111 protein-coding genes, 1 pseudogene and 2 riboswitches (2 of these 114 cut by a window edge) are annotated in these 112,712 nt (G+C 63.4%); of the genes and pseudogenes, 74 read left to right on the forward strand and 38 right to left on the reverse strand.

Translation table 11 applies throughout. From position 1 onward, the window contains the following. On the forward strand, positions 1-875 hold the 3' portion of the coding sequence (locus tag DKK67_RS06320) for a LysR family transcriptional regulator (RefSeq protein WP_111495463.1). 37 nt of this gene lie to the left of the window's left edge; 875 of the gene's 912 nt are visible here — the last part of the coding sequence; the start codon falls outside the window, past its left edge; the stop codon is at positions 873-875. Here the strand turns inward: DKK67_RS06320 and DKK67_RS06325 are convergent. Continuing rightward, positions 858-1,832: a GlxA family transcriptional regulator gene (locus DKK67_RS06325; protein WP_111495465.1), complete on the reverse strand. Its 975-nt coding sequence runs from the start codon at positions 1,830-1,832 to the stop codon at positions 858-860. The genes DKK67_RS06320 and DKK67_RS06325 overlap by 18 nt on opposite strands. Before the next feature lie 153 nt (positions 1,833-1,985). Here DKK67_RS06325 and DKK67_RS06330 point away from each other — a divergent pair, with 153 nt between their 5' ends. The 5 genes from DKK67_RS06330 (at position 1,986) to DKK67_RS06350 (ending at position 7,118) form a co-directional block, all read left to right on the forward strand. After that, on the forward strand, positions 1,986-3,791 hold the full coding sequence (locus DKK67_RS06330; protein ID WP_111495467.1) for an acyl-CoA dehydrogenase: 1,806 nt from the start codon (positions 1,986-1,988) through the stop codon (positions 3,789-3,791). 187 nt (positions 3,792-3,978) lie between these two features. Then, positions 3,979-4,236, forward strand: coding sequence for a hypothetical protein (locus tag DKK67_RS06335; protein WP_111495469.1), 258 nt, complete (start codon positions 3,979-3,981; stop codon positions 4,234-4,236). 180 nt (positions 4,237-4,416) lie between these two features. Then, positions 4,417-4,734: a YtxH domain-containing protein gene (locus DKK67_RS06340; protein ID WP_111495471.1), complete on the forward strand. Its 318-nt coding sequence runs from the start codon at positions 4,417-4,419 to the stop codon at positions 4,732-4,734. A gap of 98 nt (positions 4,735-4,832) precedes the next feature. Then, entirely contained in the window at positions 4,833-5,348 is a 516-nt protein-coding gene (locus DKK67_RS06345; protein ID WP_111495474.1) for a YajG family lipoprotein, read from the forward strand. Between the two features lie 132 nt (positions 5,349-5,480). Then, positions 5,481-7,118 carry a methyl-accepting chemotaxis protein gene (locus tag DKK67_RS06350; protein WP_111495476.1) on the forward strand — a complete coding sequence of 546 codons (1,638 nt, stop codon included), beginning with the start codon at positions 5,481-5,483 and terminating at the stop codon, positions 7,116-7,118. A 5-nt stretch (positions 7,119-7,123) separates the two neighbouring features. Here the strand turns inward: DKK67_RS06350 and DKK67_RS06355 are convergent, their stop codons facing one another. Further along, positions 7,124-8,026 (reverse strand): LysR family transcriptional regulator ArgP, encoded by a 903-nt coding sequence (locus DKK67_RS06355; RefSeq protein WP_111495478.1) that lies wholly within the window; start codon positions 8,024-8,026, stop codon positions 7,124-7,126. A gap of 89 nt (positions 8,027-8,115) precedes the next feature. Between DKK67_RS06355 and DKK67_RS06360 the strand changes: the two genes are divergently transcribed. The 3 genes from DKK67_RS06360 (at position 8,116) to DKK67_RS06370 (ending at position 11,594) form a co-directional block, all read left to right on the forward strand. Then, on the forward strand, positions 8,116-8,748 hold the full coding sequence (locus DKK67_RS06360; RefSeq protein WP_111495480.1) for a LysE/ArgO family amino acid transporter: 633 nt from the start codon (positions 8,116-8,118) through the stop codon (positions 8,746-8,748). Between the two features lie 49 nt (positions 8,749-8,797). Then, a complete protein-coding gene (locus DKK67_RS06365) occupies positions 8,798-9,160 on the forward strand; it encodes a DUF4870 family protein (RefSeq protein WP_111495482.1) in 363 nt (120 codons plus the stop codon). A gap of 361 nt (positions 9,161-9,521) precedes the next feature. Beyond that, positions 9,522-11,594, forward strand: coding sequence for a phosphatase PAP2 family protein (locus DKK67_RS06370; RefSeq protein WP_111495484.1), 2,073 nt, complete (start codon positions 9,522-9,524; stop codon positions 11,592-11,594). Positions 11,595-11,702: 108 nt separating this feature from the next. Here the strand turns inward: DKK67_RS06370 and DKK67_RS06375 are convergent, their stop codons facing one another. Continuing rightward, complete coding sequence (locus DKK67_RS06375) at positions 11,703-12,005, reverse strand: DUF6316 family protein (RefSeq protein WP_111495486.1); 303 nt, start codon at positions 12,003-12,005, stop codon at positions 11,703-11,705. 716 nt (positions 12,006-12,721) lie between these two features. On the opposite strand from DKK67_RS06375, the gene DKK67_RS06380 reads away from it, so the two are divergent. The 3 genes from DKK67_RS06380 to DKK67_RS06390 all read left to right on the forward strand — a co-directional run bounded on the left by DKK67_RS06380 (position 12,722) and on the right by DKK67_RS06390 (position 16,068). After that, entirely contained in the window at positions 12,722-13,738 is a 1,017-nt protein-coding gene (locus DKK67_RS06380; RefSeq protein WP_162628766.1) for an OmpA family protein, read from the forward strand. Positions 13,739-13,798: 60 nt separating this feature from the next. Further along, the gene (locus tag DKK67_RS22015; RefSeq protein WP_204355742.1) at positions 13,799-15,280 is read left to right on the forward strand and encodes a thrombospondin type 3 repeat-containing protein; all 1,482 of its coding nucleotides are present in this window, start codon (positions 13,799-13,801) and stop codon (positions 15,278-15,280) included. Positions 15,281-15,540: 260 nt separating this feature from the next. Then, the gene (locus DKK67_RS06390; protein ID WP_111495492.1) at positions 15,541-16,068 is read left to right on the forward strand and encodes a YgjV family protein; all 528 of its coding nucleotides are present in this window, start codon (positions 15,541-15,543) and stop codon (positions 16,066-16,068) included. A 65-nt stretch (positions 16,069-16,133) separates the two neighbouring features. On the opposite strand, the gene DKK67_RS06395 is transcribed toward DKK67_RS06390, so the two are convergent. The 5 genes from DKK67_RS06395 to DKK67_RS06415 form a co-directional block, all read right to left on the reverse strand. Next, positions 16,134-17,441, reverse strand: coding sequence for an MFS transporter (locus tag DKK67_RS06395; protein WP_111495494.1), 1,308 nt, complete (start codon positions 17,439-17,441; stop codon positions 16,134-16,136). Positions 17,442-17,525: 84 nt separating this feature from the next. Next, the gene (locus DKK67_RS06400; RefSeq protein ID WP_111495496.1) at positions 17,526-18,629 is read right to left on the reverse strand and encodes a DUF1513 domain-containing protein; all 1,104 of its coding nucleotides are present in this window, start codon (positions 18,627-18,629) and stop codon (positions 17,526-17,528) included. Positions 18,630-18,632: 3 nt separating this feature from the next. Further along, on the reverse strand, positions 18,633-19,667 hold the full coding sequence (locus DKK67_RS06405) for an imelysin family protein (protein WP_111495498.1): 1,035 nt from the start codon (positions 19,665-19,667) through the stop codon (positions 18,633-18,635). A 13-nt stretch (positions 19,668-19,680) separates the two neighbouring features. After that, positions 19,681-21,081, reverse strand: coding sequence for a di-heme oxidoreductase family protein (locus DKK67_RS06410; protein ID WP_228160524.1), 1,401 nt, complete (start codon positions 21,079-21,081; stop codon positions 19,681-19,683). Positions 21,082-21,184: 103 nt separating this feature from the next. Further along, positions 21,185-22,486: an imelysin family protein gene (locus tag DKK67_RS06415; protein ID WP_111495500.1), complete on the reverse strand. Its 1,302-nt coding sequence runs from the start codon at positions 22,484-22,486 to the stop codon at positions 21,185-21,187. 168 nt (positions 22,487-22,654) lie between these two features. Here DKK67_RS06415 and DKK67_RS06420 point away from each other — a divergent pair, with 168 nt between their 5' ends. From DKK67_RS06420 to DKK67_RS06440, 5 genes are all read left to right on the forward strand, one after another. Then, a complete protein-coding gene (locus DKK67_RS06420; RefSeq protein WP_111495502.1) occupies positions 22,655-23,500 on the forward strand; it encodes a 23S rRNA (adenine(2030)-N(6))-methyltransferase RlmJ in 846 nt (281 codons plus the stop codon). A gap of 62 nt (positions 23,501-23,562) precedes the next feature. Continuing rightward, the gene (locus DKK67_RS06425; RefSeq protein WP_111495504.1) at positions 23,563-23,973 is read left to right on the forward strand and encodes a DUF1330 domain-containing protein; all 411 of its coding nucleotides are present in this window, start codon (positions 23,563-23,565) and stop codon (positions 23,971-23,973) included. A 1-nt stretch (position 23,974) separates the two neighbouring features. After that, positions 23,975-25,162, forward strand: coding sequence for a hypothetical protein (locus tag DKK67_RS06430; protein ID WP_111495506.1), 1,188 nt, complete (start codon positions 23,975-23,977; stop codon positions 25,160-25,162). Positions 25,163-25,196: 34 nt separating this feature from the next. Further along, positions 25,197-26,000 (forward strand): mechanosensitive ion channel family protein, encoded by an 804-nt coding sequence (locus tag DKK67_RS06435; protein WP_111495508.1) that lies wholly within the window; start codon positions 25,197-25,199, stop codon positions 25,998-26,000. A 32-nt stretch (positions 26,001-26,032) separates the two neighbouring features. Beyond that, positions 26,033-27,040 carry an META domain-containing protein gene (locus DKK67_RS06440; protein ID WP_111495510.1) on the forward strand — a complete coding sequence of 336 codons (1,008 nt, stop codon included), beginning with the start codon at positions 26,033-26,035 and terminating at the stop codon, positions 27,038-27,040. A gap of 71 nt (positions 27,041-27,111) precedes the next feature. Here DKK67_RS06440 and DKK67_RS06445 read toward each other — a convergent pair whose 3' ends face one another. Continuing rightward, on the reverse strand, positions 27,112-28,227 hold the full coding sequence (locus tag DKK67_RS06445; RefSeq protein WP_111495512.1) for a TRAP transporter substrate-binding protein: 1,116 nt from the start codon (positions 28,225-28,227) through the stop codon (positions 27,112-27,114). A gap of 67 nt (positions 28,228-28,294) precedes the next feature. Here DKK67_RS06445 and DKK67_RS06450 point away from each other — a divergent pair, with 67 nt between their 5' ends. Together DKK67_RS06450 and DKK67_RS06455 are read left to right on the forward strand one after the other, a co-directional pair. Next, on the forward strand, positions 28,295-29,044 hold the full coding sequence (locus DKK67_RS06450; RefSeq protein ID WP_162628767.1) for a TRAP transporter small permease: 750 nt from the start codon (positions 28,295-28,297) through the stop codon (positions 29,042-29,044). A 43-nt stretch (positions 29,045-29,087) separates the two neighbouring features. Continuing rightward, positions 29,088-30,368, forward strand: coding sequence for a TRAP transporter large permease (locus DKK67_RS06455; RefSeq protein WP_111496791.1), 1,281 nt, complete (start codon positions 29,088-29,090; stop codon positions 30,366-30,368). Between the two features lie 76 nt (positions 30,369-30,444). On the opposite strand, the gene DKK67_RS06460 is transcribed toward DKK67_RS06455, so the two are convergent. Beyond that, entirely contained in the window at positions 30,445-30,822 is a 378-nt protein-coding gene (locus DKK67_RS06460) for a DUF4168 domain-containing protein (protein WP_111495516.1), read from the reverse strand. A gap of 270 nt (positions 30,823-31,092) precedes the next feature. Here DKK67_RS06460 and DKK67_RS06465 point away from each other — a divergent pair, with 270 nt between their 5' ends. Both DKK67_RS06465 and DKK67_RS06470 read left to right on the forward strand, forming a co-directional pair. After that, on the forward strand, positions 31,093-31,995 hold the full coding sequence (locus DKK67_RS06465) for a DMT family transporter (protein WP_111495518.1): 903 nt from the start codon (positions 31,093-31,095) through the stop codon (positions 31,993-31,995). Continuing rightward, positions 31,992-32,270 (forward strand): GIY-YIG nuclease family protein, encoded by a 279-nt coding sequence (locus DKK67_RS06470; protein ID WP_111495520.1) that lies wholly within the window; start codon positions 31,992-31,994, stop codon positions 32,268-32,270. The genes DKK67_RS06465 and DKK67_RS06470 overlap by 4 nt, the downstream gene beginning before the upstream one ends. Here the strand turns inward: DKK67_RS06470 and DKK67_RS06475 are convergent, their stop codons facing one another. Next, on the reverse strand, positions 32,271-33,038 hold the full coding sequence (locus tag DKK67_RS06475; RefSeq protein WP_111495522.1) for an SDR family oxidoreductase: 768 nt from the start codon (positions 33,036-33,038) through the stop codon (positions 32,271-32,273). Positions 33,039-33,048: 10 nt separating this feature from the next. Then, positions 33,049-33,936: an alpha/beta hydrolase gene (locus DKK67_RS06480; protein ID WP_111495524.1), complete on the reverse strand. Its 888-nt coding sequence runs from the start codon at positions 33,934-33,936 to the stop codon at positions 33,049-33,051. Between the two features lie 282 nt (positions 33,937-34,218). Here DKK67_RS06480 and DKK67_RS06485 point away from each other — a divergent pair, with 282 nt between their 5' ends. After that, entirely contained in the window at positions 34,219-35,253 is a 1,035-nt protein-coding gene (locus tag DKK67_RS06485; RefSeq protein ID WP_111495526.1) for an alpha/beta hydrolase, read from the forward strand. Positions 35,254-35,342: 89 nt separating this feature from the next. Further along, positions 35,343-36,002, forward strand: coding sequence for an OmpA family protein (locus DKK67_RS06490; protein WP_111495528.1), 660 nt, complete (start codon positions 35,343-35,345; stop codon positions 36,000-36,002). Positions 36,003-36,220: 218 nt separating this feature from the next. On the opposite strand, the gene DKK67_RS06495 is transcribed toward DKK67_RS06490, so the two are convergent. Beyond that, the gene (locus DKK67_RS06495) at positions 36,221-36,505 is read right to left on the reverse strand and encodes a hypothetical protein (RefSeq protein ID WP_111495530.1); all 285 of its coding nucleotides are present in this window, start codon (positions 36,503-36,505) and stop codon (positions 36,221-36,223) included. A gap of 301 nt (positions 36,506-36,806) precedes the next feature. After that, a complete protein-coding gene (gene serA / locus DKK67_RS06500) occupies positions 36,807-38,036 on the reverse strand; it encodes a phosphoglycerate dehydrogenase (protein WP_111495532.1) in 1,230 nt (409 codons plus the stop codon). 212 nt (positions 38,037-38,248) lie between these two features. Here serA and DKK67_RS06505 point away from each other — a divergent pair, with 212 nt between their 5' ends. From DKK67_RS06505 to DKK67_RS06560, 14 genes and pseudogenes are all read left to right on the forward strand, one after another. Then, the gene (locus tag DKK67_RS06505) at positions 38,249-39,643 is read left to right on the forward strand and encodes an FAD-binding oxidoreductase (RefSeq protein ID WP_111495534.1); all 1,395 of its coding nucleotides are present in this window, start codon (positions 38,249-38,251) and stop codon (positions 39,641-39,643) included. A gap of 148 nt (positions 39,644-39,791) precedes the next feature. Next, a complete protein-coding gene (locus tag DKK67_RS06510) occupies positions 39,792-40,472 on the forward strand; it encodes an SIR2 family NAD-dependent protein deacylase (RefSeq protein WP_111495536.1) in 681 nt (226 codons plus the stop codon). A gap of 266 nt (positions 40,473-40,738) precedes the next feature. Beyond that, positions 40,739-41,968 (forward strand): SIR2 family NAD-dependent protein deacylase, encoded by a 1,230-nt coding sequence (locus tag DKK67_RS06515; RefSeq protein WP_111496792.1) that lies wholly within the window; start codon positions 40,739-40,741, stop codon positions 41,966-41,968. A 234-nt stretch (positions 41,969-42,202) separates the two neighbouring features. Continuing rightward, a complete protein-coding gene (locus DKK67_RS06520) occupies positions 42,203-42,583 on the forward strand; it encodes a hypothetical protein (protein ID WP_162628768.1) in 381 nt (126 codons plus the stop codon). Positions 42,584-42,697: 114 nt separating this feature from the next. Continuing rightward, a complete protein-coding gene (locus DKK67_RS21550; protein ID WP_162628769.1) occupies positions 42,698-43,033 on the forward strand; it encodes a hypothetical protein in 336 nt (111 codons plus the stop codon). Positions 43,034-43,118: 85 nt separating this feature from the next. Then, on the forward strand, positions 43,119-43,544 hold the full coding sequence (locus DKK67_RS21555) for a hypothetical protein (protein WP_162628770.1): 426 nt from the start codon (positions 43,119-43,121) through the stop codon (positions 43,542-43,544). A gap of 303 nt (positions 43,545-43,847) precedes the next feature. After that, positions 43,848-44,291 carry an SRPBCC domain-containing protein gene (locus tag DKK67_RS06525; RefSeq protein ID WP_111495540.1) on the forward strand — a complete coding sequence of 148 codons (444 nt, stop codon included), beginning with the start codon at positions 43,848-43,850 and terminating at the stop codon, positions 44,289-44,291. A gap of 188 nt (positions 44,292-44,479) precedes the next feature. Further along, positions 44,480-45,005 (forward strand): annotated as a pseudogene (locus DKK67_RS06530) (DinB family protein). Positions 45,006-45,177: 172 nt separating this feature from the next. Continuing rightward, positions 45,178-45,555: a nuclear transport factor 2-like protein gene (locus tag DKK67_RS06535; protein WP_111495542.1), complete on the forward strand. Its 378-nt coding sequence runs from the start codon at positions 45,178-45,180 to the stop codon at positions 45,553-45,555. A 60-nt stretch (positions 45,556-45,615) separates the two neighbouring features. Further along, a complete protein-coding gene (locus DKK67_RS06540) occupies positions 45,616-45,933 on the forward strand; it encodes a DUF3175 domain-containing protein (RefSeq protein ID WP_111495544.1) in 318 nt (105 codons plus the stop codon). A gap of 128 nt (positions 45,934-46,061) precedes the next feature. After that, the gene (locus DKK67_RS06545; protein WP_111495546.1) at positions 46,062-46,697 is read left to right on the forward strand and encodes a glutathione S-transferase family protein; all 636 of its coding nucleotides are present in this window, start codon (positions 46,062-46,064) and stop codon (positions 46,695-46,697) included. Between the two features lie 40 nt (positions 46,698-46,737). Then, positions 46,738-47,106, forward strand: a complete 369-nt coding sequence (locus DKK67_RS06550; protein WP_111495548.1) for a DUF3703 domain-containing protein — start codon at positions 46,738-46,740, stop codon at positions 47,104-47,106. Positions 47,107-47,195: 89 nt separating this feature from the next. Then, complete coding sequence (locus DKK67_RS06555) at positions 47,196-47,654, forward strand: DUF695 domain-containing protein (RefSeq protein WP_228160525.1); 459 nt, start codon at positions 47,196-47,198, stop codon at positions 47,652-47,654. A gap of 55 nt (positions 47,655-47,709) precedes the next feature. After that, entirely contained in the window at positions 47,710-48,399 is a 690-nt protein-coding gene (locus tag DKK67_RS06560) for a class I SAM-dependent methyltransferase (RefSeq protein ID WP_111495550.1), read from the forward strand. Positions 48,400-48,465: 66 nt separating this feature from the next. Here the strand turns inward: DKK67_RS06560 and atzF are convergent, their stop codons facing one another. The 4 genes from atzF to DKK67_RS06580 form a co-directional block, all read right to left on the reverse strand. After that, entirely contained in the window at positions 48,466-50,259 is a 1,794-nt protein-coding gene (gene atzF, locus DKK67_RS06565; RefSeq protein ID WP_111495552.1) for an allophanate hydrolase, read from the reverse strand. Between the two features lie 7 nt (positions 50,260-50,266). Further along, a complete protein-coding gene (locus tag DKK67_RS06570) occupies positions 50,267-51,070 on the reverse strand; it encodes an ABC transporter ATP-binding protein (protein ID WP_111495554.1) in 804 nt (267 codons plus the stop codon). Beyond that, complete coding sequence (locus tag DKK67_RS06575) at positions 51,070-51,885, reverse strand: ABC transporter permease (protein ID WP_111495556.1); 816 nt, start codon at positions 51,883-51,885, stop codon at positions 51,070-51,072. Before DKK67_RS06575 ends, DKK67_RS06570 begins: the two co-directional genes overlap by 1 nt. Before the next feature lie 49 nt (positions 51,886-51,934). After that, positions 51,935-52,038, reverse strand: a riboswitch (guanidine-I (ykkC/yxkD leader). A 238-nt stretch (positions 52,039-52,276) separates the two neighbouring features. Next, complete coding sequence (locus DKK67_RS06580) at positions 52,277-53,287, reverse strand: alpha/beta fold hydrolase (RefSeq protein ID WP_111495558.1); 1,011 nt, start codon at positions 53,285-53,287, stop codon at positions 52,277-52,279. Positions 53,288-53,437: 150 nt separating this feature from the next. Between DKK67_RS06580 and glnT the strand changes: the two genes are divergently transcribed. Continuing rightward, the gene (gene glnT / locus DKK67_RS06585) at positions 53,438-54,796 is read left to right on the forward strand and encodes a type III glutamate--ammonia ligase (RefSeq protein ID WP_111495560.1); all 1,359 of its coding nucleotides are present in this window, start codon (positions 53,438-53,440) and stop codon (positions 54,794-54,796) included. Between the two features lie 118 nt (positions 54,797-54,914). Here the strand turns inward: glnT and DKK67_RS06590 are convergent, their stop codons facing one another. The 6 genes from DKK67_RS06590 to DKK67_RS06615 all read right to left on the reverse strand — a co-directional run bounded on the left by DKK67_RS06590 (position 54,915) and on the right by DKK67_RS06615 (position 63,075). Further along, positions 54,915-55,550 carry a TetR family transcriptional regulator gene (locus DKK67_RS06590; RefSeq protein WP_111495562.1) on the reverse strand — a complete coding sequence of 212 codons (636 nt, stop codon included), beginning with the start codon at positions 55,548-55,550 and terminating at the stop codon, positions 54,915-54,917. An 80-nt stretch (positions 55,551-55,630) separates the two neighbouring features. Further along, on the reverse strand, positions 55,631-56,698 hold the full coding sequence (locus DKK67_RS06595; protein WP_111495564.1) for a putative urea ABC transporter substrate-binding protein: 1,068 nt from the start codon (positions 56,696-56,698) through the stop codon (positions 55,631-55,633). Positions 56,699-56,751: 53 nt separating this feature from the next. Further along, positions 56,752-60,378 carry an urea carboxylase gene (gene uca, locus DKK67_RS06600; protein WP_111495566.1) on the reverse strand — a complete coding sequence of 1,209 codons (3,627 nt, stop codon included), beginning with the start codon at positions 60,376-60,378 and terminating at the stop codon, positions 56,752-56,754. Then, positions 60,369-61,007, reverse strand: coding sequence for an urea amidolyase associated protein UAAP2 (locus DKK67_RS06605; protein WP_111495568.1), 639 nt, complete (start codon positions 61,005-61,007; stop codon positions 60,369-60,371). The genes uca and DKK67_RS06605 overlap by 10 nt, the downstream gene beginning before the upstream one ends. A gap of 13 nt (positions 61,008-61,020) precedes the next feature. Beyond that, positions 61,021-61,746 (reverse strand): urea amidolyase associated protein UAAP1, encoded by a 726-nt coding sequence (locus DKK67_RS06610; RefSeq protein WP_111495570.1) that lies wholly within the window; start codon positions 61,744-61,746, stop codon positions 61,021-61,023. A gap of 59 nt (positions 61,747-61,805) precedes the next feature. Then, positions 61,806-61,908, reverse strand: a riboswitch (guanidine-I (ykkC/yxkD leader). A gap of 231 nt (positions 61,909-62,139) precedes the next feature. Next, a complete protein-coding gene (locus DKK67_RS06615) occupies positions 62,140-63,075 on the reverse strand; it encodes a LysR substrate-binding domain-containing protein (RefSeq protein WP_111495572.1) in 936 nt (311 codons plus the stop codon). Between the two features lie 101 nt (positions 63,076-63,176). Here DKK67_RS06615 and DKK67_RS06620 point away from each other — a divergent pair, with 101 nt between their 5' ends. After that, a complete protein-coding gene (locus DKK67_RS06620) occupies positions 63,177-63,809 on the forward strand; it encodes a LysE family translocator (protein ID WP_111495574.1) in 633 nt (210 codons plus the stop codon). A 9-nt stretch (positions 63,810-63,818) separates the two neighbouring features. Here the strand turns inward: DKK67_RS06620 and DKK67_RS06625 are convergent, their stop codons facing one another. Beyond that, on the reverse strand, positions 63,819-64,748 hold the full coding sequence (locus DKK67_RS06625; RefSeq protein WP_111495576.1) for a LysR family transcriptional regulator: 930 nt from the start codon (positions 64,746-64,748) through the stop codon (positions 63,819-63,821). 108 nt (positions 64,749-64,856) lie between these two features. On the opposite strand from DKK67_RS06625, the gene DKK67_RS06630 reads away from it, so the two are divergent. The 17 genes from DKK67_RS06630 to DKK67_RS06710 all read left to right on the forward strand — a co-directional run bounded on the left by DKK67_RS06630 (position 64,857) and on the right by DKK67_RS06710 (position 82,974). Then, positions 64,857-65,120, forward strand: coding sequence for a hypothetical protein (locus DKK67_RS06630; protein WP_111495578.1), 264 nt, complete (start codon positions 64,857-64,859; stop codon positions 65,118-65,120). Positions 65,121-65,442: 322 nt separating this feature from the next. After that, the gene (locus tag DKK67_RS06635) at positions 65,443-66,903 is read left to right on the forward strand and encodes an efflux transporter outer membrane subunit (RefSeq protein WP_204355743.1); all 1,461 of its coding nucleotides are present in this window, start codon (positions 65,443-65,445) and stop codon (positions 66,901-66,903) included. After that, positions 66,893-69,067, forward strand: coding sequence for an FUSC family protein (locus DKK67_RS06640; RefSeq protein ID WP_111495580.1), 2,175 nt, complete (start codon positions 66,893-66,895; stop codon positions 69,065-69,067). The genes DKK67_RS06635 and DKK67_RS06640 overlap by 11 nt, the downstream gene beginning before the upstream one ends. Further along, the gene (locus DKK67_RS06645) at positions 69,054-69,266 is read left to right on the forward strand and encodes a DUF1656 domain-containing protein (RefSeq protein ID WP_228160526.1); all 213 of its coding nucleotides are present in this window, start codon (positions 69,054-69,056) and stop codon (positions 69,264-69,266) included. Before DKK67_RS06640 ends, DKK67_RS06645 begins: the two co-directional genes overlap by 14 nt. Before the next feature lie 47 nt (positions 69,267-69,313). Beyond that, positions 69,314-70,180 (forward strand): efflux RND transporter periplasmic adaptor subunit, encoded by an 867-nt coding sequence (locus DKK67_RS06650; protein WP_111495582.1) that lies wholly within the window; start codon positions 69,314-69,316, stop codon positions 70,178-70,180. Positions 70,181-70,239: 59 nt separating this feature from the next. Next, entirely contained in the window at positions 70,240-71,190 is a 951-nt protein-coding gene (locus DKK67_RS06655) for a LysR family transcriptional regulator (RefSeq protein ID WP_111495584.1), read from the forward strand. 145 nt (positions 71,191-71,335) lie between these two features. Further along, a complete protein-coding gene (locus DKK67_RS06660) occupies positions 71,336-71,668 on the forward strand; it encodes a DUF3302 domain-containing protein (protein WP_111495586.1) in 333 nt (110 codons plus the stop codon). Between the two features lie 2 nt (positions 71,669-71,670). Further along, positions 71,671-72,624 (forward strand): HlyD family secretion protein, encoded by a 954-nt coding sequence (locus DKK67_RS06665; protein ID WP_111495588.1) that lies wholly within the window; start codon positions 71,671-71,673, stop codon positions 72,622-72,624. Between the two features lie 385 nt (positions 72,625-73,009). Beyond that, positions 73,010-73,963 carry a Bug family tripartite tricarboxylate transporter substrate binding protein gene (locus DKK67_RS06670; RefSeq protein WP_162628771.1) on the forward strand — a complete coding sequence of 318 codons (954 nt, stop codon included), beginning with the start codon at positions 73,010-73,012 and terminating at the stop codon, positions 73,961-73,963. Between the two features lie 10 nt (positions 73,964-73,973). Further along, a complete protein-coding gene (locus DKK67_RS06675; protein ID WP_111495592.1) occupies positions 73,974-74,480 on the forward strand; it encodes a tripartite tricarboxylate transporter TctB family protein in 507 nt (168 codons plus the stop codon). A 2-nt stretch (positions 74,481-74,482) separates the two neighbouring features. Beyond that, entirely contained in the window at positions 74,483-75,976 is a 1,494-nt protein-coding gene (locus DKK67_RS06680; RefSeq protein ID WP_162628772.1) for a tripartite tricarboxylate transporter permease, read from the forward strand. A gap of 172 nt (positions 75,977-76,148) precedes the next feature. Continuing rightward, entirely contained in the window at positions 76,149-77,060 is a 912-nt protein-coding gene (gene kdgD / locus DKK67_RS06685) for a 5-dehydro-4-deoxyglucarate dehydratase (protein ID WP_111495596.1), read from the forward strand. 55 nt (positions 77,061-77,115) lie between these two features. Then, positions 77,116-78,441, forward strand: a complete 1,326-nt coding sequence (locus DKK67_RS06690) for an enolase C-terminal domain-like protein (protein ID WP_111495598.1) — start codon at positions 77,116-77,118, stop codon at positions 78,439-78,441. Positions 78,442-78,483: 42 nt separating this feature from the next. After that, a complete protein-coding gene (locus DKK67_RS06695) occupies positions 78,484-79,248 on the forward strand; it encodes a FadR/GntR family transcriptional regulator (protein WP_228160527.1) in 765 nt (254 codons plus the stop codon). A 98-nt stretch (positions 79,249-79,346) separates the two neighbouring features. Next, positions 79,347-80,924, forward strand: coding sequence for an aldehyde dehydrogenase (NADP(+)) (locus DKK67_RS06700; protein ID WP_111495602.1), 1,578 nt, complete (start codon positions 79,347-79,349; stop codon positions 80,922-80,924). Positions 80,925-81,079: 155 nt separating this feature from the next. Continuing rightward, complete coding sequence (locus DKK67_RS06705; protein ID WP_111495604.1) at positions 81,080-82,021, forward strand: 2-hydroxyacid dehydrogenase; 942 nt, start codon at positions 81,080-81,082, stop codon at positions 82,019-82,021. Positions 82,022-82,029: 8 nt separating this feature from the next. Further along, positions 82,030-82,974, forward strand: coding sequence for an AEC family transporter (locus DKK67_RS06710; protein WP_111495606.1), 945 nt, complete (start codon positions 82,030-82,032; stop codon positions 82,972-82,974). Between the two features lie 5 nt (positions 82,975-82,979). On the opposite strand, the gene DKK67_RS06715 is transcribed toward DKK67_RS06710, so the two are convergent. Beyond that, positions 82,980-83,582, reverse strand: coding sequence for a LysE family translocator (locus tag DKK67_RS06715; protein WP_111495608.1), 603 nt, complete (start codon positions 83,580-83,582; stop codon positions 82,980-82,982). 37 nt (positions 83,583-83,619) lie between these two features. After that, positions 83,620-84,492 (reverse strand): helix-turn-helix transcriptional regulator, encoded by an 873-nt coding sequence (locus tag DKK67_RS06720; RefSeq protein WP_207950618.1) that lies wholly within the window; start codon positions 84,490-84,492, stop codon positions 83,620-83,622. Positions 84,493-84,683: 191 nt separating this feature from the next. Between DKK67_RS06720 and DKK67_RS06725 the strand changes: the two genes are divergently transcribed. From DKK67_RS06725 to DKK67_RS06735, 3 genes are all read left to right on the forward strand, one after another. Then, entirely contained in the window at positions 84,684-85,187 is a 504-nt protein-coding gene (locus tag DKK67_RS06725; RefSeq protein ID WP_111495612.1) for a gamma-glutamylcyclotransferase family protein, read from the forward strand. A 385-nt stretch (positions 85,188-85,572) separates the two neighbouring features. Then, positions 85,573-86,703 (forward strand): fatty acid desaturase, encoded by a 1,131-nt coding sequence (locus tag DKK67_RS06730; RefSeq protein WP_111495614.1) that lies wholly within the window; start codon positions 85,573-85,575, stop codon positions 86,701-86,703. 59 nt (positions 86,704-86,762) lie between these two features. Further along, entirely contained in the window at positions 86,763-87,338 is a 576-nt protein-coding gene (locus DKK67_RS06735) for a sugar O-acetyltransferase (RefSeq protein WP_111495616.1), read from the forward strand. A 6-nt stretch (positions 87,339-87,344) separates the two neighbouring features. Here the strand turns inward: DKK67_RS06735 and DKK67_RS06740 are convergent, their stop codons facing one another. After that, the gene (locus tag DKK67_RS06740) at positions 87,345-87,905 is read right to left on the reverse strand and encodes a DUF5615 family PIN-like protein (RefSeq protein ID WP_111495618.1); all 561 of its coding nucleotides are present in this window, start codon (positions 87,903-87,905) and stop codon (positions 87,345-87,347) included. 357 nt (positions 87,906-88,262) lie between these two features. Between DKK67_RS06740 and DKK67_RS21790 the strand changes: the two genes are divergently transcribed. Then, positions 88,263-88,958, forward strand: a complete 696-nt coding sequence (locus DKK67_RS21790) for a PEP-CTERM sorting domain-containing protein (RefSeq protein ID WP_111495620.1) — start codon at positions 88,263-88,265, stop codon at positions 88,956-88,958. 79 nt (positions 88,959-89,037) lie between these two features. On the opposite strand, the gene DKK67_RS06750 is transcribed toward DKK67_RS21790, so the two are convergent. The 3 genes from DKK67_RS06750 to DKK67_RS06760 are packed head-to-tail and all read right to left on the reverse strand — an operon-like array spanning position 89,038 to position 92,211. Further along, the gene (locus DKK67_RS06750) at positions 89,038-89,844 is read right to left on the reverse strand and encodes a DUF1338 domain-containing protein (RefSeq protein WP_111495622.1); all 807 of its coding nucleotides are present in this window, start codon (positions 89,842-89,844) and stop codon (positions 89,038-89,040) included. Next, positions 89,834-90,970, reverse strand: coding sequence for an arginine N-succinyltransferase (gene astA, locus DKK67_RS06755; RefSeq protein ID WP_111495624.1), 1,137 nt, complete (start codon positions 90,968-90,970; stop codon positions 89,834-89,836). The genes DKK67_RS06750 and astA overlap by 11 nt, the downstream gene beginning before the upstream one ends. 20 nt (positions 90,971-90,990) lie before the next feature. Beyond that, the gene (locus tag DKK67_RS06760; protein ID WP_111495626.1) at positions 90,991-92,211 is read right to left on the reverse strand and encodes an aspartate aminotransferase family protein; all 1,221 of its coding nucleotides are present in this window, start codon (positions 92,209-92,211) and stop codon (positions 90,991-90,993) included. Positions 92,212-92,386: 175 nt separating this feature from the next. Here DKK67_RS06760 and DKK67_RS06765 point away from each other — a divergent pair, with 175 nt between their 5' ends. Beyond that, the gene (locus tag DKK67_RS06765; protein WP_111495627.1) at positions 92,387-92,824 is read left to right on the forward strand and encodes an Lrp/AsnC family transcriptional regulator; all 438 of its coding nucleotides are present in this window, start codon (positions 92,387-92,389) and stop codon (positions 92,822-92,824) included. Here DKK67_RS06765 and DKK67_RS06770 read toward each other — a convergent pair. Further along, positions 92,814-93,311, reverse strand: coding sequence for a MarR family winged helix-turn-helix transcriptional regulator (locus tag DKK67_RS06770; RefSeq protein ID WP_111495628.1), 498 nt, complete (start codon positions 93,309-93,311; stop codon positions 92,814-92,816). The genes DKK67_RS06765 and DKK67_RS06770 overlap by 11 nt on opposite strands. 121 nt (positions 93,312-93,432) lie before the next feature. Between DKK67_RS06770 and DKK67_RS06775 the strand changes: the two genes are divergently transcribed. Next, positions 93,433-94,419 (forward strand): DMT family transporter, encoded by a 987-nt coding sequence (locus DKK67_RS06775; protein WP_111495629.1) that lies wholly within the window; start codon positions 93,433-93,435, stop codon positions 94,417-94,419. Here DKK67_RS06775 and DKK67_RS06780 read toward each other — a convergent pair. Further along, positions 94,398-94,571, reverse strand: coding sequence for an HPP family protein (locus DKK67_RS06780; RefSeq protein ID WP_228160528.1), 174 nt, complete (start codon positions 94,569-94,571; stop codon positions 94,398-94,400). The genes DKK67_RS06775 and DKK67_RS06780 overlap by 22 nt on opposite strands. Positions 94,572-94,680: 109 nt before the next feature. Here DKK67_RS06780 and DKK67_RS06785 point away from each other — a divergent pair, with 109 nt between their 5' ends. The 6 genes from DKK67_RS06785 to DKK67_RS06810 all read left to right on the forward strand — a co-directional run bounded on the left by DKK67_RS06785 (position 94,681) and on the right by DKK67_RS06810 (position 103,422). Next, positions 94,681-95,883 (forward strand): multidrug effflux MFS transporter, encoded by a 1,203-nt coding sequence (locus DKK67_RS06785; protein ID WP_111495630.1) that lies wholly within the window; start codon positions 94,681-94,683, stop codon positions 95,881-95,883. Positions 95,884-96,026: 143 nt separating this feature from the next. Beyond that, positions 96,027-97,430 (forward strand): efflux transporter outer membrane subunit, encoded by a 1,404-nt coding sequence (locus DKK67_RS06790; RefSeq protein ID WP_111495631.1) that lies wholly within the window; start codon positions 96,027-96,029, stop codon positions 97,428-97,430. Then, positions 97,427-98,689 carry an efflux RND transporter periplasmic adaptor subunit gene (locus DKK67_RS06795; RefSeq protein ID WP_111495632.1) on the forward strand — a complete coding sequence of 421 codons (1,263 nt, stop codon included), beginning with the start codon at positions 97,427-97,429 and terminating at the stop codon, positions 98,687-98,689. The genes DKK67_RS06790 and DKK67_RS06795 overlap by 4 nt, the downstream gene beginning before the upstream one ends. Next, positions 98,682-101,831: an efflux RND transporter permease subunit gene (locus DKK67_RS06800; protein ID WP_111495633.1), complete on the forward strand. Its 3,150-nt coding sequence runs from the start codon at positions 98,682-98,684 to the stop codon at positions 101,829-101,831. The genes DKK67_RS06795 and DKK67_RS06800 overlap by 8 nt, the downstream gene beginning before the upstream one ends. Continuing rightward, a complete protein-coding gene (locus tag DKK67_RS06805; protein ID WP_111495634.1) occupies positions 101,828-102,199 on the forward strand; it encodes a cupin domain-containing protein in 372 nt (123 codons plus the stop codon). The genes DKK67_RS06800 and DKK67_RS06805 overlap by 4 nt, the downstream gene beginning before the upstream one ends. Before the next feature lie 239 nt (positions 102,200-102,438). Further along, on the forward strand, positions 102,439-103,422 hold the full coding sequence (locus DKK67_RS06810; protein WP_111495635.1) for an aldo/keto reductase: 984 nt from the start codon (positions 102,439-102,441) through the stop codon (positions 103,420-103,422). Here the strand turns inward: DKK67_RS06810 and DKK67_RS06815 are convergent. Genes DKK67_RS06815 through DKK67_RS06830 form a run of 4 tightly spaced genes read right to left on the reverse strand, consistent with a single transcriptional unit; the run spans position 103,419 to position 106,882 of the window. After that, positions 103,419-104,030, reverse strand: a complete 612-nt coding sequence (locus tag DKK67_RS06815) for a PqiC family protein (protein WP_111495636.1) — start codon at positions 104,028-104,030, stop codon at positions 103,419-103,421. The two genes, DKK67_RS06810 and DKK67_RS06815, sit on opposite strands and share 4 nt — an antisense overlap. Continuing rightward, positions 104,027-105,682: a PqiB family protein gene (locus tag DKK67_RS06820; protein WP_111495637.1), complete on the reverse strand. Its 1,656-nt coding sequence runs from the start codon at positions 105,680-105,682 to the stop codon at positions 104,027-104,029. The genes DKK67_RS06815 and DKK67_RS06820 overlap by 4 nt, the downstream gene beginning before the upstream one ends. Beyond that, positions 105,675-106,286 carry a paraquat-inducible protein A gene (locus DKK67_RS06825; protein ID WP_111495638.1) on the reverse strand — a complete coding sequence of 204 codons (612 nt, stop codon included), beginning with the start codon at positions 106,284-106,286 and terminating at the stop codon, positions 105,675-105,677. The genes DKK67_RS06820 and DKK67_RS06825 overlap by 8 nt, the downstream gene beginning before the upstream one ends. Further along, on the reverse strand, positions 106,283-106,882 hold the full coding sequence (locus tag DKK67_RS06830) for a paraquat-inducible protein A (protein ID WP_111495639.1): 600 nt from the start codon (positions 106,880-106,882) through the stop codon (positions 106,283-106,285). Before DKK67_RS06830 ends, DKK67_RS06825 begins: the two co-directional genes overlap by 4 nt. A 227-nt stretch (positions 106,883-107,109) precedes the next feature. Here DKK67_RS06830 and DKK67_RS06835 point away from each other — a divergent pair, with 227 nt between their 5' ends. From DKK67_RS06835 to DKK67_RS06855, 5 genes are all read left to right on the forward strand, one after another. Next, positions 107,110-107,490, forward strand: a complete 381-nt coding sequence (locus tag DKK67_RS06835; RefSeq protein ID WP_111495640.1) for a DUF6152 family protein — start codon at positions 107,110-107,112, stop codon at positions 107,488-107,490. Positions 107,491-107,511: 21 nt separating this feature from the next. Then, the gene (locus tag DKK67_RS06840) at positions 107,512-107,997 is read left to right on the forward strand and encodes a hypothetical protein (RefSeq protein ID WP_111495641.1); all 486 of its coding nucleotides are present in this window, start codon (positions 107,512-107,514) and stop codon (positions 107,995-107,997) included. A 174-nt stretch (positions 107,998-108,171) separates the two neighbouring features. Next, a complete protein-coding gene (locus tag DKK67_RS06845) occupies positions 108,172-108,933 on the forward strand; it encodes a 3-hydroxyacyl-CoA dehydrogenase (RefSeq protein WP_111495642.1) in 762 nt (253 codons plus the stop codon). A gap of 13 nt (positions 108,934-108,946) precedes the next feature. Next, entirely contained in the window at positions 108,947-110,098 is a 1,152-nt protein-coding gene (locus DKK67_RS06850) for an acyl-CoA dehydrogenase family protein (RefSeq protein ID WP_111495643.1), read from the forward strand. A gap of 20 nt (positions 110,099-110,118) precedes the next feature. Next, the gene (locus DKK67_RS06855; protein ID WP_111495644.1) at positions 110,119-111,300 is read left to right on the forward strand and encodes a thiolase family protein; all 1,182 of its coding nucleotides are present in this window, start codon (positions 110,119-110,121) and stop codon (positions 111,298-111,300) included. Positions 111,301-111,481: 181 nt separating this feature from the next. Here the strand turns inward: DKK67_RS06855 and DKK67_RS06860 are convergent, their stop codons facing one another. Further along, complete coding sequence (locus tag DKK67_RS06860) at positions 111,482-112,537, reverse strand: AraC family transcriptional regulator (RefSeq protein WP_228160529.1); 1,056 nt, start codon at positions 112,535-112,537, stop codon at positions 111,482-111,484. Positions 112,538-112,624: 87 nt separating this feature from the next. On the opposite strand from DKK67_RS06860, the gene DKK67_RS06865 reads away from it, so the two are divergent. Then, a protein-coding gene (locus tag DKK67_RS06865; RefSeq protein WP_111495645.1) for an AMP-binding protein crosses the window boundary here: on the forward strand, positions 112,625-112,712 show its 5' end (the start). The gene runs 1,562 nt beyond the window's last position; the window shows 88 of its 1,650 coding nt (coding positions 1-88); the start codon lies at positions 112,625-112,627; the stop codon falls past the right edge of the window.

The raw sequence follows: 112,712 nt of genomic DNA on the forward strand, positions 1-112,712 counted from the left end.
CCCGCGAAGGCAGCTTTTCGCGGGCGGCGGAGGCGCTTCATATCAGCCAACCGGCGGTTTCCAAAGGCGTCCGCGAGTTGGAGCACCAGTTGGACGTGGCGCTGATCGAACGGGCGCAGCGCCCGGGCGGACGGCGAGCGGGCGTCGCGTTGACCCAGATTGGCGAGGTGCTGTTCGAGCACGCCCGCGGCCTGTTCGCTCTTGAGAAAGCGGCCATCGACGACATCCACGCCCGTGTCGGGTTGCGTAAGGGGGCGCTGGTGGTCGGCGCCAGTACCACGATTGCCGGCTATTGGCTTGCACCCTACCTGGCGCTGTTTGCCGACGCCTGGCCGGATATCGCCATTGAGGTGCGGGCGGGTAATACGGAATTGGTGAGTCGATGGCTGGTTGACTGTGAGGTGGATGTGGCCCTGGTCGAAGGCAGTGTTGCAGACGAGCGGCTGGCGCGGGATCACTGGCAGGACGACGCCCTGGTGATCATCGGTCCGCCGGACTGGGAACAACCGTCGGCGGAAGCATCCTGGCTGGATATCCTGAACCGCGAACGCTGGGTCATGCGTGAGCCCGGTTCCGGAACGCGGGAAGCGACCCAGCGGATGATGGCAGCATTGCAGATTGCACCGGCGTCACTGATAGAGGCCGGCAGCAACGAGGCGATCGCACGCTCCGTGTCTTGTGGCGCCGGGCTGGCGATCGTGCCGCGGGTCGTCGCGGCGGACCTGATCGAGCTGGGGCGGATCACCCTGGTCGAACCGCCGGGCATCGCGCCGCTGTCACGACCTCTCTTCCGGCTCACCCACCGTGATCGCCCGCTGTCTCCCGCGGCCCGCCGTTTTGTGGCTTTTCTGGACGGCTCAGCGACCCAGTCGTGACCGGTAGGCGCCGGGCGACAGACCCGTGGCGTCGCGGAACAGGCGGGAGAATGAGCTGACGTCCTCGTAGCCCACCGCCTGCGTAATCCGGTCGACCGACTGGGCAGTGGTTTCCAGCAGGTGCCGGGCCCGTTCGATGCGCAGTTGTTGCAGGTAGCGGTGTGGTGTCTCACCCGTGGCGGCCTTGAAACGCCGCAGCAGGGAGCGTTCCCCCAGCCCCGCCTGGCGGGCCATGCCGTCGGATCCCAGCGGTTCGCTGTAGTGGGCGTCGAGCCAGTCCTGCAACGCCAGGATGACGTCGTCCTGATGGTAGCGTTTGCCCTGCAAGGGCGCATAGGGCGCCTGGCTGCGGCGACCGGCATCCACCACGAAGGCCTTGGCCAATTCCCGCGCCACGCTGGCGCCGGCGTAACGCTCGATCAGCATGATTCCCAGATCCCACCAGGCGGTGCCGCCGCCGGCGCAGGCGATGGGCCCGTCCACCGTTACCAGTTGTTCCGGCACGCAGTGGACCTGCGGGTAGCGCTGGCGGAACTGGTCGCTGAATCCCCAGTGAGTGGTCGCGCGGCGGCCATCGAGAAGACCGGCCTCGGCCAGCAGGAACGCGCCCGTGCAGTTGCTGGCAATGGTGCGGCCCTGGTCGGCCTGGGCCCGGAGCCACGCCAGTTGTGGTGCTGCCTGCGCCAGGGTCGCATCGATCGGGCCGCCGATGGTGGGCACCAAGATCAGTTCGCCGGGTTCGCTGTCCGCCAGACTGCCGTGGGCCAGCAGGCTGATGCCGTTGAGGCAGGCGCAGGGGGCGCCGTCTTCGGTGAGCAACTGGACCTCGAATCGGCGTTCCGGCCGTTCACCCTGGATGCGCGCCCAGGTCACACCGGCCAACTGGAACAGGTCGATCATGCCCGTAATGGTGCTGGCCAGGGCGCCGGGAAAACCGAGGATGGATACGCGCTGCATGATCGGGAGCCTCAGAAAAGCCTGGAGGCGGCACGTTGACGGGCGTGCCGGCGGTGTCGGATTTGGCCAGGATTGTGTCAGAAATGACGGTTTTCACCAATCCCCGGCTGTGACACCCTCTTGGCTTGTTTGAAAACGACAAGGCCAACACCGATGAGCGATACCCTGATTGACCGGCAGGACCTCGATTTCCTGCTGTACGACGTAATGGACACCGAGGCCCTGGGCGAGCGTGAGCGCTTCAGGGAGCACACCCGCGACACCTTCGACGCGGTGATCGAAACCGCCGACCGCATGGCCCGGGAGAAGTTTGCGTCCCACAACAGTCAGGCGGACAAGGAGGAGCCCCGGTTTGTCGACGGCGAGGTGGAGATGCTGCCGGAGGTCAAGGAGGCGTTCCAGGCCTACGCCGAGGCAGGCTTTATTGCCGGGCGTTACGACTACGACCTGGGCGGCATGCAGCTGCCGGAATCGGTGATGGCCGCCTGCAACGGCTTCTTTACGGCCGCCAACCCGGGCACCGCCGGCTACCCGTTCCTGACCACGGCCGCCGCCAACGTCATCCGGGTGTTCGGCTCCGAGGCGCAGAAGACCAAATACCTGCCGCCGATGCTCGACGGCCGCTATACCGGCACCATGGCCCTGACCGAGCCTCATGCCGGTTCGTCCCTGAGCGACATCCGCACCACCGCCACACCGACGGACGACGGGCATTACCTGATCAAGGGCGCCAAAATCTACATCTCCGGCGGCGAGCAGTCGCTCACCGACAACATCGTTCACCTGGTGCTGGCCAAGATCAAGGGCGCGCCGGCCGGGGTCAAGGGGATCTCCCTGTTCATCGTGCCGAAGTTCCGGACCGACGACGATGGCGCCATCACCGATCGCAACGGCGTGGCGTTGGCCGGCCTGATTCACAAGCTGGGTTACCGCGGCACCACGTCCACCGCTCTGAGTTTTGGTGACGACGCGCCCTGCCACGGCTATCTGGTGGGGGAGCCGCACCAGGGCTTGAAGTACATGTTCCAGATGATGAACGAAGCCCGCCTGGGCGTGGGTTTCGGTGCGGCGGTGATTGGGTATCGCGGCTACATGCACAGCCTGGAGTACGCCAAGGACCGCCTGCAGGGCCGCAAGCCGTCGGAGCCGGACCCCGCTCAGCCGCCGGTGCCCATCATCGAACACGCCGACGTGCGTCGCATGCTGCTGGCGCAGAAGGCCTACAGCGAAGGCGGCCTGGCGCTGTGTCTGTATGGCGCGCGTCTGGTGGATGACCAGAACACGCACCCGGACACCACGGCGCGGGAAGAAGCCGGCAAACTGCTGGACCTGCTGACGCCGATCATGAAGGCCTGGCCCTCGGAGTACGGGCCCAAGGCCAACGATCTGGCGATCCAGGTCTACGGCGGCGCTGGTTACACCCGGGAATACCCGGTGGAGCAGTGCTGGCGGGATAACCGGCTCAATCCGATCCACGAGGGCACCAACGGCATCCAGGCGCTGGATCTGCTGGGTCGCAAGGTCTGGCAGGATCGGAGCCACGGTCTGCAGTTGCTGATGCAGCGATTGCAGGTGGATCTGGAAGCCGCCACCACCCAGCGCTGCCAGCAGTGGGCGCTGTCGCTGAGCGAAACCCTGCAGCAGGCCGTCAAGGTCACCCAGACGCTGGGCGGCGCCTTGCAGAAAGAGAGTCCGGACCGGGTATTGGCGAACGCATCCTGCTACCTGCACCTGTTTGGCCACATCTGCGTGGCCTGGATGTGGCTGCGTCAGGCCAATGTGGCGGAACAACGGCTGGCTGAGGGTGGTCTGGGTGAGCAGGCGCATCACTTCCTGCAGGGTAAACTGCAGGCGGCCCAGTATTTCTTCCATTGGGAGCTGCCGACGGTCGCTCAGGATATCGTGCTGCTGAAGAACCTGGACGATACCTGCTACGAGATGAAGGCCGAGTGGTTCTGATTCCGGCAGCGGATCACGCCGGCCGGCTTCCCGGTTGGCGAAAAACGGGGTCCTGAACCAGACTGGAACATGTCCATCCGGACATGTTCCGTGTCCGGCTATACACGACCATGAGAATGTCTTAAGGCGGTGTCTCGCCGGTTCCTTAAGGGCATCGCAGTCATGGCACAACCCGACAGGATGCCCCATGACCCACGCCTATCAGCCCATCGATTGTTCCGCCCACGACATCCTGCTGGAAACCGCCACCTTTCGCCGGGTGGTGGAAATCATCTTCCGGGATGAAGCCGGTCAGATACAGACCTTTCACGACCGGATCCGTGATGTTTTCACCCGCGCCGGCGAGGAGTTCCTGCTGCTCGAACGCGGCCAGCTGATCCGGCTCGATCACCTGATCCTGGTGGATGGTAAACCGGTCACCCAGGGTGGTCAGGTGTCGGCCTGAACGGCGCGTCACCTGAGCCGGTTGCGGGTGTTCTCCACAGCGGAATAAGTTTCCTAACGTTCTGTCATAACTAAAAAAAGCGTAATTGTGCGTTTATTGTGTTTACGTGCCGCAGCCCTCTACACTGCACTCGCAGTCAAACGATCGTTTGGAATTCAAATCTTTGCTGAGGGAAAGCATATGAACAAGGTGATTGCAGGTACGTTCGCACTGGTTGTGGGTCTGACACTGGCCGGTTGCAGCGACAACGAGTCGCCTGCCGAAGAGATGCAGGAGTCAGTAGACCAGGCCGCCGAGAACACCGGTGACATGATGGAAGACGCCGGCGACAGCATGGAAGAAACCTACGAGGACGCCACCGGCCAGACCGACAGTGCCTGGGAAAACACCAAGGAAGGCGCCGAGGAAGCCGGCGAGGCGGTTGAAGACGCCGCTGAGGACACGGCTGACGCCGTCGAAGACGGTTACGACGACGCCAAGGAATCGGTGAACAACTGATCGTGAACCGCCGGTAAGTCCCGTTGGGGCACTGCCGGTTGCGGGATGGTTTCCACGATGCTCTGATGATAGCCATGTGCCGATTCAGGAGTGACATCATGGTAGCCATCCCGGCTTTTCCCTTCCCGACCAGGGCGCGCGTGCTTGCCTTTCTTGCCCTGGGTGCCGGTCTGCTGACCGGATGTTCGCTACAACCGCAACCTCCCCTGTCTCTGGACCAGGGCGCGAAGTCCGTAACGGATGCTGCCACCAGCTTCTCGACCGGTATCCGGCCCGCTCCGGGGCGCAGCCGGTTCTTGCGCCGGGTGGAGCAGGAAGTGATCCGTCAGATGCAGGCGCTGGGTTACACCGAGGCAGGTGAGTCCGCCGATCTGCGAGTCTCGGTACGCCTGGACCGGACCGACACTTTCCGCACGGATCTGATGGATACCGTGGATTCCGGTCGCCTGACCCTGGTCCTGTATCAGGACGATCGCATCCTCCGCACCGGGCGCTCGCCCATCCTCAACAGCAACGATCTCGACTTCATGCGCGACGACGAAGTGGTCGAGCGCGTCCGTCTGTTTCTCGACGGGATACAATCTGTTGCACCGCCATCTGCGAAAAGCAACTAAAGTACAGTTGGTGTCCGGCCAGCGCTGGACGACACTGGAAAAGCCCACGTAGCCTGGAAGGCTGCGACGTCAAATAACAACAATCCGGACCGCACTGGACGTGGTCTGATCGACGAACAGGTTTGAGGTTCCATGACATTGATGGGTCGTACGGCACTCCTTGCCGCGCTTGTTATCGCACTGGTCCCGGCGTTAGCCGGCTATTTTCTCGGGCTGGACATGATCGCCCTGATTACCGGCTTGATCCTGGGGCTGGCCATTGCCGCGCTGGTGCTGGTCGTGCGGGTGCTCTATCCGCTGGAGAAAGCCCTGGTCGACGCCGAAGCCGGTGGCGCGGTGCCCGAATCCAGCCCGCTGATGAAACTTTGCCCCTCGCTGGCGGCCGGTTCGCGCGCCGGCGGCGGTGTGGTCGATTCCCTGGCCGGCAGCGCCGATGCCAACGCCATCTCCGCCGCTGAAGTTTCCCACGCCGCCGATCAGCTCAAGTCGCGCCTCGATCGCCAGGTGGAGGAGACCGGGCAGATGGCGGATTACGCCGGCCAGATCACCGAAACCGTCAAGCAGTCCGCCGAGCAGGCGGGCCAGGCGGCGAGCATGGCGCGCCATGCCAGCGAGCTGAGCGTCAGCGGTCGCGATGCCCTGGCCAGCGCCATCGAGGACGTGCGACAGGTGCATCGGGAATCCGGCGAGACCCTGAGCCAGATCCGCGCGCTGAACGACAAGTCCGAGAAAATCCAGGGCGTGACCACGGTGATCCAGGGCATTGCCGAGCAGACCAACCTGCTGGCGCTCAATGCCGCCATCGAGGCGGCCCGGGCTGGTGAGCAGGGGCGGGGATTCGCGGTGGTGGCGGATGAAGTGCGACAGCTGGCGGGTCGTACCTCCCAGGCCACCGACGAGGTGGCGCAAACGCTGTCGGAGATCCGCACCGATACCGGGCGCATCGTCGAGCGCATCCAGGCTCTGGCGGACAGCATCGATACCGGTCTGGAATCCGTCGAGAACGTCGGTGAGCGGCTCAATGAGATTCGCGCCCAGGCCGATCAGGTGGAGCAGCAGGTGGCCGGCATCGCCGAGGGCGATCAGCACAACGAAGCCAGCCTGCAGCAGATGTTCCAGGCGATCGCCACCCTGCGTGACGAAATGGGTGAGAGTGACAGCAGCGTACAGGCCCTGGCCCAACAGGCCGGGACGCTGATGGAGATTGCCGAGAACGCCAATGCCGTGTTCGCCCTGAACAGCGAGGCCAGCTACCACCGCCCGTTTTACGAGCAGGCACGGCAGGGGGCGGATCGCATTGGCGAGTTGTTTGAGAAAGCCCTGAGCGACGGCTCGCTGACCGAGTCAGCCCTGTTCGACAGCCGGCGCGAGCCCATTCCCGATACCTCACCCCAGAAATTCCACAGTGGCTTTGATCGGTTCACCGACCGGCATCTGCACGCCATTCAGGAGCCGGTTAAAGACACCCATCCGGCCCTGGTGTTTGCCATCGCCACCGCGCCGGACGGCTACGTGCCCACCCACAATCGGGATTTCGCCCACGAGCCCACCGGTGATCCCAAGGTGGACCTGGTCAAGAGCCGCAGCAAACGCCTGTTCAACGACCGCACCGGCGCGCGCTGCGGCAGGCATCAGGAACAGATGCTGCTGCAGACCTATCGGCGGGACACCGGCGAGATCATGCACGACCTGTCCGTTCCCATCTACGTTAACGGCCGCCACTGGGGCGGTTTCCGGCTCGGTTACCGACCCCGGTCCGGCGACGCCTGATCGCCTCAGGCCATGGGCTGGAGCAGTTGCCGGCCAGCCCGGGCGATGGTTTCGGTCAGTCGCTCCATAAACTCCCCGCCGTGCCGCCAGTAATGCCAGTAGAGCGGTACGGTCACCGCCGTCTCCTCATCAAGGTTCACCAGGGCGCCTGCCGGCACCAGCAGCGTGGTGTCCTGGTTGGCGATCATGTTGTCGGGAATCATCCCATAGCCCATGCCCGCCATGGCCAGCCGGATGAAGCCCTCCGACGACGGGCACAAGTGGTACGGAAAGCGCCCGTGGTAGCCGCACTGCGCCAGGAACCGGTGCTGCAGCTGGTCGTGGGGGCCGAATACGATGGCCGGCGCCTCGCGGAAAGCCTCGGCGGTCAGGCCACTGCCAAAGTGCTGCTCCACGTAGTCGGCCCGGGCCCAGGCGCGGTAGGGCATCTGGCCCAGTTCGATGCAGCGGGCGCCGGCGACCGGCTGATCGCTGCTGCACAGGCAGGCCGCTACATCCCCTTCGCGCATGCGGCGCAGGCCCACGTCCTGGTCCTCCACCACCATGTCCAGCAGCAGTCCTTCCTGCTGGCAAAACGCGCCGATGGCGTCGCCCCACCAGGTGGCCAGACTGTCGGCATTGAGCGCGATGCGCAGCCGCGTTCGATCTTCCGACAGCGCGGGTATCTGCCGGCGCAGGTCACGTTCCAGCAGTTGCACCTGCTGGGCGTGGTTGAGCAGCCGGCGCCCGGCGGGCGTGGCCTGCAGGTTGGGGTGGCGGGTCAGCACCGGCTGGCCCAGGCGGGATTCCAGCAGCTTGATCCGCTGCGACACGGCGGACTGCGACAGCCCCAGCGCCAGGCCGGCCCGCTCGAAGCCGCCGGTTTCCACGACGGTGATCAGGGCTTCCAGGAGTTTGTAGTCGAGCATAAGAAAATCTAATGCAGTATTAGCAATATGATTTTTTAGTATAGCCGGATTCGATTAGCCTTGCCCTGCAACTTGAGGGAGAAGGCACCATGTTACAGAGCTACCTGACCGGTCTCGTCGTCTGCGGCGGCATCATCATCGCCATAGGCGCCCAGAACGCCTACCTGCTGGGGCAGGCCTTCCGACGCGAGCATCACTGGTGGTCGGCGGCGCTGTGCATGAGTTCGGACGTCATCCTGTTCAGTCTGGGGATGCTCGGTGTCAGCGCGGCGCTGGTCGCCATGCCTTCGGCGCTGGACGTGCTGCGCTGGGCTGGCGTGGCTTTCCTGCTGTGGCTGTCGTTTACCGCTTTCCTGCGGGCGTTGCAGGGGCGCGGCGGCCTGCAGGCCGAGGAAACCACGCGCCGCAGTCTGGGCGCGGTGTTGATGACCACCCTGGCGGTGACGCTGCTCAACCCACAGGTCTATCTGGACACTCTACTGCTGATTCCATCCATCGGTGCCCAGCAACCGGAACCGCTGGGCTTTGTGGCCGGCGCCAGCAGCGCGTCGGTCATGTGGTTCACTCTGCTGGCCTGGGGCGGTGCCGCGCTGGCGCCGGTGCTGTCACGCCCGATCGCCTGGCGCATCATCGACGGCGCCATTTCGCTGATGATGCTGGCCATCGCCGTGCACCTGATCGTTAACGGCATTCACGTACCGGAGGCGGGCGCAAGCACCTGATGGATTCCGATATACTGCGGGTATGTCCAAGCCAACTGAGGAACGCACATTGACGGATTCCGACTTTCGTCCGGCCGAAGACGACCCGCTGCTGCGCCGCAGCGATCCCGCCCGCAACCTGGCGGTGGCGGTCTACATCCTGCAGGCCCTGGCCTTCTTTCTGGGCGGCATTACCGGCCTGATCGGCGTCATCATCAATTACGTCAAGCTCGACGAAGTGACCGGCACCTGGGTCGAGCCTCACTTTCGCTGGCAGATCAAGACGTTCTGGATTGGTCTGGCGTGGACGGTCATCGGCATCATCACCGCGCCGATCCTGGTGGGGTGGTTCATCCTGCTCGGGATCACCATCTGGGTGATCTATCGCGTCGTCAAAGGGGCCCTGGCGTTGAACGATGGCAAAGGGCCTTGAACGGGCCTTAATCGAAAGCGCCCTGAATCGGCGAGTCCTCAAGACAGTCCTTCCATGATGGGGAGCCGCCGGGCTCCCCCGTATTCCCGTCACAAGCCGGATATCCATGATCGATCCGCCGAGCTGAAAAGAGCCGGTGGAAGCTTCGTTGATCCAGGTCAATTGAGATCGAGAATCGGTTTCATCTTCACAAAAGCGTCACCGTTCTATAACCAAAACTGCTTAGCGTCCTAAGTCCCCTGGGCTCTGGGTAACCCGTCGTTATCAAGAGCGGGAGCCGGAGCCTCCTTCGAGACCCATGAAAAGCGAGATGGTTATGAGTGACGCACGCACGTGGAAAAGTGCTGGCCTGCCTTTGGCTATGGCCGCCTTAACGGCCCTGGCGCTGGCCGGTTGCAACGACAGTTCGGACGACGACGGCTCGGCCGATGCCGGCAAACCCGCCAGGCCCACCGGGGTTGGCGCGGAACTGGTGGTCGAGGTGCCTGAGGTCTATTACCCGCTGCCGTCGGTGGAGTATGCCGAGAACAACGCCGATGGCACGCTGCGCTACATCATTGGCGACAATCCGGTGTCCTACCTGCTGGGCGGCATCAACGACATCTGGAAGGGCACATCGGATAGCTGGCAGTCGGGCGCCAACGGCGACGGCCCGGACAGCTACCTGAGCGACCCGATCGTGGATGCGCAAACCTGGCAGGAGAATATCCAGTACGTCATCGACGTCACCAACAACCGGACCGACGAGGAAGCCATCCTGGCGTTCCTGGACGATCGCCGCAGCAAGAATTACAGCATCATCGACGGCTACGGCCCGCTGACCGAAGCCTACGTGGCCGGCTCCGGCGCCTACACCGACATCGCCGTGCCCACCACCGCGCAGGTCCTTTCCGACGTGAATTACGCGCCGGATTCCAACGACAACATCGTGTTCGCCGGCGACACCACCGGCACCCTGGGCGAGATCGTCAGCCTGGTAGATGCCTTCCGTCAGCGTTCGCCGGCGTCCACCAGCGCCTCCAAGTATACCTTCTCCACGCCGCGCCCCTGGCGCATGGACGATGACGGTGCCATCGACTTCCTGGGAACCGACCAGAATTACAGCTGCATCGACAGTTCCGGCAGCGAGACCATCTACACCTACGACACCTACACCACCAGTGTGGCCGTCGTGCCCGGCCTGATGTGCGCACGCCGCGCCCACGACCCGGCCAAGGAGACCGACGGTCTCTATACCTCTACCACCGAGAACCGGCGCAAGGACGGCGGCTATCCCAGCGGTCACACCAATGCCGGTTACCTGGCGTCCATGGCCCTGGCCTATGCGCTGCCCCAGCGCTTCTCGGAGATGCTGACCCGCGCCTCGCAACTGGGCGAGGACCGCATCGTCGCCGGCATGCATTCGCCGGTGGACGTGATCGGCGGCCGCATCCATTCCATGATCGTGGCCAGCTACGCCCTGAACCAGGCGGATATCGCCGCCGAAGCGGACGCTGCCTACCAGCGGGCGCAGTCGTATTTCGGTGACCTGGCGGCCGCCGAGGACATGACCCTGTACGAGTATGCCCACCGTGAGGTGACCGACGAAGCCGGGCTGATCGACGGCAGTAACGTCAACATCGAGGTCTACGACAACAACCTCTACGACGACCACGAAGCCAACAAGGAAGCCTACCGCTTCCGCATGACCTACGGCATGACCCAGGACGCCAGCCTGGCCGGCCAGGCCCCCATCGTGCCGGAAGGCGCCGAGGCCCTGCTGAAATCGCGCCAGCCCTACCTGACCGACGCCCAGCGCCGCGCGGTGCTGTACACTACGTCCATCGACTCGGGCTACCCGATCCTGGACGACACCCATGGCTGGGGCCGCCTGGACCTGGTGACGGCCGCCGACGGCTACGGTGCTTTCGAGGGCGATGTGGCGGTGACCATGGATGCCAGCCTGGGCGGATTCGCGGTTCACGACTGGTGGCGCAACGACATCACCGGTGAAGGCATGCTCACCAAGGCGGGGACCGGCCAGTTGACCCTGACCGGCGACAACCGCTACAGCGGCGGCACGCTGCTGCAGGGTGGCATTCTGGAAGCGACCTCCACCTCGGCGCTCGGTGCAGGCGACCTGTATGTGGACGACGGCACCGCACGGGTGGATGCCGAAGGCGCCCTGGCCATCGATGGAAGCTTCACCATGGATGGCGGCGAGCTGGCACTGGTGATGGATGAGGACGCCAGCCAGGTGAGCGTGGCCAAACGCGTCTACATCGACGGCGGCGACCTGACGCTGGACTTCTCGGGCTACGCACCGGCCGCCGGTACGGCGCTGACGCTGGTGGAAGGGGCGTCTCTGCAAGGGACATTCGGCAGCGTGGATGCCGGCGACGTGACGGTTGAGTTGAGCTACACCGACAGCAGCGTGATCGCCACTGTCCAGTAATCCCCGACGCGCATTTTATGGCCCGTCGTGGCCCGCGATTGCCCGTGGCCGGGTGGTCGCGGGCACTCCCTCCGGAATGCTGCTATCGGTCTGAATGACACTGTCGGTTCAGTGTGCCGGTTGCCAGCGGTGTTGCGAGGCGATGTGCGCCTCCATGCAGATGGCGCAGTTGCGCTTGCGGCAGGTGTCGGGATCGTGCACTTCCATGCCGAGGCTGTGGCCGTCCTCCGCTGCAGCGCGCGGCAGATCCCGGAACTGGCTGATGTGGCGTTCCAGGGCCGATTCCGCTTCGCCAACGTTACCGAACGGGCCCAGATCCACCGCTTCCCGGGTCCTGACATACCAGCCGACCAGCGTATGGACGAAGCGCTCGCTGCGAACCGGTCGATACATCTTCTGTTGCACACTCATGCCGACGACTCCCTGATGCGCATGGCCTTTTCCATACGACTACCCATGCGAATGCCCACTCGAACACCCATTCGAACGACCGTCCAAACGCCCCGCTGACGATGACCCAACCGGAGACGGCCTGCGGTCATCCTGCTCCGCCGCCGTGGGATTTGATTTGGCCGCTGTGACATTCGTCACATTCATTCTGGCCAACCGGCGGTGGGGGAAACGCCCCCAACCACTTGCCGCGATCCTCCCCGTAAAAAAAATTCTCGAATGTTGCATCCGAATGCGCGCCTCGAACGCATTGGCTATAGCGGAGTGTTTATTTTCTGGATTGCAATAGAAAAAAGCACGGTTTTACCAGTTTTGACAATTTGGCGAGCTGGTACATCTGTTCCATCAAATTGCTGTTTTGTCTGGCAATTAGCTTTTGCAGATTGTTGGGCTGACTGAAATGTCATGTCGCCGTGTCAGAGAGGTCATGGCGACGCTGTGATGTCGATCACTATTTTCAAGAACAGGAGGCCATTTCCCGTTTGCCGAATGCCTCTTTCACAAGAAGAACGGCAAGCCGAGTCGGTAGGCGCCACAAGCGCAGCAGGAATGGACTCTGAGGAAGACCGCTCTTCAGACCGGGAAACCGGGCTGCAGTGAGAGCCAGTCAACAAAAAAGGGACAAGCCGATGAGACATCGAATCACTGAAGTTATTTGCTGTAGTGCGTTGTGTTCCATGCTTCCGGCGGGGATCGCCCTGGCCGCATCGAATCCCGATGACGGTCACCGCCAGGAGTTCTCCTTCCAGGGTGCCTATCTGATCACCGATGACGACCGTACCGACGAATACGGTTCGGGGGTGCGCGCCACCTACGGCTTCCAGTTGGACGAAAGCCTGTGGCTGGAGCCCCACCTGTTCGCCAACATCATCGAGACCGGTGACGACGCCGGGGTCGACGCCTACCAGCAGGGGCTGGGCAGCGACCTGGCCTACCGCTTCCGCACCGACAGTGACCTGCAACCGTTCGTGCTCGCCGGCCTGGGCGTTTCACGAAACGACGTGGACGGGGACGACGAGAGCGAGTTTGGCGGCTTTGCCAATGTGGGCGTGGGCCTCCTGAGCCCGGCCTTCACGGAAACCGGTCTGCGCGTTCGCGCCGATGCCCGCTACCTCTACGACACCTACGACGATGGCTACCAGGACATCCACATTGCGCTGGGGATCACCATTCCCATCGGCGCGGTGCGTGAGCGCGTGGTGGAGAAGACCGTGGTGGTCGAGAAGACCCGCGTCCAGGAGCTGGCGGATTCCGATGGTGACGGCGTCGTCGACGGCGTTGACCAGTGCCCCAACACGCTTGAGGGGCTGGATGTCGATGCCGTTGGCTGCGTCGATTCGGGCCAGGCCCAGACCGTTGTGCTGCGGGGCGTCAGCTTCGAGTTCAACTCCGCCCGCCTGACCGCCAACGCGCGCGACATCCTGCAGCGCGCCGGCGATGCCCTGCAGGGGCAGCCGGACCTGAAGGTTGAGCTGGCCGGACACACCGACAACGTCGGCGCCGCCGCCTACAACCAGCAGCTGTCCCAGGAACGGGCGGACGCCGTGCGTGACTACCTGCTGGATCAGGGCGTGCGCCCGGGGCAGGTCACCGCCACGGGCTATGGCGAGACGCAACCACTGATGTCGAACGACACCGAGCAGGGTCGCGAGAGAAACCGGCGCGTTGAATTCAACGTCCTCTCTGGCGAATAAGCAGAAAAGGGAGAAGTGATCATGTTGAACAGGAAGCTTTGGTTCGCACTCTTGGGCTTGATGACCCTTTTTGTTCTCGCTGGCTGTAATTCCGACAGCAGCGGGGATTCGGACTCGGCGGTAGCCGGTGTGGTGGAAGAGCAGAACGACGATGGCGACGGCATCGCCGAGGATGAGGACAATTGTCCCGCCATCTTCAACCCATTGCAGGAAGACGCCGACGGCGATGGCATCGGCGATGCCTGCGACACCGATTCGGACAACGACGGCCTCAGTGACGCCGCCGATAACTGCCCGCTGGTGGCCAACCCCGGCCAGGAGGACGCCGATGGCGACGGCCTGGGTGATGTCTGTGACAACAACGCCGACGGCGACATGGACGGCTTCGACGACGACGTCGACAACTGCCCGGCCGTGCCGAACCCGGGCCAGGAGAACCAGGATCGCGATTCCTTCGGCGATGCCTGCGATTCGGACCAGGACGGCGACGGCGTCGACAACGGTGCCGATAATTGCCCGGCGGTATCGAATGCCAGTCAGGCGGATCTCGATGGCGATGGACTCGGTAACGCCTGCGATGCCGATCAGGACGATGACGGTATAGACAACGATCCTGACAATTGCCCATTCTTTGACAACCCGAGCCAGGAAGATACGGACGGTGACGGTACCGGCAATGCCTGTGAGGATGCTCGAGACAGCGACGGCGACGGTTTGCCAGAAGATCCCAATGGTGATGGGGACACGTCGGATTCCGTCGACAATTGCCCGAATGTGGCCAATCCGAACCAGTCGGATCTCGATAACGACGAGGTTGGCGACGCCTGCGACGCCGACACCGACGGCGACGGCATCGAAGACGAGAACGCGCTGGGCCAGCCCAACGACAACTGCCCGCTGGTGCAGAACGCGGATCAGGCCGACACCGACGGCGATGGCCTGGGTGACGCCTGCGACCTGATCGACGATACCGAGTACGCCTGCGACATCTCCGGGGAAACGTTCTCCCCATTCCTGGCCGATAACGACGCCACGTCCACGGCAGATGATTCCGGCTGTCTGCTGGGCGGTGTCCTCGGCGGCGCGACCTGTGGCGTCAGCGGGGCGGCCAACGTGATCGACAATGATCTGGGCAACGCCGCGACCATCTACAACACCAATCTGCTGGGCCTGTCAGAGGCCATGCTGCGGGTCGCCGATACCTCCGGTTTCGTCTATCCGGGCCAAAACGTGCTGGGCGTGTCCATTGCCGAGAGCGCACAGCTCTTGCAGCTGGACCTCCTGGCCAACAACACCCTGATCGTCCGTACCCTGCTGGACGGTGAAGTACAGGAAAGCAGTGACGGAGACATCGGTGTGGATCTGGACCTGTTGGGTGTATCCGGCATGCTGGGCGGCACCGAACAGGGCTTCCTGGTGTTCCAGACCTCTCTGCCGTTCAATCAGGTGGAAATCATCAACGGCGGCTTCGGATTGTTGTCGGTGCTTGACGAGTTCAGCGTCTACAGCGTCTGCGCCAGCCGCACCGAGGTGACCCCATAATGTCCCGATAGCAAAGAACGTCTTCCTTGCGGCGTGAGGATTTGGGTCGGCATCTGCCGGCCCTTTTTTGTGGTCTTACAGTCGTCGCCGGGAGCCTTTCCCACATTGATCAGGCCCCGATGGTCGCGAGCGTCTGTTCTGGAGTGCAGCGAGGGTTGTCTGCCGGACGCAGGCCACGTAGCCTTCCGGGTGCTTGTCGATCGATCCGAGCCCATCTTTGTGCGGCATCATGCTGCCCATTCCGGAGAGTGACGTTCCCCATGCTGGAAAACCACAGCGCCCTGGCCGGACAGGTCTTCGGTCTCATCTCGCTGATCCTCTGTGCCCTGGCGTTTGCCAGCAAGCAGGATGATCGGCTGCTGAAGCTGCTGCTTGCGGCGAACGTGGCCTTCGCGCTGCAGTTTCTGTTCTTCGAAAGCTGGACGGCTGCCGCCCTGACGGTACTGGTGATCGTGCGTATCGGGCTGGCGAGGCGTTATCCGGGCAACCGGGGCGTGATGGCGCTGGTTCTGGCGGCCAGCGGCATGGCTGCGGCGCTGACCTGGCAGGGATGGGCGGATCTGCCGGCTCTCGTGGCCATGGTACTGGGAACCATGGGCATGTTCCTGTTGCGGGGCATCCCCATGCGTGTCTGCCTGGGCCTGGCCGCCGTGGCCTGGATGCTCAGCCACCTGCTGGTCGGCTCGGTTGGCGGGACACTGGCCGAAGGCCTCGTGCTCTTCACCAACGCCATTACCATTTACCGTCTGATGCGGGACCGGCGGCGTTATCCGGACGTGATTCGATAGCGTTTCGGGTTCACGTCGGGCCCGGCCCGGACCTTACCCCATCTTCCGTTTACTCCACTTTCCGGTTACTCCACCTCTTTCAGGCGCACCGCACTGACCGTCCCCGCCGCGCCCATCAGGCCCAGCAGGAGGATCACCGCCGTCGGCGAAATCAGGGAGGCCAGGGCGCTGATGCCGCCGGTGACCAGTAACAATACGCCGATCACGGTGTTGCTCACCGATGTGTAGTCGGTGCGCTTGTTGCCGCCGGCCATATCCACCAGGTAGGTCTTTCGGCCCAGGCGCACGCCGGCGTGGGCGATGCTCAGGACGAAAAAGGCGGCCGGGTAGAACCAGGGGGAGCTGGCCGATTCTCCGGTAATCAGGTTCCACACGCCGATCACCAGGCACACGCCGCTGGCAATCACGGCGCCGCGAATCATCACCTGGCGGCTGGATCGGTCCGCCATCCAGCCCCAGACGGTGGCGCTGACTGAGCTGGCAAGGCTGCTGGCGAGCAGGAAGCTGCCCAGCAACCAGCCGCTGTCGTCCTGCTGCTGCGCCAGCAGCACGAAGTAGGGGGAAGCCAGGGCGGAGCACAGCAGCAAGGCCCGGGTGATGACGAAATGGCGAAAAGGCGCGTCGTCCCGCAGCAGCGACAGGTTCCTGATGGCTTCCTGCAAGGCGTGGCCGCCACCGCTGGTCTCGCCCGGTTCTTCCTCTATTCCGGAAAACAGCACGCTGGCGATCACCCAGAGAACCGCCGCCAGACCCAGCAGAGAAACGTAGAATGGCAGTGTCGGTTCGCCTCGCTCCCAGAACAGCAGGACGGTCAGCAGCACCGTGGCCGAGCCGCCGATGGTGGTGGCCAGTCCGCCCAGTCGGCCGCGCCGGGTCTTGGGCACGCACTTGCCCTGCACGTCTTTCATCGCCACCGAGCAGAAGCCGCGGGCCAGAGAGAACAGGATCAGCGCGCCCACCACGCCGAGCCCGGCGGCGTTGCCGTCCAGAAACCAGACGCTGCCGGCCATGGCGGCGACGCTGACGGCCTGGCCCAGGCTGCCGCCTACCCAGAACCACTTGCGCACCGGGCGCTGGCGGACCCAGGCGCCGATGACCATCTGCGGAATCAGCGACCCCGACTCGCGGATGGGCACCAGCCAGGCCACCAGCGCCGGGGCGCCGACGGCCCCGAGCAACCAGGCGAGCACCGTTTTGGGACTGATCAGCAGATCGCCCAGCTTGGTCAGCACCAGGCTGCCCAGGATCAGGAAAAAGTTACGCGGGACTTCCTGGCAGGCATCGTCGGAAATGTCCGTGCAGACGCGGGCGTCCTCTTCGTTGGCGATCAGGCTGTAGAGTTTTTCGGTGGTGTCGCGCTGCGGCTCTGCCAAGGGGCCTCCGATTCCGTAAGCAAAAGAACGCCAAGGATAGCAGCGCGGTGCCCCGTCGTCAGCGCGACGGCTTAACCGGAACGTTCATCCGAAGAGCGTCAGATGGTTGTCCCAGCGGATGTCTGGATGGGACAGGGTTTCGGTGCCCGCGCTGTCCGCGTGGATTCGCTGCACCGAGCCGTTGCCGGAGGAGACCACAAACGAGTCGTCGGCCAGGGGCAGGGCGCCTGCCACGTCCGCCACATCGAGATGACGGACCAGGGCGCCGGTAGCGTGGTTGATCACCACCACCAGGCCACCGCGAGGCGCAGTGACGACGGTGTAGGGGCCGGTATGAGAGCAGGCGATGCTGGCGGTGTAGTTGCGCAGGCGCGGCTGCAGGTCGTCGGGCAGGGAGATTTCGTCGAACGTGCCACGGCGGGTGTCCAGTCGGGCGATCAGCGGCGGCGTTTCCCACTCCGGGCCCTGGTGCTGGTAGCCCGCGATTACGATACCGTCGGGGCTGACATCCAGGTGACGGCAGCTCAACTGGTGGTGGGAGGGCTCATGGCGCTCGCGGATCTTGCCGCTGTGCCGATCCATCAACAGCAACGCCGGCCGCATCGTATCCAGGTTGAGCTTGATGCGGTCGTAGTCGGGGTGGGTTTCGATCCCGCCCAGGGCCACGATCAGCGTCTCGCCGTCGGGATGCAGGCGCAGTTCGTGGGGCCCGATGCCGTCGACCGGCATATCCCGCACCGCACGGTAATTCCGGTCGGCGTCGTATACGCGCACCAGCCCTTCGCCGGTGGTGTAGTGGTTCATGGTCACGTAGAGAAAGCGACCGTCCGGGCTGAACACGCCGTGGCCGTAGAAATGGTGGTCCGTGCCGGCGGCGATGGTCGCCACCGTCTCGCCCCGTGCGGTATCGACCACGTAGAAATGCCGTCCCGGCCGGCGGGCAAACAGCAGCGCCTGGTCCGATGCCGGACGGGCGCAGCCACCGTGGCAGCGGTCCGCTACCGGCAGCCGGAAGCGCGGGCGGCCTTGCAGGTCGATGCCGGCGATGAAGTGCTTTCCTGCCGGGTCGTCCACTGCGCTGAGGATCAGCGGTTCACGGTTCAGGCCGGCGGCGAGGGTCAGGCGACCGGTGCTGGCCGCCATCAGGGCGGCGGCGGTGGCTTGCAGGAAATGTCGGCGGCTGAGCATGGATCAGTCCCCGTCGCTGGCGTTGAAACCGCGAGTCACGCCCAGAGCCGGGGCAATGCGGCCGGCCAGAACCTGCTCCAGTTGGGTCACCTCGATGTACAGCGACTGCAGTTGGGCGTAGCCCGCCTCGTCATCCAGCAGGGGGGCCATCGCCGTGGGCAGGGCCTGGAACTCGTCGAGCGTGTTCTGTAGCTGCTGATCGAGTCGCTGTGCCAGGTCGGCGTGGCCGGCGGCCGTCAGCCGCGCCTGCAGGCCGGGTTTGAAGTATCGGTCGAGGCCCTCGATGGATGCCTGGATGGCCGCCAGGGATTGGCCGCTGCGCCAGGCGTCGCCCAGGTAGGGGTTGTGTCGGGTATTACCGCGCAGCCCCATCGGATCCGCCAGGCGCCGGTCCTGCAGGATTTCCAGGCCGTTCAGGGCGGCCTCCACGGTGCGGTGTTCGTAGCGATCCTGTTGTCGGTAGAAATTGCCGAAGGCGCGCCAGTCTTCGGCCAGGGTGGCGGTGGTCAGTTCCAGGTGGCCGCCGATGGCGGTGAGCAAGAGACAGGTGTTGGCAGCGGGCAGTGCGTCGTCGCCATCCTGCATGGCCGGGTCGTAGAGCAGGTATTCGATGGCTGGGAAGCCCTGCAGGGCGACGCCCGAGTCGTCCACCAGGTCCTGCACGGCGGCGTTTTCCTGCTTGAGGGCGTAGCTGACCTTGCGCGCCACCAGGTTCTTGGCATCGGGCCAGAACTGGATCTGCCAGGCGCGACTGTCCTGCTCGATGGGGCCGAAGTCGACAAAGCGGATGGCCTGCCAGTCCAGGAACGCGGCGCGCCAGTCCGCCACCAGTCTGGCGCGGCCGGTGTCGTCGGGGGCGTCGCAATAGGCCGTGGCCGATTGTTGCAGGGTCTGGGCGGAGGCGGCCAGGGCGTCGTAGCCGGACTGGAACGCCGCGTACCAGGTGTCCCGCGGCGTGTCGGCAGCCTGGGCGGTCAGGGCGAAGGCGCCGAAGACGGCGGCCAGCAGAGGACGGCCAGGACGGGCGAATGCAGGCATGGTTGATCTCCGGTCAGAGCGAGTTCAAAAAACGGATCAGGGCGGCGCGCCCGTCGCTGTCCAGCGCGCGGTAGCCGTCGCGGGAAGCCGCGGCTTCACCGCCGTGCCAGAGCACCGCTTCCTCCAGGGTGCGGGCGCGGCCGTCGTGCAGGAAGCCGGCGCGTGGGTTGACCTGTTTGGCCAGTCCGATTCCCCACAGGGGCGAGGTGCGCCACTCGTTGCCATCGGCCAGGAACTCGCCCCGGCCATCCGCCAGGGCCGGCCCCATGTCGTGCAGGAGCAGGTCGGTATACGGCCAAATGGTCTGGTGGCTGAGGTCCGGACGGTCGGCGATGGTTCCGGTGACCTGGCGCGGCGTATGGCAGCCGGCGCAGCCGATGTCATTGAAAATTCGCGCGCCCTGGCGCACCTCGGGCTGTTCCATGTTCCGCCGTACCGGTACGGCCAGGCTGCTGGCGTAGAAGTCGATGAAGCGGGCCACCTTGTCGCTGACTTCCGGCTCGCCGCCGTGGGCAAATGACTCGCATTGCTGCTGCGGCGTGCAGTCGGTGGCCGGCACCAGGCTGGAGGTCAGGCCCATGTCGCCGGCAAAGGCGTCCATGCTTTGCTGGAACACCGACGGTGCGCCGGCTTTCCAGCCGAAACGGCCGATCACGGTATCGCCGCCGGCCTTGTCCCAGACCCGGTTGATGCGGCCCGAGATGCCATCGTGGTTCTGGTCGCCGGGGTCGGCGCTGGCTTCCAGGTCGGCCGCTGGAATGGCGGCTAGCAGGCCCATGCCGATCATCGGCGGGGCGACGCGCGGGGACGTCAGCAGATTCTCCGGCAGGGGGCCGAACTGCGGGTTCTCGATGCGGTAGACCGGCCGTTCCAGGGTGATGACGGTGCCGTCGTCGAGCGTTTGTTCCACCGGCTCCCAGCTCAGGACCAGATCCGCTTCCGGCGTCTGGCCGGTGATGGCGGCGGTCTGGAGCTGGCTGCCGTAGACCGGTGCCGGTTTGAAACCGTGCCGCTTCAGGAGCTGCGCATCGGCTTGCGGATCGGCGGGCACCGACAGGCGCAGGAACAGCGAGACCGGCGCTTCACCCGGGCCGGGTGGATGGCCCCGGCCGTCCTTGATGTGGCAGCCCTGGCAGCTGTTGGTGTTGAACAGGGGGCCCAGGCCGTCGCGGGCGTCGGTGCTGGCCGGGGCTTCCACCCAGGGATTGCGGAAGAAGCTGTTGCCTACGCTGAAATCCAGGCGCCTGGTCATGGGCAGGTTGCCCTGGGGCAGGGAAAAGGCGTTGTGGTCGAACTGCTTCACGGAGCCGTCACCACCGGTCATCGGCGTGTCCTGGATGGGCGGAGCCCCGGCGGCGGGGAAGGCGGTCAGGCCCAGAAACGCGGCCAGGAACAGGGTGTAACCTTCTCTCATCAATCTCTTTGGATCTCGTGCAAACGGCACGGGCCCGGTACTCAGTCACCGGGCCCGGAAAACCAGGGCTCTTTTTCGGGAGCCCGTATTTTTACGCCAGGGCTCAGAACGTGTGGCCGGCGTCGTCCGGCTGCAGCGACTCCACGCCCAGCAGGCGGGACGCTTCCTCGATGTCGCCGGTCTGGTTCACCAGCGCGACGATGGCGTCGTTAATGATTTTTGCGCCTTGCTCGTTGCCCGGCGCAATCATCATGTCGAAGGTCATCGCGTCGCTGTCCGCCTCGGCCGTCTGCTTCATGGTCTGCAGGGCGGCCATGGTCTGGTTGAGGTCGTCACGCAGTTGCTTGTCCAGCGCCGGATCGGATTGGGCGACCAGGTCCGACAGGGATGGGCCGCTCACGGCGGTGCCGTCCACCCGGGTGTAGCTGCCGCTGTAAATGTTGCGGATGCCGAGGGCGTTGTAATAGTGCGAGTTGTGGGTGTTGTCGCTGAAGCAGTCGTGTTCGTCCTCGAACGAGTTGGCTTCCAGTGCCACTTTCATGCGCTCGCCGGCCAGCTCGCCCAGGGACAGGGAGCCCATGCCGAACAGCATTTTCTGGATCGCCGCCTGGGGTTCCATCGCGGTCAGCTCGGCACGGTAGTTGTCGGTTGTGCCCGGTGCCCACTGCGTAACCATCCACTCAAGGTCCGAGATCAGCAGGTCTGTGGCAGCATCCAGATAGGCGGCGCGGCGGTCGCAGTGGCCGTGTGTGCAACCTTCGCCCTGGACGTAATCGCTGGCGGGACGCTCGCCATTGCCGGCCTGGAAGCCGTGGGTGTCCTGACCCCAGAGCAGGAATTCGATGGCGTGGTAGCCGGTGGCCACGTTGGCCTCGGAACCGCCGATTTCGTTCAGGTCGGCCAGCAACACCGGCGTGAGGGTGGCCACATCGATGGTTTCGCCGCCGATGTTGATGGTCTCGCTGGCGATGATGTTGACCGTGGCGCCGGCATTGCCCAGCTCGTACTGGTAATCGCTGGTCTCGACGTAATCGATCATGCCTTCGTCCAGCGGCCAGGCATTGAGCTCACCTTCCCAGTCATCCACGATGGCGTTGCCGAAGCGGAACACTTCGGACTGCTGGTAGGGCACCCGGGAAGCCAGCCAGGCCTCGCGTGCCGCCTGCAGATTGGCCTCGGTGGGATTGGCGATCAGCGTATCGGTTGCGACGTCCAGGGCCCGGGCCGTGATCAGCGCATCTTCGTAGGTCGCGTGGGCGATGTCGGCGTATTGCTCGACCACGTTGGCCGGTGTGGCGGGCTTGTCCGACTGGGCCGAGTTGCCCTGGAGGCTGCTGCATGCGGTCAGCGCTACCGGAAGGGATACGGCAAACGACAGCGCTTTCATGTTAAAACCTGACTTCATCGAGTGGTGCTCCCTGTCAACCATGCGTCGTTGAATATTATTAATGATATTAATTTGTATTTGCGATTATAGAACTAACGATCGCAATTGCAATTAGTGCGAAGAGGTATTGTTCCGCTCTGGGCCCTGGGGCCTAATAACGCTTTCACCGGATGGGCACATGCCGTCATGCTGAGTTATCTCCACGCTTTCCACGCCGGCAATTTTGCCGATGTCCACAAGCACATCGGGTTGTTCCTGGCGCTACGCCTGTTGCAGAAGAAACCGTCCGCCGTGGCCTGTTTCGATACCCACGGCGGCAGTGCCTCTTACGACCTGGAGGGAGAACGACCGCGCAAGACCGGTGAGGCCGACGAAGGCATCCGCAAACTGTGGGCGTGTCGTGACGATTTGCAGCACCCGCTCTGGAAAGAGGTCTGGCGCCTGTTGGATGGGCCGGATTCGCCGGGCGGTGAAACACTGCGGTTTTACCCGGGGTCGCCGGCCTGGTTCGAACAACTGGCGCGGGACCAGGACCGGTTCACCGTATTTGAGCTTCACTCCGGCGAGAGCCAGCGGCTGCACGACTGGGCCCGTACACGCCGGGTCGATGTGCGGGCCGAGGACGGGTTTACCGGCCTGCTCAGGGCTTTGCCGCCGAAAGAGCCGCGCCTGCTGACGCTGATCGATCCGCCGTACGAGGTGAAGGACGATTACCTGACCACCGCGGAAACGGTCATCAAGGCCTGGCAGCGCTGCCGCCATGGTGTCTATCTTGTATGGTATCCGATACTGCCGGATGCCCGGCATGAGGCCATGATCCGCCGCCTGCAGGACAGCCCCGTGCGCAAGGTGCTGCATAGCCAGTACCGCCTGGAAACACCGCCGGAGCGGGGAATGGCCGGGTCGGGGCTGTTGCTGGTGAACCCGCCCTGGGAATGGGCGGGCCTGATGGAAAGTATGCTGGAGGAGGTGCGTAGCAGCGGCGCGATCGATGCCCGGCAACGCATCGACTGGGCGGTACCCGAAGCCTGACCGGCCGCCCCGGTATCTCGCGCTCCTCCGCCACCACAGACCGAAAGACGCAAGGAGCACCTATGTCCTCGATTCATCCGTCCCGCGATCGTCTTGAATCCCTCGTGCAACGCTTCTCCCCGGAGGAACCGGTGGTGATGCTCAACCTGCTGCGCTTCCGGGAGGAGGCGAGCTATGCCGAAGAAACCGACGAGCGGCCCTGTTCCGGGCGCGAAGCCTATGCCCGCTACAGCAAGCTGGCGCTCGGCCAACTGGCCCGCGTTGGTGCCCGGCCGGAATGGATGGGGCAGGCCATGGCGCCGGTGATCGCGCCGCACGACGAGGACTGGGACGAAGTGCTGCTGGTGCGTTATCCCTCGGCCCAGGCTTTCCTTAACATGGTGGCCGCGCCGGAGTATCGGGCCATTGTGCATCACCGCACGGCGGCCCTGGCCGATTCCCGCCTGATTGCCATGCGCCCTCAGTCCTCCTGATATGGGCGTCGATTCCGATTCCGGTCACCCGCAGCTCGTGGCGCGGGATCAGTGGGCCCTGCCGACCACCTCGGTACACCGCACCCTGCGCGATGCCCTGGCGGATGTGTTCGCCCGGGTGCGGGCGCCGGACTGGCTGCAGGACGAGCGCGACGCCGACGGCGAGTCCCTGCAGCCGCTAAGCGACCAGCAACTCGCCCGTTGGGCGCCGGCTCCGGATTGGCGCCGGGGCCTGGCCGGCTTTGCCGATGGCCTGGACCAGTGGCGCAATCGCTGGCGCGACAGTCAGCCGGTGACCTTTCTGGTGGCACCGCCTTTTTCGGGTGTGACGCAAGCACTGGAGGCGTTGGCCGAAGACCGCCAGTGGCGCCTGATCCAGCCGCCGCCCGGTGGCAGCATCCACCGCGGGGAAGACCTGCAGGCCTGGTGGGCCCAGTTCGAGGGCGACGAGCCCTGGGTCTTGCCGGAACTGGGCCATTGCTGGCTGCGCACGCCCGGTGGGCTGGCACTGGTGCGCCGGCTGCTGGGCGCCGCCACCGAGGGATCGCTGGGGCCTGGAATCGTGGCCGCGTCCAGTTGGTGCTGGACGTTCTGGAACCACCTGATGCCGGAGTTGCGTGTGCCGGTGGTCACCGCCCAGGCCTTCGACAGCGAGCGTCTGGGCCAGTGGCTGACCACCCTGGAGAACGACACGCGGCCCCGTTTCCACCTGACCACCGACGACAGCCTCGTGGCGGCCCCGGACGGTGAAGGCGAATCAGGTTTCCTGCGCGATCTGGCGGCCTGGTCCCGGGGCCTGCCGGAAGTTGCCTGGGCCGTGTGGCGTCGTGCTTTGCGGGCACGTCCCGAAGACAAGGCGGAGACGGCGGATGCAAACGGGGCGACTGACAACGGCGAGCGCTGCTGGGTGGTGCCCTGGTCGCAGTTGACCCTGCCGGCGCTGCCGCCGGGCGAATCCCGCCCGCTGGCTTTCGTGCTGCACGCGTTGCTGCTGCACCAGGGGCTCGATGAAAGCACCTTGCAGCCGGTCACCGGATTGGGGGATGACGACATCCAGTTGGCGCTGCATTCCCTGCGCCGTGCGGAACTGGTGGAGCCGCACCCCCGGGGCTGGTTTGTCAGCGCCGGCGGCTATCCGGCGGTGCGGCGTTACCTGCAGAGTGAAGGGTTCGCCGTGGACGGTTTCTGAGGCGGGGCCGCACCGGTTAATAGAGGAGACAGCGATGGAAGAGCTGGGACTGGGCAAGGCGCTGGAAGCGATCACCTCCGGCGCGTTGCTGGATGCGATTCTGCTGGCGATTGGCGCCTGGGTGCTGATCGTCGCCATCCAGTTGGCGGTGCCGCGGGTGGCGTCGCGCTTCTCCGGCAAGACCCGGCTGTACATCCTGGCGGTGGCCCCGCTGCTGAGGCTGGTGATCATCGTCGGCGTGATCATTCTGGTGGTGCCGATCCTGGTGGAGCCCACGTTCGAGAACCTGATTGCCATCTTCGGGGCGCTGGCCCTCGCGTTGGGGTTCGCGTTCAAGGACTACGCCAACAGCCTGCTGGCGGGTATCGTGACCCTTTACGAGATGCCATACCGGCCCGGTGACTGGATCGAGGTGGATGGCCGCTACGGTGAAGTCCGCGCCATCGGTACCCGGGCGGCGACCATCGTCACCGCGGACGACACGGCGGTGGTGATTCCCCACAGCAAGCTCTGGGACGCGTTGATCGCCAACGCCAACAGCGGCACCAGCAACCTGATGTGCGTGGCCGAGTTCTACCTGGCACCGGAGCACGACGCCGCCGAAGTCCGTACAGCCCTGCGCGATGTCGCTTTTACCAGCCCTTGGGTGAAGACCTATCAGCCGGTTATCGTTGTGCTCAGCGAAACGCCCTGGGGCACCCGTTACCGGGTCAAGGCTTACCCGATCGATCCGCGTGACCAGTTCCAGTTCATCTCCGATCTCACCATCCGCGGCAAGGTGGCGCTTCGGCAACTCAATGCGACCCCGGTGACCGCGCCGGTGGCGGTCGGCCCGTAGTGGCCGCCGACCTGGACACAAGGACCACTGTCATGAAATACCCGATCACCCTCACTCTGCTGGCTACCGCTTCGCTGCTGGGCGGTTGCGCCAGCGGTGGTGCCGTGGATGCGCCCGACCTGATCCCGGGCGAACTGGCCGCGGGGCGTTATATGGCAGAGGACGAAAACCAGGTCTGGGTCTTCTGGCCCAACGGTGTGTTTGAACGCGCTCTGGCCCGGTCTGCCGACAAACCGCCGGTCATCGACTGGGGGCAGTGGTGGCCGGTGCCGGGCGATCAGACCCTGGTGGCGCGGGGCGATGGTGCTGCGCCGGAGATGCTGCGGATCGTGTCGGGGAAAACGCTGGCGTTGCCGGTCGCCGGGACGGCGGCGCCGGTCGAGCTGGAATGGGAAGACGCTCCGGCGCCGCTGCAACAGGACCGGTCCATGGCGCTGTGTTTCATGACGATGGCGGACGCGCCGCTGGCCTATGATCCCCGCACCATGCGTAACTGGCCGGTGGCGATGGAACAGGCCTACCCGCAACTGGAAACCATCTACGCCCAGTCGGAGCGCCAGCCGCCGCAACGGGTGGCGGTGAGCGTCGATGGCCACTGGGTTCAATGGGAAGCGCCGGACGCCGGCGGCGAACAGCTCTTCCTGAGGGTGTCGCAGGTGAACGGCGTGATGGATGCGGACTCTCTGCGCTGCCCGGCGCTGGACCTGCAGGGCCAGGACTGGGTCCTGCGACAGCTGGACCGCCAACCGGTCCAGACGGAGGGCGATCACGACCCGGTGCACATCACCTTCGGAGAGGATCGCCGTGCGCACGGACTGGCGGGATGCAATCGTTTCAGCGGTCCGTTTGAACGGCGTCGGGATGCCCTGAGCCTGGGGCCGCTGGCCACCACTCGCATGATGTGCCCGCAACGGCAGGAAACCGAACAGGCGTTCCTGGATGCGCTCGGCCGCACCGAACGCTTTGCCATTGAGGGGCGCCGTCTGTTTCTGATGTCTGGTAACGGGCAGGTACTGGCGGTGTTGCGCGCTTCAGAATGACGGGGCGCGAAGCATAAAAAAGGCGTGACCCGAGGGCCACGCCTTTTTTCAATGCGAGGAAGCGGTCTGGATCAGGAACCCTGTTCCATCTCCGCTTCTTTCTCCTTGACCATGGAGGTGATGGTGTCCAGCACCTGCTGGCCACGCTCGCCGGCGGCCTCGATGTAGGTGTCACGAACGCCCATGCTGGCTTCCCGGAAGGCCTGACGCTCTTCGTCGGTCAGCTCGATAACCTCGATGTCGCTGTTGTTCTTGATCTTCTCAAGACGCTCCTGGTTGAACTGCGACTGCTTGTCGTAGATGTAGTCGACCAGGTTGTCACGCGCGGTGTTCAGAGCGGTGCGCTGATCCTCCGGCAGCCCCTCGTACCAGTCCTTGCCAGCAATCACGGTGGCGATGAACTGGGCGTGGTGGGCCAGGGTCATGGCTTCCTGTACTTCGTAGAAGCTCATTTCCTCGATGGCGAAGATCGGGTTGACCTGACCATCGATCTGCTTCAGCTGGAGGCCACTGTAGACCTCAGAATAGGGCATCGGGGTCGGGTTGGCGCCGTAGGCCTTGTAGGATTCGGTCAGAATCGGCGAGGTCATGGTGCGCATCTTGAAGTCTTCGAAGTCGGCCGGGGTACGCAGCGGCTTGTTGCCGGTCCAGACCATCCAGCCTTCCGGCACAATGCTCAGCAGCTCCAGGCCCTGGGCGTTGTAGCGGTCAGAGAACAGGTCGTGGACCTTGTCGCTGGACAGCACGGCCTTGTTGACGTCGTTGTTGTCAGACAGCACGAAGTGCAGGGTGAAAATACCCACTTCGGGAATGACAGAGGCCAGGTGGCCCGGAGACGCAAAGGCCAGCTCGACAGCGCCCTGCTGGACCAGTTCGGTCAACTGGGAGGACGTGCCCAGGGAGCCGTAGGGGTAGATCTCTACCTTGACGCCACCGTCAGTGGCTTCCTCGATTTCTTTCTTGAATTCCTGGGCGTAGGCATCCTGCACACTGCCCTCGATTTCTTCGAGCGCGAAGCGCCAGGTCACCGGCTCACTCTTGGCCGCGGATTCGGACGATGAGCTGGAACTTTCCTGCTGGGTATTCGCATCCTGGTTGGCGCTGTCATCGCCTGATTCCGAACACCCGACAAGGGCGAATGCCATCAGAATTGTCAGGCTTCCGAGCCAGCGAATGAGTCTTCTCATGTTCTTATCTCCTTTAGAGTTCTAACCAATGTGGCCACGATAACACACTATCAAATAGACATATTTCTTGAAGTCTGCCATCTATTACAACGTATACTGTATTCACGTGAAAAGAAAATGGAGCGAGACCATGGCTGAATCCAGGGGCGCGTCCGAAGGCCCAAAACATGGAAAGGCAAAGAAAGGGCCCTTTCATTTGCTGGATACCGGACTGAATGTAATTGAACAGGGCATCCTGATCGTCGGCATACTCATCATGGCTGCGGCCAGTATCGTCGGCGTCTTTGCCAGAAATATGGGCCACAGTCTGTCGTTTGTCGACGAATTGGCCCAGATTCTTGTAGTCATCGTGACCTTCGTTGGCGTCGGCCATGGCGTTCGCAATGCCCGCCACATCCGAGTTTCCGCTGTTCATGACCTGCTGCCGCCCACAGGGCAGAAAATTCTCCTGACGATCGTCAGTTTCTTCTCCTGCGCGTTGCTGGCCCTGCTGGCGATGTATTCGATCGACTACATACAGAACCTGCGCCAGTCCGGTCGGGTGATGCCGTCGATGCAGTTCCCGCTGTGGATCCCCTACCTGATTGTCCCGATCGGCCTGATCGTCGGTTCGGCGCAGTTCTTCCTGGCTGGTGTGCGCAACCTCATCAGCAAGGGGGCCTGGCTGTCCTGGCACCACCGGGACGAATACGAAGACGAACTGGCCATCGAGGCCGGTCTGTCGGAGGAGGAGCAGGCCTACTACCAGGAACAGAACGCCTCGGCCTCCACAAGCCAGCAGGACACCCAGCAGCAGAAGGAGAAGCCCAATGGCTGATTTCATGGAGTGGCTCGGTCTGGCCGGGATGAGCATGCCGGTGATGGCCATCATTGTGGCGGTCGTCATGGTGGCGTTCCTGCTGATGGGGTTCCCGATGATGGTGCCGCTGCTGGTGGGGGCCATGGTGCTGCTGTTCTCCCAGTTCCCGTTCCTGGAAGGCTCGGTGATCATCCAGCAGATGATTGGCGGGATTTCCCAGAGCGTGCTGGTGGCGGTGCCCATGTTCATATTGGCGGCCGACATCATGATCAAGGGGCACACGGCGGACCGGCTGCTGGATCTGGTGTCCAAGTTCGTCGGCCACCTGCGTGGCGGGCTGCCGATGACCACCGCGATGTCCTGCACCCTGTTCGGTGCGGTGTCCGGTTCCACCCAGGCCACGGTTGTGGCGATGGGCCAGCCGTTGCGGCCCAAGCTGATTGAGGCGGGTTACACCGACAAGTTCGCGATGGCGCTGATCATCAATGCCAGTGACATCGCCCTGCTGATTCCGCCGTCCATCGGCATGATCATCTACGGCGTGGTCTCCGGAACCTCGGTGGGCGACCTGTTCATCGCCGGTATCGGGCCGGGACTGATGATCCTGGTGCTGTTCTCCATCTACTGCTACTTCCTCTCGGTGAAGCTGAAGATTCCCGTTCTGCCTAAGGCGAGCTGGTCCGAACGCATGACGGCCCTGAAGAAGGCGATTCTGCCCATGGGCTTCCCGGTGATCATCATCGGCGGGATCTACTCGGGCATGTTCAGCCCCACTGAAGCGGCGGCCATGTCGGTGGCCTATGCACTGGTGCTGGAGATGGTCATCTTCCGGCAGGTGCGCATGAGCGACTTGCCGGCGGTGGCGCTGTCGACCGGTCTGATCACCGCGGTGGTGTTTATCCTGGTGGCGGCCGGTACGGCCTTCTCCTGGGTGATTTCCTTCGCCAAGATTCCGGATCTGCTGCTGGGTGACGTGGTGGCCAATGCCGCGGACAGCCCGTATTTCATCCTGGCGCTGATCTCGGTGTCCTACTTCGTCGGCTGTATGTTCGTCGACCCGATCGTGGTGATCCTGGTGCTGACTCCGATTTTCGCGCCGGCCGTGGCCGCTGCGGGGATCGATCCGGTGCTGGTGGGTACCCTGGTGACGCTGCAGGCGGCGATTGGCTCCGCAACACCACCGTTCGGCTGCGACATCTTCACAGCGGTGGCGATCTTCAGGCGACCGTATCTGGAAGTGATCCGCGGCACACCGCCGTTCATCATCCTGTTGCTGCTGTCGACCGTGTTGCTGATCCTGTTCCCGCAGATCGCGCTGTTCCTGCCCGGGCTCATGCAGTAGGCGGGCGCAGCCAACCGTCAGGCACAAAAAACCCCGCTTGCGAGCGGGGTTTTTTTACGTCCGGAGAACGGACAGCTTACATCAGGGCGTCAACGCGATTGCGGACCTTTGGCTCGCTGTTGTAAGCGGTGGCGATGGCGTTGTACGTGGGGATGTCCAGACCCTTGTCCTGGATCGCGGAGACCATCTTGTCGTTGGCTTCCATCTGCAGCTTCTTGACCTTGGCCTTGTCTTCGGTTTCCTGGATCTGCGGGATGTATTCCTTGCGGATGGAGGAAATGTCCTTCTGGACCGTGACGAACTTCTTCAGCTCGGCGTCGGAGTAGTTGGTTTTCTGTGTGCCTGTCGCTGCTGGGTTCTCGTAACCCTGGTTCTGTGACGTGTTTTGTGCGAGAGCCGGTCCGGCAGCCAGCAGGGCCATGGAAACGGCAACGGAAGTCATCATGGTTTTCATCGTAATCTCCTTCGGTGGAGTGGTTTTCGCACGCTCCGGCCAGCACAGAGGGGTTATTGGCGACAGCCTGGCCGGGATGAACTGCGGTCACAGTGCCACGGCTGCGTCATGGATCAAATTAAGGATTCCACATCTTGCGGTCATAATTTGTACAGAAATCCCGCGAGGTGGCGTCGTTGGGCGGTCTTGGTTATCCTGCCACGCCCGGGACCCCGCGCCGCACCGGGCGACGTGTCGTGAACGTGTTCGAATCAGCCGAAAGGAAGCCCCATGAAGAACCAGAAGCAGGCCTTGATGTTTGGTGGTGCCACGGTACTGCTCTGGTCCACCGTGGCCACGGCTTTCAAACTGTCGCTGCGGGAAATGACGCCGTTCCAGCTGATGCTGATGGCGGGCTGCACGTCGGTCGTGGTGATTGGGGTTATCCTGGTGATTCAGGGGCGCGGTCGGGCGGTTTTTCAACTGACACCGAAACAGTACCTGAGTTCTGTTTTCTATGGGCTGATCAACCCGGGGCTGTATTACATCGTTCTGTTCGGGGCGTTCGATCGCCTGCCGGCCCAGGAAGCGCAGCCGCTCAACTACACCTGGGCCCTGACCCTGGCGTACCTGTCGGTGCCGCTGCTGGGGCAGCGTCTGAGTCGCGCGGACATCATCGCCGGCCTGATCTGCTACAGCGGCGTCGTGGTGATCGCCACCCGGGGCGACATCCTGGGGCTGCAATTCTCCGACCCCATTGGCGTCGCCCTGGCGCTGGCCAGTACGGTGATCTGGGCGTTGTACTGGATCCTCAATACCCGCGATCGCCGCGATCCGCTGGTGGGCCTGTTCCTCAATTTCCTGTTCGGGATGCCGTTTGTGGTGGCCCTGTGTCTGCTGACGGACGGTCTGCCCGACGTCTCGCCGGTGGCCCTGTCCGCCTCGATCTACGTCGGCGTGTTCGAGATGGGGATTGCCTTCGTGCTGTGGATGTTCGCCATGAAGAAGGCCGAGAACACGTCGCAGGTAAGCAACCTGATCTTCATCTCGCCGTTCCTGTCGCTGGTGTTCATCCACTTCATCCTGGGCGAGACGATTTATCATTCCACCTACGTGGGGCTGGTGCTCATCGTCGCCGGTTTGTGGTTTCAGCAGCGCGGCCGCAAACCGTCGCCGGAAGCCACCGCCGCATGACCCAGTGGAGTCTGTATCTGGTGCGCACCCGCTCAGGCGCGCTGTATACGGGAATCACCACCAACGTGGCGCGGCGCTTTGCCGAACACCAGTCGGGCGGTGTGCGAGCGGCTCGTAGTTTACGTGGCAAGGGACCGCTGACCCTGGCGTTCCAGGAAACCATCGGCAACCGTACCCGCGCCGCGCAACTGGAATACGCCCTCAAACAGTGGCCGCGACAGCGCAAGGAAGCGCTGGTGGCCGGGCGCATCCGGCTGCAGGACATCGAGACCTGATCAGCGCTTGCTGAGCAGCCCGATCAGCTGTCGGGTGAACGCGTTGGGCAGCCACTTGTTGCCGAACACCAGCGACTTGAACTGCAGACTCACCGGGTTGTGAACGTCCTTGCCGCGCGCGGCCCGCCACACCGCTTCGGCAATATCCTTCGCCTCCAGGTTTACGCCCAATCGCTCGATGATTGGCGCCTGGAACGTCTGCTCCGCCACCATCCGGGTCTTCACGAAGGGCGGCATCATATCCTGCACCACGATATCGTGACGCTCCCATTCCAGGTTCAGGGCTTCGGTCAGTCCGCGCACCGCGAACTTCGATGCGGAGTAGCTGGCGAAGTAGGGCGTGCCGTAGAGCGCGGACGCCGAACTCATGTTGATCACCCGCGCGCCGGGCGTCGCCTTGAGCAGCGGGAAAGCCTTCCGGGTCACGTCCATCAGCGCGATCACGTTGATCTCCATGATGCGGCGATGCCACTCGAAGTCGATGTCCTCGAACTCGCCGACCTTGAGGATACCCGCGCAGTTGAACAGCAGGTCCAGGCGGCCGCCGGCGTGCGTGCCGAACTCACTGAGCGCGGTCGTGACGGCGTCACCATCCGTGACGTCCAGTTGGCGGTGCCAGTGCTGTCCGCCCAGCTCTTCGTTCAGGGCCGCCACCGCCTCGCCGTCCAGGTCGACCAGCCCCAGCTGCCAGCCTTCCCGGGCGAAGCGTCGCGCCGTGGCCGCACCGATCCCGGCACCGGCGCCGGTGATGAAAAGGGTCTTTGCCATCGTGCCTTCCTCAGCGATTGGGGTGGATGAATGTCGCGATGTTGGTGATCGCCTCGTTGGCCACGGACAGGGTTCCAGCATGGATCTGGAACACGTGCCAGAGCCCATCGTAGATTTCCAGTGTCACGGATCCGCCGGCTTCCCGGGCTTTATCGGCGAGGCGCTGGGCGTCGTTGAACAGGATTTCCTGGGAGCCCACCTGGATCAGGATGGGCGGCAGGTCCGAGAGATCATCAAACAGCGGGGATATCAGCGGGTCGGCCAGTGGATGGGCGCCGCGATAAGCTTCGGCCGCAGCCTTGATCCAGCCCAATTGCAGAACCGGCTCCACGGCTGGCTCGTAGGTGTTCTTGTGGGTGAGATCCAGCCAGGGCGACAGCAGAACGAGGTGGCCCGGCAGCGGCAGGTGCTCGCGTTTGAGCCTGAGCGCCAGCGCCAGGGCCAGTCCGCCGCCGGCGGAATCCCCGGCGATGGTCAGCTTGTCCGGATGGTAGCCGCAGCTCAGCAGGTGTCGGTACACGGTGAGCGCGTCGTCGAGCGCCGCCGGATAGGGATGCTCCGGCGCCAGGCGGTAATCCGGTACGACGACTCTGGCGCCGGTGGTGGCCGCGAGGTGGCCGGTGATGCCTTTGTGGGTGTCCGGCGAACCGATCAGGAAGGCGCCGCCGTGCAGGTAGAGCAGGGCGCTTTCCGTACAGTCGACGGGCGTCACTTCCCGGTAAGGCACCTGGTCGATGACGTTGTCCGTGAACCGTATGCCGGCGGGCGGGGTGCTCAGGCGATAGGCCTGCCGGATCAGCCGGCGCTGGATGCGGACCGGCAGGGCGGGCGTCAGCAGCGGTTTGACGAAGGCCTGCATACCCAGCCGCAGGCCGCTCTGAAGGACCGTTTGCAGCATGGTGCTCTCCCGGCGGCGTTGAGGATCATGAAGATGAAGAATAGCGCTGTTGAAAACGATGTCCTACAGCCTGCCGCAAAACTCGGCCCAGGCGGATGGCCGCCGTGATCCTTCGAGTCTTCATTTCAGCCAATCGTGACGACGGGCGGTCGATGGCGGACGCTCCTGTGCTAATGTAGGCGCATCGGGACAGGCGACGAAAGATCGTCGCCGATATGACAGAGACGTAATACCGGGCCTGCAGCCCCATACGTAGAATACGCGACAAACGGCCGAACCACTGTGTATTGGAAAACCGACAACCTGGACATGCCCGACTGGGATCGGGCCAGCCTGATCAACCAGCTCCGGGCCTTTGAGGCCGACCGCGAACGGGGTCCCTTCCAGGACGGTCTGTCGCAGGAAGTGGCGGCGTACTGCCGCTTCTACGGTCTGGACCTGTGGGTGGAGCACCCCGACGTGCAGTATTCCGTCGGCAACCTGCAGGCCGGCGAGCACCGCGTCGCCATACATTGCTACCGCACCCCACGCCCCCGGGGCACGGTGTTCATCCTGCACGGCTACTTTGATCACGTCGGCCTGTACAGCCAGTTGATCGACCGCTGCCTGGGCGCCGGTTTCAATGTGTTGGCCTATGATCAGCCGGGGCACGGGCTGTCCAGCGGTACGCCGGCGGCGATTGGCAGTTTTGCTGAATACCAGCAGGTGCTGCTGGACGTCCTGGAGGCGGTTCGTGGCCGGATCGATGGGCCCTGGTTTGCAGTGGGACAGAGCACCGGAGGCGGCGTTCTGATCGACTACCTGCTGCACCGGGTGCCCCGAGGCAATGCCGAGTTCCGTCATGTGGTGCTGTTGGCGCCGCTGGTGCGTCCCAACGGCTGGATCGGCGCGAAGATGCTGCACAGTCTGGCGCGGCCGTTTATCAAACGCTGGCGGCGCATGTTCTCGGAGAACAGCGGCAACTCGCGTTTCCTGCGCTTCCTGCGTGAGCACGATCCGTTGCAGGCGCGGGCAGTGCATGTGGACTGGGTCAGCGCCCTGCGTCAGTGGGTGCCGGCCATCGAGGCTGCCAAGCCGGTGGATTACGCGGTGACCGTGATCCAGGGCGAAAAAGACATGACTGTGGACTGGCACCACAATTTGCGGATTATCCGTAACAAGTTTTCGTCGGTCGCCGAACGGCGCCTGCCCGACGGCCGACATCACCTGGTGAACGAGGCGAGCGATCTCCAGGCGACCGTGTTCAATGTGACCATCAGTGCATTCGTCGACGGATGCGAAGAACGGACCGAGGCCGCGCAGGCTGCCGGTGTATAAAGAAAGACTGGAAGGCGCCGTGACTTTTCGATGAGTCCGATAGCGTGACTTTCCAGCGATTCCATGAAGAAGTTAAGGAGTTGAGTGGGATGAAAAAAACAATCATGGCAGTGTCAGTGGCTGTCGTAACCCTGAGCGGCTGCATGACCTATGATCCGTACACGGGCGAAGAGAAAGTATCGAATGCGACCAAAGGCAGCGTGATCGGTGCCGTCACCGGCGCGGCCATCGGTGCGGCGACCTCCAGCAGCAGCGACCGCGGCAAGGGCGCCCTGATCGGCGCGGCGGCCGGTGGCGCGGCCGGTGGCGGTATCGGCTACTACATGGACCGCCAGGAAGCGGCCCTGCGCCACCAGCTGGAAGGCACCGGCGTGCGCGTCCAGCGTAACGGCAACCAGATCCAGTTGATCATGCCGGGCAACATCACCTTTGACGTGGACCAGTCCGGTATTCGCTCGTCCTTCACCAGCGTGCTGGAGTCCGTGGCGATCGTGCTGGAAGAGTACGATGAGACCATCATCCAGATCGACGGCTACACCGACAGCACCGGTTCCGCCTCCTACAACCAGATGCTCAGTGAGCGTCGGGCGTCTTCCGTGCGGGACTTCCTGCTCAACCAGGGTATCCAGTCCTCGCGTACCCGCGCCAACGGCTACGGTGAGCGCAACCCGATTGCCTCCAACTCCACTGATTCCGGCCGGGCGCAGAACCGCCGCGTGGAGCTGACGCTGGTGCCGATGCAGGGTTAATCCCGAAACGGCCAACCAAAAAGCGGAGCCCTCCTGAAGGTCTCCGCTTTTTTTATGCCAGATGGTTTGTCAGAGCTGGCATTTACTTGAGTGTGTAGCCGACGCTTTAGCTTCGGAGCAGCCTGAAGGGCTGCCGTGAAGTTAGGACGCCAAAGAAGGCACCTTCGGCGCCTCAGAAGCTAAAGCGTCTGCTACATTGAGCAACTTAAAGTTCAAGCCTAGTTGGTGTTACTCGGCAACCACTCCTCAATCCGCTTCTTCAGGTCGCTCAATCGGTCTTCGCCCGATTCGCGCAGTTCGCCCATTTTCTGGCGCGCGCTTTCCACGTTGTCTTCCAGTTGCTGGATGCGCTTGGCGAAATCCTCCTGGATCTGCGCCTCCGCCTGTTCGTCCTTGGCCTTCGCCATTTTCTCATCGGCCTGGGCGCGCAGGCTGTCGATCTGCTTGCTCCAGTATTCGGTCTGGGTTTCCAGTTTGTTCAACAGCGAGTCCTTCAGTGACATGGTCGTCTCCTTGTCAGCCTATGCATGAAACTCGAAGCGATGAATGAAACGCGGCTGTCTGAATCAAAGCCCGTTTTTTCCCGATACACCTATTAACCTTAGGGGTGTTCGGTGACGAAACAAGGTCAGCGTGGGCCGGAACGGATTAAGAAAGGGTCATCCACGACGAAAAGCGGGCAGGGCGGGCGCGTAATTCAGGGACACAAAGCAGGCACACAGATCAGGTAGACCGATCAGGCACAAAAAAAGGCCGGGACAAGCCCGGCCTTCTTCTCACTGGCGTTCTGGATCGCGAGGCGACTCAGAACAGCACGCGGCAGCGGATGGTGCCACGCACGGACTTGAGTTTCTCCAGCGCCAGTTCGCCGTACTCCTTGTCCACGTCGATCACCACGTAGCCGATGTCTTCCTGGGTCTGCAGGTACTGGCCGCAGATGTTGATGCCGTTCTCGGAGAACACCTGATTGATCTCGGACATCACGCCCGGCACGTTCTCGTGAATGTGCAGCAGACGGTGCTGGTTCGGGTGCGACGGCAGCGCCACTTCCGGGAAGTTGACGGAGGACACCGTGGTGCCGTTGTCGCTGTACATGGCCAGCTTCTCGGCGACTTCGCGACCAATGTTTTCCTGCGCCTCGGCGGTGGAGCCACCGATGTGCGGGGTCAGGATCACGTTGTCGAACTCACGCAGTGGGGAGACGAACTCCTCGTCGTTGGACTTCGGCTCGACCGGGAACACGTCGATGGCCGCGCCCAGCAGCTTGCCGCTCTTGAGCGTTTCGGACAGGGCTTCGATGTCCACCACCGTACCGCGGGAGGCGTTCATCAGAATGCTGCCCGGCTTCATCTGGGCCAGCTGTTCGGCGCCGAACATGTACTTGGTGGCCGGCGTTTCCGGCACGTGCAGGCTGATCACGTCGCAGGTGTTGAGCAGCTCGTTGAGGCTGTTGACCTGGGTGGCGTTACCGATCGACAGCTTGGACACCACGTCGTAGAAGTAGACGTCCATGCCCAGGGACTCGGCCAGCACGCTGAACTGGGTGCCGATGTTGCCGTAGCCGATGATGCCCAGCTTCTTGCCGCGAATTTCGTAGCTGTTCTTGGCCGACTTCTGCCATTCACCGCGATGCGCCTTGGCGTTCTTCTCGGGAATGCCGCGCAGCAGCAGAATCGCCTGGGCCAGTACCAGCTCGGCGACACTGCGGGTGTTGGAGAAAGGCGCGTTGAACACGGCCACGCCGCGACGGGTGGCGGCCTTCAGGTTGACCTGGTTGGTCCCGATGCAGAAACAGCCCACGGCGACCAGCTTCTCGGCGGCCTCGAAGACCTCCTCGGTGAGCTGGGTGCGGGAGCGGATGCCAATAAAGTGCGCATCAGCGATCTTTTCCTTCAGCTCCTCGTTACCGAGGGAGTGCGTCAGGTACTCGATGTTGGTGTAACCCGCTTCGTGCAACGTATCCAGCGCAGACTGATGGACACCTTCCAGCAGCAGGATCCGGATCTTGCTTTTGTCGAGGGACGTATTTGCCATGGGCTTAACAGACCTTTCGTCGCGTGAAGTAAACCGGCAGCCCGGCCGCGAAAAGGGGCGGGCTCGCAGAACAGGGCCGGTATGATACCATAATCACCCGTTTTCACATTGTGTTCGGTGACATCCCTCAATCGACGGTGAGGCCGCTGGGGCCCGCCTTTGATAACTGCACAGGGAGTCAGCCTTTTCCCATCACGAGACCAAGACTGCCCATGACGCCAGACCAGATTGTTTCCGCCCTGACCTCCCTTGTTGACGACGGCAAGGTCCTCACGGATCCGGATGATCTCGACACCTACGGCAAGGACTGGACAAAAATCTACGCGCCCAGGCCCGTGGCGATCGTCTTCCCCAAGACCACCGAGCAGGTGCAGGCCATTGTCCGCTTTGCCAACGAGAACCAGGTGGCGCTGGTGCCATCGGGTGGCCGTACCGGCCTGAGTGCTGGCGCCGTGGCGGCCAACGGCGAAGTCGTCGTGGCCTTCGATTACATGAACCAGATCCTGGACTTCAACGCCAGCGATCGTGTCGTGCACTGCCAGGCGGGCGTGATCACCGAACAGCTGCAGAACTTCGCCGAGGAAAACGACCTCTACTACCCGGTGGATTTCGCCTCCGCGGGCTCCAGCCAACTGGGCGGCAACCTCTCCACCAACGCCGGCGGCATCAAGGTCATCCGCTACGGCATGAGCCGTGACTGGGTGGCGGGTCTGACCGTGGTCACCGGCAAGGGTGACATCCTGGAGCTGAACAAGGACCTGGAGAAGAACAACACCGGCTACGACCTGCGCCACCTGTTCATCGGCGCCGAGGGCACGCTGGGCTTCATCACCGAAGCCACCATGAAGCTGACCCGCAAGCCGGACAACCTGACCGTACTGGTGCTGGGTCTGAACGACCTGACCAACACCATGGACGTGCTGCAGACCTTCCAGAAGAAGATCGACCTCACCGCCTACGAGTTCTTCTCCCACCAGGCAATGCAGCACGTGCTGGCCCACGGCAACGTGCAGGCGCCGTTCGAGACCGAAGCGCCTTACTACGCGCTGCTGGAGTTCGAAGCCGTGTCCGACGCGGTGATGGACGACGCGATGGCCCTGTTCGAGCAGTGCATGGAAAACGGCTGGGTGCTGGACGGCGCCATCAGCCAGAGCGAGACCCAGGCCAAAAATCTGTGGATGCTGCGCGAAGGCATCTCCGAGTCCATCGCCCCGCGCACGCCCTACAAGAACGACATCTCCGTAGTCGTCTCCAAAGTGCCCGAGTTCCTGCGCGAGATCGACGCCGTGGTCACCGAGCACTACCCGGATTTCGAGATCATCTGGTTCGGCCACATCGGCGACGGCAACCTGCACCTCAATATCCTCAAGCCGGAGGATATGGCCAAGGAAGACTTCTTCGAGAAGTGCCAGCAGGTCAACAAGTGGGTGTTCGAGATCGTCGAGCGGTACAACGGCAGCGTCTCCGCCGAGCACGGCGTGGGCATGACCAAGAAGCCGTACCTGCAATACACCCGCAGCGAGTCGGAAATCGCCTACCTCAAGGGCATCAAGCAGGTGTTCGATCCCAACGGCATCATCAACCCGGGCAAGATCTTCGATCTGTAAGCGGTTGATTCACAGCCCCTCGCCAGGGGCATGACGGAAACGGGAGAGCGCACCAGCGGTCTCCCGTTTTTCGTTGGGCCGGCCTCCACAGCCTGACCGGCCGATGCTACAGTCCCCGGATATCCCCGCGATTCTGGAGAGACTCAAGATGACCGACCACATCGTCGTCCTGTCCGGCGCCGGCATGAGCGCCGAGAGCGGCCTGTCCACCTTCCGCGACAACGACGGCCTCTGGGAAAAACACAACGTCTACGACGTCGCCACCCCCGAAGCCTTCCAGCGCAACCCGGAACTGGTGCTGCGCTTCTACAACGACCGCCGCCGCCAACTGAAAGACGCCCAGCCCAACCCGGCCCACCGCGCCCTGGCGGAACTGGAAAGGGACTACCGCGTCACCATCGTCACCCAGAACATCGACGACCTGCACGAACGCGCCGGCTCCAGCCACGTCGTCCACCTCCACGGCCAGCTCACCCAGGCCCGCAGCGTCCACGACGAGCACACCGTCTACGACATCGGCTACGACGACATCCAGCTCGGCGACACCGCCGAAAATGGCGGCCAGCTCCGCCCCCACGTGGTCTGGTTCGGCGAAGCCGTCCCCATGATCGAAACCGCCGCCGAAGTCGTCAGCACCGCCGACCAGCTCCTCATCGTCGGCACCTCACTCCAGGTCTACCCGGCCGCCGGCCTGGTCAACTGCGTCGACATCGACGTGCCCATCACCGTCATCGATCCGGGCGAGGCCAGCGTGTCCCGGGCCAAAGTGATTCGCAAGACGGCGAGTGACGGAGTGCTGGAGTGGATGGAATCACTGCGGCGTCAGTGAGCGGGATATTGGATGCACGAAATGAAGAAGTCGCGATAATGCATGGCAGGGACGCTGCTGAGTGGCTAAGCTGTTGTTCAGGTTGGAGAAAGAGAAAAGATAAAGGCCGCGAATTCGTGACATTATACCGAACGCTTGATTATTCAATATTACGGAACGCGGTCTAAGTACTGTTATAAATAGGGGGAATGTTGGATCCATATTATGAATTGGCTTACGCACTAGAGTCCCAATCGTTGAGCTTCTTCGTGGGAACTGGCTTTTCCATGCACTTAACGGATGGGGCTGCTCCTAGTTGGTTGAGCCTGTTAAAAACCTGCTGTGAGAAAATTGACGGTGGTGAAGAACTGGCAGAGCAATTATTTCCGAATAACAACCCAATCATGTCTTTGGAAGAATGCGCTAGCATCATTAAAGTAAAGATGGATAGCCAAGGCCACTGTCTTCATACAGAAATATCAAAGGTTATTGGAAACCTGGAGCTTGGGGAATCAGGCGAAGAAACCAAAGAGGTACTAGAGGGTCTCCCAGCTGTAACGTTTATCACTACAAATTATGATCTTTTGATAGAGGAAGAACTTATTGGGGATGATAAATGTACATCATATTCAATAGGTTACCCGATAAACAGGCAGGCAAAAGATTATCAAGTTTATCATGTGCATGGGTCTGTAAAGTATCCAAAGAAAATGATTGTGACTGCGGATGATTATTTTCGCTTCATTAATTATCCTGACTACTTCGCAAAGAAAGTTCAAACATTAATTGAAGAAAGCACGACGGTTATAATCGGGTACTCACTTGGTGATGTTAATTTCAAAGCCATACTTAATAACATTAGATCCAATAGAATTCATGATATAAATAGACAGAACCTATTTTTTCTTTCGAGAAATCCTGTGGACAAGAACATCAAGGACTACTACGACAGAAGCTATGGGCTCCGGGTGATCGAAAGTACAGATGTGGAGGGGTTTCTTAGGAAAATAGATGCAAAACACGAGCAAATTAAAGAGAGAGTATCGAGGTCTCGAGATCTTTTGATGCCTGTTTTAGAGGGTAAAAAAAGGTTCACTGATTCGTATTTGAAAAAGCGAGACTCTTTCTATGAAATTATAGCAACACTGTCGTCAAACGGAATTATTGTATCCCATTCCAAGGTAGTTAAGTTTCTCAAGGATATATTTGAAAGAAAACGTGGTTTTACTAGGGTCACTGGCGCTTGGCAGCAGTACAAGCATTTGGCTGGTTGGCTTGTTCATATTGGGGCAATAATGGACATTAAGGGTACCCCTCTTGAAGAGGCATACCTCAAAGCAGTCGAGGCCTCGTTTGACAATATGTCCAAAAGAAAAATCATGGGCAAGTCGTGGGACTCCTTCGTCATATGGAAGCGGCACTGGCTAGATCTAACTTACGACAATCGAATAATGATCTGTCAGTATTTTGAAGACAAGGATGTCTCTTCGGATGCATCAGAAGTAATGAGCCAATGAATTTATAACAATCGGCTGCACGGCGACCGGTTTTCCGCCGCTTGGCGGCTCCAAACCGGCGCATGAGCCGGGCGTTAAATACTTATGGGATTCGGATATACAGCCAAGGGCATTCAACAACTATGCGTGGAGCTCACAGCCATAATCCACGCGAACTTCCACGTGGCGGCGACTATAGAACCAGCTAGACGCAGTTCATCTTTGTACAGCGATTTCGATGACCATTACGAGGCTATGATTAATACAAAGAGTATTGAATTGGCCGTTAATCTTAGGTCGCTTTTCGATCGGTGTGCAGCGTTTGCCAATCCGAATAAAGTAGAGCAGGCAGAGCGAAAGTCGACGGCAATTCGATTTATAGAGGGGAGTGGCCCGGAGACTTTGCGAGAGTGTACCAACAAGATCATCCATGCTGGTTATTTCTTGTTCGAGTATGATCGCTACGAATCTACTGGAAATGATGGGCAGCGGTTCAGCAACGAAGTTCAAAGCTCAGTAATTAAACTGTCGGGCTGGCATTTCCGGAAAAAATGGCTGTGTACATTAGACCTCCTGAAATTCTGTGAAGAAGCCCATTCTGCGGCGCAGGAGCTTGAGCAAAAATTCGAACAGTAGTGGGGCCGCGGCTCCTGTATTTAACCAATGCAGGCACGGCGACGCCCTTTACATTGCGCCTTCGGCTCCATTCCAAGGGCGCACATGCTGCAAGCGTTAAAAGTCAGGATGACTATGAGTAATTTCGGCATCGCTCTAATAGGTACACTTCTGCTGTTGATCATATATTCAGCAGCCTTTGTCACGTACCACGTCTCAAGATCTGACTCCCTAGAGGCCAGTCAAAAGCGAGCGATTTATCTCTTTGCTTGGCTTGTGCCACTAATCGGCCCAGCTATCACTGTGGCTGCGCTTGGTGATGATTTTGCGCGTCGAAAGAAGAGGCCAGGGATTCCCTTGTTGAGTTATATCTTCTTGGCGGCAGTTTTTGCGCCGTCCCAAGATCACGAGAATACTTCAGGTCACTCAGTAGGTAGCGATTCAACTGGTGGTACTGATGGCGACTTTTAACAATGTGTTGCAGCCCGTTCCGGGCTGTAGGCCCTCCACCGGACCGCTTTCAGCGGCCGCTGAACAACGGCGTTAGGTGTTTCTCATGGGTTGTGAAGAAATTCGAGTTTATTATCCTTTATGGATAAAAGTGCTGGGAATAGTGGGCTTACCGATTTTAGTTATCGTTGCTATTTGGTTAACGCTAAGGCCAGTATTAGAAACAGGGCTAACGGATGCCCAAAACATGCTGTTTCCTTTGCTGGGTCTTGCTGTTTTATATCAGTGTTTTATTGGTTTTCGTTGCTTTAAGTTCCTGAACTCCAGTTTACTTTTACATGATCATGGTATTGATTTATACCACCAAGGTAAGGTAGTTGAATTTAAGTGGGAAGATTTGGTAATTAAAAATTATGCGTTTGCTACAGCTACTCAGATTAAAACCAAAAATGGCGAAACAGTCGCATATTTTAGTGATGGGTTGCCAAATTTAAGTTTGTTAGAAGAAAGTGTAGTAAATAGAAACACCTAACAATCGAATTAAGGGTGGACGCAAAAAAAAGCTTGGCTGCGCTCATTCTTCGCTTAGTATAGCCAAGCTCTTTATTGCGCCACTTATGCGGGCGTTGAGGCTGTAGAAAAAGGTCAGAAGAGTTTTCTGGTCTTGGATTGATCAGTAAACGAGCTAAAAATAGCGCCTATTCTTAAAATCTGGAACACTCAACATCGAAAGTACATCCAGATTTTACGTAGGAGCACCATCGTAAAAAGGGGCGAGGGTTTTTCTACAGCCTCGTTATGAGGCACAAATCTCATTCAACTTGGAGTTCCATGCATGACTGAAAACAGAACGCTACGTACCTCCAGGACCCTGCCTTTCTCCCCAGAAGAAATTTACGGGGCATTTGAGTCGCCTGAATTGCTGGCCGCATGGTGGGGACCTGAGGGCTTTTCAAATACCTTCGAGATTCATGAGTTCAAGGAAGGGGGACGCTGGAAATTCATCATGCATGCCCCAGACGGAACCGAGCACCCGAACGAGAGCAAGTTCGAAACACTGGAACCCAACTCGAAAATAGTCATTCATCATGACTGCCCGCCCAATTTCCGGCTCACAGTTGAACTCACTGCTGAGGGGCGTGGAACGCACGTAACCTGGAATCAGGAGTTCGAAGATGCTCAAACTGCGCAGGCCGTTAAAGAAAGGGCGGGGCCAGCAAATGAGCAGAATCTCGATCGGCTCACGCGCGTGCTGGAACAGGCGAGAAATGCCGTATAACCAGGGGGGCAGGCTCACCTTGGACTTCCCGGCAAAGGACTTCCGAAGGCATGATATGGGGCATTTGGTGCAGCCAGTAAAAGCTTCACGGCACCCATAGCCCCAGACCGCATGGGGGCTCGGCTCTAACCGAATGCGCCAAAGCCGCATGACGTTTGGCGTGGCCTTACGAATGAGAGGTTTCCCCAATGAGCCAAAAAGAACACTTCGAACTGCTGGCCACCTACAACCAGTGGATGAACGCCAAGATCTACGAGGCGGCCGAAAGGCTTCCTGCGGCGGATTTGGTGAAAGACCGGGGCGCGTTCTTTGGCTCCATTCTGGGCACGCTGAACCACATCCTTGTCGCGGATATGATCTGGCTCAAACGGTTTGCCACCCATCCCGCCTGCCAGCATACGCTGCAGGCCGTGGCGGACCTTCCGGATCCCACGAGCCTGGTTTGAGGATCTGGGCAGCCTGTCCGAACAGCGCAACTGGCTGGATCGGCAAATCATCCACTGGGTCGATGAGCTGTCGGAAGACGATCTCGGGGCGATCCTCAGCTACAGAAACACCAAAGGGATCCCCGGCAACAAGCGGTTTGCGAGCCTGTTGCTGCATTTCTTCAATCATCAGACCCATCATCGGGGGCAGGTTTCGACGCTGTTGTCGCAGGCGGGCGTCGATATCGGTGTGACGGACCTGTTGGCCCTGATTCCTGAGGAAACATAAGCGTAACCAGGCCCATTCGCCGGCACCGTAACGCCAATCAGGCCGGCAAGCCCTCCAAATAACCTTGATAGCCAACTCACGTTTGGGCGTGTTGGGCGAAAACGGTAAGCTAACACCATTGCCTAAGCGGAACTGGCCGCCAAGTGCCCCATACAGGAAGAGGAATCCACCCATGCAGCCCAAAGACATCGTGTCGCAGTTCATCGCCGATATTCATGACCAGCGTTTTGATGAGGCGAAATCCTGGTTGGCGACTGAGGGCTTTGAGTACGTGGGACCGAACACGCGCTTCCTGAGCCCGGACGACATGCTGGCCTACCAGTTCGGCATGGCGGCCATCCAGAAAGACCTGATCGTCCGTCAGCTCAGCGCCGATGGCGAGCATGTGTTCGCGATCCTGGATTACCAGACGCATTTCGAGCCGATCGGGGACGTGCGGCTGGCCGTCTGGTTCCGCGTGAAGGGCGACAAGATCCAGACGATGGAAACCTTCTACAACGCGGCGGTGGTTGAGAACATGTTGGGCGGGAACCTGCCTTCCGCTGACTAGGCTTGAAAGGGGCTGGCCCGGGAGCAAGGACTGACTTTCCGACTGAAAGAGGGGCGATGGATGTCCGGATCGCAGCAAACGGATAAACACAGGTCCAATAAAAACTGGTCCCAAAGCGTCACCGAATCCAGCCACGCCCTCGATCTGGAGCAGGGCGTCTTCACCCTGAAAGATCCCAAAGCGATTGCCCGTTCGCTCAAACAATCCGCCGAGAGCAGCCAGCAGCGCAAATCCGATCCCTATCGCTCCGCCATGTCGATGCTGACCTTCTATTTGAATCGGGCGGGGAAGACCATGCCTCAGGATCAGCGCGACATTCTCGAGGCGGCGAAGGACGAACTACGCGAGCTGTTTGGCCGTCCACGAAGAGGGGGCTGAGGCACCCGCCGCCGAGGTCGATCTTCGACAACCCACATTCCAATAAATTCTAACGGCCATGACGACGTTGCCGGCGAATCTCGCCTAACCTGTCTGGATCACGCCAGATACCAACAAGGAGCGTCACCATGCCGATCACCGATTCCCCCGACTGCGATCTCGTGTTCTACACCAACCCCATGTCCCGCGGTCGCATCGTGCGCTGGATGCTGGAGGAAGTGGGTGCCTCCTATCGCCAGGAGCTACTGGAATACGGCGATGCCCTGAGATCCGACGACTACCTGGCGATCAACCCCATGGGCAAGGTGCCGGCCCTGGTGCACCGCGGGCAGGTGGTGACCGAGTGCGCGGCGATCTGCGCCTATCTGGCCGATGTCTTTCCGGGAGCGCGTCTGGCGCCGCCGACCGACCAGCGCGCGGCCTATTACCGCTGGCTGTTCTTCGCTGCCGGCCCGCTGGAGGCGGCGATTACCGACCGCACCCTGGGCGCGACCGTCAGCGACGAGCAGCAACGCATGGTGGGCTACGGCAGCTACGAGCGCACCGTGGACGTGCTGGCGTCGGCGGTATCCAGGTCGCGCTATGTGGCAGGCGACGAGTTCACGGCGGCGGATGTCTACGTTGGAGCCCACGTGATGTGGGGGATGCAGTTCGGCTCGTTGCCCAAGCGCCCGGAGTTTGAGAGCTACGCCGCCCGCCTGATGGACCGTCCGGCGCTGCAGGCGGCGACGGCGATGGACGACGAGCTGACGCCGAAGACCTGACGACTGTATCTTGAGGTATTGAAGCCAGGAGAGCAGTGCGATGAAGCGGACCTTCACCCGGGCGGTGGCGCCTTTTGTTCGGGCCGAGTTGGACAAGGCGCGCGAGGCCGGAAACGCCGGTGATCCGGCGCAGGCGTTCCGCCATCTGGAGCGGGCGCATGTGGTGGGCCAGGCCTCAACGTACTGGCACGTCAAAGTCCACGGGCTGATGTTTCTGTGGGCGCTGCGCCAACACGCGCCGGGCGAAGCGGTGGGTCAGGTCATCCGTACGGTCGGCGCCGCCACCAAGACCGCCCTGGGGCTGGTGCCGGAAGGCAATACGGGCGGCGCCAACGTCAGCCCCTTCCGCCGCATGCCGGTGGAGCCGGAGCTGGCGGCGATGATTCGCAAGGCGCGTGCGGGGCACTGATGCCGCCGCATTGGAACATAGGCCATCGATTCGAAGCGGGGCCGCGGTGCCTCGCGTTGATCGTCATTCTTACAGGAGTCTTATCAGGCATGGATGCATCCGCCAATCCGCAGGACAGGGGCGTGATCGGTCGCGTCATGGAGGATGGCCGGCCGGTCATCTACAAGTTCGTCGAGGAGATGCCGTCGCCCACCGTACGCGACGCGTTGCCCTGGCTGACAGTGATCGCCTGGCGCTACGACGGCTCGGAGCGCAACGGCATGCCGCCGGAGCCGGTGAACGAGCGGATGATCCGCCTGGAGGATGCCGTGGAAGCGTCCATCGAGCGCGACGGCGTGCTGCGCCACGTCTACAGTCGCACGGGCAACGATCTAAAGGAGCTGGTCTACTACATCCACGACCGCGACCAGTTCCTGGCCGCGCTCAATGACGCCCTCGCGGACCACCCGCGCTATCCCATCGAGATCAATTTCTATGAGGATCGCACCTGGGAGGATTTCCAGCGCTTGCTGAGCGACTTTGACGGCGCGCCCGACGCGACGGATTGAGCGGCGCCGGATCCGGCGACGTGTTTTGATTCACGATCATGGAAGATAACCGTTTATGAAACTGTCCCAGATCGTCCCCTGGGGACGCTCGCTGTCTGAGTACCGGGCCATGTTTGGCCTGACGGAAACGGATCTCGACGCTGACATTCTCGGCTGCGGCGATGGCCCGGCGAGCTTCAATGCTGAGGTGAGCCAGCGAGGCGGCCGGGTAGTGTCCGTCGACCCGGTCTACCGATTCAGCGCCGACGACATCCGCTCGCGCATCGACGAGGTTTATCCCCACATCATGCAACAGATGCGAGAGAACCAGGCCAGCTACCTCTGGGAGGATATGGGCGACGTGGAGCGGCTCGGCGAAGTGCGCATGCGGTCCATGGCGTCGTTTCTCGACGATTATCCGCAAGGCCGGCCAGACGGGCGCTATGTGGAGGCCGCGTTGCCGCATCTGCCGTTCGGCGACAGCGCCTTTGATCTGGCGCTGTGCTCCCATTTCCTGTTTCTCTACAGCGAGCACGTTGATCTCGACGCCCATCTGGCGGGGATCCGGGAGCTGGGTCGGGTGGCTAGGGAAGTGCGGGTTTACCCGCTGCTTGGGCTCGACGGACGGTTGTCGCCGCACCTTGAACCGGTGATGCAGGCTCTGACCGAAGAGGGTTGGCAGGTCTCTCGCCAGCCTGTGGCCTACCAGTTCCAGCGAGGGGCGACGGAGATGCTGGTGGCGCGCTCATCTCGGGTTCGCCACTAGAGGGGCGAGGCATGGGCCAGAGACCTCGATGTCGTCACTGGCCCGTCGACGCTTCCTCAAGACGCCTCATCGAGACGCCAGAAACCCGCGCCAGCCGCCCAGGTGCGTGATGTCCTCTGCGCCCTCAAGACCGATCGGTTCGCAGATAAAGCCCGACACCCAGCGGCCGTCGGCCAGCTCCACTTTGCCAATCCCCAGCGGTGCCGGAATCCCGGCGACGAAGCTGCCGAAGCGGTCGGCCGGAACGCGCCAGATCTCCACCGGCAATCGGGTGCCATCGTTCTCGTCTCGGATCATGCCCGGTCGCAGGGGCGGCCCGCCGGCCAGCAGGTACATGCGATAGGCGGCTGCGGTTTCGGTGGTCTCCTGCAGTACGGCGTGGCGCTCGGTGAGCTGGTGGTTCAGCGGCAGGCCGGACAGGTGGGCGCCGCAGACCAGCACGTCGATGGTGCCGGCGGAGGCGTCAATGGCTGGGCTGTGCAGGGTGTCGCCCAGGGCGCCGACGGTGTGGGTGCCCCTGGGATGCAGGCGGCTGGCCAGGGCCAGCAGGGCCTCGTCCTGGAAGGCCGGAGCGAACAGGGTGCAGCCCAGCGGCAGCCCGCTCTCCAGGAAACCCGACGGCACGGCCACGGCGCTGTAATCCAGCAGGTTCATGAAGTTGGTGTAGGTGCCCAGGCGGCTGTTACGGGCGACCGGTTCCTCGTCCAGTTCAGCGATGGTGTAGATGGTGGGCGCCGTCGGTGTCAGCATGACGTCCACCTCGTCCCAGGCCCGGTCCGCCACGTGCTTCAGGGCCTGCAACCTGTAACGGGCGCTGAAGGCTTCGGCGGCGCTGCCGTTGGCGCCCTGGCTGATGATGCCGCGAGTGACGTCCAACAGGGCGTCCGGCCGCTCCTGAATCAGCGGGCTGGTGGCCAGGTAGCGTTCCGCCACCCAGGGGCCCTCGTAGAGCAGTTTGGCCGTGTCCAGGAAGGGCTCGAAATCCAGCGTCACGGCTTCGCCGCCCAAGGCTTCCAGGTCGCGGATGGCGTTGTTGAAGAGCTGGCGGGCGCCTTCGTTGCCATCGAAATCCAGTTGCTCGTCCTGCGGGACGCCGAAGCGGAAACGGGCCGGGATGGGTTGCCGGCCAATGGGTGCCGGACGCTGCCAGGGATCCTCGGCGTCGGGTGCGGACGCCACGGTGAGGACCGCCTGTGCCTGCTCCGCCGAGCGGGCAAAGATGGACACGCAATCCAGGCTCTGGCAGGCCGGCACCACGCCCCGCACGCTGAGCCGGCCCAGCGTGGGCTTGAGGCCGATCAGGTTGTTGAAGGCGGCGGGCACGCGGCCGGAACCGGCGGTGTCCGTGCCCAGGGCGAAACTCACCAGCCCCAGGGCCGTGGCCACCGCGGAGCCGGAGGACGAGCCGCCGGAGACGTATTCCGGATCGATGCTGTTGCGGCACGCACCCCAGGGTTCCGGGGAGCGGGTGCCCACCAGCCCCGTGGCGAACTGGTCGAGGTTGGTCTTGCCCAGGGGAATCGCACCGGCGGCGACCAGCGCCTCCACCACGGCGGCGTGTCGCTCGGGCCGGTAGCGGAAGGCTTCGCAGCCGGCCGTCGTGTCCATGCCCGCCACATCGATGTTGTCTTTGACGGCGAAGGGGATGCCGTACAGGGGCAGCTCATCCGGGCTGCTCCGCTGCAGACGCGTCAGGTAGGGCATCAGTTCGTCCTCGCCGGCCAGGTGGATCCAGGCGTTGTGGGCGCTGAACTGGGACGCTCGCTCCAACAGGTGGGAGACGACCGCGGCCGGCGTCAGGTCACCGCTGCGGTAGGCCTGCAGCAGCGCAGGGATGTCGAGAGGGATGCTGGTCTTCACAATGGCCTCATGCGGACAGGGCCCGGGCCGTTTCCGACACGGACGATTCGATGGATTCATAGACCTGCCGGTCGTTCTGGCCGATAGGCAGGTCGTAGGTGATGGTGGCGCCGTAGGCTTCCGGCTGCTGGGGATCGTTGCGGATCTTGTCGAACACCAGCAGGCGGGTGCCCAGGTGGAAACCCTCGTAGAGATCGTGGGTCACCATGAAAATGGTGGTGCCGGTCTCGCGCCAGAGCTTGAGGATCAGCGCGTGCATGTCGCCGCGGATGCCCGGGTCCAGGGCGCCGAAGGGTTCGTCCAGCAGCAGGATGCGGGGCTTCATGATGAACGACTGGGCGATGGCGAGCCGCTGCTGCATGCCGCCGGACAGCTCGTGGGGCCACTTGTCGGCGGCGTGGCTGAGCCCGACAGCGTCGAGCATGGCATCGACCTCGTGCAGGGCCTGCCGCCTGGCGGCGCCGAACAGTTTGCCGAGGAACGGGCGCTGCTCCAGCTCCAGCCCCATCAGCACGTTCTGGCGCACGGTCAGGTGCGGGAACACTGAGTAGCGCTGGAACACGATGCCCCGGTTACGGTCCGGCTCCGCCGGGAACGGTTGGCCGTTCAGGCTCAGCTCGCCCCGGGTCGGATGTTCCTGACCCAGCAGCATCTTGAGGAAGGTGGACTTGCCGCAGCCGGAGGCGCCGACCAGGGTGCAGAACTCGCCTTCGCCGATGGACAGGGTCAGGTTCTCCAGCACGACCTGGTGGCCGTATTCCTTCCAGAGCTTGTTGACGGTGATGAAGGCGTTGTCGGTGGTTTGGCTCATCAGTGGCCTCCGGCGTTGTACCAGGGGAACAGCCGGCGATTGGCGAACCGCAGGCACTGGTCGATGACAATGGCGAGAATCGTGATCCAGATGACGTAGGGCAGAATCACGTCCATGGCGAGGTAGCGGCGCACCAGGAAGATGCGATAGCCCAGCCCCTCGGTGGAGGCGATGGCCTCGGCGGCGATCAGGAACAGCCAGGCCGGTCCCAGGCTCAGGCGCACCGCGTCGATCAGGCGCGGCAGGACCTGGGGCAGCGCCATGCGGGTGACCACCTGCCAGGAATTGGCGCCCAGGGTCTGGATCTTGATCAGCTGCTCCACGGGCAGCTCGCGCACCCGCTGGGCCACATCCCGCATCATGATGGGAGCGGTGCCGATCACGATCAGCATCACCTTCGACAGTTCGCCCAGCCCGAACACGATGAACAGGATGGGCAGGATCGCCAGCGGCGGGATCATCGACAGGGCGGACACCAATGGCGCCAGGCCCGCCCGGGCCATGGGCAGGATGCCGTTCAGCAGGCCCACCACCAGCGCCAGTGACGCCGCGACGCCCACGCCGATGGCCAGCCGGGACAGGCTGGCGGTGGTGTCCTGCCACATCAGGTAGTCGCCGCTGCGGCGGTCTTCCTGGAACGCCATGCGATTGACCGCCCCGGTCATCTGTTCCAGGCCCGGCAGGAGCTTGTCGTTGGGGTTCTCGGCCAGTCTGGCCTGGGAGGCCATGCCGTAGATCAGGACGACCAGGAGGAAGGGGATCAGACCCAGCAGCAGCGCCGGGGCGCGTCCGGGATAACGGTTGATCAGGCGCATTCAAGGTCTCCTCTGTTAAGCAACACGGCGTTGGAATCGCAGCGATTCGATCTCCCGGGCTTTTGTCCCGCCGTGTAACCTCGCAGAGGTCGGTGACTCTCGGACCAGTCGTCCGGAGCTGTCGCCCGGACCGGAACCCTAGTCACCCATTTTTCAGCACTGTTTTGCGCATCCCTGACATGCGGTGTTGCTGTGACCGGATCAAGGTGTCGTCTGCCTGGGGAGGAGCAAGGCTTATGCCAGCCCCGACCAAGTTCGGCGTGGCTGCGAAAGAAAGCGTCATTCATGGGGTTGCCCTCAGCGTCGTCGCGCTTGTGATGGATCGGATGGCGGATATTGTGCGCCGTGGCAGGGCGTGCCTTTTCGCGATGCCCTGAATTGGTTCACGGGATCAGGGAGACAGAATGGCCCTCACGGCGTCGAACACGACCCTCATGACGGCAGGATTCCGGCCGGGGCCACCGGCGATATGCCCCCAGTCCGAATCCAGCACCTGTACGTGCGCGCCCGGCATCAGGGCCGCCTCCCGCCGCGCGTCGTCCTCTGTGAAGTAGAGATCGCTGCGGCAGGGCAGGATGCGGGTGGGCATGGTGATGCGGGCCAGGGCGTCTTCGAACGCGTCCGCCGCGGCGCTGATATCGGCGTGTTGCCAGACGTTGAGCACGGCCAACAGGTCGTGGGCGTCCTGGTCGAGGTGATCCTGCTCCCAGAACGCGAGCAGGGCGTCGATGTCGTCGAATCCCAACGCCCGGTAGTCACCGTTGCGAAAGAACGCTTGAGAGTACGCCCAGCCCGCATAGACCCGGGCGAAGGCCTTCAGGCCATCGACTGGCTGCGCGGCGCAACCGTCGTTCAGGCGGGGATCAGCCTGAAGCGCGCTCTTGAGGCCATCCAGAAACAGCCCGTTGTGCGGGCTGCACCGGGCGGTACAACAGCTGGCGACCACGCCACGAACCCGCTCGGGATAGAGGCTGGCCCACTGCAGCGCCTGCATCCCGCCCATGGACCAGCCCGCAACCAGCGCCAGGGTGGCGCCGTCGAACACCTCGTCCACCAGTCGCTTCTGCAGCTGGATATTGTCCGCCAGTCGCAGAGTGGGGAAGTTCGATCCGGCCTGCGGCGCTGGGGTGTTGGATGGGGAAGACGACTCGCCGGCGCCCAGCATCGCGGGAATCACGATGCAGTACCGATCCGGGTCGAGGGGGCTGCCGGGGTCGACCCAGGGGTGGTTGCCCGCCGCCGCACCACCGTAGTACGTGGGCAGCAGGATCAGGTTGTCTTTTGGTGCGTTGAGCGAGCCCATCTGGTGGTAAATCAGTCGAGCCTGACGCAGAGAACCGCCGGCGGAAAGCGGGAAGTCTGGTACGGTGAGCTCGCGTTTTATCCATTGCTTATCAGTCATTTGGGTAGCTCCTTGCCATCCGTTCCGGGCGGCTTGGCTGTCGTTATATATACATGCTGGCATGTATGTTGAATGGAAAGTTCGTGCCAATTTAAATCAGCGTCAACGATCACGGCGCTACCTGGTTCTCCCTGTCACAGGACATTCACCATGTCAGATCAACCATCCAGCGAAGCTTTGAAACGGCAACTTGAGGAAGCGGGGGTGAAGTACGCCATCGCCAGCTATGTGGACATTCACGGCATCAGCAAGGGCAAGTTCGTGCCCATCGCCCATCTGGGCCAGATGATGGAGGGCTCGGAGTTGTACACCGGCGCGGCCCTGGACGGTGTGCCCCAGGACATTTCCGACGACGAAGTGGCGGCGATGCCCGACGCCGACGGCATGGCCATCTGCCCCTGGAACCGACAACTGGCCTGGTTTCCGGGCAACCTCTACCTCAACGGCCAGCCGTTCGAGGCCTGCTCCCGAAACATCTTCCGGCGCCAGCTCGATGCGGCGGCGGACATGGGGTACCGCTTCAACCTGGGCATCGAGACCGAGTTCTTCCTGTTCCGCGAGACCGAAGACGGCGGGTTCGCCCCGATCAGCGACCGGGATACTGACGGCAAGCCCTGCTACGACCCGCGCTCGATGATGGACAACCTGGCCATTGTCGACGAGATCGTTGAGGCGATGAACGAACTGGGCTGGGACGTGTATTCGTTCGACCATGAAGACGCCAACGGCCAGTTCGAGACCGACTTCAAATACGCCGACGGCCTGACCATGGCGGACCGCTTCGTTTTCTTCCGCATGATGGCCAACGAGATTGCCCGAAAGCACGGCGCCTTTGCCAGCTTCATGCCCAAGCCGTTCGCCGACCGCACCGGCAGCGGCGCCCACTACAACATGTCGCTGGCGGACCTGAAGACCGGTGAGAACCTGTTCGAACCGCAGGGGGATGACCTTCACGATTGCGGCATCAGCCGGATCGCCTATCACTTCATCGCCGGGGTGCTGAAGCACGCGGGCGCCATCAGTGCCGTGATCGCGCCCACGGTGAACAGTTACAAGCGCCTGGTGCGTCAGGGCAGCATGTCCGGCTCCACCTGGGCACCGGTGTTCCAGTGCTACGGCTCCAACAACCGCACCAACATGATCCGGATTCCCGGCGCCGGCGGGCGCATCGAATGCCGCGCGGCGGACATTGCCTGTAACCCATACCTGGGCGGCGCCCTGATGCTGGCGGCGGGGCTGGAAGGCATTCGTGAGGGGCTGGATGCGGGCGAGCCGCACCACGAGAACATGTACAACTACGGCGACGCCGAGATCGCCGCCCGGGGCATCGAGTACCTGCCGCGGAACCTCGGCGAGGCGGTGGAGGCCTTCGAAGCCGACCCGCTGTCACGGCAGGTCTTCGGCGAGGCGATGTTCGACAGCTTCGTGGCGTTCAAGAAAGGGGAGTGGGAAAGCTACCAGAACCACGTGTCGTCCTGGGAGGTGGACCGCTACCTGAAGATGTTCTGACCAGCCGTAGAACCGTCTCGCGCCCTGGCTGAACGGGTCAGGGCGCGGGCCGGGCAGCCGCCTTAAAGGAGCGGACCGGTCCTCTGGCATGGCCGCTCCCGTGATTCGCCCTTGCGATTCACCCCGCCTTATCACCCCCTCCCGCTTGCGATCCCAGCAGTCGCCAGAACTGTTGCCGGAAGAACGCCGTTTCCTGCTTGAGGGAAAACAGCTTCGGCGCGAACAACCAGGTCTGGGTAATGCCCATCAGGTAGGTGTAGCTGACCAGGCCCAGCTTGTCGGCCGGCCCTGGATTGTCGATCAGCCCCGCCGTCCGGGCCGTGTCTATCAGCGCACCGAAAAGGGCCACGATGGACTGGGTGAGCGCTCGTTCGCGCTTCAGGGTGCGCGACATGGCATCGGTCAGTTCGGTCTTGTTGAGCAGGATCTCGAAGGATTGCCGGTAGCGCCGGTCGTTGGCGAGCAGGGACAGCCAGCGGTCGATGAAATGGTCCATTGCCTGGATGGGTTGATCCGCCATGGCATGGCACTCGGCTACCAGGGCTTCCAGCGGCTCCTGGGAATAGGCCAGCACTGCCTCGTAAAGATCGTCCTTGGTTTCGAAGTGCCAGTAGATGGGGCCGCGGCTGCAGCCGGCTTCCCGCGCGATGCGGCTAAGGGTGGTCAGGGAATAGCCATCGCGGCTGAACAGGGTCAGGGCGGCTTCAATAACGTTGCGGCGGGTTTTCTCGGCGTCTTCCTTGGTGCGGCGCATGCGTGGTTCGGGTCTCTGGCAGAACGAAAAAGAGGGCACGACTATCGTGCCCTCAGCGATGGTTTGCGGCAAGGCCGGGATCAGATCTCGCCGTCGGCCGCCATTTCCATGTAGTCGTCGTTGAAGCGCAGCTTCACGTTGTCCTCGCTGCCCATAACGCTGCCGTCGGGGAATTCGATGCCGACGAAGTCCGGGCTCATGGCACCCTGGCCCAGCAGTCCCTTGTCGAAGGAGAACTGGCGAACGCTGTCCATGGCTTCGTGGGCCTGGTCACCGTTGATGAAGTCGACCGACATCTGCGGTTCCCAGAACATTTTCATGCCGGCCAGTTGGGCTTCGTAGCCTTCCCGGTCGGTGCCGGAAATCTCGCCCAGCATGGCGCGTGCTTCCCGGCCTTCCTCTGTGTCGGCCTTGAGAATGCTCATGGTCTCGTACCACGCGCCCACCAGCGCCTTGCCCAGGGCCGGGTTGTCCTCGAGGGTCTGGCTGTCGACGATGGTCAGATCCTTGATATGGCCCGGGATCTGGCTGGAGTTGAACAGCTCCGTGGCGCCCGGGTAGTTGGCGACCTCGGTCAGCAACGGGTTCCAGGTGGCCACGTGACGGACCTCGTCGGTCTGGAAGGCGGACACCAGGTCGGCGTCGGAAATGTTCACCACGTTGATGTCGCGCTCTTCCAGGCCCACGGAGTCCAGCGCCCGCACCAGCAGGTAGTGGGACACGGACAGTTCCACCAGGTGCACGGTTTCGCCTTCCAGGTCTTCGATGGATGTGGCGTCCTTGGACACCAGGCCGTCGTTGCCGTTGGAGTAGTCGCCCACGATCAGCGCGGTGGTGTCCTTGCCGGACGCCGCCGGGATGGACAGCGCGTCCATGCTGGTGGCCACCACACCGTCGAACTGGCCGGCGGTGTACTGGTTGATGGACTCGATGTAGTCGTTGACCTGGACGATATCCACGTCGATGTCGTACTTGTCGGCCCACTTTTTCATGATGCCGCTGTCCTCGGCATACTGCCAGGGCACCCAGCCGGCGTAGATGGTCCAGGCGATGCTGAAGGAGTCCCGCTCCTGGGCCAGGGCGCCCAGGGACAGGGTCGCGGTCAGAAGACCCGCGCCCAGCCGTTGCGTCAGTTGTCGTGCTTTCATGGATGCTCTCCTCGGGTCGAGCCCGTTATTTGACGTTTTGGGTTGTTGGCCACTCATTGTTGTTCTTCCACAATCACCACCGGCGTGCCCGGCGCTACCGCCTGGCCCGCCTCGCGGCGAACGTCCACCACCCGCCCGCTGACCGGGCTGAGCAGTTCGATCTCCATCTTCATGGATTCCACCACCGCCACCGGGCGCTGGGCCTCGATCGCATCGCCCGGCTGCACCAGGCATTCCCAGAGGTTGCCGGCGACGTGGCTTTCCACGGCGTGCTGTCCGCTGGGCAGATCGGCGAGGTCGTCGTCGCTGGCATCCTCCAGGGGCGCCTCGGCGCTGAAGTTGATCTGGCCGGATTCGATCCAGCGTTGCAGTTCTTCGTCGAAGGCCTGCTGGCGCTTGGCGGTAAACGACCGGATCGCGTCATCGTGGTCCGCCAGGAACGCTTCGTAGTCCTTCAGGTTGAAGCGGGTGTGCTCCACCTGGATGGGGTAGTCGCCGTTGGGGAAGTCGCGCCGAATCCGCTGCAGTTCTTCCGCGCTGACTTCGTAGAAGCGCACCTGGTCGAAGAAGCGCAGCAGCCACGGCTTGCCCGGCTCGAACAGGTCCGTCGTGCGGTAGCGGTTCCACATCTGCAGCGTGCGGCCGACAAACTGATAGCCGCCGGGTCCTTCCATGCCGTAGACGCACAGGTAGGCGCCGCCGATGCCGACGGAGTTTTCCGCGGTCCAGGTTCGGGCCGGGTTGTACTTGGTGGTGACCAGACGGTGGCGTGGGTCCATGGGGGTGGCCACCGGTGCGCCCAGATAGACGTCGCCCAGGCCCATGACCAGGTAGCTGGCGTCGAAGACGGTTCTCTTGACCGCGTCGATGCTGTCCAGGCCGTTGATGCGGCGAATGAATTCCAGGTTACTGGGGCACCAGGGGGCGTCCTTGCGCACCGACTGCATGTACTTGGCAATGGCCTGGTGGCAGGCTTCATCGTCCCAGGACAGGGGCAGGTGCACGATGCGCGCCGGCACGTCCCATTCCGGCTGTTGCTCCAGCTCCTTTTCAGCACCGGTCAACAGAGTTATCAGATCCGGCTGGCTGAGCCTGCGGCTGTCGTAGTGCACCTGCAGCGAGCGGATGCCCGGGGTCAGCTCCAGGATCGCGGGGTGCGCCTGTTCCCGTAACCAAAGCATCAGGGCGTGGGCGCGGAAGCGCAGGCGGATGTCCAGTTCCATCGGACCGTATTCCACCAGCACGTAGTTGTCGCCGGCGGCCCGGTAGACCACGCCGGTTTCGTGCGCATCGGTGTCCAGCGACGCGAGGATCGGCGTCTCCGGGCGGATGGGGGTGATGCGCGTGGTGGCCGCCGTCAGCGTCGCCACCGATTCGTCCAGCGCTTCGCGCAGGGCCACGGCCTGGCCCTGGCTGACCGGGACGAACCGCACCTTGTCACCGGCCTTGAGCTGGCCCAGTTTCCACAGGTCGGCGCTGATCACCGTTACCGGGCACACGAAACCGCCCAGGCTGGGGCCGTCCGGGCCGAGGATCACCGGCATGTCGCCGGTAAAGTCGACGGTGCCCACGGCGTAGGCGTTGTCGTGGATGTTGGACGGGTGCATGCCCGCTTCGCCGCCATCGCTGCGCGCCCACTCCGGTTTGGGGCCGATCAGGCGCACGCCGGTCCGGCTGGAGTTGTAGTGGATCTCCCACTCGCTGGCGAAAAAGGTGTCGATGTCGGCCTGGGTGAAATAGTCCGGAGCGCCGTGGGGGCCATAGGTGACGTGCAGTTGCCAGGTCTTGCCGATGGCCGGTTTCAGGCCCCGCTCCAGTGACGCGGCAGCGACCGGTTCCGCGTCGGTCAGTGGCAGCACGTCGCCCGCCCGCAGGGCGCGACCGCAGTGGCCGCCGAACTGTCCCAGCGTGAAGGTGCTGCGGGATTCCAGGTAGGCCGGGCAATCCAGTCCGCCGCGGAACAGGAGGTAGGCCCGGGCGCCATCGCCCGTTACGTTGCCGAGTTTAAGGGTGGCGCCGGCCGCCACATCCAGCACCTGCCAGAAGGCGACCGGAACGTCGTCCAGCGTAGCGTCCAGTTCACTCCCGGCGAGCACGATCTGGGTGGCCCGGTTGAAACGCAGGGTCGGGCCGCGCAGGGTGATTTCCAGACCGGCGTCCGACGCCTCGTTCCCCAGCAGGCGATTGCCCAGGCGGAAGGAATAGCTGTCGAAGGGGCCGGAGGGCGGCACGCCCACTTCCCAGTAGCCGATGCGGCCCGGGTAGTCCTGAATGGTGGTCAGGGTGCCGCCGCTGAGCACGTCCACCGTGGCCGGCCGGTAGTCGAATTCGTTCAGGCTGCGCGTCGTCAGCCGGCCTTCGACAAAACGGTCGTCCGCCAGAACCTGTTGCACGTAGTCGCGGTTGGTCTGGATGCCATAGAGCTGACTGTGATCCAGGGCGTCCAACAGCGCGTTACGGGACGCTTCCCGGTCGTCGCCGTGGACGATGACTTTGGCCAGCATGGGATCGTAGAGCGGGGATACCTCGGTGCCCGGCTGGATCCAGGTGTCGATCCGCAGCCGGTCGTCTTCCGGCCAGACCACGTTGGTGAGCAGGCCGGCCGAAGGCTGGAAGTCCTTATTGGGGTCTTCGGCGTACAGTCGCACCTGGATGGCGTGGCCCCTTGGTTGGAGGTTCGCGGCCCGCTCGCCCAGGTTCGACAGGGTGCCGGCGCCCAGTTCCACCATCCAGCGGACGATGTCGACGCCGTAGACCGCTTCGGTCACGCCGTGTTCCACCTGCAGGCGGGTGTTCACTTCCAGGAAGTAGAACTCGGTGGAGTCCGGGTCGTAGATGAACTCCACCGTGCCGGCGCTGCGATAGGCGATGCGCTCACCCAGGGCGCGGGCGGTATCGTGCATGCGCTGGCGCACACTGCCGCTGAGCCCGGGGGCCGGGGCTTCCTCGATCACCTTCTGGTTGCGCCGCTGGGCGGAGCAGTCGCGCTCGCCCAGGACCACCACGGTGCCGGCGCCGTCACCGAACAGCTGCACTTCGACGTGGCGCGCGTGCTCGACGAATTTTTCCAGGAACACGCCGGCGTTGCTGAAGTTGTTCTGGCTCAGCCGCTGCACCGACTCGAAGGTGCGGCTCAGGTCATCCGCGGTGTAGCAGCGGGACATGCCGATGCCGCCACCGCCGGCGGTGCTCTTGAGCATTACCGGGTAGCCGATCCGACCGGCTTCCGTCAGCGCGTCGTCCAGGCTGTTGAGCAGGCCGGTCCCGGGCAGCAGGGGCACGCCGGCCTGCTCGGCGAGGGCGCGAGCGGTGTGCTTGAGGCCGAAGTCCTCCATCTGCTGTGGCGTCGGGCCCAGGAAGACAATGCCCTGGGCATCGCAGCGGCGGGCGAAGTCGGCGTTCTCACTGAGGAAGCCGTAGCCGGGATGCACCGCCTGGGCGCCGCTCTCGGCGAGGATGGCGAAGAGTTTGTCCTGGTTCAGGTAGGTGTCGGCCGCGCCGCCTTCCCCCAGGGGCCAGGCTTCATCGGCCTGGCGCACGTGCAGGGAGTCCGCGTCCGCCTCGGCGTAGACCGCCACCGAGATGATGCCCATGGCGCGCAGGGTGCGGATCACCCGGCAGGCAATGGCGCCACGGTTGGCGATCAGGACCTTCTGTATGCCGGTGTCTCTCAGCTCCATACCAGCACCTCGATCGGCGTCGGGTTCCAGCCGTTGCACGGGTTGTTGAGTTGTGGGCAGTTGGAGATCATCACCAGCACGTCCATTCTGGCTTCCATCTCGACGTACTTGCCGGCGTCGGAAATGCCGTCGGCGAAGGTCAGTCCGCCGTCGGCGGTGACCGGGACGTTCATGAAGAAGTTGATGTTGTGGGTGATGTCCCGCTTGGTCATGCCCAGCTCTTCATGCTCGGTGACCGCGACCAGCCAGCTGTCGCGGCAGGCGTGCATGCACTTCTTCTCTAGGGCATACCGGGTGGTATTGCTCTCCGCCGCGCAGGCGCCGCCGAGGGTGTCGTGGCGGCCGCAGGTATCGGCGGTGATTTCCAGCATCACGTTGTTCTCCGAGGACATCAGTCTGGAGCCGGCGGTCAGGTACACATTGCCCTGGGCGCGCAGGGTGTCCGTCACGCTGTAGCGCTCGGTGGGGTTGTGGGCGTTGTAGAACAGGGTGTCGGCGGCCTGGTTGCCCTCCAGATCGAGGATGCGGAGGGTCTCGCCGGCCTGAACCACCTTCAGGAAGTATTCCCCCGCCGGGACGGTTTCGCGGAAGCTCGCGGTTTCCGGATTGAGTGCGCTTTCTTTGATCATCTCCGGCCTCCTCTTACGGCATCAGGTGGTACAGGGCGGTGTTGGCGAAGGCGCGGGTGGCCTCCGGCGACGAGGTCTTGCAGGGATCGGCATCGGTGACCGGTGACGCCCTGAAGAGCTGGTAACGCAGGGGATGGCTGGGGTAGTCCGCCGCACTGTCCAGCGGGTGCGGGCAGGTGTGCAGCACCACGATGGTGTCCATCTCGAAGCGCAGGTCGACCGTGGCGCCGGCGTGGGAGTGATCGCTCACGTAGGTCATGTTGCCGGCGTCGTCGGTCTTCACCCGGCTGAACCAGTTCAGGTTGGCGGTCAGGTCCTTCTTGCCCAGGCCGTATTTGGCCAGTTCGTTGAGGAAGCTGGAAAGACCGTTGCGGTGATACTGGTTGTGGGCTTGCTGATAGGTCTTGCGGCCCCAGCGGTGCGCCACGAGCTCGGCGTTGCAGGTGCCGCTGACGGTGTCGTGCCAGCCCAGGTCGTCGCGGATGATGGACGCGAACACCCGGCCCATGTCCGACAGCAGGACGTGCCCCCTGGTCAGCTTGAAGGTGTGCTGGTTCTTGAGGGTGTCTGGCATGTTGTACCGCTCGAGAGGGTTCTCGGGGTTGTACATCAGCATGCCGACATTGGCGTGGCCGGTCTCGTCGATCAGACGCAGCACGTGACCGCGGCGCATGATGAAGGACCAGTGGGATCCGCCGGGAATCAGATCGTCGTAGAGGGGGGATGCCGTTTCGAGCATGGCCTTTTCCTCCTGGCTAGGGGGTCAAAAAAACACGAGAGGCGTCAGTAACTGAACGATCCTCCCGGGCTTTTGTCCCGCCGTGTAGCCTTGGAAAAGGCCGTCAACTCTCGGACCAGTCACCCGTATCGAATACGGGCCGGAACCCTAGTTGACCATTTGTCAGATTGTTGCGCGTTGATAGTGGTTATGGAAACCAGTGGTTACAGAAACCGACCTCTCGCTGCGTGACGGGAACAAAACAAGTTCCGTGCCACTTCCGTCAAGTGCCGGTTCCAGGGGCCTTGGCTGGTCGGACCGATGCATCGTGGGTCTGGAGAGGGGAGTGCTGTGCACGCTGTTGGTGCATGCTGGCGTGCCATGGTGCAGCGTGATCGGGCCTCTGTCGATCCGTTAACCGTCGGTCTCCAGTCCAGCCGAATGAGGCCTTGTCGACGCCGGCTCGAAATGCGCCATATGGGCCGCTTCACTCCTGAGCCAGTCGGCAAACCGCTGGGTGCGTTGATCGCTCTGACCCTCGGGCGGCGTCAGCATCACGTAATCCACACCCGTCGGACGCATGCCGAACGGCGCCGTGAGCCGGCCCGCCTGGAGGTCGTCGTACACCAGCGGCAGCGGGCCGATGGCGGTGCCGAGTTGGTCCAGGGCCGCCTGCAGGGTGAAATAGAAGTGGTCGAAGCTTTGCTCGCTGGCGGGCAGGTAGGGGTGGTCGGCCATACGGCACCAGTCGCTCCAGGCGGACGGCCGTGTACGGCTGTGCAGCCAGCGGGCGCGGTTGAGGTCCTGTCCGAGCATGCCCCCCCAGCATTCGGGGTGGCACACCGGGCCGGCCAGCTCCGGGCACAGGACGTCGATGACGGCTTCCTGCGGTGGGGTGAAGTCGAGCCGGCGAATAGCCAGGTCGCAGCCGTTGGCGTTCAGGTCGATCGGGCCGCCGGCGGTGCTCAGCTCCACCTGAAGTTCCGGGTGCCGCTGCCGCAGCCGGCCCAGGCGCGGCATCAGCCAGCGCATCGACAGGGTGGGCTCACAGGACACGTGCAGCACCGGATCCGCGCTGTCACCACGCCCGATCTCATCGGCGGCACGATCCAGTTCAGCGAAGGCGTTGCGGGTCGCCTCCAGCAGCCGGTACCCGGCCGGCGTCAGGCTGACCCGGCGGGGGTGGCGCACGAACAGCGGCGTCCCCAGACGCTCCTCCAGCTGCGCGATGGCCCGGCTGATGGCGCCGTGGGTCAGGTGCAGCTCCTCCGCTGCGCGGGTGAAGTTGTTCAGGCGCGCGGCGGCCTCGAAGGCGGGGAGGCCGGGCAGCAGTCGGCGTCGATGGCTCATCGGTGAGTCTGCCTCACAGCTCCGGTCAGAAAGTTTCGATTCTGCGACATTCCGGCATCCCCCACAATGCCCTTTTTCAATGCCATGGAAAGGAGCCTGACATGCCATCTGTATCGGTTGAGCTGGTCGCCGTCGCCACCATCACGCTGCTGGCGGTGATGAGCCCGGGCCCGGATTTCGCGTTCGTGGTTCGTCAGTGTCTGATGCGAGGTCCGCGCGCCGGCTATCTGGGCGCGGTGGGAATCGGTCTCGGTATCGCGCTGCACGTGAGCTACACCTTGCTGGGCTTCGGCCTGCTGATGGCCCAGCACGCCTGGCTGATCGAAGTGATCCGCTACCTGGGCGCGGCCTACCTGATCTGGTTGGGGCTTGGGGCCTTCTTGCCGTCACGCGGGCAGGGTGATCCCGTCGAGACTGTGGAGGATTCGCAGCGTCGTTCAGGCGACGCCTGGTTGCTTTGGCAAGGCGTCTTGTGCAATGCGCTGAACCCCAAAGCGATGCTGTTCATCGTGGCGCTGTTCAGTCAGGTGGTGTCGTCGAGCACGGCGCTGTCCGTGCAGGTGGGCTACGGCCTGTTCATCGCGCTGGCGCACGTCGCCTGGTTCGCACTGCTCACGCGGCTGGTGGCGACCCGGGGCATGCAGCGGCGTTTGCAGTCGTTCGGGCGCGTGCTCGACAAGGTGGTTGGCGCCTGCCTGGTCGGTCTGGGCATCCGCATGGCCACGAGTGGCTGATGAGCCGGGTCAGGCGTTGACGCTTTCGGTGCCCGCCGGTGCTGGTTCGGTCACCTCGGGTTGCCAGATCCGCTCCACCAGCCGCACTACAGCGCTTACCGCTTCCCGGTCCAGCCGGTCGCGCCGGACCAGCAGGTTGAGATTGATGGTCAGCAGCGGGTCGTCGTAGACCTTCACGCTGCCCCGGCCCGCCCAGTGGCTGGCCAGTTCGTGCTCCACCAGCCCGTAGCCCAGCCCGGCGCGGATCATCGACAGCGTGCTGTGTTCGTCGATGGACGACGACACCGTGTTGGCCTGCTCGCGGCCGCCCTCCAGGATGTCCGGCAGCATGTTGGCCAGTGGGCAGGTGTTGGCCGGCCAGATCCAGGGCAGGGCGCGTCGCTCGGCCGAATCGGTGGGAAAACGCGCCAGACCACCGTCCACCGGACCCACCACACTCACCCGAATCGGCGCCAGACGCAGGCTCAGGATCTGCTCGTCGAAGATGTCTCCGTACACGAATCCCATGTCCACCTCTCCGGCGCGTACCTGGTCGAGGATCATGTAGGAGGAACTGGTGATCAGCTCCAGGGCCACCTCGGGCAGGTCGCGGGCGGCAGTGCGCAAGAGCTGGTCCACCTTGAGGTATTCCGGCGGTGCGTTGAGGGCAAACGACAGTGGCGTGGGTTGATCGCAGCGCAGGGCGCGGGCGATGTCGTCCAGTTCGACCACTTGCCGCAGGACCTGACGCGCGGCCGGTAGCAGGCGGCGTCCGGCATCGGTAAGCGCCATACCCCGGGTGTTGCGCTGGAACAGGGGCAGCCCGAAATGATCCTCCAGCTGGCGCAGATGTTCGCTGACCGCCGACGGGGTGGTGTGGCGCCGGTTGGCGGCACGGGTCAGGTTGCCTTCGTCCGCCACCAGCACGAACGAGCGTAGCTTATCGAGTTTTATGTTCATATTTTACGAACGCCGACTTTCATAAACACCGATGGATTGGACCGCTTTACCGCAGTTTAATGGCATTTACCGGCCGGCCTCAATTCGTTTTTTATGGAGGAAGATGTCATGCAGACAGTTGCATCCAGCAAACGCGAAACCGTGTTTATCCCGCCCTTCGAGGTTGTCGCCGAGCGGTCGTCGCCGGTGCGTCAGCGGACGCGCAGGGCCCGTGCCGGCGCAATCCTGCGGGAATGGCTCCGGCGCTACCGGGCCCGGGCTCGCCTGCGCCGTCAGCTGCGGGAAATGGACGCGGGCCTGGCCGAGAAAGACGTGGGGCTGCCCATCGGCAGCCTGGTTGAAGAGGCCCGGAGGCCGTTCTGGAAAGCCTGAACGTGCCGTGTAGCGGAGCTGACAGGCGACATGTTGGGCCGGGTTCAGTCGCCGATTGGTTAAGCAGTGAGCGTCTGAACCCGGCTGTTCGTTGCGGTCCCGTATAATGGCGTTGTGGCGATGGCTTCCTGAATGGTTGCGACCCGAATTGTTACGAATAGCGCAACAGTCTCTTGCCGCTTGGCGCCTTCTGCTGATCCCTCGCGACCTGTATTTTTGATCCTCCAAATCGTTACTTGCCTCTTTTTTCTGCTGATCCGGGAAGTTTCCAAGCGTGTTAGACCTGTCGATACGCCGCGGGCTGGGTGTCTGTGGTGTTTTTGTGATATTTGCAACAATTGCCGGGTGCATCAGCTCCCGTGGGCTCGGGCCGGCCGCCGATCCGGACGCGGCCGAGGATCTGTCGCTGGGCGAGGCCACCCGCGCGGCGCGACAGGACGCAGCCTGGCCGGACAGCGACTGGTGGCAGGTCCTGCACGACCCGCAGCTTAACCGCTGGATCGACACGGCGCTGGCGCGCAGCCCGTCGCTGGCCGAGGCGCGGGCACGGATCCGGCAATCCATGGCCTACGCCGGGCTGACCGAATCGGAGGAAGCACCGCAGCTGAATCTGGACGGTCAGCTGCGTCGTCACCAATGGCCCACGGACAACTTCTACGGGCCCGGCGAACTGGCTGACAGCCGCACCTGGGACAATAACCTGGCACTGGGCGCGTCCTACCTGCTGGATTTCTGGGGTCGCGAGCACAATCGCACCGAAGCCGCCCTCAACCGGGCCCAGGCCAGCGTGGCCGAGGCCCGGTCGGTGCAGCTGAGCCTGGTGGACCAGTTGGTTCGTGCCTACATCCGGTTTTCCCTTTATTACGCCCAGCGCGACGTCAAACGCTCCCTGCTCAAGCAACAGCGCCACATCCTCGAACTGGTGGAAAAGCGTCTCGATGGCGGGCTGGGCACCGAGCTGGAAGTGACCCAGGCGCGGGCGCCCATACCGGCCATGCGCCAGGAGCTGGAAGACCTGGACGAGAAAATCCAGCTCAGCCGCAACGAGCTTGCGGTCCTGGCCGGACGCTCGCCGGCCGCCGGCTCGGCGTTGCACCGGCCGGCCCTGTCGCTGACCGAGGCGCCGGTCATCCCCGAGTCCATCCCGCTGGCCCTGGTCGGTCATCGCCCGGATGTGGTTGCCAGCCGCTGGCGCGTGGCCGCCTACGCCCGGGACATCGACGCCGCGCGGGCGGACTTCTATCCCAACGTGAATCTGGCGGCGTCCGTAGGCTTCTCGGCGGTGCAGGGCGGGATGCTGGATTTTCTCGATTCCGACAAGTTCACCTACAGCGCCGGCCCGGTGCTGTCCCTGCCAGTGTTCGACGGCGGCGCCCGGCGCAGCGCCCTGGCGGGCAAGAGTGCGGAGTACGACGTGGCCGTGGCCGGCTATCGCCAGACGTTGCTCAACGCGCTGCGTGGGATCTCCGACCAGTTGGTGCGGCTGCATTCCCTCGACAAACAGCAGGCCATGGCCGCCGAGGCGGTGGCAGTGGCGCAGGAAAGCTACGACCTGACGCTGGAAGCCTATGAAGGCGGCCTGAGCGATTACCTGGATGTGCTTAACACCGAACAGAACCTGTACAAACAGAAGCTGGTCGTGGAGCGCCTGGTGGCCTCGCGGCTGGCGGCCCATGCGGAATTGCAGGTGGCTCTCGGTGGCGGTCTGATGAGCGAGGCTGCGGGCCCCGAGGCGGGCCGTCTGCAGCCAGCGGATGAGGCGGCGGCGAACGATGGCCGCTGAGCGCATGGCGTTGCCAGCCGCATCCGACTGGCGCCAGGCCTGGCGATCATGGCGTCGCAGCGACGGCCTGAGCTGGCTGTTCGTGTTCAAGACGCTGCTGGCGGCCTTTATCACTCTCTGGCTGGCGATGTTGCTGCAGTTGCAACAGCCCAGCACGGCCCTGATCACGGTGTTCATCGTGATGCAGCCGCAGAGCGGGCAGGTGATGGCCAAGAGTCTGGCGCGGGCGGTGGGCTCGCTGATGGGCCTGGGCGTGATGATCGTGCTGGTGGCGTTGTTCGCGCAGCAGCGCTGGCTGTTCCTGGCTGCCATGTCCCTGTGGATCGGCGCCTGTATCGCCGGCGCGGCGCGTTACCGGGACATGCGCTTCTACGCCTGCGTCCTGGCCGGCTACACCGCCGCACTGATCGGCCTGCCGGCGTCGGCGCATCCGGATACCGCGATCGCCGATGCCATCTGGCGGGTGCTTGAGATCTTTCTGGCACTGTTCGTGTCCAGCGTGGTCAGCATCCTGGTGTTCCCCCAGACCAGCCACGCCGCCATGCGCAGCGCCGTGGCCAGTCGGTTCGGCCGGTTCGCCGGCTTCGTGCTGGCGCACCTGGACGGACGCGATCCCGATGCGCTGAGCAAGGTCAACGCCGACTTTGCGACCGAGGCGGTGGGGCTGGAAGCGAGCCGTTCGGCGTCCGCCATCGAAGATCCCCACACACGTCTGCGCAGCCGGCGATTGCAGCACCTGAACCACGCATTCCTGGGACTGTTGACCCGCTTCAACGCGCTACACCGCCAGTTGCGGCGCTTGCGCGAGGAATCCCTGGAGCCGGTAATCGAGTCGCTGTCGCCCTGCCTGGAACTCGTTGCGGGCCTGTTGCAGCCCTGGCCCGACAGCCTGATGAGCCCGCAGGAAGCCGGCCAGTTTGCCGACGCCCTGGAGCAGGCGCGGGCGCCGCTGATGCAGCGCATCCGGCAAAGCCGCCGGGCGTTGCTGGCGGGTGGGGCTTCCGAGTCCGAGTTGCTTGAATTCAATACGGCCGCCGAACTGCTGTACCGATTCGCCGAAACCCTGCACGCCTACGCCCGGGCCCACCAGGCACTGGGCAGCCGGAACCACGCGCGCGAGCAGGTGCGGGGCGGGTTTGCCTCCCGGGTCAATCTTTACGCGTCGCTGGTGGCCGGTGGTCGGGCGGCGATCACCATCTTCCTGGGCGGGGCAATCTGGTTCGCGCTGGACTGGCGCGCCGGCGTGCTGATGATCGCCAACGCGGCGGCCATATGCGCGCTGTCCTCGGGGATGCCCCATCCCACCCGGCTGGCGATCCAGATGGCCATCGGCACCTTCATTGGCGGGGTGTTCGGGGTCATTGAAAGCGTCTACGTGTTCCCGTTGATCGATGGCCTGCCGCTACTGTTGATGGCGTTGCTGCCGGTCTACCTGCTGGGGCTTTACCTGAGCCTGAAACCCGCCTACGCGTTTGTCGGCCTGGGGCTGCTGATCATGTTCACCATGGGCAGCGTGCCCACCAACCCGACCCAGTACGCGCCGGTCACGGTGATCAGCAACTACCTCGGGCTGTTCATGGGCGGTGTTCTGGCCGCGGTGACCACCAGCGTGATCCTGCCGCCGGCCAGCGCCTGGATGTGGTGGGTGCTGGAAAAAGATCTGCGCGGCGTTCTGGGCCTGGCGGCGACGGGTGGGCTGGATGGCCTCAACGGCCGTTTCGAAAGCCGGACCCGGGACATCCTGGCCCAGGCCTATGGTCTGGCGGCCCGGCGTCCGGACGTGCAGGCCGCCCTGGTGCAGTGGAGCCTGATCGTGCAGGAAGTGGGGCACGCCATGATCAACTGGCGCCAGGAACTCGCCGCGCAGCCCGTTGCTGATGACCTGGCCGTCGAGCTGGCCGGGCTGGAGCGCCGGCTGGTGACGCTGTTCGCGACGCCGTCGCCGGGGGCGTTGAATCGCGCCAGGGAGCAGGTCGAGCGGGTGATCTGGGACCTGCACGGTCGCCTCGAGGCGCAGTCCCATTTCCAGCATTCGGCCGAGCGCCGGGTGCTCAGCTACCTGCATTTCGTTCGCACCACGTTGCTCGATCGCCATTCCATCCTGCGGCGTCAGATCGGCGTACAGACCGGAAACGCGGAAGGAGACCTCCATGCTCAATCTTGAGTGGGCCCGTGAAACCCCGATGGAGGGGCTGCTGCTGCCCACGCTGATGCTGGTTTTTGTGGGCGCGCTGGCCCTGGCCTGGGGGCTGGACGTCGGTCTGCGCCGGCTCGGGGCCTACGAGGTCATCTGGCATCCGGCGCTGTTCCGGGTGTCGCTGTTCCTGGCCCTGTTCTGCGCCATGGCGCTGCTCATCTACTGATGGCGCGGCCATTCACACTCGTTCACTGACGGATCTTCGATTTAGCCATGAAACTGAAAACAGTCATCAGTCTTGCGGTGACACTGCTCGTCTTCGCCGCCGCAGCCCTGCTGGGCACGCTACTCTGGCAGCATTACATGGACGCGCCCTGGACCCGGGACGGCCGGGTTCGGGCCGATATCATCAACGTCGCCAGCGATGTGTCCGGGCGTGTGGTGGAAATGCCGGTGTCCGACAATCAGCGGGTGCAAAAGGGCGACCTGCTGATGCGCATCGATCCCGAGAAATACGAGATCGCGGTGGAACAGGCCGAAGCCCTGGTGGCGTCCCGCAAAGCCTCCATGCGCATGCGCGAGGCGGAAGCCAAACGCCGGGTGCAACTGGATCGCAAGGTGGTCTCGCGGGAGAGCCTGGACGATGCCTCCAACGCCGCCGCCATCGCCCGCGCCGAATACCAGCAGGCCCTGGCCAGACTCGACGAGGCCCAATGGTCGCTGGCGCGCACGCAGATCCGCGCGCCGGTAGACGGTTACGTCACCAATCTCAACGTTCATCAGGGCGACTACGCGACCGCCGGCAAGCCGCGGTTGGCGGTGGTCGACGAGCACTCGTACTGGGTTTACGGCTACTTCGAGGAGAACAAGCTGCCCGGCGTGCACGTCGGGGATCCCGTACGGATGGAACTGATGAGCGGTGAGATACTGAAGGGCCATGTGGAGAGCATCACCCGCGCCATCTACGATCACGACAACCCGCAAAGCCGCCAACTGGTGGCGGACGTCAACCCGACGTTTACCTGGGTGCGTCTGGCGCAGCGCATTCCGGTGCGGGTCCATATCGATGAGGTGCCGGACGGACTGGTGCTGGCCGCAGGCACCACGGCCACGGTGATCGTCCAGCCGGATGCCGGCTGAGTGGCCTGAATGGGCTGAGTGAATCAACTGGGTGAAGCACACGGACGGGAGCGTCGTCGATGGATATTCTGCACAACATGCGCGTTTTCGTGCAGGTGGCCGAAACCGGCAGCTACACCGGCGCGGCGCAGGTGCTGGATACCACCACGGCCAGCGTGTCCCGCGCGGTCAGCAATCTGGAATCGCATCTGCAAACGCGGCTGCTGCACCGCTCCACCCGCCGTCTGGCGCTGACCGAAGCCGGCCAGCGCTACCTGCTGCGCTGTCAGCAGATCCTGCCGATCATCGAAGAGGCCGAAGCCGAGGCCTCGGACGCCCATGCGCGCCCGCGCGGCGTCCTGCGGCTGCATTCGATGACCGGGGTGGGGCAGCACTACGCCATCCGCGCGATCAATCAGTATCGCCAGCTTTACCCGGACGTGTCCTTCGAGCTGACCCTGGCCAACCGCATCCCGGACATGCTGGAGGAAGGCTTCGAGGTCGCCATCGTGATCAGCAAACAGCTGCCCAGCTCCAGTCTGATCTCGCGCAGTCTGGGCCAGACCTACAGCGTGCTGTGTGCGTCACCGGAATACCTGCGCGCCCGGGGCGAGCCGCGCACGCCCGAGGATCTGCGCCACCACGACTGCCTGCGCCTGGCCAGCCCGGTGCTGCCGATGGACAACTGGAATCTGCACGGGCCGGATGGCGACATGACCGTTGAACTCGGGGCATCGCCCCTGCAGGTCAACGTGGGTGACGCCATCGCCGAGGCGGCCGCCGGAGGGCTGGGGATCGTGGCGTTGCCGCTGTACTCGGCGATGAGCATGTTGCGCAGTGGCGCGTTGGTGCGCGTCCTGCCTCAATACCGGCTGCAAACCCTCAACGTCCACGCTCTGTACCCGTCGCGCCAGTATCTGGACGCCAAGGTGAAGACCTGGCTCGAATTCCTGCAGGCCAACCTGCCCCAGTGGGTCGGGGAGGACGAAGAGCTGGTTCGCGCCATGAGTCTGGGGTGTTCGCTGCAATAGGCTGAACGGCTCTCCTGTCTTCCCGGCACTATCTTTACGGCACTATCTTCCCTGCACCGTCTTCCCGGCGTTCTGCCGAATTGCTGCTAATCTTTTTAAGGGTTGCTTATAACCTCTTAATATTAGCTGGCCAGGGAAGCCGTACATGCTCGATTACTTCGCGTTGTTCATGCTGTTCTTTGTGGTCGTGGTGCTGTTCTACGGCATTATTGCGATTCACGATATTCCGTACGAAATTGCCAAAAAGCGCAATCACCCCCACCAGGACGCCATCCACGTCACCGGCTGGATCAGCCTGCTGACCCTGCATGTGCTGTGGCCGTTCCTCTGGATCTGGGCCACCCTCTACCGCAGCGACCGCGGTTGGGGATTTCAGGATGGCCGCTCCGGCCACGATCACATCGAAAGCCTTGAACGCCAGGTCACAGAACTCAGTGATCGGTTGAAGCGTCTCGAATCCGATCGTGGGGAGGGCTGAACATGGATTTGCTGCTGATCCTCACGTATACCGCGATCTGCATCGTTGTCTTCAAGGTCTTCCGGGTGCCGCTCAACAAATGGACCGTGCCGACCGCGGTGCTGGGCGGCATTTTCCTGATCGGCGCGCTGCTGATGCTGATGAACTACAACCATCCGTATTCGGAGCGGGCCCGCAAGTACGAGCTGACCACCCCGATCATTCCCACCGTTCGCGGCCGGGTGGTGAGTGTGGAGGCCACGCCCAACCGCCTGATGGAGGAGGGAGATGTGCTGTTCCGGCTGGACCCGACACCGTTCCAGGCCAAGGTCGATTCGCTCCAGGCACAGCTTAAATCCGCCCGTCTGGATCTGGATCGTGCCACCCAACTGGCCCGCACAGGCGCCGGACCACGCCGTAATCAGGACGTGGCCGAGGCCCAGGTGGATGAGTTGGAAAGTGAGCTGACGGCCGCGCAATACAATCTGGAGGAAACCGTTGTCCGGGCGCCGACGCGGGGCTACGTGTCGCAGCTGTTCCTGCGGCCCGGCATGATGGCGGTGAATCTGCCGTTGCGGCCGTCACTGGTGTTCGTGCACCAGGAAGCGGACATCTTCACCGGCTGGTTCCGCCAGAACAGCCTGCTGCGTCTGGAAGAAGGGGACGAAGCCGAAGTGGCGTTCGATGGCATTCCGGGCAAGGTCTTCTCCGGCGAGGTGGTCACCGTTATCCCGATTCTGGCTGAAGGCCAGCTCCAGCCCACCGGCAATCTGGCCATCGACAACGCCCCGCCGGGCAGGGTGCCGGTGCGGGTGCACATCACGGACCCATCCTTCGACAAATACCGGCAGACATTGCCCGGCGGGGCCTATGGCCAGATGGCCCTCTACAGCGAGCATTTCGAGCACGTGGCGATCATGCGCAAAATCCTGCTGCGCATGTCGGCGTGGATGAACTACCTGTTCCCGTTCCACTGAGTCGTCAACCCGTTCCACCGATTCGTCAAAAAGGACCGAGCCTTTCCGATGGGCGCCTGTAACAGGCGCCCATATTTTTCGTCGATTTTTTTCTTTCGGTGGTTGCATTTCTTCTGTAAAGCGGAGAGGATGACTTTTAAGTTGTATGATGTATGACGTAGTACGAACTTCAAGCAACCGTCACGTGAACGTCGCGGTGAATGAAACAGGGCAGGAGGTGCTCGGAAAGTAAACACAGGTTATGGTCCGGCCAGATACGATATTGGCCTGCCATCGCGCCCCTTCCTCGCCGGATGTGGGCATGACAATCTGGAAGGCGACGCACTCGCCGGAAAGCAAAACACTCGGTCACGACAACAAATTCAAGACGTTAACGAGGTTTGATATGAAAAAAACAATCATCGCATTGTCCGTTGCGCTTGCCAGCGCCACCGTTCCGGCCCTGGCGCAGGCAGATGATGGTTACCCCGAGAAAAACATTGAGTTCATCGTACCCTATGGCCCGGGTGGCGGCTCTGATACCTTCGTCCGTTCCATCCAGCCGGCTCTGGAAGACGCGCTCGGCGGCACCCTGGTCGTTCGCAACATCTCCGGCGGTGGCGGTGCCGTGGGCTACTCCCGTGCTGTGACGTCCCGTGCTGACGGTTACACCGTCACCACCCCCAACAACGCCAACTTCACCCTGGAAGGGTTGGGCAACGTCGGTTTCTCCTACAACGACTTTGAATACATCGCCCGTGTCACCGTGATGCCCTACGTCCTGGCGGTACGTGACAACGATCAGTGGACCGACTTCGAATCCCTGAAGGAGGACCTGCAGGCGTCCGGCGACAAGCTGTCGGTGGGCTTTTCCGGCGTGGGTTCTTCGACTCATGTGACGTCTGTGGCGCTGGGGCGCGAGCTGGGCATGGACTTCCAGTTCATTCCGTTTGATGGCGGTTCCGCGGCGGTGTCAGCGGCCATGGGTGGTCATGTCGATGCGGTCGTGCTGAACCCGTCCGAGATCATGTCGGCGGTGGAGTCCGGCAAGCTGACGGCCATTGTCTCCACCGGTGGTGAGCGCAGTAGCGCCATGCCGGAAGTACCGACCATGAAAGAACTGGGCTTCGACATGGAGCTGAACCAGTGGCGCGGTATCGCCGCTCCGAAGGGACTGGATCCGGCCATCGAGGAACAGTGGGTCACCGCCATCAAGGAAGCCGTCCAGGATCCGCAGTTCCGGCAAGCAGCCAAGAACGGCGGCACGGATATCAAGCCGCTGTACGGCGACGAGCTGGACGCCTTCATCAAGGACAATGCGGAACTGATGATTCCCATTGCCGAGTCGGTCAAGCAATAACGGGTGACTTATGAGCAGGTCTGTTGGCGAAGCCGTTTTTACTGCGGTGCTGATGGGCTTTGCGGGATTCGCGCTCTACGAAGCCTTCGGGATTCGTGGCAGCGCAGCCGGCGGCAGTCTGGCGCCGGCTTTCTTCCCCAAGGCTATCTGTACCCTGTTGCTGATCTTCCTGGGCGTGTCGCTGTTTCGCACGCTCCTCAAGGTGCGGCATGAGGCAAAACCCGATGAAGGCGGAGATACCCGGGGCGCGGTACTGGGCTGGTTGATCGTGCTGGCGGAGCTGGTGGTCTACTCACTGGTGCTGGAGCCGCTGGGCTACGTGATCTCCACGGCCCTGCTGATCGTTGCCGTGGTGGCCACGCTGATGCTGCTGAGCGCCGGTGAGCGCCAGCGTATCACGCCGCGAAGTGCCGGCATGCTGGTCGGATTCTCTGCGGTGGTGTCCGTGGCCATCTTCCTTCTCTTCAGTAAAGGGTTTGGGCTGGTTCTGCCCACCCTGGGCGCGATGGGGGTGTAATCATGGGACAGTATCTCGACGCCCTGGGACTGGTCTTCCAGTTCTACGTTCTCCTGGCCATTGCTGGCGGCACGCTGCTTGGCCTGATCATGGGGGCGCTGCCGGGACTGACGGCGGCCATGGCCATTGCGCTGCTGCTGCCCCTGACCTTCGGTATGCCGCCGGTGATGGGCATGGGCATGCTGCTGGGAACCCTGTGCGGCGCGATTGCCGGTGGGTCGGTGTCCGCTACGCTGCTGAATATTCCAGGCACGCCGTCGTCCGTGGCCACCACGCTGGATGCGTTCCCGATGGCGCGCCGTGGCGAAGCCGGCCGGGCCCTGGGGATTGCCATCGTGGCGTCCTTCTTCGGCGGCATTTTCAGCGCGATCGTGCTGAGCCTGCTGGCGCCGCCCATCGCGGATTTCGCGTTGCAGTTCGGCCCGGCGGAATATTTCGCCCTGAGCATTTTCGGGCTGGTGATCATCGCCTCCGTGGCGAAAACGCTGATGAAAGGCATCATTGCCGGCCTGATCGGTCTGCTGCTGGCGACCGTGGGCACGGATCCTGTGGCGGGTGTGACCCGTTTCACCTACGGCAACTTCTCGCTGCTCACCGGCATCAGCCTGCTGCCGGCGCTGATCGGGCTGTTCGCCGTGTCCCAGGTGCTGACGGACGTGGTGGACTACTTCAAGGCGAAGGCGGCGCAGCGCTCCGATGTGTGTATGGACAAGGCCGCCCCACGTTGGCTGGAGGTCTTCCGCAGCTGGAAGGTGCTCGGTTCCAGTTCGATCATCGGCGTGATTGTCGGGGCGATCCCTGGCGCCGGTGGCAGTATCGCATCCTTCCTGTCCTACGATCAGGCCAAGAAGATGTCGAAGACGCCGGAGAAGTTCGGCACCGGCCACCACGAAGGCATTGTGGCGTCGGAGTCGTCCAATAACTCCCTGGTGGGCGGCGCGCTGATTCCCATGCTGACCCTCGGGGTGCCCGGTGAAGCGGCCACGGCGGTGCTGATGGGTGGTCTGATGATCCAGGGGATTCAGCCCGGACCGACCCTGTTCACCGACCAGGCGCCGATCATCTACGGGATCTTTATCGCCTTCCTGGTGGCCAACGTGTTCATGCTGCTGATCCAGTGGTTCGGCATCCGGATGTTCGTCAAGGTGCTGCAGGTGCCGCGCAAGATCCTGATGGCCATGATCCTCGTGTTCTGCGTCATCGGCGTGTACGCGGTGGATGGCGACATCTTCAACGTCTACCTGATGCTGGGCTTTGGTGTGCTGGGCTTCTTCCTGAACAAGTACGGCTTTGGCACCGCACCCGTGATCCTGGGCCTGATTCTGGGGCCGATCGCCGAATCCAACCTGAGACGTGCGCTGTTGCTGTCCGGCGGGGACTGGTCCGTGCTGGTATCCCGGCCGATCAGCCTGGCTTTCATCGGCATCGCTGTGGCGTTCCTGATTTTCACTTACTGGCAAAACTCGAAACACCGGGGCAAAGCCGCTCACGCCTGAGTGGCTTATAGCTCCCTGACTTTGGCGCGCCCGGGAGCGGGCTGGCTGGACGAGGCTGACTTGAAGAGAGGATGTCCTGTTGTATGATGTCATATAAATAGGTCACTCAGTCCCCGCCCAAAGCCCGAACCGCTGCGAACCGAAACAACATGGACAATGAGGACTGACAACCATGACGCTTTCTGTAGAACGTATCCGACAGTCGCTGAGCGACGGCCTGCTGTCGTTCCCGGTCACCGACCTGGACGCCAGCGGCCGCTTCAATGCCGACACCTATCGCGAACGCATTGAGCGCTTCGTGCAGCAGGGCGTGTCCAGCGTGTTCGTCGCCGGCGGCACCGGGGAGTTCTTCTCCCTGTCGCTGGAGGAGTACCGCGAGATCGTCCGGGTCGCGGTAGAGGTGGTCGACGGCCGGGTGCCGGTCATTGCCAGCGCCGGCCGCAGCGTGCCGGAGGCCCAGTGTTTCTGCCAGGCCGCGGAGGAAGCGGGTTGCGACGGTATCCTGCTGATGCCGCCGTATCTGACCGAATGCCCGACGGAAGGCATCGTGGAATACGCCCGTGCGGTCATCGACAGCACGTCCCTGCAGGTCATCTACTACAACCGCGCCAACGGTATCCTGGATGCCGACAACGTGAAGGCCCTGGCGGCCGCCTGTCCCAACCTGATCGGTCTCAAGGACGGGGTCGGCAACATGGCCGCCCTGAACGACACCATCAAGACCGTCGGCGATCGTCTGGTTTACATCGGCGGCGTACCGACCGCCGAGATCATTGCCGAGGCCTACCTCTCGATCGGCGTGAACACCTACTCATCCGCCGTGTACAACTTCATGCCGGAGATGGCGATGAAGTTCTACCGGGCACTGCGGGGCGGTGACACGGCCACTGTGCAAGCGATCATCCGGGATTTCTTTATTCCCTTCTGCCGCCTGCGCGATCGCAAGAAGGGCTATGCCGTCAGCCTGATCAAGGCCGGTACAGACATCGTGGGCCAGCCGGCCGGTGACGTACGCGCGCCGCTGACGATGCCCACGCCGACAGACCGCGAAGCCCTGGCGGCGATCATCAGCAACAACCGCTGACCGCAGCGATTCCGGGGCGGGGACGTATCCGCCCCCAACCGAGCGAGGTAGAACGATGTTTACAACAATCAAGAAAATGTCGGTGGTTCCGGTGGCGGGCTATGACAGCTTTCTGCTGAACCTCAGCGGTGGCCACGCCCCCTGGTTTATCCGGACGGTGGTGGTCCTGGAAGACAACGACGGCAACATCGGCCTGGGCGAAATCCCGGCCACCGATGCCATCGTCCGTACGCTGGAAGCCTGTCGCGAGCTGGTGGAAGGGCAGTCGGTCGGGCGCTACAAGGCGATCATCAGCCGCGTGCGTGACGCCATCTCCGGGCAGTCCGATGATGTGCGCGGCAACCAGACCTTCGACCTCCGGGTGGCGGTCCACGTGATCACTGGCATCGAGTCGGCGTTGCTGGACCTGGCCGGCCAGAACATGGGCCTGCCGGTGGTGGAGTTGCTGGGCCAGTACGGCCGTCAGCGCGACCAGGTCGAGGCCCTGGGCTACCTGTTCCTGCTCGGCGATCCCGACAAGACGGATCTGCCGTATCCGACCTGCGAGAACCCGCAGGATGAGTGGGACCGCGTCCGCACCCGCGAAGCCCTGACGCCGGACGCGGTGGCCAGGCTGGCCAAGGCGGCCTACGAGCGTTATGGCTTCCGCGACTTCAAGCTCAAGGGCGGGGTGCTGGACGGTCATCAGGAAGCGGAGTGCATCGCCGCACTCTACGACGCTTTCCCGGAAGCGCGCCTGACCCTCGATCCCAACGGCGCCTGGACGCTCAAGCAGGCCATCGAATACCTGACGCCGGTCAAGCACATGCTCAGCTATGCCGAAGACCCCTGCGGCGCCGAGGGTGCCTGGTCCGGCCGTGAAACCATGAGCGAGTTCCGCCGCCAGACCGGGCTGCGAACGGCGACCAACATGATCGCCACCGATTGGCAGCAGTTGCGTAACGCGGTGCGCCTGGATTCCGTGGACATCCCGCTGGCGGACTGCCACTTCTGGACCATGCAGGGGGCGGTCGCCGTGGGTGAACTGTGCAACGAGTGGGGCATGACCTGGGGATCGCATTCCAACAACCACTTCGACATCTCGCTGGCGATGATGACGCACGTGGCGGCTGCCTGCCCGGGCGAGATCACGGCCATCGACACGCACTGGATCTGGCAGGACGGACAGCGGCTCACCCGTGACCCACTGAAGATCCGCGACGGCAAACTCACCATTCCCGACCGGCCGGGGCTGGGCATCGATCTGGACCGGGAGAAACTGGAGCAGGGCCACGCCCTGTTCAAGTCCCTCAGCCTGGGCCAGCGCGACGATGCCATGGCCATGCAGTACCTGATTCCCGGCTGGACATTCGACCCCAAGCGTCCTGCGCTTGTTCGCTGATCCGCTCTTGGGATAATGTAACTCGGCCGAACTGAATTGATGATGGACACAACAAAAATGGGCACCACCGGAAGCACCCTCAAGGTTCAACCCGTCAAACGCACGGGCAGCCTTGGCGCACATGTCGCGTCACAACTGGAGCAGATGATCACCCAGGGACAGATTCCCGTGGGCGAGAAACTGCCCACCGAGAGCAAGCTGTGCGACATGTTCGAGGTCAGCCGCACGGTGGTGCGCGAGGCGATCACCCAGCTCAAGTCGCTGGGCCTGGTCGAGACGCGGCGCGGTGTGGGGACCACGGTCATCCGCAGCCAGCCGGCGGAAACGTTGTACGCCTATACCATCAATCCGACGGCCGTTGAGGACATCCTGAACATCCTGGAACTGCGTCTCAGTGTCGAGACCCAGGCGGCGGAATTCGCCGCGCTGCGCCGGGACGATCAGGACCTCGAACAGCTCGAACAATGCCTGGATCGCTTCGACCGGGCGCTGGAAAAAGGGGAACTGGCGCGGGACGAGGACCTGGCTTTCCACCTGGGCATCGCCAACGCCACCAAGAACCCGTTTTTCCGGCAGTTCTACGAGCAGTTCAACAAGAACATCATCCCCAGAGCCAAGATCGTCAATACCAGTCTCGATCACCCGGCCACCGAGCAGTATCTGGACCGGGTGCGGCAGGAGCATCGCGAGATCTTCGACGCCATCCAATCGAGACAGCCCGAAGCGGCCAGAAAGGCGATGCATACGCACCTCTACCGTGCCTATCACCTCTACGAGAAATACCGGACCAGTCAGGCATTCGAGTAACCACCGAACCTGAACCGCTGGACCTTCTCAGTCTTCTGGCCTGAATGAACGTGGCTCCGGCTCGCCCGGAGTGCGGACACTCGTTAACGGAGAGACACATGACTATTCTTGGCGAAATGCTCATCGGCGCGCGCGCCGTAAAAGGTACCAACGGCCCGATCCAGGCCATCAACCCGGCGACGGACGAGAAACTTGAGCCGGCCTTCAACGGCGGCACCGAAGCGGATGTGAACAGCGCTGCCGAGCTGGCCCGCGCGGCGTTTGCCAGCTACCGCGACACCAGCCCGGAGGCCCGGGCCGTGTTCCTGGAAACTTGTGCCGACGAAATCCTCGCGCTGGGGGACGAACTGGTCGAGCGCGCCATGGCGGAAAGCGGTCTGCCCCGTGCCCGCATCGAGGGCGAGCGCGGCCGCACCATGAACCAGCTGCGTCTGTTTGCCTCGGTGGTTCGCGCCGGCAACTACCTGGACGCCCGCATCGACCCGGCCATGCCGGACCGCCAGCCGCTGCCGCGGGCGGACCTGCGTATGCGCAACATCCCGCTGGGCCCCGTTGCCGTTTTCGGCGCCAGCAACTTCCCGCTGGCCTTTTCCGTGGCCGGTGGCGACACCGCCTCGGCGCTGGCGGCTGGCTGCCCGGTGATCGTCAAGGCCCACTCGGCCCACCCGGGTACCTCGGAGCTGGTCGGTCGTGCCCTGCAAAAAGCCGTGGCCAAGTGTGAGCTGCACGAGGGCGTTTTCTCGCTGATCTTTGGATCCGGTAACGTAGTGGGCCAGGCGTTGGTGGCGCACCCGCAGATCAAGGCGGTCGGTTTCACCGGTTCGCGTTCCGGTGGTACGGCGTTGATGAATATCGCCGCCAATCGCCCCGAGCCGATTCCGGTGTACGCGGAGATGAGCAGCATCAACCCGGTCTTCCTGATGCCGGAAGCCATGAAGGCCCGTGGAGAAGCCATCGCCGAAGGCCTGGTCGGTTCCCTGCTGATGGGCGCCGGCCAGTTCTGCACCAACCCGGGGCTGGTGTTCGCTGTGGAAGGCGACGACTTCGACCGCTTCCTGGAGAAGGCCTCGGCCACCCTGAAAGAAGCCGGCACCCAGACTATGCTCACACCGGGTATCCATCAGGCCTACAGCAAGGGCGTCGATCAGCTCAGCGGCAATGGCCGCGTGACGGAGGCCGCGCGTGGTCAGGGCAGCGATCAGCCCAACCAGTGCCAGGCCGGGCTGTTCGTCACCACGGCGGATGACTTTATCGCCGATGAGAGCCTGTCCGCCGAGGTCTTTGGTTCCACCTCTCTGGTGGTGACCTGCAAGAGTGCGGACGACTTCGCCCGCGTCGCCGAGCATCTGGAAGGCCAGCTGACCGCGACCTTGCAGCTGGACGACGGCGATATCGATGTCGCCCGCCAACTGCTGCCGGTGCTGGAGCGCAAGGCGGGCCGGATCCTCTGTAACGGCTACCCGACCGGCGTCGAAGTGTGCCACGCCATGGTTCACGGCGGACCTTACCCGGCCACGTCCGACAGCCGCACCACCTCGGTGGGCTCTGCCGCGATCCAGCGGTTCGTGCGTCCGGTCTGCTATCAGGATCTGCCCGAGGCGCTGCTGCCGGAGGCGATTCGGGACGGCAACCCGCTGTCGATTCGCCGGCTGGTGGACGGCCAGGACCAGCGTTGATCCTGAACCCCGTTGATGGAGACAGGCCGGGTGTCGTTTGCCGACGCCCGGCTTAGACGATCCTCTCCTTGCCCTGCGTCCGCGGGGCCTTTTTCGTTGTGGGGCGTGTCTCTGGACATCCGTCCGGACCGCCCTGAACCGCGAGGGATAGCGTGATGGAAAAACCGGACGTTCTCATTGTTGCTGCCAGCGGCGCGCCACAAATGGCCGAGCTGGAGCGACACGTTACACTGCACCGCCTGGATCTGGCTGAAGACCCTGACGCACTGCTGACCGACGTCGGCCCGCGGATTCGCGCGGTGGTGACCGGCAACAGCGCGGGCTTCAGCGAAGACCTGCTCGCCCGGTTGCCGAACCTGGAGCTGGTGTCCTCCCAGGGCGTCGGCACGGACGGACTCTGTGTCGCGGCCAGCCACGATCGCGGCGTGCTGGTGGCGAACACGCCGGACGTTCTCAACGACGATGTGGCGGACATGGCGATGATGCTTCTGCTGGCCACCGTTCGACGCCTGGTGGCGGGCGACCGCTGGGTGCGGGAAGGCCGTTGGCAACGCGAGGGCAATATGCCGCTCAGTCGCTGTGTCCGTGGCAAGACGCTCGGCATTGCCGGGCTGGGGCGCATTGGCAAAGCCATCGCCCGGCGGGCGGAGGTGTTCGGTATCGAGGTGGCTTACTACGGCCGGCGCGAGCAGTCGAATGTCGACTATCCCTGGTATGCCGATCTGGAAACCCTGGCAGGGGAGGTCGATTTCCTGATGATCGTGCTGCCCGGGGGCGAAGCCACGCGACATCTGGTGGGCTCGGCCGTGTTGCGGGCGTTGGGCCCGGACGGCTATCTCGTCAACATCGGCCGGGGATCGGTGGTGGATGAAGCGGCCCTGGTCCGAGCACTCCAGGAAGGCGAGATTGCCGGCGCCGGGCTGGACGTGTTCGCCGACGAGCCCAACGCGCCGGAAGCCCTGTTCGCCATGGACAACGTGGTGCTCCAGCCCCACAACGGCAGTGCCACCGTGGAAACCCGGAATGCCATGGCGCAGCGGGTGGTGGACAATGTGAAGGCCCACTTCGCAGGGCGTCCGCTGCTCTCACCGGTGTAGGCTGAGCGATGCAGACGGATCTTTTCGCCCAGGTCTTCACCGTCACCGGGCCGGTGTTCGCCATGCTGCTGGCGGGGCTGGTCCTGCGACGGTTGCAGCTGATTGACGATGCCTTTATCGGCACCGCCTCGAATCTCAGCTTCCGGGTGCTGATGCCCACGCTGTTATTCTTCTCGATTCTGCGTGCTGACCTGCGTACCGCGTTTCAGCCGAAGCTGATCGGCTATTTCTACCTCGCCACCTTGCTGACGTTCGCCGCCTCCTGGCTCTGGTCCATGCGTTCGGTGCCGCGTTCCGATCGCGGCGTCTACGTGCAGGGGGCGTTCCGGGGCAACTGCGGCATCGTCGGCCTGGCGCTGGCGGCCAGCTACTACGGTGACTATGGCCTGTCCACCGGCGGTGTGATTGCCGGTATTGGCATTGTGTTGTTCAACGTCCTGTCGGTGGTAGTGCTGGGCATCTACAGCCCCACGTTTGAGACCAACCTGCGGTCGGTGGTCGCCAACCTGACCCGGAATCCGCTGATTCTCAGCGTCCTGGCGGGACTGCTGGCTTCCTGGGCGGGCGTGACACTGCCCCAGTGGATCATGGTGTCCGGCGACTACCTGGCATCCATGACGCTGCCGCTGGCGCTGGTCTGTATCGGCGGCTCGCTGTCATTGGGCGCACTGCTGGACTCGGGGCGCCCGGCCATCAGCGCCAGCCTGATCAAGGTGCTCTGGAGTCCGGTGCTCTTCACCGTCCTGGCCTGGCTGGTGGGCTTTGAAGGCCGGGATCTGGGCATGCTCTACCTGTTCCTGGCCAGTCCCACCGCCGCCGTCAGCTACGTCATGGCGCGGGCCGCTGGCAGCGACGACAAGCTGGCCGCCAACATCATCGCCATTTCCACGGTACTCTCGGTGGCCACGATTATGGCGGGGTTGTATCTGTTGCAGCATTATCGGCTGATCTGAGTGGATCAGCCGGCCAACTCCGGCCAGACGTATTCCACGCCGATAGAGCCCGCCACGTAGAGCAACAACACCGCCATCACCCGGTTAAACCAGCGAAAGAACACCGGGCTGCCGACGCGTGGACCCAGCAGTTTGCCGAATAGGGCGTAGCTGCCGGGAGCGCCCACGGCCAGCACCGCCAGGACGCAGGACCAGCCCACCACCGCCGGGCCGTGAATGCCGGCGCCGGGAAACTGGATGGTGGCGATGGGCAGGGTCGCGACGATGCCCTTGGGATTGAGGAGCTGGATAAACAGCCCGTCAAGGAAGCGCAGGGCATTGGCGCTGGCTTCGGTGCGGATGTCGACACTGGCCCTGAGTATCTTGAAGGCCAGGTAGGCGATGTAGCCGCAGCCGGCCAGGCTGACGAACACCAGGCTCCTGCTGTGCACCAGTGCCCCGCCAAGCAGGCCGAACCCGAGGAACAGGATCAGCATGGCGCTGCCGACACCGACGTAAAAGCCGGCGGAGCTGCGGAACTGGCCGTGGATGCCCGCGTTCAGGCCGAGCAGATTCACAGGCCCAGGCGTGTACATCACGCCTATGGCGTAGGCGAGGATCTCGATCATGGTGGTTTCCTGAAAAGGTCGTCGCGTGACGTTGGCGTCAGGCGCCAATGCTTTGCTGGTAGCTCGTCGGCGTCATGCCATAGATGCGCTTGAAGCGTCGGTTGAAGTGGCTCAGGTCGGAAAACCCGTAACGGTGGACCACATCGTTGACCGACTCGCCGGCCTCCAGCGCCGAGCGGGCGGCGTTGATGCGGCAGTTGATCACGTACTGGTGCGGGGTGATGCCGAACTGGCGCCGGAACAGTCGCAGGAAGTGGTACTTCGAGAGGTGGGCCGCTGCGCTGATGTCTTCCAGAGACAGGTCGGCATCGATGCAGTCGTGGATAAAGTCCTTGGCCCGTTCCAGCAACACGTCGGGGCGCCTGGACACGGCGTCCATCTCGAACGAGCCGACACGTTGCACCATACGCGAGGCGATCTGGAACAGGGCGTGTTCCTGCTCGATGCGACTGCCCACGTTGTCGGCGATCAGGCGCACCAGTCCGATGATCTGGTCGCGCAGCAGCGGGTCGTCAAGCAGCGTCTCGTTAAAGTGGATGTCGCCGATGCGCGTGCGTCCGGCGGCGTCTGTCATCAGCGGCTCGATCTGCCCCGGGTGGATGTACAGCATGACATAGCTCAGCGGGTCGTCGCCGCCGGAGTGGCCGTCATGCACCTCGTCCGGACTGAGCTGGATCACTTTGCCCGGAGGGCTGCGGTGGAAGCTGCCGTTGCTGAAGAAATCCTGGCTACCGCTGAGGGTCACGCCAAACGCGTATTCCTCGTGGGCGTGCTTGTCGTAGGTAAACCCGTCCATCTTTGCCTGCAGCGCGGTCACTTCCGGCAGATGCTGGCTCCGGATGAAGCGAAATTGGCTGTCCTGTTCCACCCTTACACTCACCGTTCTTCCCCTGGACGCCGGTCTGCTCATGGGCTGTCTCCCTCATGGGAGACTGGCCCGTTTCATCCATACTGTAACGCCGGAGCGGGGGCGACGCTTGGACAAAATTGCGCAATCGGCTCCCGATATGGCGGGCGCGGTACCGAAAGCCTTTATTGAGAAAGCCGCATTGAAGACGCCATGTTGAAAACCTGCATTGATAACGATGGGAGAAACGCACAATGTTCTATTTTGCCTATGGCTCCAACCTGTCTCGCGCCCGGTTGCAGGCAAGGGTTCCCGAGGCCGAACCGGTCGCGGTGGCCAGCCTGCCGGAGCACCGCCTGTGTTTTCACAAGGTCAGCCGTCGTGACGGATCCGGGAAGTGTGATGCGTTATACACCGGCGATAGGGGAGATCGTGTCCTGGGTGTGATCTATGACGTGTCGGACGAAGGCAAGCGGGTGCTGGATCGGATTGAAGGCCTGGGCCATGGCTATGACGAGAAGCTGGTGGTTGTCGAACTCGGCGACGCAAGCCGACGGAGGGTCTGGCTCTACGTGGCCTCCGACATTGACGCGGGTTACCGGCCCTACGGCTGGTACAAGCAGCACGTTCTGGCCGGCGCCCGGGAGCATGGTTTTCCTTCGGCCTATATCGACGTCATCGAAGCGGTGGAGACGGTGGAGGATCTGGACGTCGATCGGCATTACCGGGAGACCGCGATATACCAGCGCGGTGACTGAATACGGTTGCCGAAAAGTCCAGGCATTGTGGAGGTGTCACGGGTGGCCGCTTGCCCGGTACGGCTGGATCAGTGGCGGTGCTATCGACGGCGTAGCGGGTTGCTGCCCATCACACAGAAACAAAGCGTTTCCAAATAAGTTATTGTATTTCGTATCTATTGCCATAGTGACGTGTTAGTTTGGCGCATCTCACCGTCTGTCCCGCCTGCACATTCAAAATGACGACAACAGCGAGGCCAACGGTGTAAGGGCTTGCCGGTTTCTGTTGATCGTATGGTCGATGGACGGGCCGTCCTGGCCGTCCATGGAAGGGAACGGCTGCGCGCCAACTTGGGAATGGTGCCGTTTGGAGGGAAAGTTTGGGTTCACAAGCAGTACATCAATCATGTCCGATCTACAGGCGTTAGCCGATAAGAAGAAAGAAATCATTGCGCGTTTTTCCGCCAAAAGTAATGCCATTGCCCTCTGGCAACTGCTCACCACTCTGGTTCCGTATGGTCTGTTCTGGTATCTGGCCGTCGAGAGCGTTGCGGTCTCCTGGTGGCTCACCGCGGGCTGTATCGGCGTCCTGTGCCTGTTCCTGCTCCGTGTCTTCGTACTGATGCACGATTGCGGCCATAACGCGCTGTTCGATAAGATCGCCTACAACCGGCGCGCCGGATTCCTGCTCGGCGTGGTTTGCGGCATGCCGCAGTACGTGTGGTCGAAGAATCACGCTTTCCACCATGCCACCAACGGGAACTGGGATCAGTACCGTGGGCCGCTGGCGACGCTGTCGCTGGATGAATTCAACGCGCTGACACCGGCCCAGCAGACCCGCTACCGCCTGATGCGTCACATTGCCGTGGCGCCGCTGGGTGGCTTCCTCTACCTGATATTCAACCCGCGCTACACCTGGCTTAAAGGCAGCCTGGCGCTGCTTGCCTTTATCCTGCGCGGCAAACTGCGCCAGCCGACGCGGTCGATGCGCTCGATCGCCGGTGAGTTCCAGCCACGTTACTGGAAGACCTGGAAGGACTACCGGCACATGACCGCCAACAACCTGGTGCTGCTGAGCCTCTGGGCGCTGATGTGCGCGGCGGTCGGGCCGTTGGTCTTCTTCGTCATCTATCTGACCAGTCTGTCGCTGTCCGGTGCTGGCGGGATCATTCTGTTTACGGTGCAGCACAACTTCGAGGATTCCTGGGCGGCGGACGAGTCCAACTGGGATTACAGCCGGGCCGCCGTCGAAGGCACCAGCTTCCTGGTCCTGCCGGGCTGGCTGAACTGGTTCACCGCCGATATCGCCTACCATCACGTCCACCACCTGTCGGCGTCGATTCCGAACTACCGGCTGGCCGAGTGTCATCGGGCCTATGCCCACCTGTTTGCGGACGTCACGCGGATTACCCTGCGCGATGTGCCCAAAGCCTTGCGCAATAACCTGTGGGATCGCGATCACCACCGGATCACATCCTTTGAAGCGGTGGAGCGGCGTGTGTCCGGGTTCGGGGTGTTGTCCAAAACGTCTGCCTAGGACGGTCCGTCCTGCTAGACTGGCCCGATTGACGTTGCCAACCGGACCAGGAGGTCACGATGACCAAGAGCCCCACGGAAAAACAAAAAATGCTGGCGGGCGAGCTGTACAGCGCCAAGGACCCGGAGCTGATGGCGGATCAGCGCCGCGCCCGCCTGCTGACCCGGGCCCTCAATGCCAGCTCACCGGACCAGCAGGCTGAGCGGACCCGCCTCATTGGCGAGTTGATCGGATCGGCCGGCGAGGGCGTCTGGATCGAGCCGCCGTTCTACTGCGACTACGGCAGCCACATCACGCTGGGGCGTGACGTTTTCTTCAACTTCAACTGTGTCGTGCTGGACGTCTGCCCGGTGACCATCGGCAATCACGTGCTGTTCGGCCCGGCGGTGCAGATCTACACCGCGACACATCCTCTCTCTGCCGCCGAGCGCCGCACGGGCCTGGAGTCCGGCAAGCCAGTCGCCATCGATGACGACGTCTGGGTGGGCGGCGGTGCCATCATCTGTCCCGGAGTGTCCATCGGCGCGCGTTCCGTCATCGGGGCAGGCAGCGTTGTTACCGGGGACATTCCTGCCGACGTATTTGCCGCCGGCAATCCCTGCCGCGTGATCCGTTCCATTGGCGCCGACGACTGACCGGCGTCAGCTCGTTGGGTAGTCCGCCAGCGGGCTGTTGCCGGGCAGGAAGCGGGTGGGCGTGCGCCAGCGGTTAAAACTCAGCAGGCGTGCCCGCATGCGTCGCACGTGGCTGCCTTCCCAGTAGACATGTCGGCACCCGGGACAGTGGCAAAAGACTCGACGGTCACCGGCTTCCTCCAGGTCGTTACCCGGCAGTTGACCGGCTCGCAGCGGCGTATTGCAGCGTTTGCAGCGGGAGAATGGATCGTGCAGCCAGTTCAGGTTCAGTCGGCGGGTCAGCTCGCGGAAATTCGCATCCATACCGTTGGATTCAAGCAACAGCACGTAGTGCGGGGCGTTGCGGTGCAGCTCAAGTTCCCGATCCCGGGTGATCAGCCAGCGGTTCTCGCGGATCGCGGTGCCCAGCACGTCCCGATCCTGAGTGCCGCTGGCGGGGGAGGTGGTGTCGTAGCCGGCCACGCGCAGCCATTGGCCGAAGCCCCGCAGCATCTCGTCGCACAGAAAACGTGGCGCTTCCAGCGGGCAAAGCGCTCCTTCAATCCAGCGCGTTCGTCGTCCCGTCATGCCTGCCCTGTCGAAATTCTAATCAGGTGTTAACCCAGGTTAACAGTCTCTCCCGGGTCGCCTGGAGACGCTCCAGGTCCTGCTCAGGTATACGAACAAACCTCTTTCTTTTCCCAGTATTGCCCCGGTAGACCTTGGACGACAAGGGGAAGGGAGCCGTTGCTGATCCACTGGGACGCTGACCTGTTGGCGTCGGTATAGAGGTTTTCGACCGGCTCGTGGCTATCAGCGGCGTCGGCTTTATTTACAGTGCATCTGTGTTTCATCCTTAAAACCCAGTGAAAACAGTGGCCTGAGGACATGGCACCGGTTTCGCATTGAGCCAGGGGAATTTCTTTCAAGGAAGGAGTAAGAATCATGAAGTTGCGTGCATCCCTAGCAGTTGCGTTGATGTGTTCCGGTCTCTGGGCCGCCGATCTGTCGGCCGCCGAGATCAGCGCATCGGATATCGTGTCAGGGTCGGCCGGTGGTATCAGCTTTACCGCGAGCGGCGGTTCACTGGGTCTGAAAACCGTTGACGGTGTGACCGGTGCCGGTGTTAGCACGGGCGCTGGTGGCAATGAAATCGATGTTGGACAAAGTGTTACCGCGTCATCCGACACGGGCTTCACCTTTGAAGGCACGACACTGGCCTTCCTGTTCGACGGCCCGGAACACGGTGACTACGAAGAAGTGGCCAGTCTGACCGCGACCTTCCTGGGCGGCGGTTCCAGCACGGCTACCATCCAGAACACCTACACCAGCACCAACGACCTGGTGCTTGAGCTGTTCATTGACGGTGTGCTCAGCAACAGCCTGATCCTCGGCGCAACCGAGGCGGTTGCCGGTGCGGCAGCGACCGTGGACCTGGGCGCACTGTTCGGTACCGAAGTGCTGTCCTCGCTGTCCTATGAGGCGCTGGCTTCCAGCGATTGCGGCGCGGGCAGCTGTAACAACCAGAGCGATTTCTCAATCGCCAGCATGTCCGCAACCTCCGTTCCGGAACCGGCCACCCTGGCGCTGCTGGGTCTGGGGCTGGCAGGCCTCGGCGCGACCCGTCGCCGCAAAGCCTGATCACTCGGGCGCCACAGACGAAAATGGGGCCATCTGTTGGCCCCATTTTCGTATCCGCTCCCGGCAGCTGTGCTGACGATCACATCCCGGCGTCGGTGCTCTCGAAGATCTTGTCGGCCGATGCGGCCACAAAGCCGGAATAGAGTTGGCCATCCGGCTTGGGGTAGCGCAGGGCGAACTCGTAGAAGCAGCTGGGGATCGTTGCCTTCTGATCCCGGAAGGATACCTCCACTCTGTCCGCCATGGTCGAGGACTGCTCCAGCAGCTCTTCCGGCGATCCCTTGATCTCCCCGCCCGAGCTGTTGAGGGTGTAGCCCTCGTCTTTCAGAAGCTGGTTCACTTCCTCCAATGTCCTGAACTGCTTGAGCTGATTCACGCTGACCGTGAAATGGTTGGCGCGATAGCCCCAGGCCGACATCCAGGCGGCGTACTCGCTCTCATCCAGCAGTTGCTTGTAGGTAGCGTAATCCACCTGCCAGTGGGTACCGGAGTACAGGAAGTCATCAGCGGTGACGGCCTCGTCAGGCACCTGGTCCACCATCTCGTGGACGGCCTTCTGCAGCTCCGGCGAGAACTGCTCAACCAGCAGCTCGGAAATGAATACCTTGGGGGCGGTCGGGTCTTCGTGCTCGAAGTGCCTGGCGTAGAGTTTCTTGGCCTCGAAGTGGTACTCGCCACCTTCCGTGTAGCCCAGGGCCAGGAAATGCGCGGCCAGTTTGTCCAGGTTTACCCTGTCCAGGTTGAATGTGCGCAGGGCGATGTGGTCGTTGACGATCTCGCTGCCCTGGGTACCGCCGAGGATGCGATGGATTTCCTCCGCTTTCGGGGTCACTTCGCGGTAGTTGTTCCACAGATTCTCGAAAAGGGTATCGCGGTCAGAGTGCATACTTGAGCTCCTGTTGCTGTTGGGACTGCGAAGTGGTGGTCGCGCTGTCGGTACTGGGCAGGCCGCGGTTGGCAGCCACCGCCATCGGGATGAAACGCGCGTTGCCACCATCGCGCAGCCCCAGGGATTCGGCGAGTGCTGACGGTAGTTGTAGCAGGTTATGCTGTGGCAGGTAGCTGGCCTGGTCGGTCACGGTGGCGCGGAAGCTCCGCACGTCGGCGTTGGCAATGAGGAACGCCTGACTGCTTTGATCCGCCCGGGGCTTGAAGGCGGAGGTGCCGTCCTCGATCACCTGGACGCGACAGGCGACGGAATCCGCTACGCTGTGGATCCGGTCGCGTTCGGCCTCCACGGTCGGGCCTGCGTCGAACAGGTCGACATAGCCCTTGTGGCGAAAGCCTTCCGCTTCAAGCATCTTCAGTGCCGGCCGGGTCTTGTCATGAACCTGGCCAATCACGGACTGGGCCTCGGGGCTCAGCAAGTGCGTGTAGAGCGGGTACTTGGGCATCAGCTCGGCGATGAAGCCGTTGTTGCCGGCGCCCACCAGCTGCGTCACCTGACCGAACTCCAGGTCCACAAAATGGTGGCGCAGCCAGTTCCAGAAGGGCGATTCGCCGTTGTCGCAGGAGACTCCGCGCATCTCGGCGATGACGGTGTCGGCAAAGCGCTCCGGATGCTGGGCCATGAACAGGAAGCGCACCTTGGAGAGCAGTTTGCCGGCGTTGGGGCGGCGGAACTGCGGGCGCAGATAGAGGGTGCAGATCTCCGAGCAACCGGTGTAGTGGTTGCACATATTGAGCACGTCTACCCGCTTGAACAGGCCCAGTTCGCGGGAATGATGCACCACCTGACTCTTGTGATAATGGTACAGCGGGCTGTTCAGGCCGACACTTGCTTCGATGCCGGTGGTGCCGATCACCTCGCCGGAGTCGGGATCTTCCAGCACGAACAGGTAGCCCTCGTCGCCGGGTAACGATACCTCGGCGTCGAAGCTGTCGATGGAATGCTGGATCTTCTGCACCAGGAAATCCCGGTCGTCCACCAGTGAGGTGAAGCCAGGGCCGGATTCCTTCGCAATCGCCTGCAAGGCCGGCAGATCCCTGTGCTCAATCGGGCGAATGATCATGGTGCGTCCTCCGCGTCGCTTCAGCCGGCTTTCGCCACCTGGCCGAACAGCTTGTCGATGGCCGCCTCGAAGCGGTTCAGACCTTCTTCGATGTCGGCTTCCGGAATCAGCAGGGACGGCGTGAAGCGCACGACGTTGGCGCCGGCCACCAGGCACAGCAGCCCCTCGCTCATCGCCGCCTGCAGGATCTCTTTGGCGCGTCCGGCGTGCTCGTCCACCAGTTCCGCACCGATCAGCAGGCCTTTGCCGCGAACCTCCCTGAAGATGCCGTAGCGGGCGTTGATCGACGCCAGGCCAGCCTTGAACAGGTCGTGGCGCTTGCGCACACCGGCCAGCAGGGTCAGGTCGTTGACCGTATCGAACGTGGCTTCGGCCACGGCACAGGCCAGCGGGTTGCCGCCGTAGGTGGAACCGTGGGTGCCGGGTTTCAGGTGGCTGGCAATGGCGGCGGTGGTCAGCATGGCGCCAATGGGAAAGCCGGCGCCCAGGGCCTTGGCGGTGGTCAGGATGTCCGGGGTGACGCCGCTGTCCATGTAGGCGTAGAGGTGGCCTGTGCGGCCCACGCCGGTCTGGACTTCGTCGAAGATCAGCAGGGCGTTGTGCTTGTCGCACAGCTGCCGCACGCCCCGGATGAACTCGGGGTCGGCGTCGATGATGCCGCCTTCGCCCTGCAGCGGCTCCATCATCACGGCGCAGGTCTTGTCGGAAATGACCGCCTCCAGGCTGGCCAGGTCGTTATAGACGGCGTGATGGATGGCGCCCGGCTTGGGGCCGAAACCGTCGGAATAGGCCTTCTGCCCACCTACGCTCACCGCGAAGAAGGTGCGGCCGTGGAAGCTGCGTTCGAAGGAAATGATGTCGCTCTTGTCTTCGCCGTACTCGTTGAACGCCCAGCGACGGGCCAGCTTGAGGGCCGCTTCGTTGGCTTCGGTGCCGGAATTGGCGAAGTAGACGCGCTCGGCAAAGGTGGCGTCGGTCAGCTTCTTAGCCAGACGCAGGGCCGGTTCGTTGGTCATCACGTTGGCCAGGTGCCAGACTCGCTCGCTCTGCTCCTGCAGGGCCCTGACCGGCGCCGGATGACAGTGGCCCAGGCAGCTCACCGCAATACCGCCGGCGAAGTCGATGAACTCGCGGCCTTCCTGATCCCAGACGCGGGAGCCTTCGCCACGAACCGGAATGACTTCGGGCGGGGCGTAGTTGGGCACCATGACGTCATCAAAAAGAGCGCGATTGACTTCCATTGCGAAAACCTCGTTTTTCAGGGGGTTGGGGCCGCCAGTTCAGCCGTCTTTGAAGATTGTTGGCCATATTATGAAGTGGGGTAGTGTCACTTTGCAGCGTTAAAAGCATCGAATTAGCGATGCTTTATGGCAAAATGATCACCAAAACGATCAATACGCCCATACTGGAGACGAAATGGACAAGCCCGTCAGCGCCCAGGACCAGCGATTGCTGCTGCTGTTGCGCCAGAACGCCCGGACCAGTGTGTCGGAACTGGCACGGGCCCTGAATCTGTCGCGCTCAACGGTGCAGAACCGGATTGCCCGGCTCGAAGCCAACGGCGTGATCAAGGGCTATTCGCTGGAACTGGGGGGTGCCTACTCCACCAACCGGGTGGAAGCGCATGTGTCGATCAAGGTGCGCCAGAAACTGACCGCGCGGACCAACGCCGCGCTGGAGCAGATCCATCACGTGGCGCAGCTGTTCTCGGTCAGTGGCGAATACGACCTGATCGCCATCGTACAGGCGCAGTCGCTGGAAGAACTCAGCACCGTACTCGATGACATCGGTAATCTGGAGGGGGTGGAGCGGACCAATTCCGCCGTGGTGCTGGAGACCAAGTTCAAGCGTTAGTGCGATCCAGCCCCTCCAGCAGTTTGCCCAGCAGATCGTTGAGACGCTTCTGCTCGTTGCGGGTAAGGGCGGTCAGCGCCCGGGCCTCGTTATCCACGTGCAGCGGCACGATGCGGTTGATGAGTGCCAGCCCGTCATCGGACAGACTGACCAGCATGCCGCGGCGATCTTCCGGATTCGGTGTGCGCCGTATCAGACCCGCTTTTTCCAGCCGGTCGAGCCGGTTGGTCATCCCGCCCGAGGAGATCATCAGCGCCTCGAACAGCTGGGTAGGACCCAGTGAGTAAGGCTCGCCCGAGCGCCGCAGTGTGGCCAGTACGTCGAATTCCCCCTGGTGGAGTCCGTGGGATTTGAAGAACGGATCCAGGTAATCCCGCGTGATCTGGCGGGTCGCGGCGCCTAACCGGCCCAGCAGTTCCATCGGGAGCAGATCCAGCTCCGGCATTTCCGTCTGCCACTGATCCGTGGCCAGCTTTACACGACTCATTGTGCCTCTTTTTATCTTGGTGTTAAGATAAATTTTATCTTGATGATGAGATAAATGTGATTCGGCCCGGACGAGCGTTGCCAACGAACTCGTCTCGACGCCAAGATTCTGGAGATCAATGATGGCGAAGGTGATGCAATCTCACAAGGCGCGGGACGGACAGGGGCTCTTCGCCCTGGGCTGTCTGCTGCTGGTTGGCACTCTGCTGGCGCTGTCCCTGGTGATGGCCAAACTGGCCGATGGCGCCGGGGCACCGCGGCTGACGTTTCTCATGCTCGGCCTGGTGGGCGCGGGGATCATTCTGACCGGCCTGACGGCGCTGCAGCGCCAGGCCATGCCCCTGAACCGGCGGACTCTGGAGTATGCCCTGGTGACGGGCGTGCTCATGGCGCTGCCTAATGCCCTGGGGTTCCTGGCCGTGCGCCATGTGGGGGCCGGCTTCATCTCGCTCAGCTTCGCTTTCCCGATCCTGCTGACCTGGCTGCTGGCCTTGTTGATGGGGATGGAGCGGATGCGGGTGCCGCGTCTTCTGGGGGTGTTGCTGGCGCTGGCCGGTGGCGTGATCCTGGCGGTGTCCAAGGCGGGAAACAGCGCCGGCGAACCGATCTGGGCGATGCTGATCCTGGCCATGCCGCTGGCCTTGTCCATCGGCAACATCTACCGGACCCTGCGCTGGCCAACCGGCACCTCGCCGATTTTCCTGGCGGCGATCATGCTGTTCGGCGCCGGGTTGTCCCTGTTGCCGTTCGTGCTGGCCACCGAGGTGGGCGAGATCGGGGCCATGATGCGCTCGTCTACCATACTGGGGCTGCTCGCCGTGGAAGTCCTGGTGTTCGCCGTTCTCTATTTCTTCTACTTCGTGCTGCAGAAGCTGGCCGGGCCGGTTTATCTCAGCCAGATCGGCACCGTTGCCGCCGTAGTCGGGACCGCTATTGCGGTACTGGCGCTGGGCGAAGCGACACCGCCCAACCTCGCCCTCGCCGGTACCCTGGTAGCGGCGGGCACGTTGGTGTTCCACCGCTCGGCCCGGCCGGAAGCGCCGTCGATGGTCGGGCATCGCCCGTTCCGTCGAATGAATGCGTCGCCTCAGAGCCAGCGTTTGGGGTAGGGCTGGCGTGACAGCAGCCGGTGGTAGGCCAGGCCGAACGCGACAATGGCCCGGGTGCCGATGGCCACCGGCGAGATGAGGCAGTGCCAGTCCTGCCCGGTCAGCATCACCACCAGCGGGTTGGCGCCCGCCGCCGGCATCGCTTTGTACACAGTGAGACGGGGCTGTCGGTAAGCACATCTGTCGATTTTGTTTCGGTAGCGGGCCAATCTATAGTTTGCGATTCACCTGCGCGATTTGCTGACCCCGAATGGACACTGTATGACGACGAAGGACTCCCACGTTCGCTTTTCACTGATCCTGGCACTGGCCTCCGCCATGATGATCGGGCCGTTTTCGCTGGATACCTACCTGCCCGCCTTCCCCGACATCGCGCAATCCCTGGGGGCGACGTCGCAGGAAGTGGGGCTGAGCGTGTCGATCTACGTCTTCTGCCTCGCCATAGGCCAACTGATTGGCGGCGCCTTGTCGGACCGCTTCGGTCGCAAGCCGGTTCTTCTTTCCGGTCTGACCATCTTTGTTGTATCCAGCCTGGGGCTCGCCTTGACCGATAACCTGTCCCTGTTTCTCGCCGGCCGTGCCGTGCAGGCCCTGGGAGCCGGTTGGGCGCTGGTCTCGGTGCCGGCGCTGGTGCGGGACCTGGTGAGTGGGCAGGATGCCGCCAAGCTGTTCTCGATGATGGGGCTGATCATGGTGGTGGCGCCGGGGATTGCCCCGAGCATCGGCAGCGGGCTGCTGCACCTGGGGCCCTGGAACGTCATCTTCCTGTTTCTGGCCGTCTACGCGGTGGCTGTGGTGCCCCTGCTGTTGGGCACCGTGTTTCGCCACAGCAGCGTGCACACCGGTTCGGCGTCGTCCGGCGGGGTGCTCAGGCGCTACGCCGAGGTGCTCCGTAACCGGGCCGCGCTGCCGTTCATCGCCTGGCAGGTGGGTTCGTTTTCCGTGATGATGCTGTTTATCACCCACGCTTCGTTCATCTATCAGGATCACTTTGGTGAGTCGAAGGAAGCCTTCGGGCTGCTGTTCGGCGCCAACATCGTGGCCATGTTCTGCGTTAACCTGATCAACCGGGCGCTGCTGTCGCGGGTCACGTCGCTGCGGATCCTGCAGGTGGCGACGCTGGTCCAGGCGCTGGGCGGTGTGCTGCTGGTGGTCGCCGCGCAGATGGCCTGGCCGGTCTACGGATTCCTGGCGGCCATGATGCTGACGATCGGCGTGATGGGGGCCATCATCCCTAATATCCAGAGCTGCTTTATGGAGTATTTTCCCACCAGTGGCGGCTCCGCCGCGGCGTTGCTTGGCGCGGCCCAATTCGGCGTTGCCGGCACACTCAGTGCCCTGTCGGCACTGCTGCCGCACACCCTGCCGGCGGTGGTGATGTCCATGGCGGCCTGCGCGGCGCTGGCGTTCCTGGTTATGCTGACGTCCGTTTTCGGCCGGACCGGTTCCCGCGAGGACCGCTGAACGGCCTTCTGCGGAGGCCTGCCGTCTTTGTAAGTCTCCGTGTAAATTTTGTGAAAAGACAACCTTAACGTTTCTTAACTCCTCTATGATGGCGCGTGTCAGAGGTGCCGCAAGGCATAACCGTATCCATTGTCAGAGGTTGCATGATTCCAGGTCCCGCTCGACGATTCTCCCTGAACCTGCTGCTGGGCGCACTCGGCTTGGTGGGCTGCGTCTCCACGCCCACGGAAACCGTTCCGCAGCCGGTGACGCTGCCGGCGAGTTTTTCCGGAACGCCCGAGGCCGGGGATATCCGCCTGACCCGCCAGTGGTGGCATCATTTCGACGATCCCCGTCTGGACGAGGTGGTGGCTGCAGCTGTGGATGGGAGCTTCAGTCTGGCCTCGGCGCGCGCGCGCCTGCGTCAGGCCAGGGCGGCCGCACGCATTGCCGGCGCCGATCAGTTGCCGACGCTGGACGCCAACGCGGATGCGGGAATCACACGCCAGGATGGTAGCAGCAGCGAGAACTACCGCGTCGGAGCCTCGGCGTCCTATGAGGTGGACCTGTGGGGCCGCATCGGTGCCGGCGTCGAGTCGGCGCGCTTGGAGGCCCAGGCCAGCGAAGCCGATCTGGACGCCGCCTACATCAGCCTGACCGCTTCCACCGCCGACACCTTCTACCGGGTGCTGCGCCAGCGCGCTATCGTCGATCTGCTTGACCGTCAGCGGGCCACCAACGAGCAGGTGGCCGACCTGATCTCGGTGCGCTACCGCAACGGCCAGGCCCAGTTCGACGAGCTCCTGCGCCAGCGCCGCCTGGCCGAAGCGTCCGTGTCCGACCTGTTATCCGCTCGCGCCACCCTCAAGGATCTGCGTCACCAACTGGCCGCACTGATGGGCCAGCCGGCCAACACATTGGCCCTGCCAGCGGGCACCGCCATCATCGAGCTGCCGCCCATGCCCGGGGTGGGCCTGCCGTCGCAGTGGTTGAACCAGCGGCCCGATCTGCGGGCGGCCTGGCAGCGCGTGCAGTCGGCCGACGCCGACGTGGCGGTGGCCATCGCCGAGCAGTACCCGCGCCTGGATCTGTCCGCCTCCCTGGAAACCGCCGCCACTTCGCCAACCGACCTGTTTGAGGACTGGGTGTCTTCGCTGGCGGCGGCGCTGGCCGTACCGATCTTCCGGGGCGGCGCGTTGGAGGCCGAGGTGGACCGCTCCACAGCGGCTCGTGATGTGGCCTTCAATGATTACGCCCAGACCGTGGTGGATGCGGTGGCGGAAGTGGAAACGGCGCTGTCCAACGCCCACTATGACCAGGAACGACTGATCAGTCTCAATCGCCAGCTGAGGTTGGCCGAAGAGGTGGTGGAACGCCTGCGGCAGCGCTACATCGGCGGGGCCGCCGAGTACCTGGACGTGTTGTCGGCACTGACCACCCTGCAATCCGTGCAGCGCCAGCAGCTCGAGGCCCAGTGGGCCCTGTTGCTGGACCGGATTGTCCTGATTCGAACCATCGCCGGGGGCTGGGACACCGCCGGACCGGAAGCAAGCGAGGCCAACGGATGAGCGTTGATCAGAAATCCCTGAGAGATCAGGGCCAGTCGTCCAACCGTCGGATGACGCCGGCACGTGGCCTGTTCCAGGCCGTGCTGTGCCTGGGGGTGCTGGTGGCCGGTGCGGGCATCGCCTGGCTGCTGCTGGGCACCGCTGAAGAGGCTGGCCGGCAACCGCCGGCGGAGCGTTCCAAGCGTCTGGTGGAAATTGAGGTGGCCGAGCGTCGGTCCCATCAGGTGACGGTCACGGCCTGGGGGCAGGTGCAGCCCTCCCATGCGTTGACGCTGACACCACGGGTGGGCGGCCGGGTGGTGTCGCTGGCCGACAACTTCGACGCCGGCAGTGTGCTGGCCAGCGGCGAGTCGCTGCTGCAGCTCGATCCACGGGATTACGAACTGGCGCTGACCCGGGCCCGCAGTGCGCTGACCCAGGCACGGGCCGACCTGTCGCTGGAGCAGGGCCAGCAGGCCGTGGCCCAGCGTGAATACGAATTGCTCGGGGAAAACGTCAGCGACGCCGAGCGCAGCCTGATCCTGCGCCGGCCCCAGTTGGAAACGGCCCAGGCTGCTGTGGCCGCGGCCGAGGCGGATCTGGCCGAAGCCCGGCTGAACCTGGAGCGCACGGGGATTACCGCGCCGTTCGAGGCGATGGTGCTGTCCCGGGCCGTGGCGGAAGGCGCGGAGGTCTCCACCGGCACCACGCTGGCGGAACTGGTCGGCGTCGACACCTGGTGGCTGGAACTGACCGTGCCGGTTAACGCGCTGAAGTGGGTGCGCTTCCCCGGATCGGACAGCAAGGGCTCCACCGTCCAGCTGCGTTACGAGGGCGTCTGGCCCACCGATGTGTCCCGCGAGGGGCGCGTGGTGCGACTGCTCGGACAGCTGGAAGAGGGCGGCCGCATGGCCCAGGTGCGGGTGGCGGTGCAGGACCCGCTGGCCCGTGGAAGCGGGCAAGCCAACCAGCCCCGCCTGCTGCTCGGCGCCTACGTGCGGGGTGAGATCCAGGGCGCGGCGGTGCAGGAGGCCGTGGCGCTGCAGCCGGAGTGGGTCCACTCGGGCAATATCGTCTGGCTGATGGACGACAACGACGAACTGGCCATGCGCCAGGTCACCATCGCTTACCGCGACGGCGAACGCGTGCTGGTGACCGACGGCATCGAGGACGGTGACCGCATCGTCACCTCGCAGATTTCTGTGGTGACCGAGGGCATGCCGCTGCGCGTCCAGGAAGTGGACACCGATTCCAGCCGTGACGGAGGCGGAGATGTCTGATCGGCCCAAGGGCTTTATCGGCTTCATGACCGCCCACCGGGTGGCGCCCAACCTGTTGATGCTGGTGCTGATCCTGGGCGGACTGTACATGACCTCCCGGATCACCCAGGAGGTGTTTCCGGATTTCCAGCGCGACGCCATCGACATCAGTGTGTCCTACCCCAACGCCACACCTGAGGAAATCGAGCAGGGGGTGGTGCTGCCGGTGGAAGAAGCGGTCCGCGGGCTGATCGGGATCAAGGACGTCACGTCCACCGCCCGGGAGGGTTCGGGCTCAGTGACCCTGGAGCTGATCGAGGGTGCCGATCTGCAGCGCACCTACCAGGATGTAATCCGCGCCGTCGACCAGATTCAGACGTTCCCTGACGACGCCGAGGAACCGGAGATCGAGTACAGTGGCTGGCGTCGCGACGTACTGGACGTGCTGGTCTACGGCGCCGCGCCGGATCAGAGCCTGAGAACGGCGGCGGAGCAGATCCGTGATCGCCTGCTGCTGGAGCCCGGCATCACCCAGGCGGACCTGGACGATGTGCGCGATTACGAGATCCACATCGACATTGCCGAGGACCGTTTGCGCGCCTACGGCCTGACCCTGGACGAAGTGGCCGGCATCGTCGCCGAGAGCGCCCGCGACCGCTCCGCCGGTGCGGTGGAGACCGCCGCCGGGGAAATCCTGCTGCAGGTGGACGAACGCCGCAGCCACGCCGAGGAGTTCCGCGACATCGTGATTCGCGCCGGGCAGGGCGGTTCCCTTCTGCGCCTGGGTGACATCGCCACCATCACCGACGGTTTCTCCGAGGATGTGGAGGACATCCAGTCGTTCAACGGCATGCGCGCCATCGAAGTGGAGGTGTTCCGGGTCGGCTCGGAAACCCCCATCAGCGTGTCGGACGCGGTGCACGCGGCCTTGCCGGACATCCGCGCCGGCCTGCCGCCGGCCATCGACGTGGTGGTCCAGAGCGACGCCTCGGAAGTCTACAAGCAGCGCCTGGAACTGCTGCTCAAGAACGGCTTCTTCGGGTTGCTGCTGGTACTGGCGCTGCTCAGCCTGTTCCTGGAGTTCAAACTGGCGTTCTGGGTCACGGTGGGGATTCCCACGGCCTTCCTGGGGGCATTCCTGTTCCTGCCGGGGATGGGCGTCTCCATCAACATGATTTCCCTGTTCGCATTCATCATCGCTTTGGGGATCGTGGTGGACGACGCCATCGTGGCGGGGGAGAACATCTACGAATACCGCAGCCGCGGCATGCCGTTCGTTGACGCGGCGACCCAGGGGGCGAAGGACATCGCCGTGCCCATCCTGATCAGCGTGATCACCAACATCGTCGCCTTCCTGCCCCTGGCGGCCATGCCCGGGCCCTTCGGCCAGATCTGGGCGGTCATTCCCGCGGTGGTGGGCTCGGTGTTCCTGATCTCGCTGGTGGAAGCGCTGATCATCCTGCCGGCTCACCTGGCCTATGTGCGCGACGGCTCGCGCACCCGCTTCGGCGCCCGGCTGCACGATGCCCAGCAACGTTTCAGCCGCGGGTTCAGCGGCCTGATCGAGCGGGTCTACGGCCGCGCGCTGTCGGTCACCCTGCGCTGGCGCTACGTGACCCTGGCGGCGGCGCTGACGCTGCTGGCGATTACCCTGGCGTATCCGTTGAGCGGTCGCATGGGCTTCATCCTCATGCCGCGGGTGCAGGGGGATACGGTGGAAGTCACCGCCACCCTGCCGTACGGCGCGCCCACCAGCGAGGCGCGGCGGGTGCGGGCGGAGCTGACCGACGCGGCTCGCCGGGTCATCGACGCCAACGGTGGGGACGCGCTCAGCAAGGGCGTGTATGCCTCCATCGAAGACAACGTGGTGGAAGCGCGCATTTACCTGACCGGGCCCGATCAACGACCCATCACCACCGCCGAGACGGCCCGGAAATGGCGCCGGGCGACGGGTGAGATTCTGGGCGTGGAGTCCCTGCGCTTCGACACCGACCGTGGCGGCCCCGGCGGCGGTGCCGGCGTGACCGTGCAGCTCAGCCACAGCGACGTGGAGACCCTGAACCGCGCGGCCGCGGTGCTGGGACAGCGGCTGGCCGAGGTCAACCACGTTACCGACGTGGACGACAGTTACGCACCCGGCAAGCCGCGCTGGAGCCTGCGCCTGACCGAGGCCGGCCGGGCCCTGGGGCTGACCTCCGGCGACATCGCCAGCCAGGTCCGCGACGCCTTCTACGGCGCTGAGGCCTTCAAGCTGCTGCGCGGCGCCAACGAGGTGACCGTGCGGGTGCAGTTGCCGCCGGAGTTGAGCAAGAGTTCCGTGGCGGTGTCCTCGTTCATGATCCGCACCGAGGGCGGCCAGTACGTCCCCCTGGACCAGGTGGCCCGCATCGAGCCCGGAACGTCCCTGACCAGCATTCGCCGGGAGAACGGCCGGCGCGTGATGCCGGTGAGCGCCAACGTCGAGCCGATCGAGCAGACCAACCGGGTGCTGGCGACGCTGCGGGGCGAACTGCTGCCGCAGCTGATGCAGGATTTCCCGGGGCTGTCCTACAGCTTCGGCGGCCGTCAGGAAAGCATGCGCGACTCGATCAACAGTTTCTACAGCACCGTCACCCTGGCGTTACTGGTGATCTTCGTACTGCTGGCGCTGCCGTTCCGCAGCTACACCCAGCCGTTGATCGTGATGACGGCGATTCCGTTCGGCATCGTCGGTGCGGTGCTGGGGCACCTGATCATGGGCTACAGCCTGAGCCTGATCAGCATTATGGGGATCATCGCCCTGGGCGGCGTGGTGGTGAACGGTTCGCTGGTGCTGATCGATTACGCCAACGCCCGCCAGCGGGAGGGATATTCGGCGGTTGACGCCATCCACGCCGCCGGCGTGCGCCGCTTCAGGCCGATTTTCCTGACCACCTGTACCACGTTTGGTGGTTTGGCGCCCATGATCTTCGAGACCTCGGTCCAGGCCAAATTTATGATCCCCATGGCGATTTCCCTGGGCTATGGCATCCTGTTCTCGTCGGCGCTGCTGTTGCTGGTGGTGCCGTCGTTGTACATGGTGCTGGAAGATATCGTCGGCTGGTTCAGCGGCCGGGCCCGGTCGGTGATCGACGATGTGCTGCCGGACGCACCGCAAGCCAGACAATCCCGGGAGAGCGAATGAACCCGACCGTCCATCGATTCGATCCGTCGCAGGAATACTTCTTCGAGGAAGGCTGCTACATCCTCGAAATGGCCAACAGTGCCGACGACGAGGCCCTGTCCATCGCCCGCGCCCGGGTGGAACCGGGCGGGGTTACCCGGTTGCATACCCTGGCGGCGCAGGTGGAACGCTACGTTATTCTCGACGGGGAAGGCCGGGTCGAGGTGGGCGACACGCTCAGCGAAGACGTGTCCGCCGGCGACGTGGTGGTGATCCCGCCGGGCAGCCCCCAGCGCATCCGCAATACTGGTGAGACCACCCTGGTGTTCTTCGCGCTGTGCACGCCCCGCTTTGTGCCCGAGGATTACCGGGACGTGGACCCGGGCTGATCGGGACTCCCGACCGATAGGCCATCGCTGGCTGCCCGGATCAGCCCGGCCTTGTTGACGTCCGCCATCCGTTTCCCTTGCGGATCGCCGTCCGGCGGTCCAGCATAATCCATCGTCACTTCGTAGGCGTGAACCACGCTGCATCGACTCGCGACCCGTCAGAGCTCGCGACGTCCCAATCCCGCTGTATCCCGGACAGGTCGAACGTCGGCCTTTCCATCATTTTCAAGGAGGTTGCCATGGATTATCGCCGTTTGGGTTCCACCGGTATGAAGGTGTCTCCCCTGTGCCTGGGCACCATGACCTACGGCTCGCCCACCTGGCGCGAGTGGGTGCTGGACGAGCAGGCCAGCCGTCCGTTTATCAAGAAGGCGCTGGATGCGGGTATCAACTTCTTCGACACCGCCAACATGTATTCCCTGGGGGAATCGGAGCGCGTGGTGGGCAAGGCGCTGCTGGATTACGCCCGCCGCGAGGACTTTGTCCTGGCCACCAAGGTCTACTTCCCGATGGGAGACGGGCCCAATGACCGCGGCCTGTCGCGCAAGCACATCATGGCGTCCATCGATGCCTCGCTGGCGCGTATGGGCACCGACTATGTGGACCTGCTGCAGATCCACCGCTGGGACTACGACACGCCCATCGAGGAAACCATGGAGGCGCTGCACGATGTGGTGAAAGCCGGCAAGGCGCGCTACATCGGGGCGTCGTCGATGTACGCCTGGCAGTTCGCCAAAGCCCAGTTCACCGCCGAGCGTCATGGCTGGACGACGTTTGTCACCATGCAGCCCATGTACAACCTGATCTACCGCGAGGAAGAGCGCGAGATGTTCCCGCTGTGCGCGGACCAGGGTGTCGGCGTGATTCCCTGGAGCCCTCTGGCGCGGGGCGTGTTGGCCGGCCGCACGACGCAGGGCGAGGGCGGTGACTCGATGCGTTCACGGACCGACGAGAACACCGTCAAATGGCAGCTGGGCGGCGACATCGACACGCCGGTGATCGAATCCCTGCGCGCCGTCGCAGAGCAGCGAGGGGCGCCCATGGCGCAGATCGCCCTGGCCTGGGTCGCGTCCAACCCCGTCGTGTCGGCACCGATCATCGGGGCCAGCAAGGAGCGTCACCTGGACGACGCCATCGCCGCGCTCGACATCACTCTAAGCGACGAAGAGAAGGCGGTGCTGGAAAGCGGCTACGTGCCCCACGCCGTGACCGCGCACGCCTAGTCGGGACACCGGGCGTCGCCGGCCACCAGGGTATCGGCGGCGCGGCGCAGTCGTTCTGTCAGGTTGTCGAGGTTGGCCTGCTGGGCCAGCACGATACTGGTGACGTCGGCGCCGGTGGTCTGGTAGAGCTGGAGATGGCAGCTCAACTGGCGCGGTGAAGCGTCTTTCGTGCGATTAACCAGGCGGATGTTGGCGTTGAGCCAGGCGTTGGCATCCGGTGCGGCTTCGAATCGGGTGACCTCGATCCAGGCGTGAATCGGGCCATCGGCCTCGCCCGGCTGATTGAGCCGGGTGGTCAGCGCGCTGCGAATTTCCTCGGGCAGGGGCGCGCCCCACCAGTCGGATTCCAGCACCTCCAGTTCACTGGCCGAGCGGCGGATCACCAGCGCGCTGCGATCGACCTGGGGCGGTACACTGACGGCTTCGATTGCGATGATCGACCGGGCGGTGTCCGGGGAGGGCTCGCTGACTGGCGCCACCAGGGTATGCAGCCGAACGGGCGGGCTGGTGCTGCAGGCCGTCAGGCCCAGCATGCCGAACAGCAGCAGGGGAAGCCACCGCTTGCCAGGGGCGGGGAGCGTTGTCGTCTGTCGAGAGAAATCCGTCATGGCGCCAGTTCACTCCTTGCCGGGGCGGCGCGGCCGCGAAGCATGGCTTCGGGGTGTCGCCGCAGGTAATCGGTCAGTTCACGGACTGAGCGGGACATTCGCTCCACCTCGTCCAGCGCGTGGCCCAGTCGCGCCCGTTCCGGCGAGTCCGGGTCCAGTGCGTCCGAGGCGGTGGTCAGGGTGGACTGCATCTGCGCCATCACCTGATCCATGCCCTGCAGGCTGTCCACCGCCGACGGCAGCACGTCGCGGTTGATCTGGCCCAGCGTCTGCTGCAGCGCGTCGAGGCTGCCGTCCATGTTCCTGGCGATGCTTTCGTAGGGAATGTTGCTCAGGCGTTCCACCAGGCGGGTGAGCTGCTCCTGCAGTTTCTCCAGGCTGGTGGGGCGCGTCGGTATGCGAATCGGGCGTTTGGCCACGTTGAATTCGGTTTTGCTGGCGTTCGGGTAGAGTTCCAGTGACACGTAAAGCTGGCCGGTGAGCAGGTTGCTGGTGCGTGCTTCCGCCCGCAGGCCCTGGCTGACGAGTTCCTCGAACAGCAGCGGTACCTCGCTGGGGCCGCCGACCGGCTCGCCGATGGCGCTGAGCAGCTTGCCGTAGGCCTGGCCCATCAGTTGCGGATAGACCCGGGCGTCCACCACCACCGGGAAGGTGTGAGACGCCGGGTCGTAGTCCAGCGTGACCCGGCTTACCTCGCCGATTTCCTTGCCGATCAGCTCCACCGGAGAACCTTCCTTGAGTCCGCGCAGGGACTGGTCGAAGCGCATGCGGATCATCTGCGCCGGGCCCTTGCCCGGCGACAGCGCGACGCCCCTCTCGTTGAACAGCTGGAATTGGGTACCCGCCTGCGCCGGTTCCCGGTTGGCGCTGAATTCCGGGGTGCCGAAGGCGATGCCCCCGGTGAGCACGGAGATCAGCGATTCCGAGTCCAGTTCCAGCCCGTCGGCGCTGACGCCAATGTCGATACCGCTGGCGTTCCAGAACCGGGTGTCGCCGGTGACGAAGCGGTCGTTGGGCGCGTTGACGAACACCACGACGTCGACGCCATCGCCGGACTTGTCCAGGCCGTAGGACACCACCTGGCCCACGCGAACCTTGCGGTAGTAAACCGGCGAGCCGATATCCAGCGACCCCAGGTCCTGGGCCTTGAGTTCGAAGCGCTTGCCGGGCTCGCCGTAGGTCACCGGCGGCGGCGACTCCAGGCCCTCGAAGCGGTTGGTACGCTGTTCCGAGTTGCCCGGGTCGGCGGCAATGAAATCGCCGGAGAGCAGGGTGTCGAGCCCGGAAATGCCACCGGTGCCGATACGCGGACGCACCACCCAGTAACGTGAGTCTTCGCGGGTGAAGGCTTCTGCCTCGTGGTTCAGCTCGATGGTGACCAGGACGTTGCGGTTGTCGCCGCTGAGCTGGATGTCGGAGACCTCGCCGATCACCACGTTGCGGTACTTGACCTGGGACTGGCCCGGCGTCAGGCCGCTGGCGGTCTCGAAGGACACTTGGACCGTGGGGCCGGCGTCCTGCCAGGCGCGGATCAGCATCGACAGGCCCACCAGCGCGGCGACCAGCGGCACCAGCCAGACCAGCGACAGGCGCCAGCGGCGGGAAGTGACGTCTGCCTCGGGAGGCGACTGCGGCGTCGTTCCGTTACTCATGGTGGGGTTCCGTATCCCAGATCAGTCGTGGATCAAAGCTCATGGTGGCGAGCATGGTCAGCACCACCACCAGGCCAAAGTAGAGGATGCCAATGCGGGGCTCGATCGAGCCCAGGGCACCGAACTGGACCAGCGCGACCAGCAGCCCGGCGACGAACACGTCGAGCATAGACCAGTAGCCGATCAGCTCAAGCCCGCGATAAAGCCGGGTGCGGTCACGCCGGCTGCGTTCCGAGCCCCGGCCCACCGTCAGCAGCAACAGGCCCAGCACCAGGAACTTGGTCACCGGCACGCCGACGCTGGCGATGAAGATGATCAGCGCAATGTCCCAGGCGCCGTCCAGCCAGAGTGTGACCACGCTGCCCAGGATCGTGGTATCCGAATCTCCCGTGAACGAGCTGGTGTGCATGATCGGCAACACGTTGGCCGGAATGTAGAGGATCAGCGCGGTCATCATGAGTGCCCAGGCCCGGGCAATGCTGTTGTGCTTGCGACGATGCAGCCAGGTGTTGCAACGCGGGCAGTGTTGCGCTGTCGCATCGCAGGCCAGCCGGCAGTGATGGCACAGGCGCAGTCCCAGCTCATCGGCGGTGGGCGGGGTCATGGCAGCTCGTCCCAAAGGCGGTGAATATCGCGCCCCGCCATGCCGATGATCAGCAGGCTCAGCCCGGCCAGTGCGGCGAGCCCCAGCGTCGGCAGCACTTCGATCCGGCCAGTGATCTTGAAGACCGTCACCAGCGCGCCAAGCAGGAACACTTCCAGCATGCTCCAGGGGCTCAGGCTGGTGAGGGTGCGCATGCAGCCGCGAAAGCCCGGCGCTTTCTGCCGGAAGTGGGCGAATCCCAGTATCCAGCTCATCAGGGCCACCTGAACCAGCGGTACCAGGATCACCGAGAACCCGGCCACCAGCGCCAGCAGATCGGTGGGGCCGCGGGTCAGGGCCCAGACCGCGTCAAACAGGGTGGCCGGATGCGCCTGGCCCTGGGTCTGGATCACCAGAACCGGGCTGACGCCGAGGAACACGACCAGCAGCACCGCCGTCAGGCACAGGGCCAGCAGGTGATCGACATGGAAAAGATGCGGCCGCGCCAGAACGCCACCGCAGCGCCGGCAGTTGGCCCGCTGGTGCGCGTGCAGCCGGGGGCGCTGGTAAACAGCGTCGCAGTACTCGCAGATGATCAGGTCGGACAACTCGCTCATGTTCCCTGGTCGACGCCTTGCGGCGGATGAAACCTGTTGATTTCCTAAGACTAGCCGCTTCTGGACGATACGTCGGCCTGAAGGCCTGTCCCTGGGGAATTTTTGAGCCCGGCGGCGGTCATGGACCATACTGCGTTTCAGATGCCGGGGGCAAAAGGGCCGTCGGTAGGATTCGTGTTGCCTCAGTTCGTTGTCGGGGATTGTAGACGTACGGAGGAAACTGCGATATGACGCGACTTTATCCAACGCATTCCGTCATCCTGTGGATGGCGCTGGCCTTTCTGGCCTCGCCCCTGGCCCTGGCGCACCATGGCTGGGCCTGGGCCACCGACGAAGAGTTCGAGATCAGCGGTGAGATCACCGAGGTCCGGCTGGGCAATCCCCATGGCGAGCTGACCATCGATGTGGACGGCGAGGACTGGGTGATCGAAGTGGGCCAGCCCTGGCGCAACGAGCGGGTCGGACTGACCCGGGACATGCTGGCGCCAGGCACGATGATTACCGTCCACGGTCACCGCTCCGCCCGGGAAGGCGAGCGTCTGGTCAAGGCCGAGCGGGTGGTGATCGACGGCAAGGACTACAACCTCTATCCCGATCGTGCCTCCTGAGTCGCTCAGCGATCCCCGGGAATGATGGAATCGCTGCTCACGGCGCTTGAACAGTTGCCGGCGGTGGCGGCCCTGCGTCAGTCCACCTGGATGTACCCGCTGGTGAATACCGGTCATATCCTGGGGGTGGCTCTTCTGGTGGGGGCCATCGTGCCGCTCGATATCCGCCTGCTGGGTGGCTGGCGGCGCTTCCCGCTGATGCCGTTCCTGCACGTGTTGAGGCGCGTTGCCGCGGCCGGCCTTGCGTTGGCCGTTGTTTGCGGGTTATTGCTGTTCGCCGCGCGGGCCTCCGAATACGCCGCAGCCTACCTGTTCCAGCTCAAATTGGGGCTCATCGGGCTCGGCGGCGCCAATGTGGCGGTGGTGCAACGCCTGCTGGCGCGTCACGCCGTGGCGGACCTGCCGCTTGAGGCAACGCTCCCCGTCGGTATTCGCCTGGGAGCGGTGTTGTCCCTGTTGGCCTGGTTGGGCGCCCTGCTGTGCGGTCGGTTGCTGGGCTATTTCTGAGTCTCCCGGTCCCGTCACGCGCCGGTTTTTATCAAATTTCCTGCCGATTCTTGTCATGGTCCCGCTCCGGGGCCTGGTTCACACTGACGCCATCCACTGAATTCAGGCGCCGTTTGCGTGTCTGACAGCAAGAACCTTCGAACAATAAGAACCATCGAACAAGAAGAGGCCAATATGGAATTCAAGGGAATCCCCGCCATCGTGACCGGTGGCGCATCCGGTCTGGGGGAAGGCGCCGTGCGCGCGCTGGCGGCCGAAGGCTGCAAGGTGGCCATCCTCGACCTGCAGGAAGAGCGCGGCCGCGCCGTGGCGGAAGAGGTTGGCGGTATCTTCGTTAAATGCGACGTGTCCTCCGCCGAGAGCGCCGAAGTGGCGATCGCCGCGGCTCGCGAAGCCCACGGCCCCTGCGGCATCGCGGTGAACTGCGCCGGTATTGCCCCGGCGGCGAAGATCGTCGGCAAGGAAGGCCCGATGCCGATGGAGGATTTCAACCAGGTCATCCAGGTCAACCTGATCGGCACCTTCAACATAATGCGACTGGCCGCCGCCGACATGATGCAGCGCGAGCCCAATGCCGACGGCGAGCGGGGCATCATCATCTCCACCGCTTCGGTTGCGGCCTACGAAGGCCAGATCGGGCAGGTGGCTTACAGCGCCTCCAAGGGCGGCGTGGTGTCCATGACCCTGCAGGCTGCCCGGGAACTGGCGCGCCAGGGCATCCGCGTCAACACCATCGCGCCGGGTATTTTCATGACGCCGATGATGGCTGGTATGCCGGAGAACGTGCAGGACAGCCTGGCGGCGACGCTGCCGTTCCCGCAGCGCCTGGGCAAGCCGGAAGAGTTCGGCATGATGGTCGAGCAGATGGTCAAGAACCCGATCCTCAACGGCGAAGTGGTGCGCCTGGACTGCGCCTTACGGATGGCGCCGAAATAGGCCGGAGGTCAGCATGAAACCGATTCGTGAACCGGAAGAGCGGGCGATGTTCCGCGATATGGTGGTCAAGGTCCTCGAGAGCCAGGTCCAGCCCCACTACGAGGCCTGGGACGAAGAAGGCATCGTGCCGCGAGAGCTGTGGCGGACCTTTGGCGAGGCCGGCATGCTCTGCGTCGACGTCCCGGAGGCCTACGGCGGTGTGGGCGTGCCCTTCGACTATTCCATTGTGGTGGGTGCCGAACTGGCGCGAATGGGCTTCGGCGCGCTGGCGACCAACGTGATGGTGCATTCCGACATTGTCGCGCCGTACCTCACCAACATCGCCTCGGAAGAGCAGAAGCAGCACTGGCTGCCGAAGCTGGTCAGCGGCGACGCAGTGGGCGCCATCGCCATGACCGAACCGGGTGCCGGCAGCGATCTGCAGGCGATGCGCACCAGTGCGAAACCGGACGGCGACGGCGGCTACATCCTCAATGGCTCCAAGACCTTCATCACCAACGGCCAGCACGCCGATATGGTGATCGTCGCGGCCAAGACCGATCCATCTGCCGGCGCGCGGGGCATCAGCCTGTTCCTGGTGGACACCTCGCTGCCCGGCTTCAGCCGTGGCCGGAACCTCGACAAGATCGGCCAGCACTGCGGTGACACCTCCGAGCTGTTCTTCGAGGACCTGCGAGTGCCTGCTTCGGCCCTGCTGGGTGAAGAAGGCAAAGGCTTCGTCTACCTGATGACCGAGCTGCCCCGGGAACGGCTGGTGATTGGAGCCCTGGGCTGTGCCGCGGCTCGCGGTGCCCTGGATCTGACCATCGCCTACGCCGACGAGCGGGAACTGTTCGGCCAGAAGCTCAAGCAGCTGCAGAACACCCGCTTCCGCATCGCCGAGATGGAGACCGACTATCGGGTCAACCAGGCCTTCATCAACGAGTGCATCGAGCAGTACGGCGCCGGTGAACTGGATGCCGCCACGGCGTCCATGGCCAAGTACAGCGCCACCGAGATGCAGTGCCGGGTGGCGGACGGCTGCCTGCAACTGTTCGGCGGCTACGGCTACACCACGGAATACCCGATCTCGCGCGCATTCACCGATGCCCGGGTACAACGCATCTACGGCGGGACTTCCGAAGTCATGAAGGAAGTCATCGCCCGCTCCCTGCTGGGCAAGTAACCGGAATTGAGGATTTTGCTATGTCTGATTCAGATGTCCTGATTGTGGGCGCCGCCCGCACCCCGATGGGTGGCATGCTAGGCGCGCTGAGCCCGGTCCGTTCACCGGAACTGGGGGCGGTCTCCATCAAGGCGGCTATCGAACGGGCTGGCCTGGTGCCGGCTGACGTCAATGAAGTGGTGATGGGCTGTGTGCTGCCGGCCGGCCTGGGCCAGGCGCCGGCGCGTCAGGCGTCCCGCGCGGCGGGCATCCCGGACAGCTCCGGTTGCACCACCGTCAACAAGATGTGCGGCTCCGGCATGCAGGCGGTCATCATGGCCCACGACCAGATCAAAGCCGGGACCAACAACGTCATGATCGCCGGCGGCATGGAGAACATGAGTCAGGCGCCGTACCTGTTGCCCAAGGCGCGCGAAGGCCTGCGCATGGGGCACGGCCAGGTGATCGACTCGATGTTCTTCGACGGGCTGGAAGACGCCTACGAAGGTGGCCTGATGGGCGTATTCGCCCAGCGCAGCGCGGACGAGTACAAGATCAGCCGGGAGGCGATGGACGAATTCGCCATCGCCTCGCTGAACCGGTCGCTGGCGGCTATCGAGAACGGCGGATTCCGGGATGAGATCGTGTCGGTCACCGTTCCCGGCCGTGGTGGCGAGACGGTGGTCGACACCGACGAGCAGCCGGGCAAGGCGCGCCCCGAGAAGATTCCGACGCTGAAACCGGCCTTCAAGAAAGACGGCACGGTGACGGCGGCCAATGCCAGCTCCATCAGCGACGGGGCCTCGGCCCTGGTGCTGGCGAGCGACGCGGAAGCACATCAGCGTGGCCTCAAACCGCTGGCCCGCATCGTGGCCCACGCCACCCACGCCCGTCTGCCGGCGGAATTCACCCTGGCGCCGATCGGTGCGATCCAGAAAGTGCTGGACAAGGCCGGCTGGTCGAAAGACGAGGTGGATCTGTACGAGGTGAACGAGGCGTTCGCGGTGGTGGCGCTGCTGGCTATCAACGAGCTGGGTCTGGATGCGGACAAGGTGAACGTCAACGGCGGCGCCTGTGCCCTGGGGCATCCGATCGGATCGTCGGGGTCACGGATCATCGTGACGCTGATCCATGCCCTGAAACAGCGGGGCCTGAAGAAAGGCGTGGCGTCGCTGTGTATCGGTGGCGGTGAGGGGACGGCTGTGGCGATTGAGTTGCTGTAGCTGGAGTGGCGGTAACCGGAGTGGGTGTCGGGGATTCGGTTTGGCGCCTCCCCCTCTCTACAAACCTCTCTCCCTCGAGGGGGAGAGAGGCTTAAAATCCAGCTCCGGGAGGTCTGGCCACTATGGCGCAATAAGCAAGGATTATTGGAACCAGCAGTCATCAAGCTCTAGACGAACACCTTTACTGATCCTGCTGTCGATACGCCAGCGGGCTCAGTCCCGTCCAGTGTTTGAACGCCCGTGAAAAGGCCCCGGGCTCCGCAAACCCCAACTGCGTTGAAATCTCCGCCACGCTCAGATTCTGCCGCGTCAGCATGATCACCGCCTGGTCCCGCCGCAGGTTGTCCTTGATCTGTTGATAGGCACTGCCTTCGGATTTAAGCTTGCGGCTGAGGGTATAGGAGGTCATGTGCAGCCGCTCCGCCACCCAGTCCAGATTGGGCAGACGGCTGTCCTCAAAGGTTTCCAGCAATCGGCGCACCTGGGTGGTCAGGCTGTCGTCGTCCGCCGTCCAGATCATCAGGTCCCGGGGTGAGCTGAGAATGAAGTCGTCCAGCTCTTCCGGCGTGCGCACCACCGGCATGGTCAGGTAGTTCTTGCTGAAGAACAGGCTGTTGCGCTCTCGCTCGAAGTAGCACTGGCACGGAAACACGAAGCGGTACTCGTCGAAATGGCCGGGCAGCGGGTGGGTGAAGGTCGCGTGGCTGAGTACGATCTTGCGGCCGATCAGCCAGCCCACCAGCCGGTGCCAGACCATCAGCAGCCATTCCACCAGGAAACGATCCGGGTCCAGTTCGGGATGATGGTGGGTCAGGCTCAGTTCCGCCTCGCCGCCCTCCAGGTCGAGGGTGATCTCGATATCGTCGGAGAACAGCCGGTAGCAGCGGATGCTTTGACGCAGGACGTCTTCCAGATTGGCGCTGTGGACGGCCAGGGACCCCATCAGGTGAAAGTGGCCGACGCGGCAGGGGCGGGAGGTGCGGCCCATGAACTCGTCGTCCAGCTCTTTCCAGACCAGCCGGAACAGGCGGATGAACTGATCGGTGGGGATGCGGGCGCGGGGTTCGCGGATCAGGTCGGGATCGATGCCGCGCGCCCTCAGCAGGGCATCGCAGTTCCCCCGGACCTGTTCGAGGCCGCGCAACGCCGCCTGGGCGTAGTGCGGCGAAAAGGTGAGGTTCTTGATGGACGGAGCGTCCGCCGCCTGGGCCTGCCGGGTACGCGCAAAACTTGTCAAGTTATCTGCCCGATCCTGTCATTCTGTTCCCACGAGGGCTTGCCTAATCTGACCCTGACAAACCAAACAAGAACAAGGTGAATCAGTATGGGCACAACCCGCTACGATGCGTTTACTAGTACGTTTTCCGTGGATCAGATCTTACAGAACTTCCGGGGCGATTATAACGACGGCC

The sequence above is a fragment of the Marinobacter bohaiensis genome (assembly GCF_003258515.1).
Classification (GTDB): Bacteria; Pseudomonadota; Gammaproteobacteria; order Pseudomonadales; family Oleiphilaceae; genus Marinobacter_A; species Marinobacter_A bohaiensis.

Coding starts and splice junctions, on each gene's coding strand:
- DKK67_RS06325 (WP_111495465.1), bottom strand. CDS start 1,832: ATGCAGCGCGTATCCATCCTCGGTTTTCCCGGCGCCCTGGCCAGCACC.
- DKK67_RS06330 (WP_111495467.1), top strand. CDS start 1,986: ATGAGCGATACCCTGATTGACCGGCAGGACCTCGATTTCCTGCTGTAC.
- DKK67_RS06335 (WP_111495469.1), top strand. CDS start 3,979: ATGACCCACGCCTATCAGCCCATCGATTGTTCCGCCCACGACATCCTG.
- DKK67_RS06340 (WP_111495471.1), top strand. CDS start 4,417: ATGAACAAGGTGATTGCAGGTACGTTCGCACTGGTTGTGGGTCTGACA.
- DKK67_RS06345 (WP_111495474.1), top strand. CDS start 4,833: ATGGTAGCCATCCCGGCTTTTCCCTTCCCGACCAGGGCGCGCGTGCTT.
- DKK67_RS06350 (WP_111495476.1), top strand. CDS start 5,481: ATGACATTGATGGGTCGTACGGCACTCCTTGCCGCGCTTGTTATCGCA.
- DKK67_RS06355 (WP_111495478.1), bottom strand. CDS start 8,026: ATGCTCGACTACAAACTCCTGGAAGCCCTGATCACCGTCGTGGAAACC.
- DKK67_RS06360 (WP_111495480.1), top strand. CDS start 8,116: ATGTTACAGAGCTACCTGACCGGTCTCGTCGTCTGCGGCGGCATCATC.
- DKK67_RS06370 (WP_111495484.1), top strand. CDS start 9,522: ATGGCCGCCTTAACGGCCCTGGCGCTGGCCGGTTGCAACGACAGTTCG.
- DKK67_RS06375 (WP_111495486.1), bottom strand. CDS start 12,005: ATGAGTGTGCAACAGAAGATGTATCGACCGGTTCGCAGCGAGCGCTTC.
- DKK67_RS06380 (WP_162628766.1), top strand. CDS start 12,722: ATGCTTCCGGCGGGGATCGCCCTGGCCGCATCGAATCCCGATGACGGT.
- DKK67_RS22015 (WP_204355742.1), top strand. CDS start 13,799: ATGACCCTTTTTGTTCTCGCTGGCTGTAATTCCGACAGCAGCGGGGAT.
- DKK67_RS06390 (WP_111495492.1), top strand. CDS start 15,541: ATGCTGGAAAACCACAGCGCCCTGGCCGGACAGGTCTTCGGTCTCATC.
- DKK67_RS06400 (WP_111495496.1), bottom strand. CDS start 18,629: ATGCTCAGCCGCCGACATTTCCTGCAAGCCACCGCCGCCGCCCTGATG.
- DKK67_RS06405 (WP_111495498.1), bottom strand. CDS start 19,667: ATGCCTGCATTCGCCCGTCCTGGCCGTCCTCTGCTGGCCGCCGTCTTC.
- DKK67_RS06410 (WP_228160524.1), bottom strand. CDS start 21,081: ATGAGAGAAGGTTACACCCTGTTCCTGGCCGCGTTTCTGGGCCTGACC.
- DKK67_RS06415 (WP_111495500.1), bottom strand. CDS start 22,486: ATGAAGTCAGGTTTTAACATGAAAGCGCTGTCGTTTGCCGTATCCCTT.
- DKK67_RS06420 (WP_111495502.1), top strand. CDS start 22,655: ATGCTGAGTTATCTCCACGCTTTCCACGCCGGCAATTTTGCCGATGTC.
- DKK67_RS06425 (WP_111495504.1), top strand. CDS start 23,563: ATGTCCTCGATTCATCCGTCCCGCGATCGTCTTGAATCCCTCGTGCAA.
- DKK67_RS06430 (WP_111495506.1), top strand. CDS start 23,975: ATGGGCGTCGATTCCGATTCCGGTCACCCGCAGCTCGTGGCGCGGGAT.
- DKK67_RS06435 (WP_111495508.1), top strand. CDS start 25,197: ATGGAAGAGCTGGGACTGGGCAAGGCGCTGGAAGCGATCACCTCCGGC.
- DKK67_RS06440 (WP_111495510.1), top strand. CDS start 26,033: ATGAAATACCCGATCACCCTCACTCTGCTGGCTACCGCTTCGCTGCTG.
- DKK67_RS06445 (WP_111495512.1), bottom strand. CDS start 28,227: ATGAGAAGACTCATTCGCTGGCTCGGAAGCCTGACAATTCTGATGGCA.
- DKK67_RS06455 (WP_111496791.1), top strand. CDS start 29,088: ATGGCCATCATTGTGGCGGTCGTCATGGTGGCGTTCCTGCTGATGGGG.
- DKK67_RS06460 (WP_111495516.1), bottom strand. CDS start 30,822: ATGAAAACCATGATGACTTCCGTTGCCGTTTCCATGGCCCTGCTGGCT.
- DKK67_RS06465 (WP_111495518.1), top strand. CDS start 31,093: ATGAAGAACCAGAAGCAGGCCTTGATGTTTGGTGGTGCCACGGTACTG.
- DKK67_RS06470 (WP_111495520.1), top strand. CDS start 31,992: ATGACCCAGTGGAGTCTGTATCTGGTGCGCACCCGCTCAGGCGCGCTG.
- DKK67_RS06475 (WP_111495522.1), bottom strand. CDS start 33,038: ATGGCAAAGACCCTTTTCATCACCGGCGCCGGTGCCGGGATCGGTGCG.
- DKK67_RS06480 (WP_111495524.1), bottom strand. CDS start 33,936: ATGCTGCAAACGGTCCTTCAGAGCGGCCTGCGGCTGGGTATGCAGGCC.
- DKK67_RS06490 (WP_111495528.1), top strand. CDS start 35,343: ATGAAAAAAACAATCATGGCAGTGTCAGTGGCTGTCGTAACCCTGAGC.
- DKK67_RS06495 (WP_111495530.1), bottom strand. CDS start 36,505: ATGTCACTGAAGGACTCGCTGTTGAACAAACTGGAAACCCAGACCGAA.
- serA (WP_111495532.1), bottom strand. CDS start 38,036: ATGGCAAATACGTCCCTCGACAAAAGCAAGATCCGGATCCTGCTGCTG.
- DKK67_RS06505 (WP_111495534.1), top strand. CDS start 38,249: ATGACGCCAGACCAGATTGTTTCCGCCCTGACCTCCCTTGTTGACGAC.
- DKK67_RS06510 (WP_111495536.1), top strand. CDS start 39,792: ATGACCGACCACATCGTCGTCCTGTCCGGCGCCGGCATGAGCGCCGAG.
- DKK67_RS06515 (WP_111496792.1), top strand. CDS start 40,739: ATGCACTTAACGGATGGGGCTGCTCCTAGTTGGTTGAGCCTGTTAAAA.
- DKK67_RS06520 (WP_162628768.1), top strand. CDS start 42,203: ATGATTAATACAAAGAGTATTGAATTGGCCGTTAATCTTAGGTCGCTT.
- DKK67_RS21550 (WP_162628769.1), top strand. CDS start 42,698: ATGAGTAATTTCGGCATCGCTCTAATAGGTACACTTCTGCTGTTGATC.
- DKK67_RS21555 (WP_162628770.1), top strand. CDS start 43,119: ATGGGTTGTGAAGAAATTCGAGTTTATTATCCTTTATGGATAAAAGTG.
- DKK67_RS06525 (WP_111495540.1), top strand. CDS start 43,848: ATGACTGAAAACAGAACGCTACGTACCTCCAGGACCCTGCCTTTCTCC.
- DKK67_RS06535 (WP_111495542.1), top strand. CDS start 45,178: ATGCAGCCCAAAGACATCGTGTCGCAGTTCATCGCCGATATTCATGAC.
- DKK67_RS06540 (WP_111495544.1), top strand. CDS start 45,616: ATGTCCGGATCGCAGCAAACGGATAAACACAGGTCCAATAAAAACTGG.
- DKK67_RS06545 (WP_111495546.1), top strand. CDS start 46,062: ATGCCGATCACCGATTCCCCCGACTGCGATCTCGTGTTCTACACCAAC.
- DKK67_RS06550 (WP_111495548.1), top strand. CDS start 46,738: ATGAAGCGGACCTTCACCCGGGCGGTGGCGCCTTTTGTTCGGGCCGAG.
- DKK67_RS06555 (WP_228160525.1), top strand. CDS start 47,196: ATGGATGCATCCGCCAATCCGCAGGACAGGGGCGTGATCGGTCGCGTC.
- DKK67_RS06560 (WP_111495550.1), top strand. CDS start 47,710: ATGAAACTGTCCCAGATCGTCCCCTGGGGACGCTCGCTGTCTGAGTAC.
- DKK67_RS06570 (WP_111495554.1), bottom strand. CDS start 51,070: ATGAGCCAAACCACCGACAACGCCTTCATCACCGTCAACAAGCTCTGG.
- DKK67_RS06575 (WP_111495556.1), bottom strand. CDS start 51,885: ATGCGCCTGATCAACCGTTATCCCGGACGCGCCCCGGCGCTGCTGCTG.
- DKK67_RS06580 (WP_111495558.1), bottom strand. CDS start 53,287: ATGACTGATAAGCAATGGATAAAACGCGAGCTCACCGTACCAGACTTC.
- glnT (WP_111495560.1), top strand. CDS start 53,438: ATGTCAGATCAACCATCCAGCGAAGCTTTGAAACGGCAACTTGAGGAA.
- DKK67_RS06590 (WP_111495562.1), bottom strand. CDS start 55,550: ATGCGCCGCACCAAGGAAGACGCCGAGAAAACCCGCCGCAACGTTATT.
- DKK67_RS06595 (WP_111495564.1), bottom strand. CDS start 56,698: ATGAAAGCACGACAACTGACGCAACGGCTGGGCGCGGGTCTTCTGACC.
- uca (WP_111495566.1), bottom strand. CDS start 60,378: ATGGAGCTGAGAGACACCGGCATACAGAAGGTCCTGATCGCCAACCGT.
- DKK67_RS06605 (WP_111495568.1), bottom strand. CDS start 61,007: ATGATCAAAGAAAGCGCACTCAATCCGGAAACCGCGAGCTTCCGCGAA.
- DKK67_RS06610 (WP_111495570.1), bottom strand. CDS start 61,746: ATGCTCGAAACGGCATCCCCCCTCTACGACGATCTGATTCCCGGCGGA.
- DKK67_RS06615 (WP_111495572.1), bottom strand. CDS start 63,075: ATGAGCCATCGACGCCGACTGCTGCCCGGCCTCCCCGCCTTCGAGGCC.
- DKK67_RS06620 (WP_111495574.1), top strand. CDS start 63,177: ATGCCATCTGTATCGGTTGAGCTGGTCGCCGTCGCCACCATCACGCTG.
- DKK67_RS06625 (WP_111495576.1), bottom strand. CDS start 64,748: ATGAACATAAAACTCGATAAGCTACGCTCGTTCGTGCTGGTGGCGGAC.
- DKK67_RS06630 (WP_111495578.1), top strand. CDS start 64,857: ATGCAGACAGTTGCATCCAGCAAACGCGAAACCGTGTTTATCCCGCCC.
- DKK67_RS06640 (WP_111495580.1), top strand. CDS start 66,893: ATGGCCGCTGAGCGCATGGCGTTGCCAGCCGCATCCGACTGGCGCCAG.
- DKK67_RS06645 (WP_228160526.1), top strand. CDS start 69,054: ATGCTCAATCTTGAGTGGGCCCGTGAAACCCCGATGGAGGGGCTGCTG.
- DKK67_RS06650 (WP_111495582.1), top strand. CDS start 69,314: ATGAAACTGAAAACAGTCATCAGTCTTGCGGTGACACTGCTCGTCTTC.
- DKK67_RS06655 (WP_111495584.1), top strand. CDS start 70,240: ATGGATATTCTGCACAACATGCGCGTTTTCGTGCAGGTGGCCGAAACC.
- DKK67_RS06660 (WP_111495586.1), top strand. CDS start 71,336: ATGCTCGATTACTTCGCGTTGTTCATGCTGTTCTTTGTGGTCGTGGTG.
- DKK67_RS06665 (WP_111495588.1), top strand. CDS start 71,671: ATGGATTTGCTGCTGATCCTCACGTATACCGCGATCTGCATCGTTGTC.
- DKK67_RS06670 (WP_162628771.1), top strand. CDS start 73,010: ATGAAAAAAACAATCATCGCATTGTCCGTTGCGCTTGCCAGCGCCACC.
- DKK67_RS06675 (WP_111495592.1), top strand. CDS start 73,974: ATGAGCAGGTCTGTTGGCGAAGCCGTTTTTACTGCGGTGCTGATGGGC.
- DKK67_RS06680 (WP_162628772.1), top strand. CDS start 74,483: ATGGGACAGTATCTCGACGCCCTGGGACTGGTCTTCCAGTTCTACGTT.
- kdgD (WP_111495596.1), top strand. CDS start 76,149: ATGACGCTTTCTGTAGAACGTATCCGACAGTCGCTGAGCGACGGCCTG.
- DKK67_RS06690 (WP_111495598.1), top strand. CDS start 77,116: ATGTTTACAACAATCAAGAAAATGTCGGTGGTTCCGGTGGCGGGCTAT.
- DKK67_RS06695 (WP_228160527.1), top strand. CDS start 78,484: ATGGACACAACAAAAATGGGCACCACCGGAAGCACCCTCAAGGTTCAA.
- DKK67_RS06700 (WP_111495602.1), top strand. CDS start 79,347: ATGACTATTCTTGGCGAAATGCTCATCGGCGCGCGCGCCGTAAAAGGT.
- DKK67_RS06705 (WP_111495604.1), top strand. CDS start 81,080: ATGGAAAAACCGGACGTTCTCATTGTTGCTGCCAGCGGCGCGCCACAA.
- DKK67_RS06710 (WP_111495606.1), top strand. CDS start 82,030: ATGCAGACGGATCTTTTCGCCCAGGTCTTCACCGTCACCGGGCCGGTG.
- DKK67_RS06715 (WP_111495608.1), bottom strand. CDS start 83,582: ATGATCGAGATCCTCGCCTACGCCATAGGCGTGATGTACACGCCTGGG.
- DKK67_RS06720 (WP_207950618.1), bottom strand. CDS start 84,492: ATGAGCAGACCGGCGTCCAGGGGAAGAACGGTGAGTGTAAGGGTGGAA.
- DKK67_RS06725 (WP_111495612.1), top strand. CDS start 84,684: ATGTTCTATTTTGCCTATGGCTCCAACCTGTCTCGCGCCCGGTTGCAG.
- DKK67_RS06730 (WP_111495614.1), top strand. CDS start 85,573: ATGTCCGATCTACAGGCGTTAGCCGATAAGAAGAAAGAAATCATTGCG.
- DKK67_RS06735 (WP_111495616.1), top strand. CDS start 86,763: ATGACCAAGAGCCCCACGGAAAAACAAAAAATGCTGGCGGGCGAGCTG.
- DKK67_RS06740 (WP_111495618.1), bottom strand. CDS start 87,905: ATGACGGGACGACGAACGCGCTGGATTGAAGGAGCGCTTTGCCCGCTG.
- DKK67_RS21790 (WP_111495620.1), top strand. CDS start 88,263: ATGAAGTTGCGTGCATCCCTAGCAGTTGCGTTGATGTGTTCCGGTCTC.
- DKK67_RS06750 (WP_111495622.1), bottom strand. CDS start 89,844: ATGCACTCTGACCGCGATACCCTTTTCGAGAATCTGTGGAACAACTAC.
- astA (WP_111495624.1), bottom strand. CDS start 90,970: ATGATCATTCGCCCGATTGAGCACAGGGATCTGCCGGCCTTGCAGGCG.
- DKK67_RS06760 (WP_111495626.1), bottom strand. CDS start 92,211: ATGGAAGTCAATCGCGCTCTTTTTGATGACGTCATGGTGCCCAACTAC.
- DKK67_RS06765 (WP_111495627.1), top strand. CDS start 92,387: ATGGACAAGCCCGTCAGCGCCCAGGACCAGCGATTGCTGCTGCTGTTG.
- DKK67_RS06770 (WP_111495628.1), bottom strand. CDS start 93,311: ATGAGTCGTGTAAAGCTGGCCACGGATCAGTGGCAGACGGAAATGCCG.
- DKK67_RS06775 (WP_111495629.1), top strand. CDS start 93,433: ATGGCGAAGGTGATGCAATCTCACAAGGCGCGGGACGGACAGGGGCTC.
- DKK67_RS06785 (WP_111495630.1), top strand. CDS start 94,681: ATGACGACGAAGGACTCCCACGTTCGCTTTTCACTGATCCTGGCACTG.
- DKK67_RS06790 (WP_111495631.1), top strand. CDS start 96,027: ATGATTCCAGGTCCCGCTCGACGATTCTCCCTGAACCTGCTGCTGGGC.
- DKK67_RS06795 (WP_111495632.1), top strand. CDS start 97,427: ATGAGCGTTGATCAGAAATCCCTGAGAGATCAGGGCCAGTCGTCCAAC.
- DKK67_RS06800 (WP_111495633.1), top strand. CDS start 98,682: ATGTCTGATCGGCCCAAGGGCTTTATCGGCTTCATGACCGCCCACCGG.
- DKK67_RS06805 (WP_111495634.1), top strand. CDS start 101,828: ATGAACCCGACCGTCCATCGATTCGATCCGTCGCAGGAATACTTCTTC.
- DKK67_RS06810 (WP_111495635.1), top strand. CDS start 102,439: ATGGATTATCGCCGTTTGGGTTCCACCGGTATGAAGGTGTCTCCCCTG.
- DKK67_RS06815 (WP_111495636.1), bottom strand. CDS start 104,030: ATGACGGATTTCTCTCGACAGACGACAACGCTCCCCGCCCCTGGCAAG.
- DKK67_RS06820 (WP_111495637.1), bottom strand. CDS start 105,682: ATGAGTAACGGAACGACGCCGCAGTCGCCTCCCGAGGCAGACGTCACT.
- DKK67_RS06825 (WP_111495638.1), bottom strand. CDS start 106,286: ATGACCCCGCCCACCGCCGATGAGCTGGGACTGCGCCTGTGCCATCAC.
- DKK67_RS06830 (WP_111495639.1), bottom strand. CDS start 106,882: ATGAGCGAGTTGTCCGACCTGATCATCTGCGAGTACTGCGACGCTGTT.
- DKK67_RS06835 (WP_111495640.1), top strand. CDS start 107,110: ATGACGCGACTTTATCCAACGCATTCCGTCATCCTGTGGATGGCGCTG.
- DKK67_RS06840 (WP_111495641.1), top strand. CDS start 107,512: ATGATGGAATCGCTGCTCACGGCGCTTGAACAGTTGCCGGCGGTGGCG.
- DKK67_RS06845 (WP_111495642.1), top strand. CDS start 108,172: ATGGAATTCAAGGGAATCCCCGCCATCGTGACCGGTGGCGCATCCGGT.
- DKK67_RS06850 (WP_111495643.1), top strand. CDS start 108,947: ATGAAACCGATTCGTGAACCGGAAGAGCGGGCGATGTTCCGCGATATG.
- DKK67_RS06855 (WP_111495644.1), top strand. CDS start 110,119: ATGTCTGATTCAGATGTCCTGATTGTGGGCGCCGCCCGCACCCCGATG.